Genomic DNA, 115343 nt, shown 5'->3' with positions numbered 1-115343 from the left:
GCCGCGCAACCCGCCGCCAGCAGTTGTTCGGACTTCGGATATTTGACGTGATCCTGCAACCGCGCGATCACCACAACCACCAGCGGCGCACGCAGCGGGCCGTTACGCGCCTTGTCCAGCGCGGCCTCGGCCACCTCGCTGTCTTGCAGCTTCGCCGCTTCGGCCAGCAACTCGCCCATTTGCTCACGCGCCGCGCCTTCGACGGTCAGGAAGCGCCAAGGCTGCAAGTGACCATGGTCTGGCGCTCGCATCGCGGCGGCAAACAGCACTTCGCGTTGTTCTGCGCTCGGTGCTGGTTCCAGCAGTCGTGGAACGGAAACACGGTTGAGCAAAGCGTCGAGAGCCTGCATCGGGCACCTCCTGAAAAAAATGTGAAGCTATTCTAGGGCCTGCCATCAATTATTGCCTGCGCCGCGTTGTCGCCTGGAAGCGGGTCAGGCAAGACGCAGTCCGCCGGTAATGGTCGTTCCCTTGCCAAGGACTGCAACGCAGCCTGGCCCGCTTCCAGGCACAACCCGAAGGGCCGGGCCTGCTGTTGTGCAGGGCTGCGTTGCTCGGAGCTTATTTGGAATGACCAAACTACGCTCCTCGCGCCTTGCCCTGCACAACAGCAGACCCGGCGCGGCACAGGCAATAATTGATGGCAGGCCCTGCAACCACCTCGGGAGTGCCGGTTTACATAGCAGGTCCCGCAGGTAGAATGGCGCCCTTCCCTATTTCAGCCCGAGCGGACTTCATGGCGTTGCCGACCTTACGGACTATTGGTTTCATCATCGGCATCTTCCTGATCACGCTGGCCATCGCCATGGTCGTGCCCATGGCCACACTGGTAATTTTCGACCGCACCAGCGACCTGCCGTCGTTCCTCTGGGCGAGCATGATTACCTTTGTTGCCGGTCTCGCGCTGGTCATCCCCGGTCGCCCCGAACACATACACCTGCGTCCGCGAGACATGTACCTGCTGACCGTCAGCAGTTGGGTGGTGGTGTGCATCTTCGCTGCGCTGCCGTTCCTGCTGACCCAGCGCATCAGCTACACCGACTCGTTCTTCGAAAGCATGTCCGGCATCACCGCCACCGGGTCAACGGTGCTCACGGGCCTGGACACCATGTCCCCCGGCATCCTGATGTGGCGCTCGTTGCTGCACTGGATCGGCGGCATCGGCTTTATCGGCATGGCGGTAGCGATTCTGCCACTGCTGCGCATCGGTGGCATGCGGCTGTTTCAGACCGAATCGTCGGACCGTTCCGAAAAAGTCATGCCCCGTTCGCACATGGTGGCGCGTTTGATCGTTGCGGCCTACGTCGGCATCACCATTTTCGGCAGCCTGGCGCTCTGGTGGGCCGGGATGAGCCCGTTCGATGCGATCAACCACGCAATGTCGGCGATTTCCACCGGCGGTTTCTCAACGTCCGACCAGTCTCTGGCCAAGTGGACGCAGCCGGCGGTGCATTGGGTGGCGATCGTCATCATGATCCTCGGCAGCCTGCCGTTCACCCTGTATGTAGCGACCTTGCGCGGTAACCGCAGGGCCCTTATCAAGGATCAGCAGGTTCAGGGTTTGCTTGGCATGTTGCTGGTGACCTGGCTGGTGCTCGGCACCTGGTATTGGTGGACCACCCAGCTGCATTGGCTGGAAGCCCTGCGGCATGTGGCGCTGAACGTGACGTCGGTGGTCACGACCACAGGATTTGCGCTGGGGGACTACAGCATCTGGGGCAATTTCTCGCTGATGCTGTTCTTCTATCTGGGTTTTGTCGGCGGCTGTTCGGGCTCGACCGCTGGCGGGATCAAGATTTTCCGCTTCCAGGTCGCCTACATTCTGCTCAAGGCCAACCTTAACCAATTGATTCACCCGCGCGCGGTGATCAAACAGAAGTACAACGGTCACCGCCTCGACGAGGAGATCGTGCGTTCGATTCTGACGTTTTCATTCTTCTTCGCCATCACCATCTGTGTGATCGCGCTGCTGTTGTCGCTGCTCGGCGTGGACTGGATGACCGCCCTTACCGGCGCGGCCAGCACGGTGTCCGGCGTCGGTCCCGGGCTGGGCGAGACCATTGGCCCTGCGGGCAACTTCGCCACCCTGCCGGACGCCGCCAAGTGGATTCTCTCGTTCGGCATGCTGCTGGGCCGACTCGAGATCATTACGGTGTTTGTTCTGTGTATTCCGGCGTTCTGGCGTCACTGACAGGAGCAGGCGCTTCCATCAGCCGCATCCGGTACTCGCCGGGGGTGGCATCGAACCAGCGGCGGAAAGCACGGAAGAAGTTGCTCGGATCAGCGAACCCCAGCAAGTAGGCAATTTCCAGCAGGGTCATGGTCGGCTGCGCCAGGTATTGCTCTGCCAGTTCACGCCGGGTGTCGTCGAGCAACGTCTGAAAACTCGTGCCTTCTTCCTGCAAGCGTCGCTGCAAGGTGCGTTGCGACAGGTGCAGAGTCTGCGCCACGGTATCGCGTTTGGGTTCGCCCTGGGGCAGCAAACGACACAGCACTTGTCGCGCCTTGTGGGTCACGCGACTCTCGGAAAACCGCGCCAGGTATTCACCGGCGAACCGGTCATGCAACAGCGCCATCGCCTCATTGGCGGTCGGCAGCGGTGCCTCCATGTCAGCACGCTCGAAAATCAAGGCGTCATAAGGCGCGTTGAACACCAAAGGTGCATGAAAGGCTTGTTTATAGGGTTCGAGATCGACGGGCTGATCGCCCTGCACCAGCACCTTGCGCGGTTGCAGAGTGCGCCCGGTCAACCAGCCGCACAGCGCCAGGGCACAGGCCAGTGACGCTTCGGCGCTTTGCCGGGTCGGTGGCAGATGGTCGCCATGAACCGTCAGAATCAGCGCATAACCCTCCTCCAATAACCGGAAGCTCAGGTCGGCACTTTCCGCAATAATCCGCTGATAGCGCACCAGGCGTTGAAAGCCTTCGGCCAGGGTCTGGCTGGACATCAGAGCGTAGCCTGCCACATGAAAGGAAGCCGGCCGCACTACCTTGCCCATGTTCAGGCCAATCGCCGGGTTGCCGGACAGCTCAACCGCGCGCTGCCACAATCGTGTCATGGAATCTTGCGGGAAGCGCGCATCCGGATCATCCAGTGCCGCGTAGTCGAGCCCCAGCTGCTTGAACAGAACCCGGCAATCCAGGCCGTCCATCTCCAGTGCTTTGACAATCCCCATCGCCCAGCTTGCAGAAGTCGTTCGTTCGCTCATGTCGTCCACTTACATGATGAGCCGCATGCTACGGCCAATTTCCGAAGGATACTAAAGTGGCGCCTATTGTCACTGGCTGATGCCAATGATCACTCTAGACTCAAATAAGCTACCCGCCGAACAACTTGCAGTCAGAACAATAACCACAGAGATCGCAGTCGTGGAAAACATCAAACGTTTCAACAGCTTCGCTGAGTTCTACCCGTATTACCTCAGCGAACACAGCAACAGTACCTGCCGACGATTGCACTTTATCGGCACGACGCTGGTTGTTTTCATTCTGGCCCTGACCATCGGCAAAGGCGCCTGGCTGCTGCTGTTGGCGTTACCGCTGGCGGGTTACAGCTTCGCCTGGGCGGGACATTTCTTCTTCGAGAAGAATCGTCCTGCGACCTTTCAACATCCGTTTTACAGCCTGCTCGGCGATTTCGTCATGTACCGAGACATGATTCTGGGTCGCGTGCCGTTCTAGGCGCAGCCGCTATTTAGAGAGATAAGCAAAGAGAGATCAGCCGATGAATGCCAACGCACGTTTCACCCACATGCAGGACGGCACGCAAGAAGACTGGGCGATTATCGCCGCAGACTTCAGTGCCTACGCGCGACAATTGCCGACACGGATTGTGACGCACCTGAAATTACTGGAGGGTGATTTTGGCGGTTTCCCGGTGGATCGTCTGACCCATTCCCTGCAAACCGCCAGCCGTGCCTGGCGTGATGGCCGCGATGAAGAATACGTGGTCTGCGCGCTGCTTCACGACATTGGCGACACCCTGGGTTCCTACAACCACCCGGACATCGCCGCAGCGATTCTCAAGCCGTTCGTCAGCGCCGATAATCTGTGGATGGTCGAGCAACACGGGATTTTCCAGGGATACTACTTCTTCCATCATTTGGGCATGGACCGGCATCTGCGCGAGCAATTCAGCAGCCATCCGCAGTACCAGGCGACCATTGAGTTCTGTGCCAAATATGACGCAGCGGCGTTTGATCCCGCGTATGACACGCTGCCGCTGAGTTTCTTTGAGCCGATGATGGAACGATTGTTTGCGCAGCCGAAGAACTCCATCTACAAGGCCGCGATGGAAGAACACGCGCCAGCTTAAGGTCAAAAGATCGTCCGAACGCGGCCCGAACCTTCGGCCGCGTTCGGACGATCTTTTGATTTTGCGTTATGCAGGCTCTGCGACTTTCAATGCTTTCAACTCGGCCTCACGCGCCTGGGCATCCGCCAATCGATACAATTCGATCGACCCGTCCCAATGTTCGATCAGCGCTGTGCACGACTCCACCCAATCTCCACAATTAAGGTAATCCACCCCGCCGACCTTGCGAATCTCGGCATGGTGAATGTGCCCGCACACCACGCCGTGCAACTCGCGTTTGACGCATTCGTGAGCGATAGCTTCTTCGAAATCGCTGATGAAGCTGACAGCGGTTTTGACCTTGTGCTTGAGGTAGGCAGACAACGACCAGTAACCGTAGCCATAACGGGCGCGCCAATGGTTGAGCCAGCGGTTGAGGGTCAGGGTGAATTCGTAGGCCGAGTCGCCGAGAAAGGCCAGCCAGCGGTGATATCGCGTGATCACGTCGAACTGGTCGCCATGAATGACCAGCAGATGGCGGCCATCGGCGGTCACGTGCACGGCTTCATCCACCAATTGAATATTGCCCAGAATCAGCTTCGAATAGCGGCGCAGGAATTCGTCATGGTTGCCGGTGACGTAAATCACCTCGGTGCCGCGCTTGCTCATGGTCAGCAAGCGGCGGATCACATTCGTGTGCGCCTGAGGCCAGTACATGCCGCCGCGCAGCTTCCAGCCGTCGATGATGTCGCCGACCAGGTAAATCTTGTCCGCGTGGTAGCCCTTGAGAAACTTCGACAAGTGTTCGGCCTGGCAATCCCGGGTGCCCAGATGCACGTCGGAAATCCACAAGGTCCGCACACGTTGCTTACGACTGGGTTTGGCGAGCTCGGCGCTGGTCATGGGCAACCCTCTGCAAAAGTTTTTGCAACTTTGCGCCGGTGTGGTTAATTGCCCATGACAGTGGCGAGTCAGTCCTGTGACAGCGCCCCACGATTGCCCTCGGTGTAGACTGGCAGCCAAGCCCTGGAGACCTGCGATAAGACCGACTTGGCGAGGTTGCCAGTCGGATCGGTTACAGTTCGCAGAGTGCCTTTGCGGCGGCGGTGTTGCGGGAGTTCGGTGTCTCACCCGGCAAATTGCGGCGCGAGGTTGGCGACAAAAGGCAATAGTTTACCGACAGACACAACTGGGGTTATCACGGTTCAATGCAGGAGCTGCCGAAGGTTGCTCCTACATCTTTGTTCGCTTGTTGTTAAGGATTGCAATGACTCCCCGTACCGCCCTTGGCGCCCTGCATATCGGCGCACTGATGTTCGGCTTGACCGGTGTGTTCGGCAAACTCGCTGCTGCCTCCCCCGCCATTATCGTTTTTGGTCGTGCCGCGTTCGCGGTGCTGGCGTTAGCCGTTTTTGCGCGGTTCGCCAGCAATACTCGCTGGCAAAAACTCGAGGCTGTGGACTGGCGCCGACTGTTGCTCAGCGGTTTGCTGCTGGCCGGGCACTGGGTGAGTTTTTTCATTGCGGTGAAGGTCGCAGGCGTGGCAATCGCGACCCTGGGTTTCGCCAGCTTCCCGGCGTTTACCGTGATCCTTGAAGGGTTGATCTTCCGCGAGCGAATTCGCGCCAACGAAATCCTGCTGGTGGTGCTGGTCAGTATCGGGCTGGTGCTGGTCACCCCTGATTTCGACCTGGCCAGCGGCGCCACAATGGGTCTGCTGTGGGCGGTGGGCTCAGGTTTGCTGTTCTCTCTGCTATCGCTGACCAACCGCGCCAGCTCCGGGCGAATCCCGGCGGTGCAGGCTGCGCTGTGTCAGAACGTGGTGGTCGCGTTGTGCCTGCTGCCGGTGGCGGCACCGCAGTTGAGCGAAGTGAGCGCCATCGACTGGCTGTGGATCGGTTTGCTCGGGGTGTTCTGCACCGGCGTCGCTCACAGTCTGTTTGTCGCCAGCCTGGCAGTGATCAAGGCGCGGACCGCGGCAGTGGTTTTCGCCTTGGAGCCGGTTTACGGCATCACCGTGGCCTGGCTGTTGTTTGATGAAAACCCGACACTGCGCATGCTGATCGGTGGTGCGTTGATCCTCGTGGCGATCGTGGTCTCCAGCCGACTCTCGGGCGGCTCAAGCAAGAAAACCGTTGCGGTAGAAGCCGCGTCTCACTGAGTGCGGTCGTTGTGCCCCAGGTCGCGGTCCGGATCAATTTGATCGCGGACCCGTTGCTTCAGCACTTTGGCCTCCGGGAAACCGCCATCAGCCTTGCGCTCCCAGATCTGCACATCGTCACAGAAAATATGAAACACCCCACCGGTGCCGGGCACCAGCGACACTTTGCCGAGGTCGTCACCAAAGGTGCTGAGCAGTTCCTGGGCTAGCCAGGCAGCACGCAACAGCCACTGGCATTGCGTGCAATAAGTGATGATGATTTCCGGTTTGCGTGCAGTCATGATCGGCGAAGGTCCTGAGCCAGAGGTCGCCGCTATGATAGCCCGACGAGCAGGTTCCGGGCTGTCTGCTTAAGCGGCTCGCTGCCATCCTTGAGCAACTCGTTGAGCAGTTCGATGGCACTGTCCAGATCGCCGTCATCGATGCAGGTCTGGGCTTGTTCCAGTTTGCCGGCGCTGTTCGGTTCGGCCGGTTCCAGGTTCAGCGGCTCCAGCTCCAGCGACTGGCCGCAATCGCTGAACTCGTTGAGAAAGGTGTCATCCAGAGACTGCGAGTCAGGCTCGGCGACCCATTCAAGTTCGGGCTCGTCCAGCGTCGAGTCGTCAGGCATTTCAAATACCTCAGGCAAGACGTGCAGGTTCGAGATGAACGGCGGCTCGACCGGCGCGGATTCGTTCGATGGCTTCGCGGCGGACGGCGAGTGTTCAAAAGGACTGATCAGGTCCCAACTCGAATCCATCGACAGGTCATCCAGGTTCAACTGGAACTCATCGTTGGGCACTGTTTGAGGTATTGAAGGCTTGGGGGAAGTGATTGTCGCTGCGACGGCCAACGGTACCGCACTGTTCAGTTTCGGGTGTTGGGCGCGAATATTCTGAAGTTTTTGCAGGTCGTATCCGGCGTCACGCAGGTTGTTTTCCTGTGCTTCGTAGGCGGGTACGTCACCCTGTTTACCTAAGACTTCCAACAACTGCACGGCCAGATCCGTGCGTTGTGGCTCCTTGATCAGCGCCTCCCGCAACAAACCGGCCGCTTCGGAAAAACGGCCATAGGCCAGATAGATACCCACGCCTTCGAGCACATCGCCTGCGGGCGTCTCTTGATCCGATTCGGTTGCTGGTTGCAACTCGGGAGATTGGGCGACCGGTTCTGCAGCGCGACTGAGCACCGGCTCATGCCGTGATGGCAAAACAGGTAAAGCATCGGGCAATGCCTGAACCTGTTGTCGTTGGCGCCGAACGAACAGCCCCAGCAAAACCAAAGCCACCAGCGCCAGCAACCCGAAAATCAGCAACCAATGAGTGGCCTCAGGCTCTTCAACAATGGCCGGCGCTGGGGCCACGACGGCGGGTGCAACCGGCTCCACCGACGCTTGTTTGATTTCCGCCAATTGGGTTTGCAGTTCAGTCACCTGTTTTTTCTGACCGGCGACCTGCTCCTCCTGAGTCTGAAGCTTCGCATTCAACGCATCGATGGTTGCTTGCAGCTGCTGGTTTTGCAGCACGCTGGCGGCCAGTTGTTCGGCAACCGGATCACTCACAGGCCTGGCAGCAGGTTGATCGACGCGAGGGACTGGCGGCTTTTTGCCCTTCGCCGCAGGTGGCTGCGAAACGGCCGGCTCAACCGTCGGGAATCCAGAGGACTGAACGTCGGTAACCGGTTCGTCAGTGACGGGAACAATCCCCGGTGAACCCGGCGGATCGATCAGCACCGTGTACTCGCGCAGCACGCGCCCGTTGGGCTGATTGAGTTGCACGAGGAAATTCAGGAAGGGTTCATTGACTGGCTTGTTGGAGCTCACCCGGATCAGGCTGCGGTTGCCGCGCAAGATCGGTGTGAATTTCAGATTGTTCAGGAAGAACACCCGATCGACGCCGGCGCGGCTGAACTCTTCAGGCGTCGCCAGACTGACGGAGAGCTCGCCCTCCTCCAGACCTGCGGCATCCACCAGGGCGATGTCGGCGCGCAACGGCTGATTCAGCGCCGAATGCAGGGTGATATCACCCAGGCCCAACGCGGGCGCCAATGCCGAGTAAGTGACAGCTCCACCGACCAGAAGCAGCCTGGCGCAACACCGCAAAACCACGTGCCAACTCTCGTGCATGAGCATCCCTTAGATAACCATAACCATCTTGTACGCGTTCGCACATCCGCTACGAACACGAGATTGCCAAGTAGTTCTTTATAGTCTGCCGAACGGGGTATCTCAAAAGTCTGGCGCGCGGTTATGCCTCAAGATTTTTCCAGGTTGGCCAGAATATGCCCGTGGACACGCATGCAGATCTTCAAGTCCGCCTCATCGACGCCTTCGAACAATTCGTGGCGCAGTTGGGTGGCAATGGTTTCAATTTGTTCGATCAAGGGAAGGGCCGGCGCACAGAGAACGATTTTTTTCGCCCGGCGGTCCTCCAGCACCGATTGACGTTGCACCAGTCCCTGGCTTTCGAGACTGTCGAGCAGTCGGGCCAGGGTCGGCCCCTCAACACCGACGCTTTGCGCCAGTTCACGTTGGGTCGGGGCATCGACGAAACGCGCCAGGTGCAGCAGCACCAGCCAGCGTGCCTGGGAAAGACCCAGGCCAGCCAGACGGCGGTCCAGTTCGGCACGCCAGCCGCGCGACATCTGGGCCAGTTGCATGCCAAAGCGGTGTTGGTCGGTTAACGGCATAAAACACTCATGATTAGACTGAAATAGAGAAATACTAATTATTAGTCAGCTAAGCATGACCCTTGGCTCGAGGCAAGGCTTGCTCCGTACTGAATCGTTACATCTATGTGGCAGATCACTTAAACCTCGAATTCGGATTGCAGCGCCGCCCGCACACAGTACAACACCCCTTCCGGCACGCGACCGGCGAACAGTGCGGCAATCTCCGACACGGGCGGCAATTCGCCCTCGCCGTCGAGGAACGCGTCCTGGACTTCGCCCATCAACTCTTCGGGCAGATCCAGCGCTTGCTCCAGCGACAACTGTTGCTTGCCAATCGCTTCGGCGAGCAGGGCGTAGACATTCTTTTCCGAGCATTGCAGCTGCCCAGCGATCTGCAGCGGCGTCATGCCTGCACGAGCCAGGGTGATCAGTTCGTGGCGCAGGTCGGCCACCACTTTCGGCGCCTCGACCTGCCCACCGAGGACTTCAAGGAAGGCCTCGCCATAACGCTCCAGTTTGCGCGCGCCAACACCACTGACCGTGGCCATTTCCGACAGCGAGGTCGGCTGGCTGCGAAGCATTTCCAGCAGCGTCGAATCGGGAAAGATGACGTACGGCGGCACGCCATGCTCTTCGGCGAGCTTGCGACGCAGGGCGCGCAAGGCTTCCCACTGTTCGCGTTCTTCGCCGCGAACCAGTTGGCTCGCCTGGCTCTTGCTGCTTTTGGCAGTGGTTTGCGGCTTGAGGTCGCGACGCAGTTCCAGGGTCACTTCGCCCTTGAGCAACGGCCGGCACGTGTCACTCAAGCGCAGGCCGCCGTAGCCTTCGAGGTCAATGTCGGCCAGACCACGGGCAACAAGCTGACGGAACAAGGAGCGCCACTCGCTCTCCCCCATCGCCTTGCCAACACCAAACACCGACAAATGCTGATGACCAAAACTGCGGACCTTTTCGTTGTCCTTGCCCAGCAAGACGTCCACCAGATGCCCGACGCCGTAGCGCTGGCCGGTGCGGAAGATCGCCGAGAGCGCCTGACGGGCCGGCTCGGTGGCGTCCCAGGTCTGCACGCCATCGACGCAGTTGTCGCAATGGCCACACGGCTCGGGCATGTCTTCATCGAAGTAGGCCAGCAGCGTCTGGCGACGGCAGCGGGTTTCTTCGCAGAGCGAGAGCATGGCGTCGAGCTTGTGCTGCTCCAGTCGCTTGTGGCGCTCGTCGCCTTCGGAGTTCTGCAACATCTGCTTGAGCATCACCACGTCTTGCAGTCCGTAAGCCATCCAGGCGTCTGCCGGCAGGCCGTCACGTCCGCCGCGACCGGTTTCCTGATAGTAAGCCTCAAGGGATTTTGGCAAGTCGAGGTGAGCGACAAAGCGCACGTTGGGCTTGTCGATGCCCATGCCGAACGCCACGGTGGCGACCATGATCAGGCCTTCCTCGTTGAGGAAGCGCTTCTGGTGGTGAGCCCGGGTATCGTTGGGCAGACCGGCGTGGTACGGCAGCGCCGGGAAGCCTTGTTCGCTGAGGAACACCGCCACTTCGTCGACTTTCTTGCGCGACAGGCAATAGACGATACCGGCATCGCTGCGCCGCTCGGCGAGGAACGCCAGCAATTGCTTGCGCGGCTGCTCTTTGGGCACGATGCGATAGAAGATGTTGGGGCGGTCGAAACTCGACAGGAAACGCTCCGCATCCTGAAGATGAAGGCGGTCGACGATTTCTTCCCGGGTGCGCTTGTCGGCGGTCGCGGTCAGGGCGATACGCGGAACGTTGGGGAACAATTCCGCCAACTGGCCCAGTTGCAGGTATTCGCGGCGGAAGTCGTGGCCCCATTGGGACACGCAGTGGGCTTCGTCGATGGCGAACAGGGAGATTTCAAGGCTTTGCAGGAAAGCCAGCATCCGTGGCTGAACCAGACGCTCGGGCGCGAGATAAAGCATTTTCACTTCACCGCGCTTGATCCGTGCCGCCAAATCGCGCTGCTGCTCGGCGCTGAGCGTGGAATTCAATGCAGCGGCAGCGACGCCCAGCTCCTCGAGGGTCGCGACCTGGTCGTCCATCAGTGCGATCAGCGGCGACACCACCACCGCCAGGCCTTCGCGCAACAGCGCCGGCACCTGGAAGCACAAGGACTTGCCGCCACCGGTAGGCATCAGCACCAGGGCGTCGCCGCCACTGGCCACGCGCTCAATGATTGCACCCTGACGGCCACGGAAACTGTCGTAGCCGAAGATGTCCTTGAGGACGCGTTGAGCCTGTTCGAGCATAGAAACTCCAAAAATCACAAAAACATCCCTGCAAGGCTGGTTCAGAACCACGAAGGCTGCACCGACAAATCGTAAGTGCGCATTGCATGACGCTTCACATTTCAGCCGCGACGCCGGCAGGGCATCACAAAACGCGCGAGTATACCCGACCCCTGTCCGGCAAAGGGCGCCGCTGATAAGAGGCTTGTGGGCGCAAATATGCCGCGCGGCTGGCCTGAGTGCTCAAGAAGGCCTAGAATTCCCGCATCTGTTTAATTCCCAAGGTAGCCCTTTAATGTCCTTCGCTGAGCAACTAACCCGCCTGCAAGTCTTCCTCGACGCCGACGAACTGCATGACGAGGCGCTGGACTACGTGGCCGCCCACGGCTACCTCACTGCGCTGTCGATCTGTTCCGAAAGCGTTCCCGACCGTGAATGGATCGACGCCCTCTTCGCCGAAGAGCCGCATTACGCCGACGACACCGAGCGTGAAGCGATTGAATCCACCCTGTTGGCCCTCAAGGCTCACATCGCACGCCAACTGGCGTCCGATGAAGAGTTCGAGCTGCCATGCGACCTGGACCTGGGCGAGGAGCCGGACGATTCCGACCTGCGCGGCTGGTGCATCGGTTTCATGGAAGGCGTGTTCCTGCGCGAAGCCGCCTGGTTCGAAACCGCCGAAGACGAAGTCAGCGAAATGCTGCTGCCGATCATGGTCGGTTCGGGTCTGTTCGACGAACAGCCTGAGTTCGAAGACATCGCCAAAGACGCCAACCTGATGGACGACATGATCGTGCAGATCCCGGAAGCCCTGACCGCGCTGTACCTGCTGTGCCAGGCGCCAGACGAAAAACCGGCGATCCTCAAGCCTCGTCACCACTAAGGTTTTGCCTATGGACAAACCCATAGGCAACCGCTCCCTGATGTTGCGTTACGTGCTGCTGGCCATCGGCTGGCTGAGCGTAGCGCTGGGGGTGATCGGGATTTTCCTGCCGGTGTTGCCCACCACGCCCTTCCTGCTGCTGGCGGCCGCCTGCTTCGCCCGCAGCTCTCCGCGCTTCTATCATTGGCTGGTTGAGCATCCACGGCTTGGGCCGTGGGTTCGCGATTACCTGAGCGGCAACGGCATCCCGCTCAAAGGCAAGGTCTACGCCATCGGGCTGATGTGGGCGAGCATCCTGTTCTCCTGCTACCTGGTGCCCCTGCCTTGGGCGCGGGGATTCATGCTCACCAGCGCCGTTCTGGTGAGCGTCTACATCCTCAAACAGAAAACCCTGCAAAAGCCCTGAAAGCACCCCGATCCTTGTACCATCCCGACGATCAACCCTACCTTTCAAAAAACACCGCCTAGACTTCACGCATCTGCACCCGAGTGGCCAGGCATGTCCGGCAGTCCGCGTAGTCCAGGATGGTCAACGCTCCGACTTCGGCTCGGTGGATGGCTGTTGCTGATCACTTTTCTATTGGCCGGGCTGGGCAGTGTCTGGGCCAACTGGGATTTTGCGCAGATTCTGCAAACCGCAGAAAAACGCTACGGCACCCTCGGCCCGGAACGGGGACGGATCGAGGCCTGGAGTCAGATGCTGCAAAGCGAAGTCAACGCCCCCGAGCGCGAGCAACTGAACGCGGTCAATCGTTTCTTCAATCAGCAACTGAGCTTTCTGGACGACACCCGCATCTGGCGTCAGACCGATTACTGGGCCACGCCCGTCGAATCCCTGATCAAGGGTGCCGCTGACTGTGAAGACTACGCACTGGCGAAATATTTCAGCCTGCGCCACCTCGGGATTCCCAGCGAGAAACTGCGCATCACCTACGTCAAAGCCCTGACCCAGAACCAGGCGCACATGGTGCTGACTTTCTACAACAGCCCCACGGCCGATCCGCTGGTGCTGGACAACTTGATCGGCGAAATCCGCCCCGCCTCCCAACGCAAAGACCTGCTGCCGGTGTACGCCTTCAACGCCGAAGGCTTGTACTTGCCGGGAGCCAATGGCAGTAAACGCAGCAGCGACTCGAAAAATCTGTCGCGCTGGCAGGACGTATTGAAAAAGATGCAGGCCGAAGGGTTCGCCGTGGGTGACGGCTAGCCACCATAGCAAGGAGCGTTTTATGTCATTGCGCAAACAGTTGTTTCTCGCCATTTGCCTGTTCCTGTTGGTGGCCTTCAGTGGCAGTTTTTTTGTCAGCCTGGAAAGCTCTCGCGACCAGATGCTCGGCCAGTTGCGCTCCCACGCCCAGGATGCCGCCACGGCGTTGGGTTTGTCGTTGACGGCGCAGATCGATGACCCGGCGATGATCGAGTTGATGGTCAGCTCGATTTTCGACAGTGGCTATTTCAGCAGCATCCGAGTCATCAATATCGAGAATGAACAGGTGCTGGTGGAGCGCAGCGTATCGGCGAAAATCAAGGGCGTTCCCACCTGGTTTGTCAGTTTGGTCAACCTGCACCCACCCGGTGGCGAAGCGCTGGTCATGCGTGGCTGGGTGCAGGCCGCACGGGTCGAAGTGCTGAGCAACCCGCAGTTCGCCCTGGCCAAACTCTGGGACAGCACCCTCGGCAGCCTGATCTGGCTGCTGATTTGCGGCCTGCTCAGCGCCGTGTTTGGTGGCTGGTTGCTGCGCCGGCAATTTCGTCCACTCGACAAGATGGTCAAACAGGCCGAAGCCATCAGCAAACGCGAGTTCCTCAGTCTGCCAAAACTGCCGCGCACACCGGAGTTGAGACGCGTGGTACTGGCCATGAACCAGATGGTCGAGAAGCTCCAAGCGCTGTTCGCCGAAGAGGTCGCGCGCAGTGAAATGCTGCGGGCCGAATCCTATCAGGACAGCCTGACAGGCCTGGCCAACCGACGCTTGCTGGATGAACAACTGGACGACCAATTGCTGGTCTCCGAGCAGAGCAGCGACGGCCATTTGCTGATGCTGCGGATCAACGACCTTATCGGTCTCAACCAGCGTCTGGGTGGCCCGCGCACTGACGCCTTGATCAGCACCGTCGGTGAACTGCTCAAGCGTCTGACCCAACTTGCGGAGCGTCGCACCTGGCTGGCGGCGCGCAATCGCGGTGGCGAGTTCAGCCTGCTGACACCGGGCCTCGACGCCAAAGACGCGGCACGCCTGGCCGCCGAAATCAGCGCCACCCTGGAAAACTTGCGCTTGACCGGCGCCAGCGATTGCATGCCGGTGGCGCACTTGGGGATCGTCGCTTTCCAACCTGGTGAACCGGCCAGTGACGTGCTGATGCGACTGGATCAGGCGTTGACCCAAGCCCAGCGACATCCCGAGCGCCCGTGGGTCCACTTGGCCTATTCCAACACCGCGCCGGACCCGTATCAAAACGACTGGCACACCTGGATCGACGACGCCTTGAACCAAGGCAAGATGCAGTTGTATTTCCAACCCGTCGTGCAATGCGCCGACACCAGCCAAGTGTTACATCACAAAGTCCTCGCGCGCCTGCTCGATCCACAGGGCGAGGCGATAGCTGCCGGGCATTTCCTGCCGTGGATCGAACGCCTCGGCTGGTCGGCACGGTTCGACCTGGCGATGCTCGAAGCAACCCTCGACTACCTCGTCATCAACCGTTGGCCTCTGGCATTAAGCCTGTCCGGCAGCTCCCTGCGCGATCCGGCGCAGCTGCGACACATCCTCGACATGCTCGAATCGCTACCCGAACTCGCGCCCCTGCTGATTCTGGAAATCGACGAACGCCAATTGCCCCCTCAGGAAGAACTGCAACGCCTGAGCCATAGCTTGCTCAACACCGGTTACCGCATTGGTTTGCAGCATTTTGGTGGCAGCTTTAGTCAGATCGGCAATCTGACTCAACTGGGGCTGGCTTACTTGAAAATCGACGGTGCGTACATCCGCCACATTGATGAACAGAGTGATAAAAAGCTGTTTATCGAGGCGATTTTTCGGGCGACCAACAGCATTGATTTGCCGTTGATTGCGGAGATGGTGGAGACCAAAGGAGAGTTGGAGGTGATCCGGGAGTTGGGGTTGTTAGGGGTGATGGGACGATTGATTGGGCCGCCGGAGCCGATGTGAGGGGTATGACCGTTCGTCTTAAACCTGTGCGTACCTGTCAGATCTGACAGTAGCCAGTCTTCCCTACCTGGTGTGTGATGAACCCGCGTCCCTAGAGGACACAGGGCTTGTCACCTTCCAGGAGAACATGATGGATATCCAGTCCGCCGTATTGACCGAATTGTTTGTGCTGTATCCCGTGATCATCCCGGGCTGGGTCTCCCCGGTAAAACCTGCCAATATCGCCCACGGCGGCATTCCCAAATCCCTTTACGACGGCCAGGCTCAGGGCCTTGAGTGTCTGGTCGACCCATGGACCGAGCTTCAGCTTCGGTCCTGGACGATGGCGGTCGATGATCGCGTGGATCTGTATGTCAACGACGATCCGACCCCTGTGACGGGCAAGACCGTCAGCAAGGAGGATGAAGGTCTACGCGTGCGTCTGTATGTGCCGCAAGGGTATCTGACACAGGGTGTCAATCGACTGCATTACAAGGTCACCCGTGTCGGCGGGAACGTTGAAAGTTCTCGGGATCTAAAGGTGCTGTACCACCTGCGGCCTGCCGATGGCCTGGATCTGATGATCCCGCCCGATGTGATCAAGGACGGCGTGAACGCTGATCGGGCGGCGCAAGGGGTGGAGTTCGGGTTCACCTACGCCAACCGGCGACCATTCGACCGTATCGAGTTTCTGCTGGGCGATGCGCTGGTCAGGTTCGATGTCCCCGATGGCACGGCGCCAATCACGCACACACTGTTCACGGACACGTTTCAGAATGCAGGGGATAACGCCAGTGCGGTGGCCGAGTTTTTTGTCGTCGACCAATTGGGCAACCGGGTCAAATCTGCGGAGAAGCGGCTGGACATCCACCTCGACCGTTTTACCCTGCCGGCCCCGACCGTCAAGGGCCAGACGGGCAACAACCTCAGCCCGACCCTGCAGGACATCCGCGTGATTGTGCCCCAAGGCTCGCTGCTGCCCACCGACAAGGTGAGCGTGATCTGGCAAGGCGCGATCAGCACGCCGGCGGCCTCCTTCACCAGCCCGCAACGGCTGGTCAGCGCCGGACTGGAGTTTGTCGTGCCACGCTCGGTGCTGGCCTACAGCCTGGGCAAAAGCGTCACGGTCAGCTATGTCATCGAACGCGGCGGGAACACTTCCACCTCATTGCCTCTGGCGCTGAACATCCTGACACTGCCGGCGACGGCGCTGATCCCGCCGAAGATCGTGGAGGCCGGTGCCGATAATGTGATTGACGTGATAGCACTGAGTACAAAAAACGCGACCATCCATGCATTGCTTTATACGTTGATCGAGGCCGACCAACCGTGCTGGCTGAGCCTGGAAGGCAAGAAACCGGACGGCTCGGCGCACAACCTGGCGTTGTGGAACGGTCTGCCGGCCCAGACCAACGCCAATTGGATCAAACAGGGATACTTGCCGGTCGCGCTGGCCAACAGCTACCTGACGCAACTCGGGCATGGCACGTCGCTGACAATCAAGTTCAAGGCATCGCTGGATAAAAGCAATGTCGAGGCCACTGCCGTGGTGTTTCCGGATCGCCGGTACACCGTGAAGACGCTGGTGGAACTCAAGCCCGAAATCACGTCGGTGAAAGACTCCAAAAGTGTTGAGATTCCAAACGCCGGAACCACGGTAGATACCACTGTCACGCTCAGCGGCACTGCCAGCAAGGGTCAACAGGTCACGATTTTTGACGGCACAACGCCCAAGGGCACTGTAACGGCCCACGCCACAACGGGTGTTTGGACCCTTGCGTTAACGGCGCTGTCAGTGGCGGCTCACAGTTTCACGGCCAAGGCGCTGTATGGCAGCGGGCAGGTATCTGCCGCCCGAACCATGACGGTCATTGCACTCGTTGCGCCAGTGATCACCTCGGTGAAAGACTCCAAAAGTGTTGAGATTCCAAACGCCGGAACCACGGTAGATACCACTGTCACGCTCAGCGGTACGGCCAGCAAGGGTCAACAGGTCACGATTTTTGACGGCACCACGCCCAAGGGCACTGTAACGGCCCACGCCACAACGGGTGCTTGGACCCTTGCGTTAACGGCGCTGTCAGTGGCGGCTCACAGTTTCACGGCCAAGGCACTGTATGGCAGCGGGCAGGTATCTGCCGCCCGAACCATGACGGTCATTGCACTCGTTGCGCCAGTGATCACCTCGGTGAAAGACTCCAAAAGTGTTGAGATTCCGAACGCAGGAAGCACGATTGATACCAATGTCACGCTCAGCGGTACCGCCAGCAAGGGTCAAAAGGTCGAGATTTTTGATGGTGCAACTTCCAAGGGCGCTGCAACGGCAGAAGCTATAACGGGACTCTGGACGCGTCAGGTGCCTGGACTGAGCGTCGGCGCCCACAGCTTCACTGCAAAAGCTTTGTATGGCAGCGGGCTGGTTTCAACAGCTAGGACCATCGTCGTTGATCCGTATTATCTCGACGACCACACCCCCTTCACCGGAAGGAATTGGAACGGATGGGCTGCGGTATATGCATCTGACGCTATATACATACACAGCGAAGGTACAAATTACTTCCTGCGAGATAATAACCAGGCCGGATGGACTTTAATCAGAATATTCAAAAACTACCCAAATCGAAACCTTAAGAGCGCCTACGAACTCTCGTTAAAATATAGGTTTTCAAACGCTGATAATGCGTACGTTGGCTACCTAGCAGCCAATTGGTCCTCTTCATCCGGAGGAGTAGAGAATATCCGCTTAACAGAAGATAACCAATGGCACAATGTCACTGTCATTATTCAGCCAGGCACTAACACAAGTTCGCGTTTCTACTTAGAGGTTAGAACCACCACAAATAATTCTGCTGCGTACGTCGATGTTGACGATATACGCCTAAGGAAAATTTCTTAGGCCGATCCAGAAAAGTTGACGAATAAAGGGACGAATATATTTATTCGTCCCTTTTATATGTCCAGTACGTGCATTGATAGAAGATGTTTAATCGACACCTTCAGAGACTCACTTAGGCTACACATCCTTGCACCGCTGCCTACAACTCCGCCAGAATTCGCCGGCTTGTGCGCCTTGGGGGCGGGCTCTATTGTTCCCGGTGACTGTTGAATCAGCGATCGGGTTTAGCAGCTCCGTGAATATCAAGGCACTTCGGTGTCACCATCCGATCAGTCAACGCTTCTTTTCCGGGCCGGGATTTCCAGGATTGGGGCCGCTTCGCAGCCCCGCGGGGGCAAGCTCCCTCGCCACAGGGATCGCGGTTCATCCGAGGAAAGCGGCGTAATCGTTCATCGCGAGTCCCACAGGAGAATGCGGTTAACTGTCGAGCCTGCTCGCAATAGCGATGCCGCAAACAACCAAAAACCCGCCATCCCTTCACAGGAATGGCGGGTTTTGTCGTTTCAGGTCAGACGGTATCCACCTTCGACGAATGATCATTGAGCATGCCGTAGATGATGATCGCCGTATCGCGGCCACCGGCAATCACCCCACCCGCCCCCGGCGATACGCCGTAGTGGCTGGCCAGGTTCACACCCGCCAGGTCGATGGTTTGATTTGGCGCGGCACCGGCCATGGCGCTGACGTCTATGCTGGTGACCAGTGAAGCGCCGCTGCCGGTGACTTTGAAGTGCAGGTAGTCATCCAGCGACGCCGTGGTGCCGTTTTCCCCTTGCAGCAGTTGCGACAGGTCGAGTTTGTCGGTGCCCGGCGTGAATTCGGTGACCACGTCGTGCCCGCTGTTGCCTTTGAGCCACTGGAAGGTGTCGGCGCCGCTGCCGCCGGTGAGGGTGTTGTTGCCCAGACCGCCAATCAGGAAGTCATCGCCGCCCCCGCCGTTGAGCATGTCGTTACCCGCGCCACTGAACAGCAAGTCATTGCCGGCGCCACCGTGCATCTAGCGCAGAGCCTGTCAGGCAGCACCCTGCGCGACGAGACCCCGCTGAAACTGATCTGCGACCTGCTCGAATCGCTGCCCGAACTCGCGTCCCTGCTGATTCTGGAAATCGCCTTACTTGAAAATCGACGGTGCGTACATCCGTCATATCGATGAGCAGAGTGATAAAAAGCTGTTCATCGAGGCGATTTTTCGGGCGGCCAACAGCATTGATTTGCCGTTGATTGCGGAGATGGTGGAGACCAAAGGAGAGTTGGAGGTGATCCGGGAGTTGGGGTTGTTTGGGGTGATGGGGTTGTTTGGGGTGATGGGGCGGTTGATTGGGCCGCCGGAGCCGATGTGAGGGTACTACCGTTCGTCTTAAACCTGTGTGTACCTGTCAGATATGACAGTAGGCAGCCTGTCCTTGCCGGGTGTCTGATACCGCATCAGTCCTCTTCCGCCTCTTTAAAGCAAGGAACCCTCCCATGGCCCGCGATCAAGCCGAAGCGCTCGAAAACACTGTTCTGGTGCTGTATGCACCGAGGCTTCCCGAGGCGACTGAGCCAGTCGTCGGTGCACATGCGGGTGTGCCGTTGCGGATTTATGACCTGACCCCCATGGGTGCCACTGTTGAAGTTGACCCTTACCTCAATCAGCAACCGGGCGATACCGTCACGCTCAATCTGAACGGCCAACCTGGCATAGACAGCAAGCAGACTCAAGCCGTCGACGACGTCGTGACGCTGTACATCCCAAAAAAGTTGCTGCTCGCCGACGTCATCAATCGCCTCACCTACACCGTGACTCGGGGCAGCCAGAACATGGGCACCTCCGAGCCACCGCTGGAGTTGCTGTACAACGCCATCCGGCCTGGCGACCAAGACACTAATCCGGGTGAAGATGGCCACTCCCGATTGGAGTTACTGTTACCTGACACGATCACGAACGGCGTCGGACCGGACTTTCCCGCAGCAGGCGCTCAGGTGTGTGTGTCTTATCCGTATTGCCGGGCAGACGACCTTATTCGTCTGAACTGCAACGGCCATGATGTGTTCCACACGGTCACCGCACTGCAAGCCCCAAAACCTGGTTCGGACGAGCCGGTCACAGTGTGTTTCACCGTCACCCGTGCCGATCTGGAGAGCGCCAAGGACCATCCTCAATTCAAGTTTTCCTACACCGTTACCGACCAGCTCGGAAACGGCCCGGACACCGACTCGCCTTGGTCCGCTACGCAAATCGTGGACGTCGACCTGGCCGGCAACCGCTTGCCTGCACCGATCCTGCGCGAAATCCTGAACGACCCGACGGATGATCCGGGCACCATTGACCTGGAAAAACTCGGCAACAACCCCCTGCTGCTGATCGTCCTGACCAACGACCTCCGCTTCCAGCCGGGCGACACCGTCAATGCGATCTACACCGCAAAAGTCACCGGCCAGCCGGACGTAGTGGTGCCGGCAACGGGTGTTGCCGAAGCTGACGAGTTCGGGCAAAAAAGACCCTGCGTGCTGCAAGTGGCCAACGACAAGGTGATTGCCGGCAGCGTGGTGCAGGCGAAGTATGAGTTGGTCAGGAATGGCGTGGTCATCGCCACGTCTAAAACCACCATCGCTGAGGTGAGCGGCGCGGGCAGTGTTGATTTGTTGCCGCCGTTTCTGGTCAAACCGGCAGTGAGTCCGATTGATGCGTTGGCGTATCCGAACGGGGTGACCGTTCGGGTCGAATATCTGGGAGCCCTGGAGGGCGACAAGGCTCGGTTGGTCGAGGTCAATGCGCCAGCGGGTTCACCACAATTTCCGCTAGTGGCGTTTAACAGCAACAAGCGCACCAACACCGTGCTGACGCAAGCGTTTCTGGCGGCTCGGCAGGGTAAGGAGATTGAGCTGCGTTGGAATCTGAATCGCAATGGCGGGCAGGCCGGGAAGTCTCCCGCTGCACCGTTCAGTGTGTTGAAGGTTGCGGATGAGGATCCGCGTTTCCCGACAGCGGTGATCGCCGGGCGAACCGGGCAGGAGCTGGATGTTACTGAGCTGGTAGCGACCGATGCGCTGACTATCACGCAATGGCCTGGACAGGAGGCGGGGCAAAATGTCTGGTTGCGGTATGAAGGGGTTGATAACAATGGCGTAGCGGTTTTTTACGAAGACCTTAAAGGTGAGCCTAACAACACTGTGCCGGGGCTAATTCGACCTGCGCCGCTTGATTGGTTAAATACAATAAAAAACGGCAGCGAACTGAAGATTCTTTTCAAGGTGGTTTTTGACGGCAGTGCCGACGAAGACATGATGGTGAGCTTTCCGATTCGTCATTACACGGTCAAGACTAGAGTCAAACTTTCAATCACTTGGGATTTCAACGACAACACATTGCAGGGATGGGTGGCTCACGGGCGATATGCAGGCGGTGATTTGAACGTGAGCAGTGGCGTGGCCCACGCCTTCACGAACGGTGGAGGCGATTTTTCTGGGCAGGTCATGACCATAGCCGTAGCAGTAGAGGCAGGGGAAACATATGACTTGGGTTTTTCATTAGCGGCCCGAGGAGCAGGAGCTTATAGCACGAAACTCTACTTAACTATTAATGGCGCGGCTATCGGAGCCACTGTTGACACACAGAATCAAGTTAACGTTTGGAAAAATGGTACAGGCATTTATCAGGCGACAACGTCTGGAACAGTAACTTTAGGCATATGGAATCTGGTTGGCCGCGGCGCCGGTAATGACTTCATGATGGACAATATTTGGATGCGCGAGCGCTAGACATGGAAGTAGGAAAGTGGAAATACGGCATTAGCGATTCAGCAAATCATTATGCTGGCTGAGCTGGCAGTGAATCGGGCACTGGATAATATTGATGTGCGGGAGTAGGTGGGTTAGGACGTCTGGGTTTCGTCATCTGGAACCTTCCCCTCACCCTAACCCTCTCCCCATGGCGCGAGGGAACTGACCGAGTCGTTGGTCGAGTTACATCGACCTGAAAAATCGCATCGAACTCAGGTTCTTGAGTGTGTTTCATAACTTGAGCCTCGCATGGTCACTCCCCCTCCCTCTGTGAGAGGGTTAGGGTGACGGATGTATAAACAAAAAACCCGCCGTTCCCTTTCCACAGGAATGGCGGGTTTTGTCGTTTCAGCCCTCAGCTCACACGGTATCTACCTTCAACGAATGGTCATTGAGCATCCCGTTGATGATGGTCGCCGTATCGTGGCCACCGGCAATCACCCCACCCGCCCCCGGCGTTACGCCGTAATGGCTGGCCAGGTTCACACCCGCCAGGTCGATGGTCTGGTTCGGCGCCGCACCGGCCATGGCGCTGACGTCAATGCTGGTGACCAGTGACGCCCCGCTGCCGCTGACTTTGAAGTGCAGGTAGTCATCCAGCGACGCCGTGGTGCCGTTTTCCCCTTGCAGCAGTTGCGACAGGTCGAGTTTGTCGGTGCCCGGCGTGAAGTCGGTGACCACGTCGTGGCCGCTGTTGCCTTTGAGCCACTGGAAGGTGTCGGCGCCGCTGCCGCCGGTGAGGGTGTTGTTGCCCAGACCGCCAATCAGGAAGTCATCGCCGCCCCCGCCGTTGAGCATGTCGTTACCCAGGCCGCCGTTGATGATGTTGTTGTGGTTGTCGCCAGTGAGAGAGTCGTTGAAGTTCGAGCCAGTCAGGTTTTCGATTGCCGCCAAGGTGTCGGTCCCGGCGCCCACTGTGTTCTGCGGGGTAAGCAGGCTCAGATCGACGGTGACGCCGGCGGTGGCGTGGGCATAGTTCGCCGTGTCGACGCCGGTACCGCCGTCGAGCAGGTCGTTACCCGCGCCGCTGAACAGCAAGTCATTGCCGGCGCCGCCGTGCAACTCGTTATTGCCGGAACCTGCGGTGAGCACGTCGTTGCCGTCGCCGGCATTGATCACGTTGTTACCGGTGCCCGCCACCAGTACATCATCGCCCGCCGTCCCAGTGAGGGTATGGCCGTCCTGATAGGTGATGGTCACGGCGGCGCTATCGCTGCCGCCATGGCTGTCGTTGGCGGTGTAGGTGCCGTGGTAGTCCGGGGTGACATCGTGGGCCCCGGCGTAGTTGACGGTCATGGTCAGCTGGTAGTTTTCCGCCCCCTTCCCGCTGTTGCCCGGACCATCGTTGTCGATGTTGGTGACGTGGATCTGGTACGTGCCGTCCGACGCTGCGGTGATGGTCTGGCCGTCGGCGATGGCAATGAAAGCGCCACCGTTGACGGAGTACTCCATCACGATGTGCCCCCCCGCCAGGTTGTGATCCAGGTTAAGGGTTTCACCCTGTTTCAAGTTGACGGTGATGCGGTCCTCATCGTTGTCATTGTTAGTGGTGACGGCGCCCAGATAACCGCTGACCACCAGCAGCGCAGTCATGGTCGCAGCGTTGCCGGCAAAGGCGCTCCGCACATTCGCCAAGGCCTGGTTCGCCACGTTGTTGCTGCTGATGCCGCTGAAGTTGATCGCCCCGGTGCCGGTGAAGTCCGCACCTTTTGAGATCCAACCGGTGTTGACGGTGGTCGGCGAAGCGGTCAGAGGATCGCCATTGGGATCGGTGTCATTGGCCAGCAACAACTCGCCCGGCACCACGACATTGCCCGACAGCACGTTGGTGATGACGTGGTCATCGACCGCCACCGGTGGCGCATTCGAAATGACCGTCAACGTAGAGCTGGCCAGGTCGCCGTCGGTGTCGCTGACCGCTCTGATGCAGCTGTTGTTCACGTCGATGGTGATGGTGGTGGTGCTTTCATCACCGTCGGCATCGCGCAAGGTGTAGGTGAACATGTCGCTCGCACCGGGGCCATTCACGGCGTTCGGGTTGCTGTGGTAGACCGCGTTGCCCGCCGCATCCAGCGTCAGGTAGCCGTAGGTGCCATTGATCTGGCTGTTCAGGCCGCCGATGGCCGAGGTCGAGGTGTCTGAACCGGCGCGCACGCCGACCACCCCACCCCCTGCGGCGAGACCATCGGCGCCGCCGACGTCGTTCCACAGCACGTTGCCACTGACGATGCCGCCCTCCGCCACCGAGGTCGCGTCGCGGGTGGCGGTCGGCACGTCATCGACGATGTTGACCACGATGGTGCTGGTGGTGGAATGGCCCAAGGCGTCAGTGGCTTTGTAGGTGAAACTTTCGCTGAGGGTGTTCCAGCCATCGTCGGCGTGCGGCGTGGTGCTTGGCGCCGACGTCAGCGTGTAGGTGTAGGTGCCGTTGGAATTGAGCAGGATTTGGCCGTAGGTTCCCGTGGCGCTGCCGACCAGCGTGTAAGTGATTGCGCCGGTGGCACCCGTGACGGAGCCGACCAGAGTGCCACTGGCGGTTTCGACCGTGCTGCCTGGCTGGCTGCCGGTGACGGTCCCGGCCGCCAGATCCTGGCCGTCCTTGTTCAGGTCGAGGGCTTTTTCGTACACGGTCGCGTCGTGGTCGCTGACCGCTTTGATGCAACTGTTGATCACGTCGATGGTGATGGTGGTAGTGCTTTCGTCACCGTCGGCATCGCGCAAGGTGTAGGTGAACGTGTCGCTCGCACCGGGGCCGTTCACGGCGTTGGGGTTGCTGTGGTAGACCGCGTTGCCCGCCGCATCCAGCGTCAGGTAGCCGTAGGTGCCATTGATCTGGCTGTTCAGGCCGCCGATGGCCGAAGTCGAGGTGTCTGAACCGGCGCGCACGCCGACCACCCCACCCCCTGCCGCAGGGCCATCGGCACCGCCGACGTCGTTCCACAGCACGTTGCCGCTGATGATACCGCCCTCCGCTACCGAGGCCGTGTCGGCATGGGCGGTCGGCAGGTCATCGACGATGTTGACCACGATCGTGCTGGTGGTGCTGTTGCCCAGGGCATCGGTGGCTTTGTAAGTGAAGCTTTCGCTGAGGGTGTTCGGCCCGTCGTTCGCGTGCGGCGTGGTGCTGGCCGGCGAGGTCAGGGTGTAGGTGTAGGTGCCGTTGGGGTTGAGCAGGATTTGCCCGTAGTTGCCCGTGGCGCTGCCGACCAGCGTGTAGGTGATCGCACCGGTGGCACCGGTGACGGCGCCGACCAGGGTGCCGCTGGCGGTTTCGCCGGTATTCCCCGGTTGGCTGCCGGTAACGGTCCCGGCCGCCAGATCCTGGCCGTCCTTGTTCAGGTCGAGGGCTTTTTCGTACACGGTCGCGTCGTGGTCGCTGACCGCTTTGATGCAACTGTTGATCACGTCGATGGTGATGGTGGTAGTGCTTTCGTCACCGTCGGCATCGCGCAAGGTGTAGGTGAACGTGTCGCTCGCACCGGGGCCATTCACGGCGTTGGGGTTGCTGTGGTAGACCGCGTTGCCCGCCGCATCCAGCGTCAGGTAGCCGTAGGTGCCATTGATCTGGCTGTTCAGGCCGCCGATGGCCGAAGTCGAGGTGTCTGAACCGGCGCGCACGCCGACCACCCCACCCCCTGCCGCAGGGCCATCGGCGCCGCCGACGTCGTTCCACAGCACGTTGCCGCTGATGATACCGCCCTCCGCTACCGAGGCCGTGTCGGCATGGGCGGTCGGCAGGTCATCGACGATGTTGACCACGATCGTGCTGGTGGTGCTGTTGCCCAGGGCATCGGTGGCTTTGTAAGTGAAGCTTTCGCTGAGGGTGTTCGGCCCGTCGTTCGTGTGCGGCGTGGTGCTGGCCGGCGAGGTCAGGGTGTAGGTGTAGGTGCCATTGGGGTTGAGCAGGATTTGCCCGTAGTTGCCCGTGGCGCTGCCGACCAGCGTGTAGGTGATCGCACCAGTGGCACCGGTGACGGAGCCGACCAGGGTGCCGCTGGCGGTTTCGCCGGTATTCCCCGGTTGGCTGCCGGTGACGGTCCCGGCCGACAGATCCTGGCCGTCCTTGTTCAGGTCGAGGGCTTTTTCGTACACGGTCGCGTCGTGGTCGCTGACCGCTTTGATGAAACTGTTGATCACGTCGATGGTGATGGTGGTAGTGCTTTCGTCACCGTCGGCATCGCGCAAGGTGTAGGTGAACGTGTCGCTCGCACCGGGGCCATTCACGGCGTTGGGGTTGCTGTGGTAGACCGCGTTGCCCGCCGCATCCAGCGTCAGGTAGCCGTAGGTGCCATTGATCTGGCTGTTCAGGCCGCCGATGGCCGAAGTCGAGGTGTCTGAACCGGCGCGCACGCCGACCACCCCACCCCCTGCCGCAGGGCCATCGGCACCGCCGACGTCGTTCCACAGCACGTTGCCGCTGATGATGCCGCCCTCCGCTACCGAGGCCGTGTCGGCATGGGCGGTCGGCAGGTCATCGACGATGTTGACCACGATCGTGCTGGTGGTGCTGTTGCCCAGGGCATCGGTGGCTTTGTAAGTGAAGCTTTCGCTGAGGGTGTTCGGCCCGTCGTTCGCGTGCGGCGTGGTGCTGGCCGGCGAGGTCAGGGTGTAGGTGTAGGTGCCATTGGGGTTGAGCAGGATTTGCCCGTAGTTGCCCGTGGCGCTGCCGACCAGCGTGTAGGTGATCGCACCAGTGGCACCGGTGACGGAGCCGACCAGGGTGCCGCTGGCGGTTTCGCCGGTATTCCCCGGTTGGCTGCCGGTGACGGTCCCGGCCGACAGATCCTGGCCGTCCTTGTTCAGGTCGAGGGCTTTTTCGTACACGGTCGCGTCGTGGTCGCTGACCGCTTTGATGAAACTGTTGATCACGTCGATGGTGATGGTGGTAGTGCTTTCGTCACCGTCGGCATCGCGCAAGGTGTAGGTGAACGTGTCGCTCGCACCGGGGCCATTCACGGCGTTGGGGTTGCTGTGGTAGACCGCGTTGCCCGCCGCATCCAGCGTCAGGTAGCCGTAGGTGCCATTGATCTGGCTGTTCAGGCCGCCGATGGCCGAAGTCGAGGTGTCTGAACCGGCGCGCACGCCGACCACCCCACCCCCTGCCGCAGGGCCATCGGCACCGCCGACGTCGTTCCACAGCACGTTGCCGCTGATGATGCCGCCCTCCGCTACCGAGGCCGTGTCGGCATGGGCGGTCGGCAGGTCATCGACGATGTTGACCACGATCGTGCTGGTGGTGCTGTTGCCCAGGGCATCGGTGGCTTTGTAAGTGAAGCTTTCGCTGAGGGTGTTCGGCCCGTCGTTCGCGTGCGGCGTGGTGCTGGCCGGCGAGGTCAGGGTGTAGGTGTAGGTGCCGTTGGGGTTGAGCAGGATTTGCCCGTAGTTGCCCGTGGCGCTGCCGACCAGCGTGTAGGTGATCGCACCGGTGGCACCGGTGACGGCGCCGACCAGGGTGCCGCTGGCGGTTTCGCCGGTATTCCCCGGTTGGCTGCCGGTAACGGTCCCGGCCGCCAGATCCTGGCCGTCCTTGTTCAGGTCGAGGGCTTTTTCATACACGGTCACGTCGTGGTCGCTGACCGCTTTGATGTAGCTGTTGTTCACGTCGATGGTGATGGTGGTAGTGCTTTCGTCACCGTCGGCATCGCGCAAGGTGTAGGTGAACGTGTCGCTCGCACCGGGGCCGTTCACGGCGTTGGGGTTGCTGTGGTATTCAGCGTTGCCGTTGGCGTCCAGCGTCAGGTAGCCGTAGGTGCCATTGATCTGGCTGTTCAGGCCGCCGATGGCCGAAGTCGAGGTGTCTGAACCGGCGCGCACGCCGACCACCCCACCCCCTGCCGCAGGGCCATCGGCACCGCCGACGTCGTTCCACAGCACGTTGCCGCTGATGATACCGCCCTCCGCTACCGAGGCCGTGTCGGCATGGGCGGTCGGCAGGTCATCGACGATGTTGACGTTGATTTGCCCGGTCGCCGTACTGCCATCTGTATCGGTGGCGACGACGTCGAAATTCTCGGTAATGCTGTTGGCGCCGTCACCGGTTGGATGGGTTTCATTGTCGTTGAGGGTGTAGCTGTAACTCACAACCCCCGTGGCCGGGTTGTAGCCGGTGACGGTCAGGGTGTTGCCCAACGGGGTGGTGATCGACTGCGGGAAGCCTGCGGCAACGCCACCGCTGATGACATTGATCCCACCAATGCTCAGGCTGCTCAGCCCATCGGGAGCAGACACGCTGAACGTACCGGTCTTGGTCAGCGCCCCAGGGTTGGGGGCTGAACCGTCGGCCAGGTTGGCCTCATTGAGGGTCAGTTCGCCCCCCGCCACCGATAGGCCGGTGAGGGTGACGGGATTGTTCGGCACGTCAGGAACAACCGGTGCCACAGGAAGATCGCCTGTGCCTCCTGCACCTCCTGCACCGCCTGCACCGCCTGCACCGCCTGCACCGCCTGCACCTCCTGCACCGCCTGCACCGCCTGCACCGCCTGCACCGTTATCGCCGTTGTCCGGGTCACCGGCCAGACGTTCGAGGGGAAATTCGGGAATGCCGTTGAAGCCGGCGGTAGGAAAACCAATGGTCGGATCGACCCGCCCCCCCACCTCTTCGAGCATGACGAAACTGTGGCCGCCGCCCAGTGCATCACCGGGTGCGCCGGTCGAGCCAGGTCCGGCCGCCGTGGCTTCAGCGGTCTGGGTCGGGTCGTCACCGGCAGCGATCGCTTTTTGCAGTTGTTCGACATCGGTCAATTGCGCCTCAGTCGGCGTCACCGCTTCAGCGGTGTCTACAGGGGGCGCCTGATGCGCGAGTAACTGAGGCGTCATCTCCAGACTGCTATCACGCCCGAGGGTCAGTTCCTGGCCATTTTGCAGATGCACCGCCACCGCGCCTTCGGCCCCGGTGACTAGCTGATCACCGGCGAACAATCGATCCCCCTCGACCAGCGCGCGTCGGGTGCCATCGCTCGCGACCGCGAACACCTGACCAATAACCTTACTGACGATACCAATGAGCGTAGCCATGTGCACTTCCTCCGCTGCCAACCGCTGTCGGCACCCTGTTTTTGCGAAGTACGTGCTCATGGCTCAAACGGGTTGCCTGGCGGATCGTCTGCAGGCAGTGGTTACTTGAAGTAAGCCGCTGCCCTGGCGCCGTTCTCGCCAAGCCTGCCGCTCGCGGGCGACGTGTCTGCTGCGGGATAAAACCCTATGCAATCAATGGCATCGGGATCCACTTGCGCAACAACTTGCCCTCCGAGCGATGCGTAACGATCTTGATCCATCAGAGTGACAAAAAACCGTCACCTACAGATCGTTCGCTTCCCTCCCCTCCAGCACTTCCCCGCCCTATGTCGATATGTGGATTGAAACTTTCCTCAAACCCTGCAGAGCTCCCTAACGCTCCTAAATCAAGGGCTTTCGCAGTGAACAATGTGCTGGATTTAGCAGGGCGCATAAGTTTTTTTTGGCATAAGTCTTATGAGAAATACTTCTTAGGTTCTCTCTAAAATGTTCTTAGCTCTGTTGTTACAAGAGTGAAACGGTTTTCACTACAAATGTCGTCAAATATTTGGCGAATGATAAGCACCATTAGGATTCAGGGAGAGGCACCCATGCGCGTATTAACCCCCCTATGCAGCGCAATTCTGCTGGCGATGGCCTGCACTTCTCAGGCCCAAGCCATGTCATTGACGGAGGCGATCCAGAGCACCATCGCGACCCACCCGGAGCTGGCGTCGCGTGTGGACAGCCGCCTCTCGGCCGATGAGCAAGTTAAAGTCGCCAAAGGGGGCTTTTATCCATCGGTTGATCTGAATGCCGCCTACGGGCGCGGGTACAGCGATAACACCAGCACCCGGGCATTTGGCAATCACCACACCGAAATCCTGACCTATACCCAATCGGAATTGCGCCTGCGGCAGATGCTTTTCGATGGTTTCAACACTGCCAACGAAGTTCAGCGCACCAAAGGCGTGGTCAATTCCCGGGCCTATTACGCTCAGGGCACCGCTCAGGATCTGGCCCTGCGCACCATCGAGGTCTACCTCGAAGTGCTCAAGCGCCGCGAACTGGTGACCCTGGCCACGAACAACCTGCAAGCTCACCTGCGGGTCAACGATCAGATTGGTCTGCGCACCCAGCGTGGTATTGGCAGCAACGCCGACGCCGACCAGTCCGTCGCACGCCGGGCACTGGCGCAAAACAACCTCGATACCGCTGAAGTCGATCTGGCGGATGCCGAGTCGAACTTCCACGCCGTCGTGGGGCGCATGCCTGATGAACTCGAAGCACCGCCCTCGACCCGAGGCGAGCTGCCCGCCACCCTGCAGGAAGCCCAGCAAAGCATGGTGGAAAACAACCCGTACCTGAAATCTGCCCAGGCCGATGTGCAATCGGCCGAGAGCCAGTACGAAGTGGCCAAGTCGCCGTTCTACCCTCGTTTCGACGCCGAAGCCGCCGTGGGTGCAAACAACAACGTGCAGGGCGATAAAGGCCACGACAACGAATGGCGAGTCGGTGTGGTGATGAACTACAACCTGTTCCGCGGTGGCAGTGACAAGGCTCGCCTGGCCTCCGATGCGCATCAGATCAACCAGGCGATGGACATCCGCAACAATGCCCTGCGCCAACTCAACGAGAACATTCACCTGGCCTGGAACGCCATGGTCAATGCCAAGAAACAAACCCCGACCGCCCGCGAATACGCGGATACCAGCCGACGCGTACGCGTGGCGTATCAGGACCAGTTCGGCCTCGGCCAACGCACCCTGCTCGATTTGCTGGACAGTGAAAACGAGCTCTACAACGCCAACCGCCGCTACACAGAAGTGCGCTACACCGAGGAGTACTCGATGTACCGCGTGCTGGCGAACATGGGTCAGTTGCTGAGCAAACAACGGGTGGTGTTGCCCGCCGATGCGATTGCGTCCACGGAAGTAAAAAACGAAGCCCGTTTGCCTGAACTGAAGTAGACCTGTGGAGAGATCAATGTGACCAGCATGGAATCCGGCAACATCGGTGTCGATCCGCGCCTGAGCTTCGATGACCCGCTTCTGGACGGTCTGTTGATCCTCTGCAAACTCCACGGCGCGACGGTCAGCCGAGCCAGCCTGAGTGCCGGGCTTCCCCTGAACAAGCAACGCATGAGCCTGGACCTGCTGCCTCGCGCAGCGGCTCGGGCCAGTTTGCAGGCGCGATTGTTGCGTCGTGAACTCGCGGACATTTGCGCCCTCAACCTGCCTGTGATGCTGATCCTCAACAACGGCCGTACCGCCATTCTGCGACGCTTCGGCGATGACGGTCAGTTGCTGATTCTGCCCAGCGAAGCCGACGGCGGTGAACAATGGGTCAGCACGGACGAGCTGGCCGAGAATTACAGCGGCCAGGCCTTGTTCGCCCGGCCACGGCATGAACTTGAAGACTTGCGCTCACCGCTGGTGCCGCGGGTTGAGGCGTGGTTTCGCGACACCTTGAAGCTGTCGAAGTGGTTGTACAGCGACGCGATTCTGGCGAGTTTTTTGATCAACCTGCTGGGGTTGATGGTGCCGCTGTTCGTGATGCAGACCTACGACCGGGTGGTGCCGAACCAGGCCACGTCGACCTTGTGGGTGCTGTCCATCGGCTTGCTGATCGGCACCGGTTTCGAACTTGCGCTGCGGGTGGTTCGCGCGCACTTGCTGGACTCCGCCGGGAAGAAAACCGATGTGATCCTTTCCGCGACGTTATTTGAGCGCATCACCGGCATGGCGATGAAAGCCCGGCCGGCGACCATCGGTGGTTTTGCCCAAAGCATTCACGACTTCCAGGGCCTGCGGGAATTCCTCACCGCGGTGACGCTGACCAGCCTGATCGACCTGCCCTTTGCCGTGCTGATGCTGGTGGTGATCGGCCTGCTAGGCGGCTGGCTGGTGGTGATTCCGCTGCTGGCATTTCCGATCACGATCCTCTTCGCGATGGTGATTCAGGTGCGCCTGCGCGACACCGTGCAAAAAAGTCTGACCCTGGGTGCCGAGCGCCAGGCGCTGCTGATTGAAACCCTCGGTGGCCTGGAAACCCTCAAGGCCTGCAGCGCCGAAAGCGAACGCCAGCACAGATGGGAAAGCACCCACGGCGCCCTCACCCGTCTCGACAGCCATGCACGCAACCTCTCGGCGCTGGCCACCAACGGCACGCTTTTCATTCAGCAATTCTCCGGCATGGCGACCATCATCGCCGGGGTCTACAGCATCATCGCCGGCAACCTCAGCGTCGGCGCGCTGGTGGCGACCTACATGCTCGGCAGCCGGGTGCTCGCGCCGCTGGGGCAGATTGCCGGTTTGATCACTCGCTATCAGCAAGCGCAACTGACGATGAAAAGCACCGACGCGCTGATGTCCTTGCCGCAGGAACGAGACGCCAAACAACGGCCGCTGGAGCGCACACAACTGCAAGGTGCACTGGACGTCAGCAGCGTGACGTTTCACTACAACGGCCAGAACGCTCCCGCCCTGGCCAACATCAGCTTCAGCGTGAAACCCGGCGAGCGGATCGGCATCATCGGCCGCAGCGGCTCGGGGAAAAGTACGTTGGCGCGGCTGGTGATGGGGTTCTACGCACCGGAAGAGGGCCAGTTGCTGCTCGATGGCCTGGACTTACGGCAGCTGGACGTCGCCGACCTGCGCCAGCAAATCGGTTACGTCGCCCATGACCTGCCGCTGTTGGCCGGCAGCCTGCGCGACAACCTGACCCTCGGTGCCCGCTACATCAGCGACTCACGGATGCTCGAAGTCGCCGAGCTGACCGGCGTCACCGAACTGGCTCGTCAGCATCCGCAAGGCTTCGACCGGCCAGTGGGTGAACGCGGACAACTACTGTCCGGCGGGCAACGTCAGGCGGTCTTGCTGGCTCGCGCGTTATTGCTGGATCCGCCGATCATGTTGCTCGACGAACCCACCAGCGCCATGGACAACAGCAGCGAAGACGTTCTGCGGCAAAAACTCCACGGCTGGGTGCAGGGCAAAACCCTGCTGCTGGTGACCCACCGCACCTCGATGCTCAGCCTGGTGGATCGGCTGGTGGTGCTGGACAACGGGCGGATCGTCGCCGACGGTCCGAAAGAAGTGGTCATCGATGCACTGCGCAAGGGCCGTGTCGGCTCTGCGGCTGTCTAGGAGACACCCATGGCCCGTTCATCATCCGACACGTCACAAGACCGGGGCTACTTCGGCAGTTTCAGAAAAAGCGCCGAAAGCGAATTCATGCCGGAAACCGCCGGTGCCTCGTTGCAGGATTCCCCGCGCTGGTCGCGGATCACCGTGTGGCTGGCGGCAGCGCTGATTATTACGGCTGTGGTCTGGGCCAAGTTTGCGGTGCTGCAGGAGGTGACCATGGGCGAAGGCAAGGCGATTCCGTCGAGCAAAGTCCAAGTGATCCAGAACCTGGAAGGCGGCATCGTCACTGAGATCTTCGTTCGCGAAGGGCAAATGGTGAACAAGGGCGACACGTTGCTGCGCCTGGATGACACCCGGTTTCTGTCGAACAAGGGCGAGAGCGAAGCGGATCGTTATGCGTTGACCGCGCAGGTTGAACGGCTGTCGGCCGAGGCTGAAGGCCGGCCGTTCAAGCTGTCCCCCGAAGTGATCGCCAAGGCGCCGCAAGTGGCCGAGGACGAACGCTCGCTGCACGAACAACGGCAGCGTCGATTGGCGAGCGAACAGCGCACGCTGAGTGAGCAACTTCGGCAGAAAACCCAGGAACTGGCGGAGTTCCGCTCCAAACAGGGCCAATTCAGTTCAAGCCTGGCGTTGCTGCAACAAGAGATGAACATGTCCGCGCCGCTGGTGGGCAGTGGGGCGGTTTCGCCAGTGGAAATTTTGCGACTCAAACGCAGCGCGGTGGAGATTCGCGGCTCATTGAACGCGACGACGCTGGCGATTCCCCGTGCGGAATCGGCGATCAATGAGATCAAAAGCAAGATTGATGAGTCGGAACAATCCTTCCGTTCCGATGCCGCGAAAGAGCTGAATGAAAAACGCACCGACCTGTCGAAAATTACGGCATCGAGCATTGCTATCGATGACCGAGTGACCCGCACCACCGTGGTGTCGCCGGTTCACGGGATTATCAAAGTGCTGAAGGTCAATACCATCGGCGGCGTGGTTCAGCCGGGCAGCGACATGGTGGAAATCGTGCCGCTGGAAGACAACTTGCTGATCGAAGCCAAGGTCCGGCCACAGGACGTCGCGTTCCTGCATCCAGGTCAAAAAGCCATGGTCAAGTTCAGTGCTTACGACTACACGATTTATGGCGGACTGAGCGCCAAGCTTGAGCTGATCGGGGCGGACACTATTACCGATGACAAGGGCAACAGCTTCTATCTGATTCAGGTACGGACGGATAAAAACCATTTGGGCGGGGATGTGAAGCCGTTGCTGATTATTCCGGGGATGGTGGCGACGGTGGATATCATTACCGGGGAGAAGAGTGTGTTGGATTACCTGCTCAAACCGGTGCTGAAAGCCCGGACCGAGGCGATGCGCGAACGTTAGCCTCTGATCGTTCCCACGCTCCGCGTGGGAATGCATCCTGTGACGCTCTGCGTCACGCTTGTGAAGGGACGCGGAGCGTCCCGGGCGGCATTCCCACGCAGAGCGTGGGAACGATCATTGTCCATGATTCTTCTGGTAGGTCTCCTCCCCCATCGCCGCAATCTGTCCCTCGATCAAGGCTTCGAACGGCCGTAGCAATGGCTCGAAAGTGGTCGGTGCTTCAAGTGTTTGCAACGCCTGAACAATCGCTTCCACCGTCGACAACGCACCCGGCCCCGGTGCCTTGCGCAATCGATACCTCGACACCCCGCCCTCCGCCAACGTCACCCTCGGCAACGCCGCCAACAACGGATTGAGGTGCAGCAGCTTGCGCGCCTTGCGCCAGGTGCCGTCCGGAACGACCAGCAATAACGGTTGATCATTGGCGGCGTAAGTCTGCAACGGCTGCGCATCATCGGCAGGAAACAGCAGTCGCGCCTGATAGCCCGGCCGGTTCAACAAAGCCGGCAAATCCTCGAACACTTCGCCCACAATCAATTCGGCATTCCTCAACCCCAACGCCGCCAACCGCGCGGTGTTCAGCGCATGGTTCACTTCACTGGGATGCTGCAACAGCAACACCCGAGTGCGGCTGTCGAGGCTCGGGATCAGTGGGCACAGGCAATGGGTTTGCGGACGCAGGCAGCGTGGACATTGGATTCTGGACATCACTTGTTTTTCCTTTAAGCGGCCTGATTCAGTTGCGCTTTAAGCAGGTCGCGGAAGGTCTGGATCAGCGGCTCGCGGCTGCGGCCACGGCGCACGATCATCGAGAACGGCGCCTGATAGCCGAAGGTCGCCGGCAGCAGCACCCGCAAATCACCCTTGTCCGCCCACGCCTGGGCGTAGTGCTCCGGCAGGTAGCCAATGTAGGCACCGGACAGCACCAGAATCAGCTGGGCTTCCATACTTTCCACGGTCGCGGCGCTGTGCTTGAAGCCGTGACGGGCCAGTTCGGCCTGACTCCAGTAACCGCGGCCGACCATACGCTGCTGGGTAATGACCTGCTCGGGAATGCGCCGCTCGGTGAACAGCGGATGACGACTGCTGCAATACAACCAGTGTTGTTCGCGGTAGAGCGGCATGTACACCAGACCGCTCATGCGCGTGGAGAACGCACCGATGGCCAGGTCGAGACGGTTGTCTTGCACGCCGAGTTGCAGTTCGTAAGGGCTCATGACCGACAGGTGCAAATGCACGGCCGGGTGTTCCTGACTGTAGGCGCCGATGGCTTCGGCGAAGGGCAAGGCCTTGTCACTGACGGTGGAGTCGATCACCCCCAGATTCAGGGTGCCGCGCAGTTCGCCTTTGAGGGCGGCGGCGTATTGCTCGAAGCCTTCGAGTTCACCGAGCAGGCGCAGGGTTTCCTGGTGGAACAGCTCGCCCTTGCTGGTCAGGCTGAAACCACCACGGCCTCGATGGCAGAGGACCAGGCCGAGGGCGGCTTCGAGCTGGCTCATGTAGGTGCTGATGGCCGAGGTCGAGAGGTTGAGCTCTTGCTGCGCGCTGGCAAACCCCTGATGGCGAACCACGCTGACGAAGATGCGCAACAGTTTCAGGTCGGGTAACGCGTTGGCCATGGGGCCTCCATCGATCGTTCCCACGCTCTGCGTGGGAATGCAGCCTGTGACGCTCTGCGTCACATGCACAAAAGAGCGGGACGCGGAGCGTCCGTGGATGCATTCCCACGCAGAGCGTGGGAACGATCATACGGAGAAGTCTATCGCTGCCGTCGCCATTAGTTTAGAAAAATCTGAACTAAGTATTTGCCCGTAGCGATTCTTCCCGCCCACTACATTTCGCAGAATCGGCCCCTAATACAGCTCTTAATATAAAAAAGATGAGGCCTGAACCCGTGGACAAGATTCTTCACCAACCACTGGGCGGCAACGAAATGCCGCGCTTCGGCGGCATCGCCACCATGATGCGACTTCCCCACTTGCCAACCGCTGCCGGTCTGGATGCTGCCTTCGTTGGCGTCCCTCTGGACATCGGCACGTCTCTGCGCCCTGGCACCCGTTTCGGACCTCGCGAAATCCGCGCTGAATCGGTCATGATCCGCCCGTACAACATGGCCACCGGCGCGGCACCGTTCGACTCGCTGTCGGTCGCTGACATCGGTGACGTGGCGATCAACACGTTCAACCTGCTGGACGCCGTACGGATCATCGAAGAGTCCTACGACGCCATCCTCGAACACAACGTGATCCCCCTGACCCTGGGCGGCGACCACACCATCACCCTGCCCATCCTGCGTGCGATTCATAAGAAGCACGGCAAGGTCGGTCTGGTGCACATCGATGCTCACGCCGATGTGAACGATCACATGTTCGGCGAGAAAATCGCCCACGGCACCACCTTCCGTCGCGCAGCCGAAGAAGGCCTGATCGACTGCGATCGCGTGGTGCAAATCGGTCTGCGCGCTCAGGGTTACACCTCCGAAGACTTCAACTGGAGCCGTAAACAGGGCTTCCGTGTGGTTCAGGCTGAAGAGTGCTGGCACAAATCCCTGGCACCACTGATGGCCGAAGTTCGCGAGAAAGTCGGCGGCGGCCCGGTGTACCTGAGTTTCGACATCGACGGCATTGATCCAGCGTGGGCGCCAGGCACCGGCACCCCGGAAATCGGTGGTCTGACGACCATTCAGGCGATTGAGATCATTCGCGGCTGCCAAGGCCTCGACCTGATCGGTTGCGATCTGGTAGAAGTCTCGCCCGCTTACGACACCACCGGCAACACCTCGCTGCTGGCCGCCAACTTGCTGTACGAAATGCTCTGCGTACTGCCTGGCGTGACCCACCGCTGAGGATCGGTCATGAACGAACGTGATCAGGTATTGAAAGCTGCCGCCGATCTGGTGTCAGCCTTTGCCGGTAACGATCGCGAAGCTTACTTCGGCGCGTTCAGCGCCGACGCCAGCTTCGTGTTCTACACCCTCGAGCAGCCCCTGCTGTCGCGCGATGCCTATCAGGCGTTGTGGGACACCTGGCGCTCGAAGGATGGCTTCGAGGTGCTTTCTTGCACCTCGAGCAACGCCTTCGTCAGCCTGCAGGGTGACGTGGCGATTTTCATCCATGACGTCGCCACCGAGCTGCGCATGCAAGGGGAGCAACACTTCAGCCAGGAGCGCGAGACGATTGTTTTCAAGAAACAAGCGTCTGGCCAAGAACAACAAGGCCTATGGCAGGCCTGCCACGAACATTTGTCCGCGATGCCGGAAGGGCTGCCACCCCCTTAGCCAAACAGGTGACGCTCACACACGATGAGCGCGCCTTTATGATCGGAGCTGATCATGAATAACAACAACAAAGACCAAAGCCTTACGCACATTGAAACCTACGGGGTCGAACAGATCCCGGACAGCGAACGCACCGCAGGCCCCACGGACTTGTTCCGGATGATCTTCGGTGGTTCCAACACCTTTGCCACCGCCGTGCTCGGCAGTTTCCCGGTACTGTTCGGCCTGTCTTTTCAGGCGGGCGTCTGGGCGATTGTGCTCGGTGTGCTGCTGGGCTCGCTGATCCTCGCGCCAATGGGCCTGTTCGGCCCGATCAATGGCACTAACAACGCCGTGTCTTCCGGTGCGCACTTTGGCGTTCACGGGCGAATTGTCGGTTCGTTTCTGTCGCTGTTGACCGCCATCGCCTTCTTCTCGCTCTCGGTGTGGAGTTCGGGTGATGCGTTGATCGGTGGCGCTAAACGCCTGATCGGTCTTCCAGAAACCGACCTGACCCTGGGCCTGGCCTACGGCCTGTTCGCGATTCTGGTGCTGACGGTTTGCATCTACGGTTTTCGCTTCCTGTTGTGGGTCAACAAGATCGCGGTGTGGAGTGCCAGCCTGTTGTTCCTGCTGGGCATCTTCGCCTTCGCCGGCCCTTTCGATGTGAACTACGCCGGCACCGTCAGCATGGGTCAACCGGGTTTCTGGGCGGCCTTCATCGGCGCTGCGCTGGTGGCGATGAGCAACCCGATTTCCTTCGGGGCGTTCCTCGGTGACTGGTCGCGCTACATCCCGCGTGACACCTCCAAGCGCCGGATCATGGCCGCCGTGGTGATCTCGCAGATCGCCACCTTCATCCCGTTCCTGTTCGGCCTGAGCACCGCAACCATCGTGGCGATCAAGGCACCGGACTACATCGCAGCCAACAACTACGTGGGTGGTCTGCTGGCTGTCTCGCCGAGCTGGTTCTTCCTGCCGGTGTGCCTGATCGCAGTGATCGGCGGCATGTCCACCGGCACCACCTCGCTCTATGGCACCGGGCTGGACATGTCCAGCGTGTTCCCTCGTGTGCTGTCGCGGGTCAAGGCAACGCTGCTGATCGGCGTGATGTCGATTGCCTTCATCTTCATCGGGCGCTTTGCCGCGAACCTGGTGCAGAGCGTGTCGACCTTCGCCGTGCTGATCATCACCTGCACCACCCCGTGGATGGTGATCATGATCATCGGTCTGCTGGTGCGTCGCGGCTTCTACTGCCCGGATGACCTGCAAGTGTTCACCCGCGGCGAGAAAGGTGGTCGTTACTGGTTCACGCATGGCTGGAACTGGCGTGGCCTGGGTGCCTGGATCCCGAGTGCAGCGGTCGGTTTGTGCTTCGTGAACCTGCCGGGGCAGTTTGTGGGGCCGTTGGGCAATCTGGCTGGCGGTATCGACATCAGCCTGCCGGTCACCCTGGGCCTGGCCTCGCTGGTGTACCTGGCGCTACTGACCCTGTTCCCGGAATCGGCAGCGGTGTTCGGACCAAACGATCCACGCAGCAAGGGCACCGATTCGCTCGCTAAACCGGCGATGGTGTAGGAGCGAGACTTGCCCGCGAAGAACGATCACGCGGTCGGCCTGATGGACCGCGGCGCCTCCTTCGCGGGCAAGCCTTGCGCCTACAAAGTTTGCTTTTCAGCCTCACCATAAAAAAGACAATCGGAGACACGCCATCATGGCATTGGATTTATTCGTCGTTCTCATTTACGCCGCCGCGATGCTGGTACTCGGCTACTTCGGCATGCGCAAGGCCAAGACCAACGAAGACTACTTGGTCGCCGGGCGTAACCTCGGCCCTACCCTGTACATGGGCACCATGGCCGCTACCGTTCTGGGTGGTGCGTCCACTGTCGGCACCGTGCGTCTGGGCTACGTCCATGGCATCTCCGGTTTCTGGCTCTGCGCGGCCCTCGGTTGCGGGATCGTGGCGCTGAACCTGTTCCTCGCCAAACCGCTGCTGAAACTCAAGATCTACACCGTTACCCAGGTGCTGGAAAAACGCTACAACCCGATGGCCCGCTCCGCGAGCGCGGTGATCATGCTGGCGTATGCGCTGATGATCGGCGTGGTCTCGATCCTGGCCATTGGCACCGTGCTGCAAGTGCTGTTCGGCCTGCCGTTCTGGCTGTCGGTATTGCTCGGCGGTGGCGTGGTGGTGATCTACTCCGCGATCGGCGGCATGTGGTCCCTGACCCTGACCGACATCGTCCAGTTCGTGATCAAAACCGTGGGCTTGATGTTCATCCTGTTGCCAATCTGTCTGTACCGCGTCGGCGGCTGGGATGAGTTGGTGCTGAAACTGCCGGCGAGCGCCTTCAGCTTCACAGCGATTGGCTGGGACACCATCATCACCTACTTCATGATCTACTTCTTCGGGATCCTGATCGGCCAAGACATCTGGCAGCGTGTGTTCACCGTCAAGAGCGCCAAAGTGGCTCAGGTCGCCGGTACATTCGCAGGCTTCTACTGCATCCTTTACGGACTGGCCTGCGCCCTGATCGGCATGGCCGCTCACGTGCTGATCCCGGACTTGGACAACGTCAACAACGCCTTCGCCGCCATCGTCAAACTGTCCCTGCCGGACGGTATTCGTGGTCTGGTGATCGCTGCTGCCCTGGCCGCCATGATGTCCACCGCCAGCGCCGGCTTGCTCGCCGCGTCCACCACCCTGACCGAAGACCTGCTGCCGAAACTGCGCGGAGGTAAACAGTCGAGCCTGGGCATCAACCGCCTATTCACCCTGTTGACTGGCATCGTGGTACTTGGGATCGCACTGGTAGTCAACGATGTGATCAGCGCGCTGACCCTGGCGTACAACCTGTTAGTGGGTGGCATGCTGATCCCGCTGATCGGTGCAATTTTCTGGAAACGCGCCACCACCGCCGGCGCCATCGCCAGCATGGGCATGGGCTTCGCCACTGCTCTGGTGTTCATGTTCAAGGACGGTCTGGATGCCAACACCCCGATCTACTACAGCCTCGGCGTGGGTCTGGTGAGTTTCGTCGTGGTCAGCTTGCTGTCCCGTCGTCCTGCCACGGTGGCCAGCGCCGCCTAAGCTGAACATAACGACTTGATGCTTTCTTCGACGGGTGTGGCGTCGGTTGCCACACCCGTTTTTTTCGTCTGAAGGAAACTGCTTATGAAGATCGTCAGCCGCGATCAGTGGTTCGAGGTCAAACAGCTCAGCGACGGCATCCGCCTGATTCACGAGCCTTACATCCGCCCCTTCTATCGCTGCAACCTCTGGCACATCCAAGGCCGCGACAAGGACTTGTTGCTCGACAGCGGTTCCGGGCTGGTCAGCCTGCGCGAGCAACTGCCGTGGATCACCGAGCGGCCGCTGGTAGCCGTGGCGAGTCATTGCCATTTCGACCACATCGCCGGCCATCACGAATTCCCCGAACGCCTGGTACATCCGGCCGAAGCACAAATCCTCGCGTCGCCGGACGGCGAGAACACACTGAGCAAGGCTTTTGTCGGTGACGAGATGTTCGAGGCTCACCCTGACTGCCCGTTGTGCTATGCCGAGTACCGGGTCAAAGCGGCCCCAGCCACCCGGTTGATCGAAGAAGGCGACGTGCTGGATCTGGGCAACCGCACGCTACAAGTGCTGCACACGCCGGGGCATTCACCGGGCGGCATCAGCCTGTACGAAGCGGCGACCGAGACCCTGTTCAGCGGCGACATCATCTACGACGGGCCGCTGATCGAAGACGCCTACCACTCCAACCTCGACGACTACGCCCGCAGCCTGCAGCGTTTGCGCGAGTTGCCTATCCGCACGGTGCATGGCGGGCATTTCGGGAGTTTTTCCGGGGAGCATTTGCGCACGATGATTGACGAGTGGCAGCGCTTGCACGCCTGAAGCCTGCTGTACTCAGACCCAGGGACAACAACAATAACGCCCTCGAAGAATGACCATGAAAAGAGCTGCCGTCCGTGCCGTCGTGCATCGCTTCATCAGCCGCCTGCTGGAGGGTCAGGATGACTTCGACGACAACGCCAGCCTGGCGCAATTGGGATTGGATAAAGAAGATATCGAAGAGCTGATCTTCCATCTGGAAGATGAACTGGGTTTGACGGCGTTTACGGCGGAGGAAGATCAGATGCTCAAGACCGCCAGGACGGCGAATGACTTGAGTCGGTTTTTGATCGAAATCGGGCGGCGTTGAGACGGGTTGTCAAAAACACCCCCCTTTGGCGAGTACACACACAGTTCCTGTGGCGAGGGAGCTTGCTCCCGCTCGAAACCTGCCTGAGCGTTCTAACTGACACACCTTGGCGGCAATGGGGCCGCTTCGCGGCCCAGCGGGAGCGAGCTCCCTCGCCACAGGTGATTTGCCAGGTTCGAGCCTGTGAGCCAAAGGCTTACCGGCGGCGCTGCTGGCGTCGGCGTTGTTCGTCGTCAGTGCGAATGGGCACAGGTTGCAGAGGCGGTTCGATCAAACCGAGTGCGACACCCAAGTCGTGCAGCCAGTTTTGGATTTTCTCTTTCATGGTGCCCCCTTCAGGGTAGTGCCGAGTGGCCAAAATTCTGTAGCCACTTCGCACTGATAATAGTCCGAAGTCCTACGCATTGCTCGCCCAAAGTCGCAATGATCTGTTACTGAATTGATCAAAATACCTGACCGATAGTTCAAGCAATCGCCTGAGCCTGGCTCGGCGCCGACGGATAGACCAATTGTTGCTGCTCAAGCCACGCGTTCAAATTCGCTCCAACCATGCCTTTGCGCCACATCAGCCACGTGGTGGCACTGGCAAATGGCTCGGCCAATGGATGCACCGCCACGCTTTCGCGGCCCGGTAGGCTGGCGAGCATCGACTCCGACATCAGCGCCACGCCTGAGCCGGCAATCACGCAGGCGAGCATCCCTGGATAAGACTCGATTTCCATCGCCCGGCCCATGGCCGCATGGTAATGGGCGAACCAGGCTTCCAGGCGCATCCGGTAGGAACACCCCTGCCGAAAAGTGAACACCGACCGCCCTTCCACTTCCAGCGCGCTGAGGATCGGTGGGTGATCAGCCTCGCTGATCAGCACCAGCCGTTCGTCGCACAACGGCACGCCGTCCAGACCGGCCAGCTCCAGCGGACCGTCTATCAGCGCCGCATCGAGACGCCCGGTGAGCAGACCTTCCAGCAATTCACCACTGGGCCCGGACTGCACTTGCAGGTTCACCGCCGGGTAAGTGCGGTGATAACGCGCCAACAGCCCCGGCAGATGAATCGCCGCCGTGCTGTACATGGTGCCCAGCACGAAGTCACCGGCCGGTTGCCCGCCCTGCACCGCCGCGTGAGCTTCGTCGTGCAAGGCAAACAGCTTGGCGGTGTAGTCCAGCAGGACTTTTCCTGCAGGCGACAACTGCAAACGCTGACGCTCGCGCAGGAAAAGTTCGACACCGAGTTGCTCTTCCAGCTGTTTCAGACGGGTCGACAGGTTCGACGGCACCCGGTGCAGGCGTTCGGCAGCGCGGGTGATGGAACCCTCCTGCGCTACCGCCTGGAAAATCCGCAGTTGGCTGAATTCCACACCTTTCTCCAAACCAGAACAAGTTACTCACTATTATTCATTTTAAAAGAAAGTCAATCAGTCCTAGCCTGACGGTCATTGATCCTCTGTTGGAATTCAGACCATGTCCCCTCTGATTCGCTTACTCGCCAGTTTCATCGCCCTGATGATGGCCATGGGCATCGGGCGTTTCGCCCTGACGCCGCAATTGCCGCACCTGCTCAGCGAAGGTCAGATCGACCTGACCGCCGCCGGTCTGATTGCGGCGGCCAATTACCTCGGCTACTTCGTCGGTGCGGTGGACGCGATGTTCTCTCGCCGCCCCGAACAAGTCCGCCGGCGCCTGCTGGGTGGCTTGTGGCTCTGCGTGCTGCTGACCCTGGCATCATTCTGGGCCAACGGGTTTTGGTCGCATCTGGTGCTGCGTTTCGGCACCGGCGTGGCCAGTGCCTGGGTGTTGGTGATGATCACCGCGCTGAGCCAGCCACTGGCCGCGGCGGCCGGTCGTCCACGGCTTGGCGCGCTGGTGTTTGCCGGACCGGGTCTGGGGATTTTTCTGACAGGGTTGTTGGCCTTGGTATCGAATCTGCTCGGGCAAACCTCCGCTACCTTGTGGCTGATATATGCCGGCGTCGCACTGGTGATGCTGTTGGGAATTCTGCCGTTCCTGCCGCAACCGACCGCCACGGTGGCAGCAGCACCGACCGTTACTACGCCAGGTAACCAAGGTATCGGCCGTTTAGGTGTGATCTACGCCTTGTACGGTTTGGGCTACATCATCCCGGCCACTTTCCTCTCGCAAATGGCCAACGCGCAGTTTCACGGTCAATGGATGGCTGATCTGTTCTGGCCGTGCTTCGGCCTGGCGGCCGCTACCGGCGTGGTGCTGGTGAGTTTGCGTCGACATAACCCGAACGCTACTCGTCATTGGCTGATGGCGACTTTGTGGCTGCAAGCCGCCGGGGTGTTCGCCTGCCAGTTGGGCAGCGGTCCTGGCCTGGCATTGGGCGTGATCCTCTGCGGTACGCCGTTCCTGGCCTGCATGCAACTGGTGATGCAACGCTCCCGGGAACTGGCGCCCCACGCTACCCAGCGCAACGCCGGGCTGCTGACGGCGTGCTTTGCCGTGGGCCAGCTCAGCGGGCCGTTGCTGGCGGCGTTGAGCAGCCATTTCAGTGGTGGTCTTCAGCCAGCGCTGGTGTTCGCTGGCTGTGGTTTGCTGGTGGCTGGCGGTTTACTGCTAAGCCCGGTCAATGCTGCCCGAGGGCTTTGCGCAAGCGACGGCGCACCCACTGCTCAGCGCTGACAAACGTGATCCCCAGCAGCACCAGCACCGCACCGATGACGAAGTTGAAGCTCAGCTCTTCACCCAGCAGCACCACACCGAACGTGACGCCGAACAGCGGCGTCATGAACGAAAACACGGCCAGGTTTGCCGCCAGGTAACGACGCAACAGCCAGAACCAGGTCAGGTAACTGAAAAACGACACCACCAATCCCTGAAACAACACACTGGCCACCGCCACGGTGGTCAGGCTGACATGGGTGACCTGGCCGCTGAGGATCGCGATCAGCAACAGGCCAACGAAACCGACAATCAATTGATAGAACAGCGTCAGGGTCACCGGCGCTTCCGATAGGCGCGAAGCGCGCACCACCACGGTGGTCGCGCCCCAGGAGGCGCCGGCCAGTACGCCCAGCGCATCGCCCATCAACATACGATGATCGAGGTTGTCCCAGGAAACCCCACCGGCAAACGCGATGGCGATCCCGACGAAGGCGAGGAAAATTCCCAGCCACTGGACCGGCCTTAAACGCTCACTCGGCAGCAGCCAATGAACGCCCAATGCGGTAAAGATCGGCGCGGTGTAAAGGAACACCGACATGTGCGCGGCCGTGGTCAGTTGCAGGCCTTCGGAAATGAAGAAGAACTCCAGGCCAAAAAGCGCGCCCGCCAGTAGTCCACCGCGCCAAGTGTTGCCCACTTGATCCCAGCCGCCCTTCCAGCAGATCAACAATCCTACGAGCAACGCGGAAATACCCGAACGTCCCGCGGCCTGCATGACCGGCGCGATGTCTGGCGCCGCCCATTTGATCATCACCTGCTGAATACCCCAGATCAGGCACAACCCAATCATGACTTGCAGGGCAAACCCATCGGCGCTGCGCCGGGTGGCGCTCACCGGAACACCTGGACAACACAAAACATGGCAATACTCACAACAGGGGGCCGGCGCTCAGTCAGCTCAGCTCAATGCGATCGGCATGAATGACGATCTGGCCGTTCTTGTACAACGCACCGATGGCCTTTTTGAAGTTGCCCTTGCTCACGCCAAACAGACTGCTGATCACCGTCGGATCGCTCTTGTCGCTGACCGGCAGGCTGCCATTGTTTTCGCGCAACTTGGCGAGAATCTTCGAGTTCAGGCTGGTGGCGGCTTCTTCGCCTACCGGTTGCAGGCTCAGGCTGATCTTGCCGTCGGCACGGACTTCTTTGATAAAGCCCTTCTCTTCTTTACCGGCGCGCATGAACTTGAAGATCTCGTTCTTGTGGATCAGGCCCCAGTGCTTGTTGTTGATGATCGCCTTGAAGCCCATATCGGTAGCTTCGGCAACCAGCAAATCAACTTCCTGGCCAGGGATGTAGTTACCCGAGGTCTTGTCGAGGTAGCGGTCCAGACGGGCCGTCGCGGTGATGCGGCGGGTGTGCTTGTCGAGGTAGACGTGCACCACGACATACTCGCCGGCGGTCATCTGGCGCTTTTCTTCGGAGTACGGCAGCAACAGATCCTTCGACAAGCCCCAATCCAGGAAAACACCGATGCTGTTGACTTCAACAACTTTTAAACTGGCGAACTCACCGACCTGAACTTTCGGCTTTTCGGTAGTTGCGATGAGTTTGTCATCGCTGTCCAGATAAATAAAAACGTTGAGCCAGTCTTCATCTTCGCTGGGAATATCTTTGGGAATATAACGATTAGGCAGGAGGATTTCGCCCTCCGCACCACCGTCCAGATATAAACCGAAGTTAGTGTGTTTAACCACTTGCAAACTGTTGTAGCGCCCGACTAAAGCCATTTCCAATACCCTCATTGCGTGGGCGGCATTCTACCCGGTTTTGCGGGCCGCGTTCGCTGGCCAGCCCGGTGGCGGAAGAAAATCCTCTGAAGGGCTTAATTTTCCTGGGTTTTACCGCACGCGCCTGGCCGCTCGTCAGGCCGTTCTGGCGACTTGCGCACCTGTCAGCCAAGCAAAAAACTGTGTTTTTTCACGATCGTTCTTAGTTAAAACAGCAGCTTAGGGGGTTATCCAGAATAATAACTGGCGATAAATGCTTCATCTGCCTTGCGTATTTCGGGGGGATATTTACCAAGCAATTGTCAAGTATTTCCTGTACGATGCCTGGCCAAGTTAATTTTCTATAGGTTAATGGCCGCCATGCGTGTAAAAGCATCCAACAGCAAAGCAAAGCCAGCTCCAGCCGTTGAAACCAGCGAATCGATCAACAACCAGATTGCTGCGTTCCTCAAGTCCGGCGGCGAGATCCAGCAAATTGCCAAAGGCGTCAGCGGCCAGACGTTCGGCCCGTCCAAGCAGATCACCCTGGGCAAGAAGTAACTTCCCCAAGATCCGCCGCATCACCTGGTCCCTAAGCGCTTTGAGCTTCGAAGCGCTTGGACTGGAACCCTCCTCACAAAACCCCGCCAAACACATCAATATTTCAAAAATCGACGAACGGCCTTCGATGCCGAGCATTCGCCGGTATGCTTGCACACGTCTAGATCAAGCGTTTCAGTAGGTTTTTGTTCCTGCCCCTCGCTGTCATGGAGTGACGCATGCTCAGACCCTCCTATTTATTGCTCGGCACCCTGCTGTCGTGTTCGGTCGCCAATGCGCAAATCTTTCAGCGTGAACTGGGCGACTTCGATCTCAAACTTGGCACCACCCCCAGCCGCAGCATGGCCCAAGGGCTGGTCAAGCCTTCCAGCACCGGCTCGTTCCACGGCGGTCTCGACCTGAGTCACGACAGCGGTTTTTACGTGGGCCAATGGGCACCGAGCATGGGTTTAACGCAAGGAGCCAACCTTGAAGTCGACTCCTACATGGGCTTTAAACAGCCTTTCGATCATACCCTCGGGTACGAAGTCGGCATGATCCGTTACAGCTACCCGAAAGTGGACACCCTCGACAGCCAAGAGCTTTTCGGTGGCCTGACCTTTCTGGGCAGCCGTTTTGGCGCAGCGTTCAGCAACGACCCGGACAAACAGAACAGCACCGTGTTCGCCGACCTGGGCGGCAATCAGCCGTTCGGGATCGGGATCAGCATGAAATACACCACCCACCAGCTCAACACGCCGGTGTCCGTCGACGGTGGATATGTCGGCAATTTCACCGACTGGTCAGTGCAACTTTCCCGCCCGTTCATGGGCGTCGATCTGGACCTGATCTACAGTGACTCCAGCCTGAGCGGCAACAGCTGCTCCGCCTATTCCGGGCACAACAGCCAATGCGACGGGTTAGTCACCCTCAAGGCCGAACGCGCCTTTTATTGATCGGCTGAACTGCGAGGTTCATCCTGCGTTCACATAGAAAAGCTCATTAAAAAAGCCAGGCCTTCGCAAAGGATTCGCCCATGTCGCGCTGGTTGAAGTATCTCGCTGTCGTTATCACCCTCAGTCTCGCCCTCGGTGCGTGCAGCCGCGTGGGCCTGGCCTATCGCAACCTCGATGTGATTATTCCGTGGACGCTCAGCGACTACCTGGACATGAACGGCGAGCAGAAAGGCTGGTTCAACGAGCGCCTCAAAGAACACCTGAGCTGGCACTGCACCACGCAATTGCCGGGCTACCTCGATTGGCTGGACCGATTGCAGGTTATGGTCGAGACCGACCAGGTCACCGACGCCGCGCTGCAAACCCGCACCCAGGAAGCCAAAGCCGCCATCGCCCAGACCGCCCGGGAAATTACCCCGTCGGCCATTGAGCTGTTACAGGGGCTGGATGACAAGCAAGTCGCGGAGATGAACGACGCCTTCGCCAAGGACCAGAACAAACGCCAGGAGCAATACCTCAAGCCGTCCCTCGATCAACAGATCAAGGGACGTGGCCAGCGCATGGAAAAACGCCTGAATGACTGGCTCGGCCCGCTCAGCGCAACCCAGCAGCTACGCGTTGTCGCGTGGTCAACCGCCTTAGGTGACCAGAACACGCAATGGATTGCCAACCGCGCCCATTGGCAGAAGGCGTTCAGCGCGGCAGTGGCGCAGCGCCACAGTCCAGAATTCCCACAGCGCATCGAGACGCTTCTGGTGAATCGTGAGAGCTTGTGGACGCCGGCTTATCGCCAGGCCTTCGCCAACACCGAAGCCCAGGCACGGGGACTTTTTGTAGATTTGATGGCCGAAAGCACACCGGAACAGCGCCGGCGGTTGCTGAAGAAAATAGAAGGGGTGCGCAAGGACTTCAATAATTTGAAGTGTCTGAAGGCGGCAAAGCAGGAATAAATTGTGAACGCAACATTTTGGCGGGCAAGCCTCGATCCTACAGATGGTGGATTTCTGTAGGAGCGAGGCTTGCCCGCGAAGCTTTTTACGGCATCAGGCAATCTGCGCCTTCGACGCGATCCCATCAAACGTCACCTCATCCAGCGCATCTTCCTGCTCATCCAACACCTGCCGCGGATGGTCATTGCCCGGAATGCTGCTGTCGATCAGGCTCAATAAACTAGAGCCCCGAGGCGTCAAAATGTAATTGGAGCCAGTGCCGCCCTGCTCCTCAGGTCGTGGCTCGATATAACCGCGCTCCAACAGTAATTTTTCGTACTCACCGGCCACCGCTTTCAGGTGATCCAGGTTTTCCGTCTCCTCGCCCTCCGTTGCTTTCTCCGCCACGTACTGCTCGGCATACGGTCGCGGTGTAAAACTGGCCTCACCGTGTTGCACCTCGTGCAGCAAGCGTTCAATCAAATCCCAGTTATAAGTTGTCATCCTGATTCAACCTCCAAAGCCAGAGAGTGAGATGGCCTTCATAGGTTGTGACCGGCGCGGTTCGTAGCCGTTCAGCCGGGTATGTTGCGTGTACCGACCGGCGGCATGTCGAATTGGGCGTAGGCCAAACGACTAGGCTGTGTAAGTCACCTCCCACATCCCGCAGGAGAATCCCAATGAACATTAAGAATCATCCCGTCGTCTCCCGAGAAGAATGGCTCGCCGCCCGCAGACAACACCTGGCCCACGAAAAAGCCTTCACCAAAGAACGAGACAAACTCAGCGCCGAACGCCGCGCCTTGCCCTGGGTGAAAATCGACAAGGACTACCGTTTCCAAGGCCCGAACGGCGAACTTAAACTGGCTGACCTGTTCGGCGGCCGTAGCCAGTTGGTCATCTACCACTTCATGTTTGGCAAAGACTGGGACGAAGGCTGTTCCGGCTGCTCGTTCCTGTCTGATCACATCGACGGCGCCAACCAACACCTGGCCCATCATGACGTCGCCGTGGTGGCGGTTTCCCACGCACCGTTCGCCGAATTCCAGGCCTTCAAACGACGTATGGGCTGGAAATTCGACTGGGTGTCGTCAGAAGGCTGCGATTTCAACTACGACTTCGGCGTCTCTGCCCGAGCCGAAGACGTTGCCGCCGGCGAAGCCACCTACAACTACGAAAAATCCGACGGCGCCGAAGAAGAACTCCCCGGCCTCAGCGTGTTTTATCTCAACGAAACGGGCGAGATTTTTCACACCTACTCCACCTATGCCCGGGGTCTGGACATGTTGGTCGGCGCCTATAACTACCTCGATCTGACGCCCAAGGGGCGTAATGAAGAGGAAATCATGGAGTGGGTAAGGCTTCACGATCAGTATGAAGACATCGCCTCATCCAGCTGCTGCCATAGGTGATAACCGCAGAGAGCTCTCCCAGGTTGATACGGGTTGGTCACAGTATCCATGGACACCACCAATCCCCAGTGGGAGCGGGCTTGCCCGCGATGACTGACTGACATTCAATATTGATGTCGACGGATACACTGCTAGCGCACAAGCTCGCTCCCACAAGATTCCGTGCTGTTCCAAGCAATTGCCCTACAACAACCTCGGAATCAGACGTCTTGCACCGCTGGAACGATGAAGCTTATAGTCCGCCCGTCGCCCCAATGGCGATTCAGGTTTGGCGACCTGATCATAGAGAATGCGAAGGCTATCAGCTTAATTGCAGGTTCCGACGCACCCGCAAAGCCGCTTTTTATGGCGGCTGTGCGCGGGAGATCTTCGGGTCTGCCGGTTTTCTCTATGCCGGTTCGCCAACCTGCGTACAGCTGCCACCTAATCGTTTGGCGACGACTGAGTGACGGCATTGGCCCATCAAAATAGAGATTTTCAAATGAATCGATACATGCCTCTCACCGGAATCGACCTGATCCCGGCCTCCCTGCTCATCGACACCCAAGCCCCGCTAGACGTCCTTCAGTATCCGCTCCATGAACTCCACACTCCAGCGGATAGCTGACGGCTGATGCTGTGCTCCCGATTTCCATCAGGAGCCCATCACCATGATGCGTCCCAATGTCAGCGTTGAAAAAGTGTACCTCTACCCGAAGCCTGTAGATTTTCGAAAGTCCATCGACGGCCTGGCTGCATTGGTCGAACTGGACATCAAAGTTGCGGTGTTCGACCCCGTGCTTTTCGTCTTTCTAAATCGCCACCGCAACCGCGTCAAAGTGTTGTACTGGGAGCGCAACGGCTTCTGCCTTTGGCTCAAGCGCCTGGAGTCCGAGCGTTTTAAAATTTCACCTGATGAGGTGGACGAGGCTATCGTGCTGACCGTTCAGGAACTGAACTGGCTACTGGATGGATTTGATCTCTGGCGCAACCGTCCTCACAAGGTTTTAACGCCAAGATTCGTCGCTTGACGGTAAGCGACCCATAAACCACACATGGCAAAAAACCGATGTGTGCATTTAGCGCAAGATAGTCGGGGAACAGTTCCACGGCAGCAAGGCTTCGAAGTCTTCTACCGAAGGTAAGCGACCCGTAAACCACACATGGCAAAAAACCGATGTGTGCATTTAGCGCAAGATAGTCGGGGAACAGTTCCACGGCAGCAAGGCTTCGAAGTCTTCTACCGAAGTAGCTTGTGGCAGGCGTTCAAGTACGTCGCGCAGCCACGTATAGGGCTCTTGGCCGTTGGCTTTGGCAGTTTCGACCAGGCTATAGATCTGCGCACTGGCCGTCGCGCCCTTGGGCGTGTCGCTGAACATCCAATTTTTGCGACCGATCACAAAGGGTTTTACCGCTCGCTCGGCCCTATTGTTATCAATGGGCAGGAAGCCAGCCTCGGTGTAACGCTCAAGCTTGCTCCAGTTGCTGGCCAGATAACCGACGGCTTTGCCCAAGGCACTTTGCGTCGTCACCTGGGGATGGGTTTTCTCCAGCCAGCTTTTTAGTTCTGCGAGTACCGGCAGGCTTTTTTCCTGTCGAGCGCTAAAGCGCTGGTCGTCGCTGGCCTCTTTGAGCTCGCGCTCGATGCCGTAGAGTTTATTGATCAGGTTCAGCGCGATGTCGGCTCGCCCGGTCTTACCCTTGGGCTGCACTTTTTGCGCATCGACGAACTTACGTCGCGCATGCGCCCAGCAGCCCAAACGCTCGACACCTGGCTGCGCGCCCAAGGCGTTATAGCCGGCGTAATCGTCGGTCATCAGGTAGCCGCGATAATCGGCAAGCAGGCGCAACGGCACCTCCTGCGCTCGGCTGGTGGTGTAGTCAAACAGGACAACCGGGCGCTCAAGCGGGCCGCTGGCTTGGACCCACATCCAAGACTGGCTGGTCGGATCTCGATCCGGTTCCTTCAGCACTTGTACCCGCGTTTCGTCGCAGTGGATCACCGGACTTTCCAGCAATCGGTCGCGCATCAAATTCAGCAACGGTTGCAAGTGTTCGCCGCACTGGATCACCCAGCGCGCCAAGGTTTGTCGGGGGATATCGACGCCGTGTCGGCCAAGTACTTTTTCGAACCGATACAGTGGCAAACCGTCGACGTATTTGGTGGTCAGCAGCATCGCCAGGACGCTGGGACTGGCCATGCTCTTTTCGATCAGTTGTGCCGGTTTGTCAGCAGTGACCGGTGCCGTTTCACAACCACGGCACGCGTAGACCTTGCGGATGTGTTTGATGACGCGGATCTGCATCGGCACGATTTCCAGCTGTTCGCTGGTTTCTTCGCCGATGACGTGTTTGCGGCAACCGCAAAGGCAAGTCAGTTCGTGTTCGGGCAGTTCGTGGATGACTTCAATGCGCGGCAGGTCGGCGGATAGCGGTTTGCGTTTACCGCGGCGCTGGGTCGGGGCAACGACTTCTTCGTCTTCAGCAATACCTTCTTCCAGCACGGCAACGCTTTCGGCTTCGTTGAACAGCGCCAATTGCGGTGTCTCAGCGTCGACCGTCTGCTCGGATTTGCGGCCAAATAAACGGTCACGTAGCAACTTGATCTGTTCTTTCAGATCAACAATCTGGCCCTTGTCCAACTGACGCTCACTGAGCATCTGCACAAGCATTTGCTTGAGCAGAACAGGATCATCAGGGAGCATTTCGGGCATCAAATTCATGCCCGGATTATATCCGATCAGGCGACGAATCGAGGGGTTAAAACTTGATGTGGGCGGTTGCGCCAGAGGTCAAAGCCGTCCAGTAACCAGTTCAACTCTTGCACGCTCAGCACGATAGCTTCATCGCTGAGCTCAGGTGATGTTTTGAAACGTTCGGACTCCAGGCGCTTGAGCCAAAGGCAAAAGCCGTTGCGCTCCCAATAGAGGATTTTTACTCGATTACGGTGGCGATTCAGAAAAACGAAAAGCACGGGATCGAACACCGCGACCTTGATATCCAATTCGACGAGGGCGGACAGGCCGTCGATGGATTTTCGGAAGTCCACGGGTTTGGGGTACAGATAAACTTTTTCGACTTTGGCGTCGGGACGCATCATGGTTGCGAGCTCCTGAAAGAGATCAAGAGCACAGCATCAGGCTTCAACTGGCGGCTTTGAATGTGGGTACGGTGGATCGCTTACGTCCTTCAAGCCATGGCTGATTACCGAATCCGCACCGTCACCCAAGTATTGGAAAACATCGCCTTTCGCGCAGAAATCGGCTGCGACACGGTGGTGCTGTCCGACTTCTCCAAACTACTGGCCATACCATTGCGTGATGGCTGCGATTTGATGGATGTGATTGGCAGACGGTTGCGAGCGCAGGCTGCGGAGTGAATGCAAAACGGGCGACCTATGGGTCGCCCGTTTCACATTGTGCATTCAACCAAAATTGCCCCATCGCGCCTTTACTTCGGAACGATGATTGGAATGACCATTGGCGTCGCAGGTGCAGGCGGGTTCATCATGCCTTCGCTTTTCACCACGAGAACACCCTTGCGTTTGATCGTTTCGAACAAACGCTCAGTGGCTGCAGTATCGACATACCCGCCCTCGTCAATGGAGGCATTCAGCGCTATCTGACGTCGCTCCTCAGTCAACTGGAGCTGGTTGGTCCGCAAGAACGAATAAAGGGAGATCTTTTTGAGCGCCGACAAATCAACGTGCACGATCTCCACATACTTCAGCGCTTTGGCATCCCATCCCTGAACATAAAGCCCCTTCTCCGTCAGCGCATAGGTGCAGAAATAGTAAGTACCGGTGTTCGAACCGGGCGTAGCAATAATCAGCGAGCAACGTCCGTGCTGGAGAATGGGATCACTCAATTCCGGATAGTCTTTAACAATTTGCGCGGGGAACTGCGCTCGATCGTAGTAAATCGTCGCCTTGTCGTAGGGGTTGTGTTGCAGCCTGAAAACAGTGCTGTCAGGCCCAAGAGGCCCCAGAAACAAGAGAAACGCATCGAATAGCCCTTACCGTAGAAATAAAGTATTGAATGACAAAACTGACAGCTCTTACCTATTTGGCCGCCCTCCCAGAAGAACCTTTCGACTTACATAAACAGTTAAAACTGCAGCATGAGTAGGATTTTAATGTTGACTCTAAATCGGCTAATGAGAGTTCCTTTCCGCTCTAACAGCTTCAACATTTGGTGTGGCTTGCCTCAGGCAAGAAAAAGCGCGCTGCCAACCAGCAAGTAGCGGTTGAAGCTATGAAGATCATGAGCATTTCAAAAATATAATCCAAGAATCGGGCGCTCTTGACTCCGCGCACTACAGCCGTAACAAACAACAATGCCCACAACATGGCAAGGCAGCCCCCCGCCAAGGAAAGAACCACACAGTTGCGCGGTGTCCTGTTGACTTTCAGCCACGCGACCACCAGTGCGAACCCCAGAAATGGCAGAAAAAACACGACCTGCGCGATTAGCGGAGCCACCACCGGCATCAACCGTAGTTCCGAGCCCCTTACCTCGCCCAACAGCCGTGGAGTGCTCGCCAAATGGGCGAGCAGTGCAACGAACTTGAAAATACCAGCGAAAAATCCCAGCACCAAGGGGCAGAGGAAGAAGGCCATGAATACTTTGCGGCGCGGGTAATTCAATTCACCCATGGCATACAACTTTTAGCGACAAATAAACCCGTCATTTCTCCCCCTCCCTTTACTCTTTTTTCCGTTCTTTCTCATCTGAAAGCGGTCACTTGGCCATCTTTAAAACTGTACAACCCCTCTAAAGCTCCAGAGATAGCTTCCAAATCAAAAATAACTTCAGACGAGAATAAAACAGGCAAAACCGTACGAATAACTTGTAACTCCGAAGAATAATCAGCCCAAGTTGGTTCGATCATCCCACTCCAGAAGCTAATACATTCGTCTGTGCGAACAAACATAACGGGTTGCAGATGCCCGATAGCAGAACTGTTATTCCAGTAAATATATCCTACGTACCTCGCTCCTTCATGAGTTTCAAACCACGTCCTGACGATGATTTGAAAATCCGCATCAATCGGTTCCCTGGAGCGCACAGGACGCACTGCCAGCTCGTTTTCGACCGTTTCATCCATAGGAAAATACCAAACCCCATGTTCCTCAATGTCCCGCGCCGTCAAATCGTATATTTGCTTATCACACATGACCAACCTATATAATTAAACCCTTAATAGAAAAGTACAGAAAAAACGGGACACCCATTAGCACTTAACGCTTAAATCTCTGTCACCCCAGTACATTTTTAGCGCCCCTGCACTGCCTTTTCTAACAGCTTAGAATTCCTAAAAAACACCGCCCCACAAACATCACCACTACCCCCCATAAAGATGGGTAAATAAGTGATCAATTTTCTCACTACAAACGACTGAATTTTGGGAAAAATCCAAGAAATCGGACACTGCAATCAATCCTCTGAGTTCAACAGGGATATCTTCTGCCCTAGCAAATACACTGGGCATCAAATATCGAAAGTAGTCGCCCATTACAGTACCCCCATCATATCCAACAGGAAAATCCTCACCAGGCGCACTTCCCTCCACACCATGAAAAACGTAAAAACCTTTAATTGATGGCAAACTATACTCCGTCAACTTCCCACTAAATAATGACCTCGCGGCAACCCAACCTTCAACCTCTTGCCGAGACAAAGTATGCCTATAAGCATTAGCTGAATAAAAACCCAAAATCGTCTGCCCTTTTTTATTTTCCGGATAATCAGTAAACTCTGCAGACTCTTCCCACATAAACTCATTAAACCTATCAAGCCTTCCATCTATATCTGAAACTTCCACCAGCACAGATGGAAGCGATCCAAAGCAATTATTTACCATAACTGCAATGGCACCGCTTTTATCCATTGCGAACCAAGTAATCAGCTCGCCGAAACCGGGTTTCCAATTCTTATTCAGAGTCATCACTTCTTCTCCGGCCAGACAACCTTACAGTTTGGACAGGTCTCAATAATTGCTTTCTGGGTGATACCCCCTTCTTCTCTGACTGTTTTTGGCCGCAAAGCATCAGTAAATTTTATACCTGCTGGATTTACTCCCAATCTTACCAGCTTGTCAACCGCCGCCACTTCTGCACAAGCACCTGCCGCATTTCTACACAAACTAGTAAGCTCGCCAATCTTAACACCAAGCTGACTCTCTATATAATTAACGGTGCGCACATCCAGAGTTTCAGCGGTGATTTTCCCATTGCTGCTCCCCACGGCTACTTTCCCGGACACCGGGTCATAAGCACCTATCATTGTGGCAACTTTTGACGCTTGGGTATTACTAGGAAATGCATTGATGGCGTCCAGTAATTCCTGAGTGGCACGTTCCGAAAATTTATTGTTTACAGGGACATGCAGCACTGTCCTATCAAACAGTCCGACCGACTCACCAGACAAAAGCGAGCTATTCCAATAAGGGCTTGTAACCGGTGCAGTATTGACACCTGATGAGTTTGGTAACTTTGTCCCCGGGACTCTGACGCTGGCTACGCCCAGAGCCCCCACCACTATGTTTCCAACAGCGTTCCAGAGATCACCATTAAACGCCTGATCCACGCCATAACCAGCCTGGAGTACACCATTGGCCGCTGCTGCGATTCGTATGCCAGCCCCTAATGAACCAGTAAGGCCATACAACGCAGGGTTACCGAGGTTCGAAAGGCCCTGTTGCTCGTTGTTGATACGCAAATAGCCTTGAGCATCTGTATAGATCAGCTCGTTTTCACTTTTTGGCCTGACCCAGGCCAGTTGATCGAAAAAGCCACCAGCTTGTGCTCGCAACGCGTCTGCTAAGGCGTTTTTTGCATCGGTGGTCCCGGCATAGGGGTAGATGCCATCTGAATTTGGACCGTTTTGGACTAATGCATTCGCAAGGGCACGAGCTACGTCCTCACCGTATTTGAGCGCCATATCGTATGTGTATACCTGCACATACGCATTTAGCTCCGCGAGTTCCATGGCCGAGAGCGAGCTTTTGTCCAGTCGATACTTCGCAAGAAGATTGTCGCTTCGTTGATCAGCGCCCTCCAGCTCCACCAGTTGCCTGGCGGCGCCAATTCCATTTGTTTCTTTGAACTCTTCACGCGCTTGATCACGTTTGGCTTCGGCGTGATCGCCCAGAAAGTTGTACTGCGTTGCATTCGCCGCCACCGCAGCGCCCACCCCGACATCGCCCCCGGAAGCCGCTGCGCCTAGCACACCGACAATTTGCGACAGCGCGAGGAGGTTAGCCTGGGCCTGGTTGTATTCCGCAGAGCCCGGGACAAGGTTCGAAGGCAAGAGCTTGTCACCGAGCAATCCGACCAGTATCTCGTTAGCGCCACCCGCCAACGCTCCGGTGCGGAAATCACCACCCATCGCTTCAGCCAGCAAGCCACCCAAACCCGCATGCAGGAGAATTTTTGCTAAACCGCCCTCCGGCAGGGGCAGATCGCCAATTTTTCCGGCCCCGACAGCGCCACCAATACTTGCGGCCACGCTAACAGCCGAACTGGCCAGATTGTCCTTCAAGCTTCCGCCGTAGACAGCCGTCTTGATCAGAGCATCGGCGGTGACCTTGATCGCCACAATCTGCATGCTCTTGGCGTCCAGCCCCAGTGCGCCCGGATTGTAATTGAGCCCTTGCATAACGCCGGCTGTCGCGGCGGCTGTCACATAGCCTTTGATACTGTCTTTCGAAGTAACGTCTTTGATGACCTTCCCAAGATTGCCTCGGTTGTCGATGGTGCTGACAGTGGCCTTTGTCGCAGCACTCACAGCGACCGCCTGCAACATCGTGTTCATGCCAGCCATCATTGGCCCCATGACGGCAGCCAACGCAATCGCGATGATGAGCTGCGAAGCCGGGCCTAGCCCCGAGTTCTGGTACTTGAACGACTCGTGGATTTCCTTGACCTGCCTCCAGTCCACATCACCGCGTGCTTCAGCCTGTTTCAACCAAGCCAATTGCGGATCAGCCTGGACCATTGCATCGATGGTCTGGCTGACACTCTTCTGGTCAATATGTTTGAGGTCGATTTGCAGACCTTCGACGGCTTTGATCGTGATGTTGCCTTTGGCAATCATCTGGGTCTGACGCAGTGTCTCGTCGGTATTGCCCTTGCCTTTCGATGACGTCCAGAACGCATCGCCATCACTCTTGGTATGGCTCTCGTCATGCAGGTCTTTCACCCCTTCAAAAACAATCGCCCCGCCACTGTCCAGCGTGATGTCCTTACCACTCTCCAGCTTCGCCACCTGATAGCGCTGATCGCCCTCGCTGATCAGCGTCAAGTTGCCACCGGTCTTGATCTCACTGCCCACATGGGTGATCTGCGTGACTTCATCGCGCCGGGTTTTCTCGGCGCCCCAACCACCCTTCTCCTTCATGTCATACAGCGTGTAATCCTTGTTCTGCGCCGCCAGCAGATTCAGGTCATTGCCGGCATACACATACGCCTCGTTCCCCGCGCTGATTTTGCTCGCGATCAGCGTCGTGTCCCTACCGGAGCGGGTGATCACATTGCCGCCAGCACTGAACTCCGCCGCTTTCTGAACGGTGTGGTTGTCCTCTTCGTGAATGCGTTTTTTGCCGTCCTTGCTGCGGGTTTCGACGTTGTGTTCGTCGCCGGCCGAGGCCAGGGTGAGGTCGCGCCCGGCGTCGGCGGTGAGGTTGCCTTCGGCCTTGGCGGTGCTGGCGATGACGTTGATGTCGCGGCCGGCGTTGAGGGTCAGGTTGCCGCCGCTGGTGACGCTCGAGGCCAGGTTTTCCACGGTGGTGGTGATGGTGGAACGATGGCCGCCATTTGCCAGTTCGTGGATTTCGCTTTCGTTGCGTGTGGCCAGCAGGTTGAGGTCGCGGGTGGCGCTCAGGCTGGCATCGCCGCCGCTGTTGATGGCCGATGAGTTGGTCAGGTCGCGGGCGGATTTGATGGTCAGCGTGTCGCGGGCGCTGATGCTGCCGCCGTCGTCGACCAGGGTGCGCATGCCGGAGCCTGCACCCACGGCGATGGCGGTGCGGTCGTTGACGATGTCGCCCTTGAGGGTGCTGAGGCTGACCTGGTTGCCGCGAATTTCGCCGGCCAGGGCGTTGCGAATGCTGTCCGTGGCCATGAGGCTCAGGCGTTCGTTGGCTTCGACCAGACCGCCCTGATAGAGGCTGCCTTTGACGTTGGCGGACAGGTCGTGGGTGCCGCGCAGGGTGCCGACGTTGACCAGGTCGTTGCCGGCGATCAGGGTCAGGTCGCGGCCCTGGATCAGGCTGCCGCCGCGCACGTTGCGTGATTCGGCTTGCGCCAGATACAGCACCGGTACCAGCACTTTCTGACCGTCGACGATGCGCTCTTCCATCCACACGATGTCGTGGGTCAGGGCCGCGACCTGCTCGGACGTCAGTCTTACGCCCACGGACAGGTTCAACGCGGTTTTGCTGGTCAGGGCGTTATCCATCAGATAACGGAATTGCTCTTTATCGTCGTTCAGCCCGTTGGCGAGAAAACGCTGGCCGGTCTGGGCCAGCACGGCGTCGCTGATCAAACGGGATTCATAACGACCGTCGCCGAGGCGGCGCGCGGCTTCATCGGCGCTGAAGTTGAGCTTGCCCAGCAGGTAATCGGAACTCATGAACGGCGCGGACTGAGTCAGCTCCGGGTTGGTTTCGATCAGGTAACGGCTTTGCGGATTGCGACTCTGCACGAACATCCCGTACGGCCCTTGGGGCAGTCGGAAGGTCGAAGACGCCGTCGGGTCCACGGCGGCAAACGGCACACCCCGGAAGTCGACCGGGACGAAGCTGACTTGCTTCACGCCTTCGGCGTCCACGCGTTCGATGCGCGTGATGTCCTTGGGCGCCTGGGCGCTGGTGTCGGTGCTGCGTTTGCCCAGGTTGATGTTGATACCGCCGACCGAGGCCGTCTGCTCGCTGCTCAGCGAACCGGTCAGTTGGCCGTAGGTGTTCTCGTAAAGCGTGCCGTTCTGGATGTTGTGGGTGACGTTCAGCCTGACGTTGCCACCGGCTTGCAATACAGCGGCGTAAACGTTGTTGCCGTTTTCATTCCAGGTGGTGACGTCGCTCTGCACGGCGAATCGATCGTCGCTTGAACGGTCGCTGAGTTCCTTGAAACGCACTTCATCGAAATTGCCTGCCGCGGTCGCCGCATTGAACGCCGGAACATCGATGTACTCCATCTGGTCCCAGAGGCTGTTGTCGATACGGCCGGGGGTACCGATTGTCACTATCCGCTGCCCCGAACGTGACGCTGCCCCCTGGTTGAGCAGGCTGTCGGCGGTCAGGTCGAGGTTGCCGTTGGCCGCCATCAGGCTGTAACGGTTTTCGACCTGATTGGCGTGGACGGTGAGGTTTTTGCCGGCCACCAACCGCGAAGCGCGAGAGTCCTTGAGTACCGTGTCGTTGAATTGAGTAATGATGGTGATCTTGCCGCGTTTCCAGCCGTCGCCACCACCGCAGTGCTGGCCGCATTTCCACTTCAGGCTGCCGGAAGATTGCCCGGACGTCAGTTCGAATTCGGATTTGGCGTTCACCAGCGACGCGACGTTGATGTCGATGTCGCCTTCGCTTTCGACAGTGGCCGACAGGTTGCTGAACGAGGCCGCTCGGCCACCATTCAGGGCACTGAAGGTCAGGTTGCCGCGGCTGTAGATGTCGCCGTAATAGTTGCTCAGGCTGTTGCCGTGCAACTCCATCGCACCGCCGCTGAACAACAGGGTATCGGCGCCGTTACTGATGCCGTTGGCTGCGTTGAGAGTGACCTTGCCTTGGGCACCAAGGGTACCTTTGTTATCGATCCGGGCCGCCGTCACCGTCAGGTTTTGATTGGCGATCAGGCGGCCGAGGTTGTCGAGCGTGCCGCGCAGGGTCAGTTCGGCGTCCCCGCCACTGACCAGACGCCCGTCGCGCTGGATCAGGTCGTTGGCGCCGATGGTCAGTTTTTGCTTGGCCGAGATTCGGCCACTGTTGAGCAGATTGCCGCCCAGGGTCAGCGACAGGTTGCCGTCACTGAGCAGCTCGCCGGCGTTGTTCAGGTTGGCGACATTCAGGCTCAGCGCCGAAGCGCTGGCGATACGGTCACCGGCATTGAGGGTCAGGTCTTGCGCGCTGGTGTAGGTCAGGCCGCCGTTGAGCTGCCAGGTACCCACCCCATTGACGGCGCCGATGTCCCAACTGCCGTTGCCCAGACCGGTGAGGCTGCCCTGGCTGCCGGTCAGGTTGTTCAAGTCGAGGTCGAATAGACCTTGCGCCGCGTGACGTACACGGCCACTGAGGTTATTGAGCTGAACGCCGCTGAGGGTCAGGTCCTGGCTGCCGATCTCGATGACGCCGTTCTGGTTGTTCAGGTTGCCGGTCAGTTTGATCTGACTGGACACGCCCCCGAGCGCGCGGACCTGGCCGCCGGCGCTGTTATTCAACTGGCCGCTGATGAGCTTCAGGTCGGTGGCCGACTCGATCAGCCCGCCCTGGTTGAGAATCTGGCTGACCGCTTCGAGCCCCAGCCGGGTGCCGCTGATTTCACCGCCGGCGTTGTCCAGGCTTGAGCCATCGAAGATGACCTGGTCTTTGGCGAACAACTTGCCAGCGCGGTTGGTCAGGCGAGTGACCGTCAACTCCAGGTCCCCCAACAGACTGGATATCAGCCCGGCCTTTCCGTTGACGGCGCTGTTGTCGAGGTCGCCGGCGGTGATCTCCAGACTGTCGGCCTGAAGGGTCCCGCCCTGGTTCTGCAGGCTGCCCTGGCCCAGCGCCAGTTCCCCGTGGCTGGCGTTGGCGAGGATCACACCTTGCTGGTTTTGCAGGCTTGTGCCGACGATTTTCAGGCCATCGCTGCCGGCGATGATCTGGCCTTCGTTGCGGTTGTCGACGGCCGTGCTGCTGATGTCCAGACGCTTGCCACGCAGGGTACCGCCACGGTTGTCGAGTTGGGTGAGCTGTTTGAGCAGCAGGCGATGATCAGCGGCGTCGACCATGCCGGTGACGTTGCTGAAAACTCCGGCGACTTTCAGTTCGATGGTGCCATCGCTGCTGACGATGCCGCCCTTGTCGTTGTTGCTCAGTTGCCTTGCGGTAACGTCGACGGTTTTACCGAACAGGACACCGGCACTGTTGTCGACCGTGCCACTCTCGATATGCAGACCGGCTTCGCTTTGAATCCGGCCCTTGAGGTTGAGCAACTGTGACTGACCGGGGGCCGTCTGCTTGAGGATCAACCGTGCGCCGTCAACGCCGGCCGCCAACAGGCCTTTATCGCTGTTGTCGAGGCTGGCGGCTTGCAGGTCCAGGCGATCACCCATGATCCGCCCGCCACGGTTGTCGATGCGCCCGCCTTCGGCGACCAGCAACACTTGCTGACCGGCCACGACACCTTGGCGGTTGTCCAGGCTGGCGGCCTGAATGTCCACGTCCCCATGGGTGGCCTGCAAACGACCCAGGGCATTGTTCAGGTGTTGAGTGACGATCAGCGTGAGCTTGCCGGCCTCGGCGCTTAAGGTGCCGTTGGTGTTCTGTGTGAGATGGTCGAGTGTCGTATGGACGGTGCCGCCCAGCAGCTTGCCCTCGGTGTTATCCAGGTCACGGCCAACAAGTTTGAGGCCCGTGCTGCCCTGAATCAGCCCTTGAGTGTTGTCCAGATCTTCGCTACCCAGAACGCTGTCTTCGGACGAGATCGTGCCTTGCGTGTTGTCGAGTTTGCCGCGGCTGGTCAGCTCGAGGGTTTTGCCCGTCAGGCGGGCGTTGCGGTTGTTGATGTTCTGGGCCTTGACGGTCAGTCGAGTCGAGGCCTGCACCTTGCCGTCGTGGTTATCGAGGTCTTCGTCGAGGGTCAGGCTCAGCGCACCGCCCTCGGCGCTGATCACGCCTTTTTGGCTGTTATCCAGGCGGGTGGCGTTGACGGTCACTTCATCGGCAACCAGCGTGCCGCCGTGGTTGAGCAGTTCGCCGCTGGACAATGACAGGGCGGTCTGCGCCTGAATTTTGCCTTTGCCGTTGTCCAGACGCTCGCTGGCTGTGACTTTGGCGTCGGTCTGATTGGCCGCGATCAAACCGTTGGTGTTGTCGAGTTGACGGGTGTCGAGGTCCAGACGTCCGGCAATCATTTTGCCGTCGCCGTTCTTCAACTCCCGGGCTTTGAGCGTCAGGCTGCCGCCGGCGATTTCGATGCGGCCCTGGCGGTTGTCCAGGCTGTCGAGGGTCAGGGTCGCCGCCTGGCCATCGGCGAAGCGGATCAGACCGTTGAGGTTGACAATGGCCGGGGCGTTGAACGCCAGACTGCCTTCGCCGAAGATCCGCGCATTGAGCCCTTGGTTGAGCAATCGAGCGGCGTTGAGCGTGACGTTGCGTCCCTGAATGATGCCGTTCTGGTTGTCGAGTAAGCCACCGGTCTGCGCGCTCAAGGAACGGCTGGCCAACAGGCTGCCGCTGTTGCTCAGGGCCTGACTGTTGAGGACAAGATCACCGCTGGCGTTGCGGCTATTGTCGGCATTTACACCGGCTTCGATGACACCGAGGTTGGTCAGTTTACCGCCGCTACTCAGACGCACTGTGTCCCTGGCGGCGAGGCTTTGACGGTTAACCAAGTCTTCGGCGGTCTGCACGGCCAATTGCGTTCCGGCGTACACCGGACCTTGGGCATCGAGGCTTCTGGCTTTGATGTCAACGACATTGCTGGCGGTGGCTTTGACCATGCTCAGGTGGCCGTTGACGTCGATTTGAATATCTCCGGCGCTTGTCGCCAGTTCCGCCGCCAGCTTCACGCCGACGCCCTGCTCGGTGCCGACCAGTTTGATCGCCCCGGCGTACATGCCGCCCAAGGCCGAGGAGTCGATAGCCAATTGCGGCTTGGCGCTGCCGTCGTCGGCGCGGGCGGTGGCGCTGAGATTGTCGGCGTTGACGTCGTTGCGACCGGCAATGAGGGTCAGGTTTTTCGCGTGGATTTCAGCGTTGATTTTCGCGCTGCGGGTGATGATTTCGAAGCGGTCGACACGGCTGGCATCAAGGCCCGTCCCCTCGATGGAGACACTGCCCTGATCGACCTGGAAACGATCCAGACGACCGCCGCCGTCGAGCACGGGTTTGCCGGTGGTCAGGGTCACGCGCGGGGTGTTAATGAAGCCGCAACCGTTGCAACTGATGCCATACGGGTTGGCGACGATCACGCGCGCCGACTGCCCCGCCACTTCGGTGTAACCGCGCAACTGGCTCGGGTTGCCGCCAATGACTTCGTTGAGGATCGTCTGCGCCGCACCGCTGTTTTTCAGGTGCGGGTTGCCAATGATGAGGCCGCCCAACTGCGAGGCCAAGGTCTGGGTCGAACCGTTGTTGAGGATGACCCCTTGGGCGCTGACGTTGTAATCGTGAAACTGGTTATGCGACAGACCACTGCCATTGGGGGTGGCGATGTTGATGATCTGCACCCCGTTGCCGGCGTGATCCAGCGTGGTGCCCGGCGTGCTGACGACGATGCCCTCGGCCTGGGCCCATATCGGTTGCCAGAACATGACGTTGGCCAACAGGAACGCCAACCCGCGCTTGGGCATGCCCCAGAAGTGTTCACGGGTTTTTACGGCAGCAGCGGGTTGGCCGGCCAGAAAGGCCAGTTGGCGAACGTCCATGATCGAATCTCGTTTAAAGCAGAATTTAGAGGAAGAAATCCACGCGGAAATAGATCGGCGCTTCGCGCTCGGTCAGGGTGTCCGGGCGTTCCAGGGAATGGGCAAACGTCACGCTGGCGGCCACATGCTGACCGCGCGCAAACAGTTCCACCGAGTTGCTGGACATGCGCCCGTGTTGATCGCCGTTGTAGCGATCGCCCCGAATCACGCCCTGGTCGTAGCCGAGGCTGCTGCCGTACTCGGCGAACACCGGGCGCAGCCATTCCAGCGTCACCGGGCGGCTCCAGCGCAGGTCGTTGCGCCAGTAGCCGCCGCTGTCGCCGGACAAGGATTGATCCTTGTAACCGCGAATCGACGACTGCCCGCCGAGGCTGGTGCGCTGCGGGCTGAACAGCACATCTTCGCTGCGTTGGCCGGTCATCAGGCTGGTGAAACTGAAGGACTCGCCCCACACCTTGAACGGCTGCAGGTAACTCGCGGTGGCGGTGTATTTGCGGTAGCGCGCGTTCGGCTCGCCGGGACCAGGATGGCCATTGCTCTGGGCGTCGAACGCGCCGATGCCTTGCTGCATACCGAGGTCGAGGTTGACGAACGCACTGCCGACCCGCCGACCGTGGTTGATGCCGAACTGCGCTTCGCTGAGGCGGTTGCTGCTCAGCTTGAGCTTGCTGTCTTCGATGAAATTGTTGCTGCGCAGGTACGAGAGCCCGGTGCTGAGGGAGGTCTTGCTCACGGCATCGCGATGGATCACACGCTCGGCGCGCAACTGATGGTTTTGGCTGTCGCCGGTCTGCTTGAAGTTGAAGCCGTTAGCTTGAGCTTGCGAGCGGTACTCGCTCTGGCTGTAGGTGTAACTGAAATTCCACCAACCCCACGGCAGGTTGTAATAGAGCATCGCGTTGTTGGACGTGTGCTGGTGATCGGTCATCGCGTCGTGGCCACCACGCAGCATCAACTGATCGGCAAGGCCCAGCGGACTGTCCCAATCAAACGTCGTGCCCCACTGCTGCTCGCCGGTGCTGCGCTGGCCATCATTGCTGCGGGACAACCCGGCACGCCAGGGCTTTTGCGGGGTGTTCTTCACCAACACTTCGCTGCCACCGACGTTCTTGCCCGGCGTCAACTCCATCTGCGCCTGGTTCGACGGCAAGCGGTTCAACTGATCGACCAGTTGCTCGATCTCACGCAAATTGACCAGGTCACCGGTCTTGCCGGGAAAAGCCATGTTCAGTTCACGGTCCGACAGCTTGCTGTCGTCTGCGCCCTTCAATCCTTCAAGTCGTCCCTCGACCACCAGCACCTTCAAATGCCCGCCGGACAAATCCTGCTGCGGCAAGTAGGCACGGCTGGTGACCAGGCCTTTTTCGATGTAGTGGTCGGTGATGACTTTCAGCAGTTCATTGAGCTGGGTAACGCCCAGGCACTGGCCGATATAGGGCTTGAGCAGACGATTTTTATCGCTGTCCGAGAGACTGTCGGCGCCTTTGAGTTCGATGTCCTTGATCGGAAAACAACGGGCGTCGGCGGGGGCTGCCGGTTGCGTAGGTTTGGCTGTCTTGCCGGGCAATTCCTTGAGCTCTTCGAGACGCCGACGCTGCTCTTCGAGCAGGCGATCCTGACGTTCGCGGATCAGATCGGTTTCACCAGGGGTGGGAGCGGCGTGAGCAAGATTTAGCGGAGAAAGGCACAGCAAAGCCAGGCACAACCTCGCCACGAGGGCGGGTGGGTACATGTTCGATCCCTCGAAATGGAGATTGATAGCAAAATAGTGGCGCGATATTAGATGGCCATTATTCTGGCGTCAATTAATGATTGGATCCAGAGCGTAATCGACGAGCGGAAACACCTAAATCGGACGGTTCCGGCGCAACGACGGGAAACGTCTTGAAGTGATGTCGAAAACGTCTGGCAGAGGTAGGACGTTTCCGAGGACCGCTCTATGGGGCTGATCACGAGTGAACTTTCACAATCACGCGGCCTCAACCGATTAACCGCCCGCCACGGAACCGAGGCCCACCCCAATGAAAACCCTGCTGAAACTCACCCTCGCCGCCACCCTCGCCTGCGCCCTTCCCGTCTGGGCCTGCACCCCCGAGGAAGCCACCGCCAAACGCGAGCAACTGGCCAAGGAAGTCACCAAACTCACCGAGCAGAACCCGGCCGAGGCCAAGGAGATCAACGCTGAGTTGCAGAAGATGGATTTGGGCACAGCCAGCAAGGATTTGCCCGACAAGTGCCAGCTGATCGATCAGCGACTCAAAGAGTTGGAATCGGCGGAGAAAAAAACCGAGGGTTGATCCAACCCAGGAATTCCAGGCATAAAAAAACCGGACATTTGTCCGGTTTTTTATGGGTCGCGACGCGGCTTTATTCAGCAGCTGGCGCTTCCGGCTTGCGGCGCTTGAGCGGGGCCATGCCGTCCTTGCTGACCAGCGACAGGGCGTCGGTCTTCGGGCGGTTGGCGATTTTGCGTTTGGTCGGAGCCTTGGCGCCGGTTTTCTTCTTGTCGCCTTTGGCGTCGACTTTTTTCTTCTTCACGCCAACGGCTTTGCCCGAGGCCTTGACCTTTTTCGGTCCGCCGTAGGTGCCTTTGACTTCCTTGATGGTGCGGCGCTCGAAGCTCTGCTTGAGGTAGCGCTCGACGCTCGACATCAGGTTCCAGTCGCCGTGGCAGATCAGCGAGATGGCCAGGCCATCGTTGCCGGCACGGCCGGTACGACCGATACGGTGAACATACTCGTCGCCGCTGCGCGGCATGTCGAAGTTGATCACCAGGTCCAGGCCATCCACATCGAGGCCGCGAGCGGCAACGTCGGTGGCAACCAGAATTTTCACGCCGCCCTGCTTCAGGCGGTCGATGGCCAGCTTGCGGTCCTTCTGGTCTTTGTCACCGTGCAGCACGAACGCTTTGTATTCCTGCGCCACCAGGCGGCCGTAGATTCGGTCGGCCATGGCCCGGGTGTTGGTGAACACGATGGCCTTCTGGTAGGTCTCGTTGGCCAGGAGCCAGTTCACGATCTGTTCTTTGTGCTGGTTGTGGTCAGCGGTGATGATCTGCTGACGGGTGGTCGCATTCAGATCGCTGACGTTGTTCAGCTGCAAGTGCTCAGGGTTATTCAACACCTTGGCGACCATCTCGCGCAGGCCCGAACCGCCGGTGGTGGCGGAGAACAGCATGGTCTGCTGGCGGTTGGTGCACTCTTGCACCAGACGCTGCACGTCTTCGGCAAAACCCATGTCGAGCATGCGGTCGGCTTCGTCGAGGACCAGGACTTCGACTTCTTTGAGGTCGAGGTTGCCGGCGTTCAGTTGCTCGATCATCCGGCCCGGCGTACCGATCAGGATGTCCGGCACCTTGCGCAGCATGGCGGCCTGGACCTTGAAGTCTTCACCGCCGGTGATCAGGCCGGACTTGATGAACGTGAACTGCGCAAAGCGCTCGACTTCCTTGATGGTCTGCTGCGCCAGCTCGCGGGTCGGCAGCAGGATCAGGGTCTTGATGCTGACGCGGACTTTAGCCGGGCCGATCAGTCGGTTGAGGATCGGCAAAACGAATGCAGCGGTTTTGCCGCTGCCGGTTTGCGCTGTCACCCGCAGGTCACGCCCTTGGAGCGCCAGCGGAATAGCCGCTGCTTGCACAGGCGTTGGCTCGACAAATTTAAGCTCGGCCACGGCTTTGAGCAGGCGTTCGTGCAGGGCGAATTGGGAAAACACGGGTGCTACCTCGAAGAAATACAAAAAAACAGCTGCATAGGGTAACGGTTTCGAGCGCTAAGGCCGAGTTTCTTTATACAAACGGCGCTAAACAGTGGTTTTTTTGTTGCGTCTTTTGTCCCCAAACGTCATCCAAAGCGTCTTAAATGCTCTAATCGCCCCGTCGCGTCCTACAGAAGAACCGTTTTCGCCCATGGATATCAAACAGCTCTGGCTCAACGTCCAAGACCTTTGGGGTGCCCTGGATCAGCATCCACTCCTGCATTCCAGCCTCGGGTTGCTGGTGTTGCTGGTGGTGGCGCTGGCCCTCGGACGAGTGGCGCGCTATCTGATCCTGCATGCAACCAAAATGCTTGGCCGCCAACCGGCGCTGCACTGGGTCAACGATTTACGCCACAACAAGGTTTTTCATCGTCTGGCACAGATGACGCCGTCGCTGGTCATCCAGTTCGGCCTGCACCTGGTGCCGGAGCTGAGCAAGACCAGCCTGATCTTCCTCGGCAACGTGGCGCTGGCGTTCACCATTCTGTTCCTGGTGCTGGCCATCAGTGCCCTGCTCAACGCCCTGCTGGACATCTACGCGCGCACTGAGCATGCCCGCACCCGCTCGATCAAGGGCTACGTGCAACTGGCGAAAATGGTGTTGTTCGTGTTTGGCGCGATTATCATTGTCGCGACGTTGATCGACCGTTCGCCGCTGTTGCTGCTGTCGGGTCTGGGCGCCATGTCGGCGGTAATTCTGTTGGTTTACAAAGATACCCTGCTGTCGTTCGTCGCCAGCGTGCAGCTGACCAGCAACGACATGCTGCGGGTCGGCGACTGGATCGAGATGCCGCAAGTCGGCGCCGACGGTGACGTGGTCGACATCACGCTACACACGGTCAAGGTGCAGAATTTTGACAAAACGATTGTGTCGATTCCGACCTGGCGCCTGATGTCCGAGTCGTTCAAGAACTGGCGCGGCATGCAACAGTCCGGTGGACGACGGATCAAGCGCAGCCTGTTCATCGACGCCAGCGGCGTGCGGTTCATCCGCGATGACGAAGAATTGAAGCTATCCCAGGTTCACCTGCTGACCGATTACATCAGCCGCAAGCAGGCTGAACTCAAGGCCTGGAACGAAGCCCAGGGCAATGTGGCGGCGATGTCGGCCAACCGTCGGCGGATGACCAATATCGGGACTTTCCGCGCCTATGCGCTGGCGTATTTGAAGAGTCACCCGGAGGTCCAGCCGAACATGACCTGCATGGTTCGGCAAATGCAGGCCACGGCCCAGGGTATTCCGCTGGAAATTTACTGCTTTACTCGCACTACGGCGTGGGCCGATTACGAGCGGATTCAGGGGGATATTTTCGATTACCTGCTGGCGGTGCTGCCGGAGTTTGGCTTGAGCCTGTATCAGCAGCCCAGTGGCGGTGACCTAAGAGCAGGATTGCTCCCGGCCATGTTAGGCGCGAGCCATATCCCTGAACCCGAAAAACACATCATGTAACACCTCGCACTGATCGTCCCCACGCTCCGCGTGGGAATGCCGCCCGGGACGCTCCGCGTCCCTTCCCGGATGTGACGCAGAGCTTCACTGGATGCATTCCCACGCAGAGCGTGGGAACGATCATGCGATGGCAGGCCTGCGTACACCCAACCGACTGATCCACACCGCCATTAGAATCACCGCCCCACCCAGGAACAACCGCCCCAGCGCTTCATGCTGATTCCAGATCAGCAGATTGATCAGCAATCCCACTGGCACATGCAGGTTGTTCATCACCGCGAGCGTCCCGCCATTCACCAGGCACGCGCCCTTGTTCCACCAGTACAACCCGAGCGCAGTCGAGACCAGGCCGAGGAAAACCAGCACGCCCCATTGCAGCGGTGCTTCGGGAAGGAAGTTCTGTTTGCCGAACAGCAGAAACGCTGGCAACGCCACCGCCAATGCGCCGAGATAGAAGTAACCGAAACGCCGATAATGCGGTAGATCGCTCGGATGACGGGCGACCAGATGCTTGTAGAGCACCTGCCCGGCGGCATAGGTGAAGTTGGCCAGCTGCAGCAGCAGGAACCCCATGAAGAAATCCGGGTTGATCCGGTCGTAGCGAATCACCGCCGCGCCCATCACCGCCACCAATGCGGCGATCAATGCCCATGGGTTGAAGCGCCGGTTCAGCGCGTCTTCGATCAAGGTCACGTGCAGCGGCGTGAGGATGGTGAACAGCAACACTTCCGGCACTGTCAGCACCCGAAAGCTCAGGTACAGGCAGACGTACGTCACGCCGAACTGCAACGCACCGATCAGCAGCATGCCGCGCATGAACGCCGGTTCAACCGAACGCCAGCGAGTCAACGGAATGAACACCAGCCCCGCCAGCACCACTCGCACCAGCACCGCAAAGTAACTGTCGACATGACCGGCCAGGTATTCGCCGATCAGACTGAAGGAAAACGCCTGAATCAGCGTGACAAAAAGTAGATAGCCCATGCTCGCCTCATTTTTAATGGCGGCGACAGTAACGGGTTTTGCCGGCCATCGCTAAATCCCGGGCAAAAAAAAGCCCGATCTCGCTAAAGCGTTCAATCGGGCTACAGCACTCAGGAGCAACAAGTGCAAAGGGAGGTTCGATGCGCGTAGAGCCTTGAAGGGGTTGCGCCAGGTCACTTGAACATCAAGGGATTATCTGGCGATTAAAGCCTCAGGCGACCTGGGCAAGCTTGGCGTTGGCCTGGTTCAGACCCTTCTCCTGGAAGTCGCCGCCCAGGTTCATGCCTTCGGCGTGAATAAAGGTCACGTCGTGGATCCCGATGAAGCCCATGACCTGACGCAGGTACGGTTCCTGGTGATCCGCGGTGCTGCCGGCGTAGATCCCGCCGCGAGCGGTCAACACATAGGCACGCTTGCCACTGAGCAGACCTTGTGGGCCGGTGTCGGTGTACTTGAAGGTCACGCCGGCACGCAGCACGTGATCGAGCCAGGCTTTCAACGTGCTGGGGATCGCGAAGTTGTACATCGGCGCGGCCATGACCAGCACGTCGGCGGCCAGCAGTTCGTCGGTCAGCTGGTTGGAGCGTTCAAGGGAAGCCTGTTCGACGTCATTGCGTTGTTCGGAGGGCTTCATCCACCCGCCCAGCAGGTTGATGTCCAGGTGTGGCACCGGGTTGACGGCCAGGTTACGCACCGTGATCTGGTCGGCCGGGTGAGTCGCTTGCCACTGGCTGATGAAGGTCTGGGTCAGTTGACGGGAAACCGAGTCTTGCTGACGGGCGCTGCTTTCGATGATCAGAACACGTGACATGGGATGTAGGCTCCATCTGAGAATGCTGTAAGGCGATGGAGTGAAGGTTAAACAGAGTTATATCGATGAAAAAGCGCAAATAACTGCTATAACCCATCAATAAATTCGTTTATAAGCGGAGCGTGACCCCTTGACGTGCTCCGCTGGATGTCATTTTGGGGTGCAACTCAGGTTGATACGCATCTTGATGATGGTCCGGGTGAATTTGGCGGTGGCATTGGTGTGTTTGCCAGCTGGCACTTCGATTTTGCGGGTGCGCGGCGCTTCAGGGCCATTGTTGAAAACCACCTTGCACGTCGCATCGGTGGTGCCGTAGTTGTTCACCTGGATGGAAGCAATGTCGTTATCCGTGTCAAACGCGTTGTAGTCGATGCTCAGGCCATTCAGCTGTTTTTGAACATCGATCGGATAAGCAAACGCCGTCAGCGGCAACATCGCCAGCAGCACACAACCCGATATCACCCAACAAAGCTTTTTCATTCAGCAGTCTCCAATAAGGACTGCCAGCTTAGGACAAGAGGAGCTATTCATGAAAGCGCCCCGCGTGACCCTTGATCAATGGCGAACGTTACAGGCCGTGGTCGACCACGGCGGTTTCGCCCAGGCCGCCGAAGCGCTGCACCGCTCGCAATCATCGGTGAGCTACACCGTGGCGCGCATGCAGGACCAACTCGGCGTGCCGCTGTTGCGCATCGACGGCCGCAAAGCGGTGCTGACCGAAGCCGGCGGCGTGCTGTTGCGCCGCTCGCGGCAACTGGTGAAACAGGCCAGTCAACTGGAAGACCTGGCCCATCACATGGAACAAGGTTGGGAGGCGGAAGTGCGGCTGGTGGTCGATGCTGCGTACCCGAGCGCCCGCCTCGTCCGCGCCTTGACCGCGTTCATGCCACAGAGCCGCGGATGCCGGGTGCGTCTGCGTGAAGAGGTGTTGTCGGGCGTTGAAGAAGTACTGCTCGAAGGCGTGGCCGATCTGGCTATCAGTGGTTTTAGCATCCCGGGTTACTTGGGCGCGGAATTGAGCGACGTCGAGTTCGTCGCGGTCGCCCATCCCGAGCATCCCTTGCATCGTCTCAATCGCGAACTGAATTTCCAGGACCTGGAAAGCCAGCTGCAAGTGGTCATCCGCGACTCCGGTCGCCAGCAGCCACGGGACGTTGGCTGGCTTGGCGCGGAACAGCGCTGGACCGTCGGCAGCCTGGCCACCGCCGCAACTTTTGTCAGCAGCGGCCTGGGTTTTGCCTGGTTGCCTCGGCACATGATCGAACGAGAACTCAAGGAAGGTCTGCTCAAGCTGCTACCGTTGGACCAGGGTGGAAGTCGCAACCCGAGTTTCTACCTCTACTCGAACAAGGACAAACCCTTGGGTCCGGCCACGCAGATTCTTATCGAACTGCTGCGCACTTTCGACACTGCGCCGCTGGATGCACCTTTCGCCGCCCCTGAACAAGCCTGACACGGAGTGTAAACATGGCCTATTTCGAACACGAAGGTTGCAACCTGCACTATGAGGAATATGGCCACGGCACGCCGTTGCTGTTGGTTCACGGGCTGGGTTCCAGCACCCTGGACTGGGAAAAGCAGATCCCGGCGCTGTCGGCCCGCTACCGGGTGATCGTCCCGGATGTGCGCGGTCACGGTCGCTCCGACAAACCCCGCGAGCGCTACAGCATCGCAGCGTTCAGCGCCGACCTGGTCGCCTTGATCGAGCATTTGAATCTAGGCCCGGTCCATTATGTGGGCCTTTCCATGGGCGGCATGATCGGTTTTCAACTGGCCGTTGATCAGCCGCAATTGCTCAAAAGCCTTTGCATCGTCAACAGCGCGCCCGAGGTCAAACTGCGCAGCCGCGACGATTACTGGCAGTGGTTCAAGCGCTGGAGCCTGATGCGCGTCCTCAGTCTGGGCGCTATCGGCACGGCCCTGGGCGGCAAGTTGTTTCCGAAACCCGAACAAGCCGAATTGCGTCAAAAGATGGCCGAGCGCTGGGCAAAAAACGACAAACATGCTTATCTGGCCAGCTTCGATGCGATCGTTGGCTGGGGGGTTCAGGAACGACTTTCGAAGGTCTCCTGTCCAACCCTCATCGTCAGCGCCGACCGTGATTACACACCGGTCTCGCTGAAAGAGGCCTATATAAAACTGCTGCCCGATGCGCGGCTGGTGGTGATCGCCGATTCGCGCCACGCCACCCCGCTCGATCAACCCGAACGCTTTAACCAAACCCTGCTCGAGTTTCTCACCGCAGTCGACACCACCCCACTCAGGATCACTGACCCATGCTGAAAAAAATCGCCCTCGTCGCTGGCTCCGTTCTGTTTGCCGCCAACCTGATGGCCGCAACGCCCGCCGCCAAGGCGCCGCACGTGCTGCTGGAGACCACTAATGGCCAGATCGAAATCGAACTGGACTCGGTCAAGGCCCCGATCAGTACCAAGAACTTCCTTGATTACGTCAACAGCGGCTTCTACAACAACACGATTTTCCACCGTGTGATTCCTGGGTTCATGGTCCAGGGCGGTGGTTTTACTAAAGAGATGACGCAAAAAGAAACCAAGGCACCGATCAAGAACGAGTCCAAAAACGGTCTGCATAACGTCCGTGGCACGCTGTCCATGGCCCGCACCTCTAACCCTGATTCGGCCACCAGCCAGTTCTTCGTCAACGTCAAAGACAACGACTTCCTCGACAGCGGTGACGGCTATGCGGTCTTCGGTAAAGTCGTGAAAGGCATGGACGTGGTGGACGTCATCGTCAACTCGCAAACCACCACCAAGAGCGGCATGAAAGATGTGCCGGCCGACCCTGTGTTCATCAAGTCGGCCAAAGTCATCGACTAAGCTAAACAGGAAGTCTTGAGCGGCTGCCGGAGTGCGCCGCTCACACTGTTCAAAGGAGAGCCCGTGCGCGGGCGGAGAACTGATGCTTTATCGCCGTTTTGAGAAACTGATCGACATATTCCGCGATGCCCCGACGGCCGCTCCGCCGGATCGGGTTCTGCCTTTCTATACCTATTACCTGAAGCAGGTCTGGCCGAGTTTCGCTGCCCTGCTGTTCGTCGGTCTGATCGGTGCGCTGATCGAAGTGGCGCTGTTCAGCTACCTGAGTCGCATCATCGACCTGACCCAAGGGACGCCTGACGTCGAGTTCTTCAAGGAACACGGCATCGAGCTGGCCTGGATGGCGGTGGTAGCCCTGGTTTTTCGGCCGATTTTTGTTGGCCTGCATGACCTGCTGGTGCACCAGACCCTGAGCCCCAGCATGACCAGCCTGATCCGCTGGCAGAATCACAGTTATGTGCTCAAACAGAGCCTGAATTTTTTCCAGAACGACTTCGCCGGGCGCATCGCCCAACGCATCATGCAGACCGGCAACTCGTTGCGCGATTCGGCCGTGCAGGCAGTGGACGCGCTGTGGCATGTGCTGATCTACGCGATCAGTTCGCTGGTGCTATTCGCCGAAGCCGACTGGCGACTGATGATCCCGCTGCTGACGTGGATCGCCGCTTATATCGGCGCCCTCTGCTACTTCGTGCCACGGGTCAAGGAACGTTCGGTGGTGTCGTCCGATGCGCGTTCCAAACTCATGGGGCGGATCGTCGATGGCTACACCAACATCACCACCCTGAAGCTGTTCGCCCACACCAATTTCGAGCAGCAGTACGCCAAGGAAGCGATCGAAGAACAGACCGTAAAAGCCCAACTGGCTGGCCGTGTGGTCACCAGCATGGACGTGGTCATCACCAGCATGAACGGCTTGCTGATCGTCGGCACCACCGGCCTGGCCCTGTGGTTATGGACGCAGTCGCTGATCACCGTAGGCGCCATTGCCCTGGCCACCGGCCTGGTGATTCGTATCGTCAACATGTCCGGCTGGATCATGTGGGTGGTCACCGGCATTTTCGAAAACATCGGCATGGTCCAGGACGGTTTGCAGACCATTTCTCAACCGGTCAGCGTCACCGATCGCGAGCAGGCCAAACCGCTGTCGGTCACCCGTGGCGAAGTGCGTTTCGAGCACGTGGATTTCCACTACGGCAAGAAGAGCGGGATCATCGGCGACCTTAATCTGACCATCAAGCCCGGCGAGAAAATCGGTCTGATCGGTCCGTCCGGCGCCGGCAAGTCGACCCTGGTCAACCTGCTGCTGCGCCTCTATGACGTGGAGGGCGGAGGCATCCTCATCGACGGGCAGAACATTGCTGAAGTCGGCCAGGAAAGCCTGCGCGAGCGCATCGGCATGATCACCCAGGACACGTCCCTGCTGCATCGCTCGATCCGCGACAATTTGCTGTACGGCAAACCCGACGCCACCGACGCCGAACTCTGGGAAGCGACAAACAAGGCCCGAGCCGACGAGTTCATCCCGTTGCTGTCGGACGCCGAAGGCCGCACCGGTTTCGATGCGCATGTCGGTGAACGCGGGGTGAAACTCTCCGGCGGCCAGCGCCAGCGGATTGCGATTGCTCGCGTGCTGCTCAAGGACGCGCCGATCCTGATAATGGACGAGGCGACCTCGGCGCTGGACTCAGAGGTCGAAGCGGCCATCCAGGAAAGCCTCGAAACCCTGATGCAGGGCAAAACCGTGATCGCCATCGCCCACCGGCTCTCGACCATCGCCCGGATGGACCGACTGGTGGTGCTGGAAAACGGCAAGATCGCCGAAACCGGCAGCCACGCCGAACTGCTGGCCCATGGCGGGTTGTATGCGCGATTGTGGCAGCACCAGACGGGTGGGTTTGTCGGGATCGACTGAACCGTGTGCACAACACGAATCCTGTGGGAGCGAGCTTGCTCGCGATAGCGGTCTGTCAGTCGACATCAATGTTGAATGTTAATCCGCCATCGCGAGCAAGCTCGCTCCCACAGGGATATGTGTGAAATCAATCTTGCCGGTAAGGCAAGGCCGTCCTCGCTTCCTCGGCATACGCCAGCACACCAACGCGCTCCTGCTGCAGGAAGTCTTTGACGGCGGCTTTCAGACCAGGATGACGCAAGTAGTGCCATGAATGAGTGATCACGGGTTCAAACCCGCGAATCAACTTGTGCTCACCCTGGGCACCGGCATCGAATCGCTGGAAGCCGTTGGCAATCGCGTAGTCCATGCCTTGATAGAAACAGGTCTCAAAATGCAGACGGTCGAACTCTGCCAGGCAGCCCCAGTAACGGCCGTAAAAACTGTCGCCACCCACCAGACTGAAGGCCATGGCCACCGGCCGTGAGCCTTGCTTGGCCAGCACCACGCGAATCGACTCTGGCATGCGCTCGGCCAGCAGACTGAAAAACTCCCGCGTCAGATAGGGCGCTTGCCGACGCACTGCGTAGGTGTTGGCATAGCAGGCGTAGACAAAATCCCACTGCGCCTGATCGAGTTGCCTACCTTCAAGCCATTCGAAATCAATACCCTGCCCCGCCACTTGTTCTCGTTCCTTGCGCATCTGCTTGCGCTTGCGCGAACTGAGGACGTCGAGGAAGTCTTGAAAATCCCGATACCCGCGATTCTGCCAGTGGTACTGGCAGCCGATTCGCTGCAACCAGCCCGGATGCTCGGCCAATGCTGCGTCGGTGAAAGGATCCGTGAAGTTGATGTGGGCGCTGGAAAGTTGTTCGATCTCAAGGTAGCCGGGCAGGCTTTTCAGTAGTTCGAAACCGTCTTCCAGGCTGGCCGCCAGCAAGCGCGGGCCACTGACCGGAGTGAACGGCACGGCAGTCAACAGTTTGGGGTAGTAATCAATACCGGCACGCTCACACGCATCAGCCCAGGCGTGATCGAACACGTACTCGCCGTAGGAATGCCATTTGCGGTAACTGGGCAGCGCGGCAATCAGGCGATCACCTTCGAGGTGCAGCAAATGCTCGGGCTGCCATCCGGAATGGGGGCTAATGCTGGCGCTGTCTTCCAGCGCGCTCAGAAAAGCGTGACGCAAAAATGGCTGAGTATCGGGGACCAACGCATCCCACGTGTGCGGGGCGATTTCCGACAGGCTTTGCAGACGTTGCAACGGCATCACCATCCTCACTCTTCATGGCGTGAAAGCACCGCGAGTATCGCTTATCGCTCTGCATTGCACACGAGCAATTCGACGACAGCGCTCTAGCTCAATAGTTCGAGACGACTTTATATCGTCATCGAGCTGCCATCACATTGCCACTGCTCTGTCATAAACCATCGCGATACTGGCGCCTGTTTTTAGAGCGTCGGGTTCTAGCCCGGCCACTGTTTTCCGCCCTTCAACGGTCGGTTGTGTCCTGGATGGCTCAGTCATCCCCTTTCATCTTCGGAGATTGATATGCGTCTTGCTTCCACGAAAACTGCGGCGGCCCTGTGTGGTGGCCTGCTGCTGGCCATGAGCGTTCCGGCCAGCGCCGCAGTCGACGCCAAACTGCTCGACATGCTCAAGGCAAACGGCTCGATTTCGCCTGCGCAGTACACCGAACTGCAAGCCGAGCTGACCAGGGATCAGAAAGACCAGCAAATCGCCCGCCAGGCTCAGCAAGAGACCAACGAGCAGATCGCAGCGACCGCGAAGAAAACCAATGAGCTGAGTACCTTCGACCAGAAACTGGCCTGGGCTGCCAAGACCCAATTCAAGGGCGATGTTCGTTTCCGTCAGGAAACAGTCAAGAACGATGGTGTTTCCAACACTGGCGACCAGAACCGTCAACGCATTCGTGTGCGCCTGGGTGCCTACACCGAAATCAACCCGCAAGTCGACACCGGTATCCGGATCGCCACGGGCAGCGACAACGATTCGCGCTCCACCAACCAGAGCCTGGACAACAACTTCACCAAGAAGGATATCTGGCTGGACCAGGGCTACGTGGATTACCACCCGACGGCCATCAAGGACCTGCACTTGATCGGCGGCAAGATGCCGCAACCGTGGGTGAGCACCGGCGACATCATCTGGGATAGCGACATCAGCCCTGAAGGTCTGGCAGCAACCTACAAGCACGCGCTGGGCCCTGTCGAGATGTTCGGTAGCGCCGGTCACTACACGCTCAAGGACAACGTCGACGGCGAAGGCAAGCAGTTCCGTCATGACCTGCGTCTGTACGCGGGCCAGTTGGGCGCGCGTTTCGCGATCACCGACAACTTGAAAATGACTCTGGGCGGCAGTCTCTACGCTTACGACAACGACAACGACATCAACAATACGTGTGCCGCGGCAACATGCCGACTGGCCGTCAACGGCAACACTGCGAACGAACAGTTCAAACTGTACGAAGGCTTTGGTCAGCTCGACATCGGCGGCCTGCCAATGCCGCTGTCGCTTTACGGTCAAATCGTCAACAACGACGATGCCAGCAACGATCAGGACATGGGCTGGCTGGCGGGCGTCAAGACCAAGTTCTACGGCTTCGCAGTGGACTACAACTACCGCGACGTACAGCGTAACGCGGTGGTCGGCGCCTTCACCGACTCCGACTTCGCCAACGGTTTCACCGGTTCGCGCGGAAGCAAGCTGAAAGTGAGCTACGAGATCGACAAGAACTTCGCCCTCGGCGCGACGTACTTCATGGCTGACTCCGACTACACCAACGCCACCCTGCGGGATTCGAAAATCAACACCCTGCAACTGGATGCTGAAGCCAAGTTCTGATTTACCGCTCTACGGCTCGGGCAAGGAAGCCTGAGTTGCTTTTACAAACTCGCGTTGGTGTATCGGTCCCCATCATCCGTCCGATACAGCAACGCGAGTTTTTTTGTGCCCAGAAAAAATCGCAGCCTGCGGCAGCTCCATGGGATTACGCAACCCTGGAGCTGCCGCAGGCTGCGGTCTTTTAAGGCGAACTCAGCGCTTGCGCAGAATCACGCTACCAATCGAGTAACCGGCGCCGAACGAGCTGAGCACTGCCAGCGAACCGGCGGCCAAATCATCCTGATGTTTGTGGAACGCAATCACGGAACCGGCGGAGCTGGTGTTGGCGTAGGTGTCGAGAATCACCGGTGCTTCTTCTTCAGTGGCTTCACGGCCCAGCAGTTTCTTGACGATCAAGTGGTTCATGCTGAGGTTGGCCTGATGCAGCCAGAAGCGTTTCACGTCGCCGATGTTGAGCTCGTTCTCTTCCAGGTGCGTACCGATCAGCTCGGCGACCATCGGGCAGACATCGCGGAATACCTTGCGACCTTCCTGCACGAACAGTTTGTCCTTGGCACCGATGCCCTCTTCCGCGGCGCGGTTAAGGAAGCCGAAGTTATTGCGGATGTTGTTGGAGAACTTGGTCAGAAGCTTGGTGCTGACGACATCGAACTGGTGCTTGGACGTCGCCAGGTCGGCGCGTTCGATGATCACTGCAGTCGCGGCGTCGCCGAAGATGAAGTGGCTGTCGCGGTCGCGGAAGTTCAGGTGACCGGTGCAGACTTCCGGGTTGACCATCAGGATCGCCCGGGCCTGGCCCAGTTGCACGCTGTTGGCGGCGGCCTGTATGCCGAAGGTTGCCGAGGAGCAGGCGACGTTCATGTCGAAACCGAACCCATGAATGCCCAAGGCTTCCTGAACTTCGATGGCGATGGCCGGATAGGCCCGCTGCAAGTTGGAGCAGGCGACGATCACGCCGTCGATGTCCGCGGCGGTCTTGCCGGCGCGCTGCAAGGCTTGCTCTGCAGCACCGATGGCCATTTGGCAAAGCACAGACCACTCGTCATTTGAGCGTTCCGGCAGGCAAGGCGCCATGCGTTGCGGGTCGAGAATGCCGTCCTTGTCCATGACAAAGCGGCTTTTGATGCCAGATGCTTTTTCGATAAACGCCGCGCTGGACTCGATCAACGCTTCGATTTCGCCGCGCGCGATGGCGTCGGCATTGTCGGCGTTGAATTGCGCGACGTAAGCATTGAAAGACTGCACCAGCTCTTCGTTGGAGATGCTGTTGGCGGGTGTGTACAGGCCGGTGCCGCTGATGACGACGTTATGCATGGTCGTTTCTCTAATCTGTTCAGGCAGAAAGTATTGGCACCGACGTACCAATACACAAAGAGTCTGTTCCGTCACGGGAAGCAGACCTGGCATCGCTTATTCCGATCCGCCCTGGCCTGTGAAGGCTCAAAACTGCGGGGCCGGCGTTTATAGGCGCGAAGTTTGCCATAAACGCTGGGGGTTTGGCCCCTTTTGCTGGATCAAACGCCTGCCGCCGGGGCTCCTCTAACTGTAGGAGCCAGGCTTGCCGGCGAAGGCGCCCTGAAGAACGCCTTCGCCGGCAAGCCTGGCTCCTACAAAAAAGCAGTCCGCTGCTACGGCTCGACTTGTGTCCATTGTTTGTTCAAACGCTTATCGGAGATCGGTACCTTGGTCCCCAATTGCTGGGCGAACAGCGAAACCCGGTATTCCTCAAGCCACCAACGATAGAATTCCAGCTGCGGATCGCGTTTGCCTTCCTGGGCGTGTTTGTTGGCGCGGGTTTGGTATTGCGTCCACAGGCCGGACAATTCGCCGCTCCAGACCCGATCCCTCTGCACCTGAGCGCCAATTTTCTCAAAGCGCTGCTCGACCGCTTTCAGATAGCGCGGCAGCTCCTTTAGCCACTGCATCGGGGTTTCCCGTACAAAGCCCGGATACACCAGATGACTGAGTTGCTGCTTGATGTCGTTCAAGGCCACGGCTTGCGCCAGGTCGATCTTGCCCTTGAAGCGTTTTTGCAGGCCGTGCCAGAGCTTGAGAATCTCCAGCGTCAGGTTCGCCAGACGTTCGGCGTGCTCAGTCCAGCCGCCGCGCTTGCGTTCGGCCAGTGACGCCAACCCGGCGCCATCACGCGGCAGCGGGTCTTCGCCGTCGAGAATGCAGCTATCGAGGCTGGCCAGCAGGATGTCTTCCACCAAGGCATCGATGCGCCCCAATTCGCGGTACATCAAACCCAGTTCGGTCAGCCCCGGCAACTTGCCGCGCAGGAACTTCGCCGGTTCAGCCAGTTGCTGCATCAGTAGGCGCTGCAACGCGCGACGATGCTGGAACTCGGCCTCGGCCGGGGTCGAGAAACGCCCTTCCTTGACCGTGCCGCTCTCTTCCACCAGCGCCGGATAGACCGTCATCGACAACCCGGCGATCTTTTGCTGGGTTTTCTCGGCAACGGCGGCGAAGATTTTCGGCTCGACCGGTTGCTGGTTTTTTGCGGTTTGCGGTACGGCCAGCGCGGCCTGACTGGCTTCGGCAAAGCGCGCGGTCAGTTCCGCCAGATCACGTCCCTCACCGAGGAACTTGCCCTGGCCGTCGACGATTTCCAGGTTCATCCGCAAATGACTGTCGACCTGTTGCGACGCTTGCGCCCAGGCTTCATCGCTGACCCGCGCACCGGTCATGCGCAACAGCTCACGGCCCAACGCCTGCGGCAACGAGCCCTCGGCGAAGGTCATGCGCTGCAACGCGGCTTTGACGAAGTCCGGCACCGGCACGAAGTTCTTGCGCAGGGCTTTTGGCAGGTTGCGCACCAACGCGATGCACTTGGCCTCGATGACGCCCGGCACCAGCCATTCCAGACGCTCCGGCGGCAGCATCGGCAACAGCGGCGCCGGCACACGCAGGGTTACGCCATCGCGCGGGTGATTCGGTTCGAAGTGGTAACTCAGCGCCAACTCCAGATCACCGATGTGCAAAGTGTCCGGGTAATGCGTGGCGGTGACTTCACTGGCCTCGCGAGCCAGTACGTCCTCTTCGCGCATGATCAGCAGCTGCGGGTCTTTCTGGCTGTTGACCCGATACCAGCTATCGAATGTGGCGGTCTGGTGAATCTCCGCCGGCAGTCGCGCATCGTAGAAGGCGAACAGCGTTTCTTCGTCGGCCAGAATGTCGCGACGGCGAGCCTTGGCTTCCAGTTCGTCGAGCTGTTCCAGCAACTGCGCATTGGCCGTCAGGCACCTGGCCTTGGACTGAATCTCGCCGCGCACCAGGCCTTCACGAATGAAAAACTCACGAGACACCACAGGGTCGATCGGCCCGTAATGCACCGGCCTGCGACCGACCACGATCAGCCCGAACAGGGTAATTTGCTCGAAGGCCACGACCTGACCGCGCTTCTTCTCCCAATGGGGTTCGAAATGGTTTTTCTTGATCAGGTGCCCGGCCAACGGTTCGATCCAGTCGGCGTCGATCTTGGCGACCATCCGCGCGTAAAGCTTGGTGGTTTCCACCAGCTCCGCAGCCATCAGCCATTGCGGGCGTTTCTTGCCGAGACCCGATGACGGGTGAATCCAGAAGCGCCGCTGACGGGCGCCAAGGTAGTCGCCGTCTTCGGTTTTCTGACCAATCTGGCTAAGCAGCCCCGAGAGCACGGCTTTGTGCAGTTTCGGGTAATCCGCCGGTTCCTTGTTGAGACTCAACTGCATGTCGCGGCAGATCAGGCTCAACTGGCGATGAGAGTCGCGCCATTCGCGCAGACGCAGGTAATTCAGGAAATTCTTGCGGCACCAATTGCGCAGCGGACTGGCGGTCAGGGCCTGACGCTGTTCTTCAAAACCACGCCACAGATTGACCAGCCCGGCGAAGTCCGAGTCCACGTCTTTCCACTGAGCATGCGCCTGATCCGCCGCTTGCTGACGCTCCGGCGGGCGTTCGCGCGGGTCTTGAATCGACATGGCGCTGGCGACGATCAGCACTTCCTGCAAGCTGCCGAGTTTCGCCGCTTCCAGCAGCATGCGGCCCATGCGCGGGTCCACCGGCAACCGCGCCAACTGCCGACCCAGCGGGGTTAGCTGGCTGTTGCGGTCGACCGCCGAGAGTTCTTGCAACAGGTTAAAACCGTCGCTGATGGCCTTGCCATCCGGAGGCTCGATAAACGGGAAATCGGTGATCTCGCCGAGGCGCAGATGCAGCATCTGCAAAATCACCGCCGCGAGGTTGGTCCGCAGAATTTCCGGGTCGGTAAACTCCGGGCGACCGATGAAATCTTCCTCGCCATAGAGGCGGATGCAAATGCCCGGTTCAACCCGCCCGCAGCGACCTTTACGCTGGTTGGCGCTGGCCTGGGAAATCGCTTCGATGGGTAGACGCTGGACCTTGGCGCGGTAACTGTAGCGGCTGATGCGCGCGGTGCCGCTGTCGATCACGTAACGAATGCCTGGCACCGTCAGCGAGGTTTCCGCGACGTTGGTCGCCAGGACCACGCGACGGCCTGGGTGCGACTGGAAAATCCGCTGCTGTTCGGCCGGCGACAGTCGTGCGTACAGCGGCAGAATCTCGGTGTGCTTGAGCTGAGCCTTGCGCAGCATGTCCGCAGCGTCGCGAATTTCACGCTCGCCGGGCAGGAACACCAGCACATCGCCGGGGCTCTTGCGCTCGCTGCGTTCGAACGCGGCGATTTCGTCGAGGGTGGCGAGAATGGCCTGATCCACCGTCAAGTCATCCTCGACGCGGTTGCCCTCTTCGTCCTGCTCCAGCGTCAGCGGGCGATACCAGGTGTCCACCGGAAAGGTGCGGCCGGAGACTTCGACAATCGGCGCATCGTCGAAGTGCTTGGAAAAGCGCTCCAGGTCGATGGTGGCCGAGGTGATGATGACTTTCAGGTCCGGACGACGCGGCAGCAGGGTTTTCAGGTAACCCAGCAGGAAGTCGATATTGAGGCTGCGTTCGTGAGCTTCGTCGACGATGATCGTGTCGTAGCGTTCGAGGTAGCGGTCATTCTGGGTTTCCGCCAGCAGGATGCCGTCGGTCATCAGTTTGATCAGGGTGTTGGAATCGCTCTGATCTTCGAACCGCACTTGATAGCCAACCAACGCGCCCAACGGCGTCGCCAGTTCTTCGGCGACCCGGCTCGCCACGCTGCGGGCGGCGATTCGACGGGGCTGGGTGTGGCCGATCAGACCCTGCTGACCGCGACCGATTTCCAGGCAGATCTTTGGCAACTGGGTGGTTTTACCCGAACCGGTTTCACCGGCAATGATCAGCACCTGATGCTTGAGCAGCGCTTCTTTGATTTCGTCGCGTTTGGCGGCGATCGGCAGGCTGTCGTCGTATCGAATCACCGGCAGGCTGGCACGCCGCGCCAACACCTGATCACAGGACGCCTGCATGCGCGTCACCCACTGGGCCAGCTTGGCCTCATCAGGTTTTTTGCGCAGCTCAAGCAACTGCCGCCGCAGCCGGTGACGGTCGGCGAGCATGGCGTGATCAAGGTTTTTCAGCAGTTTGTCGATTGAAGGCGATTCGTCAGTCATCAGGTACGCAATAAGTTGTCTGGTGGCGCAGGGGGCGGATTGTCGCAGATTTGCGCCGCCATGTGATCGTTCCCACGCGCAGCAAAGGAATGCCTCAATGGACGCTCTGCGTCCGCTCTTGGGACGCGGAGCGTCCCGGGCTGCATTCCCACGCGGAGCGTGGGAACGATCAGTGCGTTACTCGTTATCCAGGCCCTTGCGCCGATACGGAAACACGTCAATGACCTTCCCCGCCCGAATCGCCTCCTGCAAGCTCCTCCAGTAATCGGCGTTGTACAACTCACCATGCAACTGATCAAACAACTTGCGCTGCCCGGAATCGGCAAACAGGAACGGCGGAAACTCCTCAGGAAACACATCCAGCGGCCCAATCGAATACCACGGCTCGGACGCCATCTCATCTTCCGGCGTACGCGGTTGCGGGATGTGACGGAAGTTGGCCTCCGTCAGAAAGCAGATCTCGTCATAGTCATAAAACACCACCCGCCCATGACGAGTGACGCCAAAGTTCTTCAACAGCATGTCGCCGGGAAAGATGTTTGCCGCCGCCAGTTGCTTGATCGCCAGACCGTAATCTTCCAGCGCCTCGCGGACCTGAGCGTCGTTGGCGTTCTCCAGATAAAGGTTCAACGGCGTCATCCGTCGTTCGGTCCAGCAGTGGCGGATCAGCACGGTGTCGTCCTCTACCGACACCGTGGACGCGGCCACCTCAAGCAACTCTTCCAGGCACGCCGGGTCGAATTTGCTCAATGGGAAACGGAAGTCGGCAAATTCCTGGGTGTCGGCCAGACGCCCGACCCGGTCGACGCTCTTCACCAAACGGTACTTCTCGATCACCGTGGCGCGATCGACGTTCTTCGACGGGGAGAAGCGGTCCTTGATGATTTTGAATACGGTGTTGAAACCCGGCAGGGTAAACACGCTCATCACCATGCCACGCACGCCCGGGGCCATGATGAACTGGTCGTCGGTGTTGGCCAGATGATTGATCAGCGCCCGGTAGAACTCGGACTTGCCGTGCTTGTAGAAACCGATCGAGGTGTACAGCTCGGCAATGTGCTTGCCCGGCAGAATGCGTTTGAGGAAACCGATGAACTCCGCCGGCACCGGCACGTCGACCATGAAATACGAACGGGTGAACGAGAAGATGATCGACACGTCCGCTTCATCGGTGATCAGTGCATCGATCTGAATCCCGCGGCCTTCGCGGTGCAGCAGCGGAATCACCAGCGGCCATTGTTCGTCCTGGGTGTAGATGCGCCCCACCAGGTAAGCGCCCTTGTTGCGGTAAAGCACCGAGGAAAACAGTTCGACGCTCAACTCCGGATCCTTGCAGACCCAGTCCGGCAGGTTCTCGCGCAGTTGCCCTTCGAGTCGAGACAGGTCGCCCGCCAGGTTGGCGTAATCCTCGCTGAAGCGGTAATCGGCAAAAATGCTCGCCAGCATCCCGGACAATTGGCCCTGGGGCTTGTACGTGCGAGTTTGCGCGGCACGGGCCCGGCGCAGGCTCGGCCGGGTGGTGTGGATGAACATGCAGCCGTCGCTGATCAGGTCGTGGCTGAACAGCCCGCAGAAGATCGAGTTGTACCAGGTCTCGGACAGTTCATCGTCGAAGCGCAGGTCGATCAAGGTGATGTAAGCGCTTTTGACCAGCGGCCAGCAACTGACATCCAGCGTGTCGGCGTCGAAAGCGATGCGCAGCCGTTTCACTGTTTCGCCGACTTTTTCTTCGTACAGATTGATCCGCGCCGCCGACGCCGATTGCGTCTCCTGCCACTTGGCCTGTTCGAAGCGGGCTCGGGCGCCGTCGGTGATCTGGCGGAAATGCTCGCGATAATCGTCAAAGCCATCGAGGATCATTCGGGCGATGTCGGCGGCTGGCCATTGCTGCGGCATAGGTAAAACCTCGGCGGCTGAATCTTATCGTTGGGGCCTGAGCTTAGTGGCCCTTTATTACGCAACGCAACCATTGCCTTGCGCCCTGACTGGCGCGACACTTGCGCGCCAATCAAGGAAGGAACGTGCTGTGAACCCCGTCGATACTCTGCGTTTGCTGTCGCTTGCCGCCATTTGGGGCGCGAGTTTTCTGTTCATGCGCATCATCGCCCCGGTGATTGGCACAATCCCCACTGCCTTTTTCCGCGTGTCGATTGCCGCTGTCGGCCTGTTGGTGATCCTCGGCCTGATGCGCATCAGCTGGGATTTCAAAGGCAAGCTCAAAACCGTGATGCTGCTCGGGGTGATCAACTCCGGGATTCCGGCGACCTTGTATTCGGTCGCCGCGCAAGTGCTGCCGGCCGGTTACTCGGCCATCTTCAACGCCACCACGCCGCTGATGGGCGTGCTGATCGGCGGTCTGTTCTTCCATGAAAAGCTCACCTCCGCCAAGCTTGGCGGGGTGTTTCTCGGGCTGTTTGGCGTTGGAGTCCTGACGCGTGCGGGTCCAGTGGCGTTCGACATGGAACTGCTGATGGGCGCCCTCGCCTGTCTGCTCGCCACGACCTGCTACGGTTTCGCCGGGTTCCTCGCGCGCCGCTGGCTTGATCAGGCCGGTGGTCTCGACAGCCGACTGTCGGCGTTGGGCAGCATGCTCGGTGCGACGTTGTTTCTGTTACCGCTGTTTGGTTACAGCGTGATCAGCCAGCCACCCGCGAGCTGGGGCGGCTGGAATGTCTGGTTGTCGTTGCTCGGGTTGGGGCTGGTGTGCACCGCGTTTGCGTACATTATTTACTTCCGTTTGCTCAGCTCGGTTGGCCCGGTGAAGTCGATGACCGTGACCTTCATGATCCCGCCGTTCGGAGTGTTGTGGGGGGCGTTGTTGCTGGATGAGCCGCTGTCGATGGCGCACATTTATGGCGGGGTGTTGATCGCGGCGGCGTTGTGGTTGGTGTTGAAGCCGGCGGTGGTGAAAGCTGCCGAGGTGGAAGTCCGGTAATGTTGCGGTGTTGCTGAAGCCGCCATCGCGGGCTTGCCCGCGATGGCGTCGGTTCAGACGACTACAGAGCTAAATCACTGACATCGCCTCAGTGCTCCAGGCCTTATTCAGGTTCAGGCTGATTTACGGAAAACGAACACCAGACCGACGATGATCAGTAGCATGCCGAGCATGCTCAATGCCGCCAGCCGGTTGCCGAAAATCAGGTAGTCCATGACCGCCGTCACCGCTGGCACCAGATAAAACAGACTGGTGACATTGACCAGGTTGCCCCGGGCGATCAAGCGATACAGCAGCAAGGTCGCCAGCACCGACACGACCAATCCCATCCACAACACCGGCACGATGAAACCGGTGCCGTGTTCGAAATGAAAGGGTTGGAATGGCACGAAGATCCCGCAGAGCAACAGTCCCGCCAGGTATTGCACTGGCAGTGTGCCGAGGGGATTTTCGGTGATGCGCTTCTGCATGATCGAACCGAACGTCATGCTCGCCAGCGCCAGCAATCCGAAGAGCATGCCGGCCAACGACATACCAGCCAGACCGATGCCCTGATAGACCACCATGATCAGGCCCGCCAGACCCAGTGCCAGGCCGAACATCCGGCTCCAGGAACGCTGCCGTTCCATTAACACCACAGTGAGGATCGGCTGCACGCCCATGATCGTCGCCATGACCCCCGGCGTGACTTTCAGGTCCAGGGCCAGCAGGTAGAAAATCTGGTAAGCCCCCAGCAACACCACGCCCGTGGCCATCGCATACATCATCGGCTTGCCGCCCTTCGGCAATTTGAGCTTCAGCAACGGCACCAGCAGCACCAGACCGCACAGCGCGATGGCGAAACGAAACAGCAAAAAGGCAAAAGGTGACGCGTGGGCCAGGCCCCATTTGGAGAAGATCGCCCCGCTGCTCCACAGCAGAACGAACAGGCTCGTGGACGCCGCCGCGAGCGCGGATTTTTTCGAAAGGACAAACATGAATACCACCTGTAGTCAGGCAAAAAGCCAACTCAGCCGAAGCTGAAATTCAGTAGTTTTTTCAAGCGGGGGCTTTTTCAGACGGGCATGAGAACAGCATGAAAAAGCTGATCAGCCCGAAAAGCCAACGCCCGGCGGTGATACGACTGCGCACACCGGCGTGCTACTGACAGGTGGGGGGTAATGACTGATCTGCGCAGGCTGCTGATTCCCGCACGGCACGACGCCAGCGTTGACCGCTGAATCGACTACCGCGTTGAAGAGGGAGGCTGGCATGGGCTGATCTTTTTTGATGGGTAGAAAAGGTGGGTTAGTAAACCACCGAGCGTCGACTATAACCAGCGACTGACATGGATTGCAATGACTTGGACAAAGGGCCAGTAAAGACAGGTAAAGAACTGCTGCTTACTCTGGGAGAGGTGGAATCGCCCGCTGCGGGAGACATGGAATGCAAGAGATCAAATGCCAAGGGAACGGACGCATCTTCGGTATCAGTTGTATAGGTCGAGAGCTAGGAAGCTTGCAGCCGTCAGCATCGCCGCGCTGCAAGAGGAAAAGGAACAGTTCGGCCCTACCGTTCTCGATTTATCGAAGGTGCGATTTGAACCGATCGACGCACAGGCATTGAATGCTTGTGAGCGCTGGGATGATCCACATTTTTCATGGCATGAAGTTATCGGATGGAAAGCGAAGGAGCCTTTGGCGCTGGATCTATCCATCTGGTTCGATGAACAACTGTGCGGACTTTGCTTCGCAAATCCAAACAAAAGTCGGCAACGAATTCGCATCGTGCGACTGGAGAGACGACCAGGAAAGGTCCATCCTTTGAAAAAACGTATCGCTCCATTGTCCCTATTGGTCATTGAGCAGTACGCCACAATTATCGGCAGTGGAGTCATCGAAGTTCAGGAGCCGCTGAAAGGTGCAATTCCAACCTATCAGCAACTTGGCTTTTATTACGATGCTGAACGCCGACTTGTCAAAGCAGTGGAAAGCCTAGTATCGTGAGAAACTGCTCAATTAATGATCAATAGCGGAGGGAAAATGGGTAAATCAATTAAGAAATCCCCAACAATAAAACGCCCATCCGCACTGGAAAGAAAACAGATTGCTCTAGTGCTCACAGCCAGTCAGCGACGTATTCTACAAATTATTGCGACGGGCATTGAAGGCGAAGAACCTAACGTGCTCGCCGGACGCCGATGAAATTGGCGGGCAAAAAAACCGCTCCAAGGAGCGGTTTTTTATTGCCGATAATCACCCAAACAACCAATACCCCAACAACGAAAGCACCACCACCGCCAACACCGGTCGCAGCACACGGTAGGCCTTGGGATTACGACGCTTCCACTGTTTGATCACACCGCTGAACCTGTCACTGGAGTTCTTGCTCCAGGCGTAAACCTGGTTAATGCCGCCAACACGTTCGTCATCCAGATTCTGCGGCGCAGTAGCGCGACCCAGCAGCCCACTGATCCAGCGGTTGACGCGGATCATGAGACGATTGCTCAACGGTCGTTCGATGTCACAAAACAGGATGACCCGAGTCTTTTCGGTTTCGTTCTTGACCCAATGCACGTAGGTTTCGTCGAACATTACGTCTTCGCCATCACGCCAGGCGTAGACCTGGCCATCGACGAAGATTCGGCAATCGTCGGAGTTCGGTGTCGACAACCCCAGGTGATACCGCAGAGAACCGGCAAACGGATCGCGGTGCGGGTTGAGGTGGCTGCCGCCTGGCAGCAATGCGAACATGGCGCCTTTTACGTTGGGAATGCTGCTGACCAGTGCCACGGTTTTCGGGCACAGGGCTTCGGCCGATGGCAGTGGTTTGTCGTACCACTTGAGGTAGAAGCGCTTCCAGCCTTTCTTGAAAAACGAACCAAATCCGGCGTCGTTGTTTTTTTCGGCGGCGCGGATGTAACCCTCGTCGAACAGGTGCATCGCTTCGTCGCGGATAACTTCCCAGTTGTCCTTGAGCACGTCCAGCTCCGGGAACTTGCTGCGGTCCAGATAGGGATTGGATGGCACGCTGGAGAACAGGTACATCAAGGCGTTATAGGGCGCGAACAAAGCCGAATGGTTGACGAACTGACGCAGGACCGGTAAACGCGCCTTGCCGCGTAAATGCACATAGAGAGTGCTGCCGAGGAACAGCAGCAACAGCGACGCCTTCGCGGCAATGGAAAAGGTCATCAACAACTCCTTGATAGTAGACAACTCTGCACTACGCCAAACCCGACGTGGCAGCCGGCTATGATAAACATTACCGGCTTCGGGAAAAACCCGCCTATCTCAACAATCAGTGTTAAGGATCATGCAATAAAGCACTTCTTAACATAAGGTCCCTGAACAGGGGCTGACCTGAATCTCGTTCGGCCGGTCCGCGCTCGGGCGAAGCAGTCGTCACCTTGTTACTGCTGGTTCTCCTGTTCGGTAAACAGATCACTGAACAGCATGCTCGACAGGTAGCGCTCGCCGGAGTCCGGCAGGATCACCACGATGGTCTTGCCCTGCATTTCCGGGGTTTCCGCCAGACGAACAGCCACAGCCATGGCGGCGCCACAGGAAATGCCGCTCAAAATCCCTTCTTCCTGCATCAAGCGCAGGGCCATGGCCTTGGATTCGTCATCGCTGACCAATTCCACCCGATCGACCATCGACAGATCAAGATTTTTCGGCACAAAACCGGCACCAATACCCTGGATCTTGTGAGGGCTGGGCTTGATCTCTTCACCGGCCATTGCCTGAGTGATGACCGGCGACACCGCTGGTTCCACCGCCACCGAGATGATCGGTTTGCCCTGGGTATTCTTGATATACCGCGAAACCCCGGTGATGGTTCCACCCGTTCCGACGCCAGCCACCAATACGTCGACTGCACCGTCGGTGTCGTTCCAGATTTCCGGACCGGTCGTTTTTTCGTGGATGGCCGGGTTTGCCGGGTTGTCGAATTGTGCTGGCATGAAGTACTTGGACGGGTCACTGGCGAGGATTTCAGTCGCTTTCTCGATTGCTCCTTTCATGCCCTTGGCCGGTTCGGTCAGCACCAGTTCGGCCCCCAGTGCCTTGAGCACTTTGCGTCGCTCGATACTCATGGATGCCGGCATGGTCAGGATCAGCTTGTAACCGCGAGCCGCGGCAACGAACGCCAGGCCGATACCGGTATTGCCCGAGGTCGGTTCGACGATGGTCATGCCAGACTTTAATTTGCCGGTGCTTTCGGCGTCCCAGATCATGTTCGCACCGATCCGGCACTTGACCGAGTAACCGGGATTACGCCCTTCGATCTTGGCCAGGATGGTCACCCCTCGCGGGGCGATACGGTTGATCTGCACCAGCGGCGTATTGCCGATGGAGTGGGCGTTGTCAGCGTAGATACGGCTCATGGCTGGGTCCTTGTACAGCGTTAAATAAGCTCTCCAAGGTATGCCTGTTGCTCGTGGTCGTCCAGTCAGTCGAACGTCCTGTAATCGCAGCAGTCAATGGTTTTACATCGCCAGAGATTTGCCATCATGAAACGGAGATACAGTTGGCCGCTGTGGACCCTCGCCGGCCTTGTTGTGCTGCTGATTGCCCTGCATATCGCCCTGCCCTACCTGGTGCGCGACTACCTGAACGATAAGCTGGCAGACATGGGCGATTACCGAGGCCAGATCACCGATGTGGACCTGGCCCTGTGGCGCGGCGCCTACAAAATCAACGGACTGAAAATCGTCAAGGTCGACGGTAAAGTCCCGGTGCCTTTCGTCAACGCGCCGCTGATCGACCTTTCCGTCAGTTGGCACTCGCTCTGGTCCGACCACGCCGTCGTGGCCGAGGTGCAGTTCTTCAACCCAGAGGTGAACTTCGTCGACGGCGGCCCCAACAAGAAAAACTCCCAAACCGGTCAGGGCACCGACTGGCGTGCGCAGTTGAGCAAACTGGCGCCGATCACCTTGAACGAAGTGCGGATCAACGATGGCAAGATCAGTTTCCGCAACTTCAATTCCAAGCCCCCCGTGAACATGAACGCCACTCAGGTCAACGCCAGCATTTACAACCTGACCAACGTGGTCGACACCAAAGGCAAACGAGACGCTCGCTTCGAAGGCAAGGCGCTGCTGTTAGGGCACGCGCCACTGGAAACGACCGCAACCTTCGACCCCTTGAGCAATTTCGAAGACTTCGACTTCCGTCTGCGAGCCAGGGGCATCGAACTCAAACGCATGAACGACTTCGCCTCGGCCTACGGCAAGTTCGACTTCAATGCAGGTCACGGTGATGTGGTCATTGAAGCGCAGGCTAAAAAAGCTAAATTAACGGGCTACATCAAACCGCTGCTGAAGGATGTCGACGTGTTCAATTGGCAGCAGGACGTAGAGAACAAGGACAAAGGGCTTTTCCGCTCCATCTGGGAGGCCATCGTTGGTGGCTCCGAAACCGTACTGAAAAACCAGGGCAAGAACCAATTTGCGACTCGCGTCGAACTGAGCGGCAATGTACATCGACAAGATATCAGCGCGTTCCAGGCGTTTATGCAGATTTTACGCAATGGTTTCATTCAGGCGTTCAATGCCCGGTATGAGCGGCCGAAGCCGGATGCCGATTAAGGCTTGCGCGTGACGGTATAGCGACCGGTTTCTTCGGCCGCCCGCGCCGGGTTCGATTGTTGTTGTAAGAAGTCCCAGCCCAGGCAGGCCAGAGCCAATGATCGGGGTACCGCTTCACGACCGCTGCTGTAACGAGTGATGCTACGGGCACTGACTCCCAGCGCTTCGGCCGCCTGATTCAGCGGCAACCCGGTTCGAGCGCGCCAGTCGATGAAGATCCGGGTGTTTTCGTCCGATGCGTTTTGCGCGAGCGCATCCAGATAAAGCGTGTCTGCGCCGATCTGAATGTCCAGTTCAGGCCATTCAACGCTCCAGCCATCATCGCCCAAGGTTGCACCGTCGAAAGCGCCAGCCTCCAGCAATGGTTGCAACCCTGGATAGCCGCGCAGGTCTCGACTCAAATCGAGGTTCAGTTGCTGACCGTCGATAAAGGTCAGCGCCAGTTGGTGATCCGGTAACACCTGCACAGACGACAGCCGTGGTCGTTTCATGGGTAACATCGTTTCCAATCCTCCAGCAATAGCACTTGATGGGCCCTGACCCACTCCAGCGCTTCCTTGATAATCAGCGGCGGCGCCTTGCCCACCATCACTTCGACGGTTTCAAGGCTGAGCATCACATCGAGCCCGCCACCCGTCAGGTGGACGTGGGGCGGCGGATGATCCTTCTCGCGCAACTGAATGCGGTACGTATCGCGAAATCGGTATTTAGTAGACATGCCTCGCAAGCTATCGCCAAAATGGCGATAGCTCAATACTGGCTAGCGGCCAAGACTGAGTCAAGATGTGACGCCCCATTCAGAGACTGAATAAGCCGTCTGCGTTCACAGTCGACCGGGCAGCGCGTTATAGTCGGGTACTACAATTATTGCGTCCCGCCCTGCCTCGTTCAGGTCGGCGTTACCGTTCGAGGATTAGCAGATGAAGTTCGAAGGCACCCCGGCCTACGTTGCCACCGATGACCTGAAGCTGGCGGTCAACGCCGCCATCACCCTGGAGCGTCCGCTGCTGGTCAAGGGCGAGCCGGGCACTGGCAAAACCATGCTCGCCGAGCAACTGGCCGAATCCTTCGGCGCCAAGCTGATCACTTGGCACATCAAGTCCACCACCAAGGCGCATCAGGGCTTGTACGAGTACGACGCGGTCAGCCGCCTGCGGGACTCGCAGCTGGGTACGGAGAAGGTCCACGACGTTCGCAACTACCTGAAAAAGGGCAAGCTCTGGGAAGCCTTCGAGTCCGAAGAACGGGTGATCCTGCTGATCGACGAAATCGACAAGGCTGACATCGAGTTCCCGAACGACCTGCTGCAAGAACTCGACAAGATGGAGTTCTACGTTTACGAGATCGACGAGACCATCAAGGCCAAGAAGCGTCCGATCATCATCATTACCTCCAACAATGAGAAAGAGCTGCCGGACGCCTTCCTGCGCCGCTGCTTCTTCCACTACATCGCTTTCCCCGACCGCGTCACGCTGCAGAAGATCGTCGATGTGCATTACCCGAACATCAAGAAGGACCTGGTCAGCGAAGCGCTGGACGTGTTCTTCGATGTGCGCAAGGTGCCGGGCCTGAAGAAAAAGCCATCGACCTCCGAGCTGGTGGACTGGCTGAAGCTGCTGATGGCCGACAACATCGGCGAAGCGGTACTGCGTGAACGCGATCCGACCAAGGCCATTCCGCCGCTGGCAGGCGCCCTGGTGAAGAACGAACAGGACGTGCAGTTGCTTGAGCGTCTGGCGTTCATGAGCCGTCGCGGCACCCGTTAAGCCCTCTTATTTAACAAGAGCGAGGGCGATAGCCATGCTGCTTAACCTGTTCAATGAAATGCGTGCAGCCAAAGTGCCGGTCTCTGTACGGGAGCTGTTGGACCTGATCAACGCGTTGAAACAGCGCGTGACCTTCGCCGACATGGACGAGTTTTATTATTTGTCCCGGGCGATTCTGGTGAAGGACGAAAAGCATTTCGACAAGTTCGACCGGGCGTTCGGTGCTTACTTCAATGGCTTGGAAAAACTCGACGATCACCTTCAGGCGTTGATTCCTGAAGATTGGCTGCGCAAGGAATTCGAGCGCTCCCTGTCCGACGAAGAGCGAGCCGCGATCCAGTCCCTCGGCGGCCTGGACAAGCTGATCGAAGAGTTCAAAAAGCGTCTCGAAGAACAGAAAGAACGCCATGCCGGCGGTAATAAGTGGATCGGCACCGGCGGCACAAGCCCGTTCGGCTCGGGTGGTTTCAACCCGGAAGGTATTCGGGTCGGCGATGCAGGCAAGCGCCAGGGCAAAGCGGTCAAGGTCTGGGATCAGCGCGAGTACAAGAACCTCGACGATTCGGTGGAGTTGGGCACGCGCAACATCAAGGTCGCCCTGCGCCGGTTACGCAAATTCGCGCGTCAGGGCGCGGCGGAAGAACTGGACATCGATGGCACCATCGACCACACCGCGCGTGATGCCGGGCTGCTGAACATCCAGATGCGTCCGGAGCGGCGCAACACCGTCAAGTTGTTGCTACTGTTCGACATCGGCGGCTCGATGGACGCCCACGTGAAGATCTGCGAAGAGCTGTTCTCGGCCTGCAAGACCGAATTCAAGCACCTGGAGTACTTCTACTTCCATAACTTCGTTTATGAATCGGTGTGGAAGAACAACATGCGCCGCACTTCCGAGCGCACCTCGACCCAGGACCTGCTGCACAAGTACGGCGCTGACTACAAAGTGATCTTCATCGGCGACGCGGCCATGGCGCCGTATGAAATTACCCAGGCCGGCGGCAGCGTCGAGCACTGGAATGAAGAAGCGGGTTATGTGTGGATGCAGCGGTTCATGGAGAAGTACAAGAAGGTCATCTGGATCAATCCATATCCGAAAGATACGTGGGGCTATACGTCTTCGACCAACATCGTGCGGGACTTGATTAACGACCAGATGTATCCGTTGACGCTGCGAGGGTTGGAGGAAGGGATGCGGTTTTTGTCGAAGTAGTGGCTGTCGATCGTTCCCACGCTCCCGCGTGGGAACGCATCTAGTGACGCTCTGCGTCACAGGGACGCGGAGCGTCCCGGGCGGCATTCCCACGCAGAGCGTGGGAACGATCAATGTGAGGCAAACCGGCGTAAATATTCGACCTGCTCCCGATGCGCCACGTCCTGCACCACCGGCCGCAACCGCACCGTTGCCCCCGGCAGACACTGCGCCAGCCGTGCCAATGCCAACGGCGTCAAGGCGCCCAATCGCGGATAACCACCAATGGTCTGTCGATCATTGAGCAATACAATCGGCTGCCCGTCCGGCGGCACCTGAACCGCACCCAGCGGGATACCTTCGGAAATCATCGGTTTGCCCTGGTATCGCAACGCCGTACCCAGCAAGCGAATGCCCATGCGATCGGCACGGCTGTCGAGGGTCCAGATGCTGTTGAACGCGTCGTACAAACTCTGCCCACTGAACTCGCCAATCTGTGCACCGAGCACCAGGTCCAGCGGCGCGTTGAGTTTGAAATCCGGCACCTGCTCACGCGCCAACTCCCGCAGCAGGCGCAGCGAGCTCCTCGAATAACTCAACTGCGCATCTTTGGCCAACGCCCGGCCCATGCCATCCAGCCCGCCGAGTTCCTCACGGACCACCGTTGCGCTACTGCCCAACACTTTTGGCGCATCAAATCCGCCCGGCGCCGCCAAATAAGCCCGAGCGCCAAGCAGCGGCTGAGTGAATTGCAGTTGCTGACCTTGGTTCAGCCTGAAACTGCGCCACGGTGCCAACGCCTCACCATCCACCTGCGCCCCCAGATCCGCCCCGGCCAGGGCCAGTACGCAATCCTCTTCGGCAACGACGGTGAACCCGCCGAGGGTGATTTCAATCACCGGTGCATCCAGCTCATTACCCAGCAGCCAGTTCGCCCAGGACATCGATCGCCAATCCGCCGCCCCACCCTGGGTTACGCCCAGATGCCGCACGCCGAATCGTCCGGCGTCCTGTAACAAGCACAGCGGCGTACTCGCTTCTATTGATAAACGACTCATGCCTGCGCCTCCAACGGCGTGTCGTCACCGCCCAAGTTGATGAATTCGGCATGACTGATGGCTTCGAAACGCACCGTGTCGCCGGGTTGCATCAGGCTGTAGCCATCGCGTTCGCGGTCGAACAATTTGGCCGGGGTGCGACCGATCAGATTCCAGCCACCAGGGGACACCACCGGGTAAGCGGCCGTTTGGCGTTCGGCGATGCCGACACTGCCGGCGGCTACCTTTTTACGCGGAGTGTTCAGACGCGGCGCCGCCAGCGCTTCTTCCACCAACCCCATGAAGGCGAAACCCGGCGCGAAACCCAAGGCGAACACCTGATATTCACGCTCGCTGTGGCGGCGGATCACTTCATCCACCGCCAGCCCGCTACGCTGGGACAACAGGCTCAATTCGGGGCCGACGCTCACGTCATACCAGACCGGGAGCACATGACATTTGCCGCGAGTGCAGGCGTTGGGCGACAGATCGATCAAGGCCTCGGCGATCAGCTCCCGAGCCTGAGCCGGACTCAGCGCGATCAGATCGTAATGCACCATCAACGTCGTATAGGACGGCACCAGATCAATCAGATGCCCGGCGAACGCAGCACGCAATCCTTCGCTGGCAGCGAGCATCCACGGCATGTTGGCCTCGCTGATCTCATCAAAGAGACGCACCATCAGGCAATCCAGCGCCACCACTTCCACCCGAAGTTTCATGGCGCGCTCTGCTGAACAAGTGCTTCGCGAATGCGTCGCACGGCGGCCACTGAACTGGCGTTGTCGCCGTGTACGCAGAGGGTGTTTGCCTGCAAGTGCAACGCACTGCCATCGCTGGCCGTGAGGTTGCCACCACGGGCAATGATCAGCGCCTGTTCGATGATTGTCTCGGGATCGTGATGCACCGCGCCCGGCAATTGCCGCGAAACCAGCATTCCCGCGCTGTCGTAAGCGCGATCGGCAAAGGCTTCGAACCACAGGGTCACGCCGTATTCATCGCCCAATTGCTGTGCGGCGCGGTTGTCGCGAGTGGCCATCAACATCAGCGGTAACTGGCGATCATAGGACGCCACCGCCTGAAGAACGGCGCGCAATTGCGCCGGGTTGGCCATCATGTCGTTGTACATCGCGCCGTGGGGTTTGACGTAACTCACCCGCCCGCCCTGAGCCCGGCAAATACCGTCGAGGGCGCCGATCTGGTAATGCACAATGTCCTGAAGTTCCTGCGCGGTGTAGGCCATGGAGCGGCGGCCGAATCCGACCAGATCCTGATACGCCGGATGCGCACCGATCTGAACGCCGTTGCTCAGGGCCAGGCTGACCGTCTTGCGCATGATGCTCGGGTCGCCGGCATGGAAGCCGCAGGCGATGTTGGCGCAATCGATGAAGGGCATGACCTCGGCGTCCAGACCCATGGTCCAGTTGCCGAAACTCTCGCCGATGTCGCAGTTCAATAGCAGGCGGTTCACGGTGAACACTCCTGTAGGTTTGATTCTTTTTAGCTGTAGGCATTTGCCCGCAGATTATCAGTTGCTGGGCATTAAGTTATTGGGCTTCAAGTTGCTTGCCACGGGTTTCCGGCAAGCTCAGGGCCGCCAGGATCACCACCCCGTAGGACACCGCCGCAAAACCACCGATTCCCACACTCAAAGGCACCTTCTGGCTCATCAAGCCAATCAGCAGCGGGAACAACGCCGCCAGCGCCCGGCCGATGTTGTAGCAAAAGCCCTGACCCGAACCGCGAATCCGCGTTGGAAACAGCTCGGTCAGAAACGCGCCCATACCGCTGAAAATCCCTGAAGCGAAGAAGCCCAGCGGAAAGCCCAGCCACAGCATCACGCCATTGCTGACCGGTAATTGTGTGTAGAGCAGAACAATGGTGAACGAGCCAACCGCGAACAGAATGAAATTCTTTTTACGCCCAAGGATGTCAGTCAAATACGCGCTGATGACGTAACCGACGTAGGAACCGACGATCACCATCGCCAGATAACCGCCCGTACCGAGTACGCTCAAACCTCGCTCGTTCTTCAGAAACGTCGGCAACCAGGAGGTGATTGCGTAGTAACCGCCCAGAGCACCGGTGGTCAGCACCGACGCGCGAATCGTGGTGAAGAGGATGCCAGGGGCGAAGATCTCGTAAAACTTCGCCGGGTTGCTCGGTTCCTGCATGGCTTTGGCTTCGCGATAGATTTCCGGGTCCTTGACCAACCGACGGACGAAGATCACAAAAATTGCCGGCACGATGCCGAGGATGAACAGTGCGCGCCAAGCGTCTTCCGGCGGCAACACCGAGAACAGCAGCGCATACAAGATCGCCGTCAGCCCCCAACCCAGCGCCCAGCCGGATTGCACCATGCCCACGGCCTTGCCGCGGTCCTTGGCACGGATCACTTCACCCATCAGCACGGCGCCAGCGGTCCATTCGCCGCCGAAACCGAAGCCCATCAGGGTGCGGCTGATCAGCAGTTGCTCGTAGTTCTGGGCGAAACCGCAGAGGAAGGTGAAGAAGGCAAACCACAGAACAGTCAGTTGCAGGGTACGTACGCGACCGATGCGGTCGGAGAGAATCCCCGCCGCCCAACCGCCGATGGCCGAGGCGATCAGGGTGCTGGTGTGAATCAGCCCGGCCTCGCCGGTGGTGATGCCCCACATCGCAATCAGGGTCGGCACCACGAAGCTGAGCATCTGGGTGTCCATGCCGTCGAGGCCATAGCCGATCTTGCAGCTCCAGAAGGTGCGGCGTTCCTGCTGATTGATGTTGCGGTACCAGTCGAAAGGTCCCGGGCGAACCGTGGCTTTGGGGATGTCGAGCGTGTCGGGCGCACTCATGGCAAATCTCCGCGCTAATTTTATTGGTATTGTTGTGAGCCCCGACGACGCCTATCGTGGGAACCGGATGGCCTGATTTTTGGGCGCCCGGCCCTGCTACGTCCAACTAATAAAAACCCGCCCTAGGCATAAGAATTCTTTATCCCCGAGCAGACCCCATGAACCTGAAGTTTCTCGAGACCTTTGTCTGGGTCGCCCGACTCAAGAGTTTTCGTCTGACGGCAGACAAGCTCTTCACCACCCAGGCGTCGATTTCCAGCCGCATTGCAGTGCTCGAAGGCGAGCTCGGAGTAAAGCTGTTCCTGCGCGATTCACGCGGCGTGAGCCTGACGCCCGAAGGCTTGAAAGTGCTCGAATACGCCGAGCAAATGATGGACACCATGCAGGCGCTCAAGCAGTCGATCGAGACCCGTTCGAGCAAGGTCGGTCGGGTTCGCATCGGCGTGATGGACACGGTCATCCATACCTGGCTGAGCCCGTTGGTGGCGCAAATGATGGACCACTATCCGCTGGTGGAAATCGAGTTAGTGGCCGATACCGCGCTCAACCTCTGCGATCAGCTGCAAAAAGGCTTTCTCGATCTGATCCTGCAAACCGACCTGTTGCGTCAGGAAAGTGTGCGCAGCCTTGAGCTGGCCAGTCACCCGATGGGCTGGATTGTTGCCAGCAATTCGATCTACAACCGCGAGTATTCAGGCATTGCCGATCTGGCGCGCGAGCGCATCATTACTTACTCAAAAAACTCACATCCGCATCAGAACATCTTGAGTTTGATGCAGGCCAACGGCGTCATGGCGCCACGGCTCAATTGCGTGAACTCGGTATCGGCAATTACCCGTTTGCTGCGCGATGGCTTCGGCATTGGCGCGTTGCCGCCGGTGCTGGTGGCTGAAGAACTGGCGCGGGGTGAGCTGACCTTGCTGGCCATTGAGCAACGGCCGCCGAATTTGCAGGTGGTGGTGTCGTGGCGGGTTGGCGTGGAGTGGGTCGAAGAAATCGTGGCGTTGTGTCAGCAGGTGCTGGACGGGTATGCGCGCAAGGTGGGCGAGGATTACATCGTCCTCACGCACTGATGATCGTTCCCACGCTCTGCGTGGGAATGCAGCCCGGGACGCTCCGCGTCCCATCCAAAGCCGAACGCGGAGCGTCCGTTGAGGCATTCCCACGCGGACGGTTCGACGCCTCGACGTGGGAACGATCATCAACTCAAAGGCCGCGCACATCCCGATCTTCAATCGGCCGGCTCTGGCGCAGGCGTTTGCCGCCCAGCACCACCCAGTCGATCAGCCGGAACAGGCATTCAATGCCGAACGACAGCAGCAACGCCCCGCTCATGCCCCAGATCATCGCTTCCGGCGTCAGCAGAATCTGGTAGCTGTAGCCGTTCCAGGTTTCCTTGCGAATATCCGGGTCGGCCGCCAGCGCAACCTGCAGGAAGCGGATGTACCACGGGCCCTGCATGGCCTGAAACTGTTTATCGAGGGCCAGTTGACGGGTCAGCAAAGTGCTCAGGCTGTCGGCATCGCTGCGAAAAATCGGGTCTTCGCTCGCGCGGTAATGGGCCACCAGCGCCTGCATGTCACCCTTGAAGAACTGATTGGCAGTGCCCTGAAAACCGCTCAGACCGGTCTGCGCCTCAATCAGATGCGCTTCGACCCGCTTGGCATAATCGCTGATGAACCCCGGCACCTGGACTCCGATCAACAGGCCCGCCGCAAACAACACCAGCCTTAGATAACTGAGCAACATGAGGGCAATCCTTATTCGGTCTTGCCTTGGCTGACGCATTCACCGCGTCGCCAGAGGCTCCATTGGCCCGGTTCGTAGCGGGTCCAGGTTTCGTTTTCGGTCAAGGGTTCGGTGGCGATCACCGTGACCACGTCGTTGGGCGTGGTTTCGGCCTGGAAGTCGACGATCACATCGACGTCCTTCAAGCGCGCCGGGCCGAATGGCGCGCGACGGGTGATTTGCGCCAGCTTGGTCGAGCAGTAGCAGAACAACCAATCGCCGTCGCTGAGCAGACAGTTGAACACGCCTTTGCTTCGGTACTCGGCGCAGGCGGCTACCAGGTCTGGCAGCAGTTCTTCGACCGCGACCGGTTCCGGGAACGCTGCGCGCACACGGTTGAGCAAATCGCAGAACGCCGCTTCGCTGTCGGTATCGCCGACCGGGCGGTAAAAGCTTGTGATTGGTTGAAAGTCCGCGAGCTGACCGTTGTGGGCGAAACACCAGTTGCGCCCCCACAGTTCACGCACGAACGGATGGGTGTTGGACAGGCAGACCTTGCCGACATTGGCCTGGCGGATGTGCCCGATCACGACTTCGCTCTTGATTGGATAGCGCTGCACCAGGTTGGCGACTTCGGACTCACAGCTCGCCGCCGGGTCCTGGAACAGTCGCAGGCCACGGCCCTCGTAAAAGGCGATGCCCCAACCGTCACGGTGCGGACCGGTGCGGCCGCCGCGCTGCATCAGCCCGGTGAAGCTGAACACGATATCGGTCGGCACATTGGCGCTCATGCCCAATAACTCACACATGCTCGGATTCTCGCTGAAAGGCAGGGGCAAGGTTACAGACGTGGTTCAACCCGCAAACGCTGAGGGTTGCTCGGCACCGGTGGACGACCGTAACGATCATCGCCCGCACCGCCGAAGGGATGATCTTCTTCCGGTTCGTCGGCTCTTGCCGCAGCCTTGGCAGCGGCAGCCAGTTCCTTGCGAGCGTTGGACGCACGTTCGATAGGGAACCGGATCGCCACGAATACCAGGTAGATGCCGAAGGCGATCATGCCGTACATGAACAGGTCGGAAATAGCCCGCCAGGCGTTGTTGCCGACCTTGAACAACAGATCAAGGGCAGTAATGGCGATGGCCGGTGCGACCTTTTCCTTCACCGGGTCGATGATGGTGGGGCTGAACAGCAACACCGCAACCAGCAGCCGCAGCGGTTCACGCAGCCAGCGCCACATCCAGCGGGTCAAGCGCATCCACACCAACAGGCAGCCCAAAGCGGCAAAGGCGTAGAGGCCCCAAGCGATCAGATAGTCGTTCTCGGTCATGGTGTCCATGGCAAGGCAGGCAAAGAGGCGCTTATAGTAACGACTTTTCGCACGTCAGGCTTGCCCGCCGTCTGCGAACCCCCATTTCGTAAACCGTTCGAGAGTCCTTCATGCCCCTATCCGTCAACGTTTTCGACGCTCCCATTGCCCACAAGGCCGAAGGCGACGACCCGTATGCCTGGCTGCAGGAGCGCGACACCGACGCGGTGCTCGACTACCTGAAAGCGGAAAACCGCTATCAAGAGGCGCAAACCGCCGACCAGGCCGGGCTGCGTGAAACCCTGTTCGAAGAGATCAAGGGCCGGATTCTCGAAACCGACCTGTCCTTGCCCTCCCCTTGGGGTCCGTACCTGTATTACACACGCACCACGGCGGGTGACGAATACGCCCGTCACTACCGCTGCCCGCGCCCGGCTGATGACAGCCTGCAGCTCGACGAAAGCCAGGAACAGCTGCTGCTGGACCCGAATGCACTGGCCAAAGGCGGCTTCTTTTCCCTGGGCGCATTCAGTATCAGCCCGGACCACCAGCGTCTGGCTTACAGCATCGATGCCATGGGCGACGAGATTTACACGCTGTTCGTGAAGGAATTGTCCAACGGCCGTGTCAGCGAACTGGAATTCCAGGACTGCGACGGCAGCATGACCTGGGCCAATGACAGCCTGACGCTGTTCTTCGGCGAGCTGGACGAGACCCATCGTCCGCACAAACTGTTCCGTTATCGGTTGGACGGTACAGCGGCTGAAGAAGTGTTCCATGAGCAGGACGGTCGATTCTTCATGCATTGCTACCGCTCGAGCTCCGAGCAGCAATTACTGCTGTCCCTGGGCAGCAAGACCACCAGCGAAGTCTGGGTGCTCGACGCGTTCCAGCCGCAGCAAGCTTTTACCTGTATCGCACCGAGGGTGGAAGACCATGAGTACGACGTCGACCACGGCGCACTCGATGGCGAGTGGGCCTGGTTCGTTCGCACCAACCGCGACGGTATCAACTTTGCCCTGTACCACGCCGTCGACACCGGCGTGGCGCCGACCGAGGCCGATTGGCAGAACCTGATCCCGCACAGCGACACGGTGATGATCGACGGCATGAGCCTCAACGCCGGGGCCATGACCCTGAGCCTGCGAGTCGGCGGCTTGCCAGTGATTGAAGTTCATCCGCAAGACCTGCCCAGCTACCGTGTGCAACTACCGGATGCGGCCTACAGCCTTCACGTGCAAAACAGTCTGGAATTCGTCAGCGACAGGATCCGTCTGCGCTACGAAGCGTTGAACCGTCCGGCGCAAATCCGCCAGCTTGAGCTGGGCAGCGGCGAGCAGAAAGTCCTCAAGGAAACCCCGGTGCTCGGGCCGTTCGACGCCGATGCCTACGTCAGTCAGCGTCTATGGGCGACGGCACCGGACGGTACGAAAGTGCCGATCAGCTTCGTCGTCAAACGCGAAGCACTGGGCCAACCGACGCCGCTTTATCTGTACGGCTATGGCGCCTACGGTGAAAGCCTCGACCCGTGGTTCTCCCACGCTCGTTTGAGTCTGCTGGATCGTGGCGTGGCGTTCGCCATCGCTCACGTGCGTGGCGGCGGTGAACTGGGCGAAGCCTGGTATCGCGCTGGCAAGCAGGAACACAAACACAACACCTTCAGCGACTTCATCGCGTGCGCCGAACACCTGATCGCCGATGGCTTCACCACATCACAGCAATTGGCGATCAGCGGCGGCAGTGCCGGTGGCCTGCTGATCGGCGCGGTGCTCAATCAGCGGCCAGAGCTGTTCGGAGCAGCGATTGCCGAAGTACCGTTCGTCGACGTGCTGAACACCATGCTCGACCCGGATCTGCCGTTAACCGTCACCGAATACGACGAGTGGGGTAATCCTGAAGAGCCGGACGTCTATGAGCGAATCAAGGCCTACGCCCCGTACGAAAACGTCACCGCGCAAGCCTATCCGGCGACCCTCGTGATCGCCGGCTACAACGACAGTCGCGTGCAGTACTGGGAAGCGGCCAAGTGGGTGGCAAAATTACGTGCGACCAAAACCGACACCAACCCCCTGCTGCTCAGGACCGAATTGGGTGCCGGGCATGGCGGGATGAGCGGTCGTTATCAGGGATTGCGTGATGTAGCACTCGAATACGCATTTGTTTTCAAGGTTTTGGGCATCGCCTGAGGAACTCCGTTCGGCGTGCCGGTCTTAACTCTGAACACCGGACGCCGCCCCCGTGTAGGAGCGAGGCTTGCCCGCGAAGGCATTTTCACAGTCAACATTGATGTTGGATGTTACGGCCTCTTCGCGGGCAAGTCGGATCGCCGCATCGCTCGCTCCTACTAGGGATTCGGGCCGGAACCAGAACCAGACACAAGAAAAAGACCGTGACGACATGTCAGAACCGACCTTATTGAACAACGAAATTCGCGACTGGCTGATGGACTGTGGCCTGTTCGATCAACTGCTACCGGCGGACTTTGCCGCTGCCTCGGGTTACTTCAGCATCAGCACCATTGCTCAGGGCGAAGAGATTTTCCATGAGGGCGATGCCGGCAGCTTCATGTGCATCATCCACACCGGCCAGGTGGCGGTGCAGAAAACCAACAGCGACGGGCAACGGGTGACCATGGCAACGTTGCGCAGCGGTCGGGCGTTCGGCGAAATGGCCGTACTTGACGGCGAACGACGATCGGCCAGTTGCGTGGCCGCAAGCAATTGCCAGCTGCTCAATCTGGGCAAGGACTCGCTGGAAAAGATGCTCAACGATGCACCGAAAATCGCCGCCAAAGTCATCCGTGCCCTTGCCGTTTCCCTCTCCAAACGCCTGCGCATGGCCGACGGGCAACTGCTTTCGCAGCAGGTTTAACCGCCGGGTGATTTGGCTTTCGACGGGTTATGCTCCAGCCCCGGCAGTGGCTGGTCCTTGGTGGGCGGGCTAGGCATTTCCATGGGCACCAACGGCGGACCGCCACTGCCTGGGCCAACCTTGGGCACACTGGTCGGAGTGATTTGCGGGTACGGTGTCGGGGTCGCAGTGCCGGGCGAACCGGGCAGAGGCGCGGGGCTGGTGGGGATGGTTTGCATCACCTGGGCCTGCACTGCAGTTATCGAGAGCGCGGCCAAGGCAATGACCGTTAGAATGGTGCGCTTCATCAATGGCTCCGTTGGCCTTGTTGTCTTTTTGCAGGCTACTCCCAACAGCGCGTGTTTGCCTTCCTCCCTTTATGCCAATTTCTCCTCAAGTGAGTCCCATGAAACGTTTCGTTCTGCTCGACACCACTCCAATTCCTGAAAATGGCGGTGCCTTGTGCCTGTTCGAATACGGTGAGGATTTTGTCATCAAGATCCAGGGCGGCGACGGCGGGCAACTGATGAACACCCGCATGCACGGCTCCGAAGATGCGCTGGCCGAGATCCCGTGCCGTAAAGTTGCCGGCCGGCCGAATTCGCGCGTGCTGATCGGCGGCCTGGGCATGGGCTTCACCCTCGCCTCGGCCCTCAAGAACCTGGGCAAGACCGCTGAAGTGGTCGTCGCCGAACTGGTGCCTGGGGTGGTGGAGTGGAACCGTGGACCGCTGGGCGAGAAAGCCGGGAACCCGCTACTCGACCCGCGTACGGTCATTCGCATGGAAGACGTGGCCAACGTGCTGCAAGCCGAGCCACAGGGTTTCGACGCGATTATGCTCGACGTCGACAACGGCCCCGAAGGCCTGACCCAGAAGGCTAACAGCTGGCTCTACTCCGCTGGCGGCCTGAGCGCCTGCGCCAAGGCCCTGCGGCCCAAAGGTGTGCTGGCCGTATGGTCCGCGAGCGCTGACCGACAATTTTCCGACAAACTGAAGAAGGCCGGCTTCAAGGCCGAGGAAGTCCAAGTCTTCGCCCACGGCAACAAAGGCACCCGTCACACCATCTGGATTGCCGAGAAGCTCAAGGGTTGAGCTAAACTGCGTTTATTACCGTCATTAGTCTTTTACAAAGGTGAACCCATGAGTTCGTCAACACCTGCGACCAACACGTCGAAACTGGACCGCATCCTTGCAGACAACCAGCGCGACAAGGAAATGGGTTACCGCGACAAGGCCCTGAAAATGTATCCGCACGTGTGCGGTCGCTGTGCCCGTGAGTTTTCCGGCAAACGCTTGAGCGAACTGACCGTGCACCACCGCGACCACAACCACGACAACAACCCTCAGGACGGCTCGAACTGGGAGCTGTTGTGCCTGTATTGCCACGACAACGAACACTCGCGGTACACCGACCAGCAGTATTTTGGTGAAGGCTCGCTGAGCTCGCCGAAAATCGCCAAGGCAACGCATAACCCGTTTGCGGCGTTGGCGGGGTTGATGAAGAAAGAAGACTGAGGCCCGCATGATCGTTCCCCCACTCTGCGTGGGAACGATCACCGAACACCCCTCCCCCAATCCCCGTATAATCGCCGTTTTTTCCCCGAAGGCACCCGCTCGTGGCAGACAAACGGTACAGCTGCATTGGTTTGTATAATCCAAAATCACCGGAGAACGTCGGTTCGGTGATGCGCGCCGCTGGCTGTTATGGCGTGGCGTCCGTGTTCTACACCGGCAAGCGCTATGAACGCGCCGCCGACTTCGTCACCGACACCAAGCGAGTCCATTACGACATTCCGCTGATCGGCATCGACGACCTGAAAAAAATCCTGCCACTGGGCTGCGTTCCGGTCGCTGTGGAATTGGTGGACGGCGCCCGTTCGCTGCCGGAATACACGCACCCGGACCGTGCGCTGTACATTTTTGGCCCGGAAGACGGCTCGCTGGATAAAGAGATTCGTGACTGGTGCGAAGACGTGGTCTACATCCCGACCAGCGGCTGCATGAACCTGGCGGCCACCGTCAACGTTGTGCTCTATGACCGCTTGTCCAAGGGACTCAATACTCGTTCCGGAGCGAAATTTCGCTGATTCACCGCACATCCGATGGAACAAGCCGCCCGCCTCGGCAGTCAGCTTGATTATCTATTGTTGAAGCAGCCATTCCCGCCAGGAGACAGATCATGAGCGAGCTCAAACGCGTAGAACGCATCGAATCCACCCCGTTCCAGACTCACACTGAACAGAACGTTCAAGGTTGGGAGCGCATCGCTTCCCTGGCCGGTGGTGTGGTGATGGTCGGCAAGGGCCTGCGTCGCGGTGGCGTGTTCGGGTTGATTCAAGTGGCAATCGGCGGTGTGGCCCTGGCGCGTGGGATTACCGGGCACAGTTCAGCGAAAAGCCTGCTGGAGAAAAGCCGTCAGGACATGAACAACGTACGGGTGAAGATTCAGCGGGCAGGTGAAGAGCTGAACCGGTTGAAGGCGAATGCTGAAGCGGCGACCAATACCGCTACCGTGACGGGCAATGACTCTTTGACGTCGCCAAAAACCGGGGTTTGATCCAGAAGATGTGGTGAGGCTTACGGCCTCTTCGCGGGCAAGTCGGTATTACTGAAGTAGCTCGGTATCGAGGACTTTGGAGGACTCGCCAATAACGCTCTCACTGAGCTGAACAAATTCCATGGTATCCACGCTTTCGAGATGCATCGCCCCTTGCAATACATCATCCAGCGAACGCTTGTTGCGGGTCTTCAGACGAATTTCGCGATCCAGTTCCTGCAATAACACGACCGCTTTCGAGACCTGCGCCGGACTGGCCTGCTCACCGCGCAATGTGCTGACCTTCTGGCTGTCCTTGGCCAACTTCTTCTGCAAACTCTCATACCGCTCATCACTCATGCCGCCGGCGCGGCGCACCAGTTCGATGGCGTAATACTCGGCAAATCCTTCGCTGATCCAGTCACTGCGCTGCTTATCGTTGATCCGCCCGAACACCTGAGCCAATTCCCGCACCAACGCACTGGCGCCGCTTTCGCTGACCAGCGGCAGACGCGTGTTCAGATAGATCGATTCGCGCGCGCCCAGACTGCCACGCCACATCGGGTCGTTGGCACCGACGATCAGCAGTTTGGTGGGATGACGGGGATACACCGCCTGCACTTGCGGCCAGACAAAGGTCAGCAGCGTCAGTACATCCATGCGGCGCATGCCCTGGCCTTGAGGCGAGGCGACGGTGACTTCGGTTTCCCCTAACCGCGTGCGACGGCTGCCGAGGTGGCCCGCGAGCATCCAGCCCGTGGGCCGGTCGAACAAGCGAGAACCGTTATCGACCCGGAACTTGTTCTTGCCGATCCGCGGCCAGGCGGTTTCGACGCTTTTCCAGCCGGTGGGCAATTCGAACTCAAGCCGCGAAACCAACTCGATGCCATCCTGCTGATCGAGTTTGGCCGCCGGCACCAGGTCATCGCCGCGCATCAGCGCCCAAGTTGGCGTCATGCGCGTGTCGAAGCTACCGCTCTTGCGCCCGTGGCTGATGCGTACGCGGTAGGTCAGGCTGGCCTTGTCGGCGGCCGGACGCCAGACACCACGGGCCTGTTTGCCCGGCGTGAGCTGCCATTGGCCATCGGCCTTGAAGTCGCCGTAGTGGCTACCGTCGCCCAGGTCGAAATCCAGACTGCGCACTGCCGAACCCTGGGCCAGGGTCAGTCGCACTTCAGCCTGATCACTTTGCGGCAACAGGCGAACGTGGTAATCCAGATCGACCTTCTTCGCCGCCCACACGGGCGAACTCAGGGTAAAAAGCCCAAAGGCCAACGCCAGCCGCAATCCCACAGCCATACACACTCCTTGTGGCGAGCGAGCTTGCTCGCGCCGGGCTGCTTAGCAGCCCCAAATTCTAGTAATCACTGCCGATTTTCAGAGTGGGACTTAACCCGCCCGAAAAATCAGATGGTCTTCCCAATCCTCTTCGGCCACGCTGCCTTCGGCGAGCATGCGCCCGGACTGGGAAATACGTTCGTGGTGCACCGCATCGCGATCACCGCACACCAGATGATGCCAGAGCGGCAAATCCTTGCCTTCGCTGACCAATCGATAGCCGCAGGTCGGTGGCAACCATTTGAACTCATCGGCCTTGCCCGGTGTGAGCTGGATGCAGTCCGGGACGAAATCGCGACGGTTGGAGTAATCGGTGCACTGACAGGTTTTCAGGTCCAGCAGTTTGCAGGCGATGCGCGTGTAGTAAACGCTGTTGTCGTCTTCATCTTCGAGCTTTTGCAGGCAGCACAGGCCGCAGCCATCGCACAGCGATTCCCATTCCTCTTGATCGAGTTGATCGAGGGTTTTGCGTATCCAGAACGGTTCGACTTTGGCGGCCATGGTTCAAGCATCAACATCAGGTGGTGAAAAGTCCGCCAGTTTAGTGCCAAGGCCCTTGTGGGCCAAGCATTGGCGACTGCCGGTAGAACCGGACTTGCCAGTTATTGCGCCGCCCAGTAGGGTTTTGCGTCGCCCCTCACTTTCAAACGTAGCCAGGAATCCCTTGATGAGTGCTAATCCACGCGTTGCCGATTATGCCATACACCCTCAGTTCACCGATCGCTGGTCGCCCCGCGCCTTCACCGGCGAAACCATTCCCATCGAAACCCTGCTGAGCTTCTTTGAAGCCGCACGCTGGGCGCCATCGGCTTACAACTCGCAGCCTTGGCGGTTTCTGTATGCGCGTCGCGACACGCCAAACTGGGAGCGCTATCTGGGGCTGCTGAACGAATTCAACCGCAGCTGGGCGCAACACGCCTCGGCGCTGGTGATCGTGATCTCGAAAACCACCTTCGCAGTGCCTGGCGCTACCGAAGAAACCCCGGCGCTGTGGCACACCTTCGACACCGGTTCCGCCTGGGGCCATCTGGCCCTGCAAGCAAGCATCAGCGGCTGGCACACCCACGGCATGGCCGGTTTCGACCAGGAACTGACCCGCAAAGCGCTGAACATTCCTGAGGGTTATGCACTGCACGCGGCGGTGGCGGTGGGCAAACTGGGCGATAAGGCAACGCTGGCGGATTACCTGCAAGCGCGCGAAGAACCAAGCCCGCGTCGTCCGCTGAGCGAACTGGCCGCCGAAGGCGACTTCACCCTCTAAACCACACTGCAAAATCCATGTGGGAGCGGGCTGTCCTCTGGTCAATCTTCAAAAAAGACATCAAGACAGTTGCTCCCACATTTTGATTGCGGTGAAATCAGTACCCGCGCGAGAAATCCACTTCCCCGCGCAACGCCTCACCCGCCTGATACGCCCGCAGGTTTTCGACAAACAGATTCACCATCATCGATGGCGAAGTCGGCGCCGAGCTGTGGCCGGTCAGCAGCAAGCCCCACGCCGTCCAGAACGGGTGACGCTGCGGCAACGGTTCCTGACGGCAGACGTCGATCACGGCACCGGCCAGATGCCCTTCTTTCAAGGCTTCCACCAAGTCCGCATCGACCACTGCCACGCCGCGTCCGACGTTAATGAATAAACCGGTCGGCTTGAATTGCTTGAACAGCGCCGCGTCGTACAAGTCGTGGGTGTTGGGCGTATTCGGCAGCAGATTGATGACGTAATCCACTTCACCCACCAGACGCGGCAAATCAGCCAGCGCCCCGACTTCGACAAACGGCGTCTGCTCACGGGCTTCGCTGGCGATGCCGTACAACTCGACGCCAAACGGCAAGAGGAACTGCGCCACGGTCTGCCCGATGTCACCGGTGCCGACGATCAACACTTTGCGGCCGGCCAGGCTTTGGCCCTGGCGATTGTCCCACTTGCGTTCGACCTGGCTGACCAGTCGAGGCAGCACTTCGCGCTCGTGGCCAAGCAGGTAGGTCAGCACGTATTCGGCCATGGCCTGACCGAAAATCCCCACCGCCCGGGTCAGGCGATAGTGCCGAGGCAAGCCGTCGGCCAGCAGCGGCGTGATACCCGCCCAGGTCGATTGCAGCCATTGCGGCTCGTGGCCCTGACGCAGCAGGGTCGCCAGCAAGTCCGGCTGGCCGAGCCAGATCGGACAATCGGCGGCCTGGCTGGCCAGTTCGGCGGAGTCGCCGCTGGTCAGCACTTCCAGGTCAGGCGCTGCTTGACGCAACAGCTGGGCGTACACAGGGTGGTCGTGTTCAGCAATCAGAACGCGCATGGTTCAAACCTTTCGAAAACAGTGCAGACGGCCGCCGACGGAGAATCGCTCCATCGCCCTGGCCATCGCCAAAATCATTCCAGTGTTTCATAAAAGCTCTGAACAGAGCCTGTCTGCCGATCACATCGGGTCGTTGCGGCGCAGCAATTCTTCCGGCAAGTGTTCGATGTACTCGTCTTCGGCCGGCGGCATTTGCAGGTGGTAACCCTGTTTCTCAAGGTTTTCCAACACCACGGTGATGTCCTCGCGCGACAGTTTGCGCTCGGGAGTCAGCACCAGGTCGAAGGCGTGATGCGGTTTGCCGAAGGCGGCCATCAAACTTTCCGGGACGCGCTCCAGTGCATCGCTTTTGAGCACATAGAGGTACATCTCGTTTTTCTTCAGGCTTCGATAGATGGAGCAAATACGTTTCAAGGCTGTTCTCCGGCGGTGGCCAGGCTGTCGAGCAGCGCCTGGCCCATCAATTCGCGGCGCCAGCCACGCAGCGAATCAGGCAATTGGTAAGGACCATTGGGGTAGCCGCTCTTGAGCAGCGCTTCCAGGGTTTTCTTGCGCAGCATCAGCTCTGGCGCAATGTTCAGGCGCTCAGCTTCGGCCTGGCCGATCGCACGCAGTTGTTTGACCAGGGTGGCGGCGTCCACCGGTAATGGCTCCGGCACCGCTGGCGGCCATTGATCTGGCGACACATTGCCAGAGCGCTTGATCAGATCAAGCAGAAATTCGCCATCCTGACGCACGGTACGCGGGTGCATGTCTTCGATTTTCGCCAACGCGCCGAGGTTGTCCGGCTGAGTCCGCGCCAGCGGCCACAGGGAATGTTCACGAACGATGCGATTGCGCGGTAGATCACGGGCACGGGCTTCGCGCTCGCGCCAGGCGCACAGTTCACGCAACACCACGAGTTGGGCGCGGGAGAGCTTCCAGGCCAGCTTGGCTTCGCGATAGACCTCATACGGATCAACTTCGCGACGCAGGTTGGCCACCAGCTCAGCGCCGTCTTCCAGGACCCAGGCGTACTTGTCGTCAGAAAGCTTCGGACGAAGCTGTACGAAAACTTCCGCCAGGTGCAAGGCATCTTCGGCGGCGTAGCTGATTTGGGTGTCCGAAAGTGGGCGTTGCAGCCAGTCGGAACGGGTCTCGCCCTTGGGCAGATCGATGCCGAGCACTTCCTGCACCAGCCGCGAATACCCCATGGAGAAACCCAGGTTCAGGTAAGCGGCGGCCAGTTGAGTGTCGAACAGTGGCGCTGGCAGGCTGCCGGTCAGGCGCAGCAGGACTTCGAGGTCTTCGCTGCACGCATGGACGACTTTGACCACGGCCGGGTTTTCCAGCAACGCGGCTAGAGGTTGCCAGTTGTCGATGGTCAGGGGGTCAATCAGGTAAGCGCGTACGCCATCACCGATCTGCAGCAGGCCTGCGATCGGATAAAAGGTGTCGACCCGCATGAATTCGGTGTCGAGGGCAACGAATGGCAGCTGCTGCCACTCGGCGCAAAACTGACCGAGGCTATCGTTGTCGCGAATCCAGTGAATATCGATGGCCACACGGCTCTCCCTTGAAGAATGGCGCGCAGTATATATCGCCCCCGGCGATTTCCGCGCATCCACTGAATAAGAGCATTAGCGAAAAAGCCTGCCAGACAGCAAGAAATGTCTGACAAGCCGAGCCTAGCTGGCCTTACGCAGGACGTAGACGCGCATCCGCGCACAGCCGGGCAGGAAGTCTTGATGACTGAGCAAGCGCAAACCTGCACGCTTGAACTCGGCTTCCACGTCAGCCTTGCTGGCCAACTGTCGAGCCGGAGCGCCTTGGGCATCCGTACGCCGGCCTTTGAAATGAGCATCGACCTTTACCGCCACAATGACCGTATCGCGACTGACCCGATGGAACTCCTTGAGCATGACCAAACGATGCTCGGGACTGGTGAGGTGTTGAAACAGTTGCATGCAAAAAATGCAATCAACCGCATTCGCCGACAAGCCGATGGTGAACGCTGAACTCTGAAAGGTCTTGACCCGTTTCAGCAGGTCCTGCGGATGATGCGTGCGGGCATGGTCGAGTATGTCCTGAGACGGGTCGGCCGCGAGGATCACCCGATTTGCATGTTCGGCCAATACCGGCCAAAAGCGCCCTACGCCACAGGCCACATCGAGAACCAGGCCCGGCTCGCCAGCTGCTTTGAGCGCATTGCGCACCAGTTGCTCGTCACGCCAGAACGTCAGCCGCCCGGCCAGGCCACGCGGTCCCGGCTGAAGACAGACGCGGGCGTGCTCCTGATCGTAGCGCCGGGCGATCTCAAGCTCGATGGCGGATAGGGGCTGAGCGGTCATGTGCAATGGCTCTTGGGGAAAACTCTACCGGCCGCCGGTTAACGGCCGGGCGTAAAAAAGGTTGAAGCACTCACTCTTTGGCCAACACGCCGTCATTCACCGCACCGCGACATCCGGCAAACATATCCAGACTCTGGTTGTACACCTTGCTGCTGACCTCCAGCAGACCAAGCATCGAATGGAACAGATTGTCCTGGCTCAAGGGCTTTTCACGACTCAGTTGCAGGCAATGGGCGTCCACCGAGAACGACTTTTGATAGCTGTCGGAAAACCATGCCAACATCGCGACATGCTTTTGTTGTTCCGGCGCCAGCATGTAAGGCGTGCCGTGGAGGTACAAGTTGTACTCGCCCAGGGATTCGCCGTGGTCCGACAAATAGAGCATCGCGGTATCGACTTTGTCCTGATTTTTACGCAACAAATCGATCAGGGTGGACAGCACGTGATCGGTATACACCAGGGTGTTGTCGTAACCATTGACGATACTTTCGCGACTGCAATTGTTCAGGGCGTTACTTTCACAAACCGGGGTGAAGCGTTCGTATTCTTTCGGGTAGCGCTTGAAGTATTCAGGACCGTGACTGCCCATCTGGTGCAACACCAGTACCGTGTCTTTATCCAGGG

The 115343-nt window shown here is 59.0% G+C and carries 97 protein-coding genes and 5 pseudogenes (2 of these 102 only partly in view); 50 read left to right on the top strand and 52 right to left on the bottom strand.

The genetic code is table 11. The features are described from left to right. Window positions 1–350: the 5' portion of an NAD(P)H nitroreductase gene (locus tag ACYZT0_RS04395; protein ID WP_462044786.1), read on the bottom strand. Its footprint begins 217 nt before the window's first position; only the first 350 of its 567 coding nucleotides appear in the window; its start codon is at window positions 348–350; the stop codon falls past the left edge of the window. A gap of 386 nt (window positions 351–736) precedes the next feature. Between ACYZT0_RS04395 and ACYZT0_RS04390 the strand changes: the two genes are divergently transcribed. Further along, a complete protein-coding gene (locus ACYZT0_RS04390; protein ID WP_462044785.1) occupies window positions 737–2191 on the top strand; it encodes a TrkH family potassium uptake protein in 1455 nt (484 codons plus the stop codon). On the opposite strand, the gene ACYZT0_RS04385 is transcribed toward ACYZT0_RS04390, so the two are convergent. Continuing rightward, on the bottom strand, window positions 2148–3209 hold the full coding sequence (locus ACYZT0_RS04385) for an AraC family transcriptional regulator (RefSeq protein ID WP_462044784.1): 1062 nt from the start codon (window positions 3207–3209) through the stop codon (window positions 2148–2150). The genes ACYZT0_RS04390 and ACYZT0_RS04385 overlap by 44 nt on opposite strands. Before the next feature lie 160 nt (window positions 3210–3369). Between ACYZT0_RS04385 and ACYZT0_RS04380 the strand changes: the two genes are divergently transcribed. Both ACYZT0_RS04380 and ACYZT0_RS04375 read left to right on the top strand, forming a co-directional pair. Beyond that, window positions 3370–3681: an Mpo1-like protein gene (locus tag ACYZT0_RS04380; RefSeq protein ID WP_462044783.1), complete on the top strand. Its 312-nt coding sequence runs from the start codon at window positions 3370–3372 to the stop codon at window positions 3679–3681. A gap of 43 nt (window positions 3682–3724) precedes the next feature. Beyond that, window positions 3725–4315, top strand: coding sequence for an HD domain-containing protein (locus ACYZT0_RS04375; RefSeq protein WP_462044782.1), 591 nt, complete (start codon window positions 3725–3727; stop codon window positions 4313–4315). 66 nt (window positions 4316–4381) lie between these two features. On the opposite strand, the gene ACYZT0_RS04370 is transcribed toward ACYZT0_RS04375, so the two are convergent. Further along, window positions 4382–5197, bottom strand: a complete 816-nt coding sequence (locus ACYZT0_RS04370) for a UDP-2,3-diacylglucosamine diphosphatase (protein ID WP_462044781.1) — start codon at window positions 5195–5197, stop codon at window positions 4382–4384. Window positions 5198–5343: 146 nt separating this feature from the next. Here ACYZT0_RS04370 and ACYZT0_RS04365 point away from each other — a divergent pair. Beyond that, window positions 5344–5466, top strand: a pseudogene (locus ACYZT0_RS04365) (AraC family transcriptional regulator); the annotation flags it as partial. Between the two features lie 95 nt (window positions 5467–5561). Continuing rightward, complete coding sequence (locus tag ACYZT0_RS04360) at window positions 5562–6455, top strand: DMT family transporter (RefSeq protein WP_462044780.1); 894 nt, start codon at window positions 5562–5564, stop codon at window positions 6453–6455. Here the strand turns inward: ACYZT0_RS04360 and ACYZT0_RS04355 are convergent. The 4 genes from ACYZT0_RS04355 to recQ form a co-directional block, all read right to left on the bottom strand. After that, window positions 6449–6736, bottom strand: coding sequence for an Rdx family protein (locus ACYZT0_RS04355; RefSeq protein WP_033055915.1), 288 nt, complete (start codon window positions 6734–6736; stop codon window positions 6449–6451). The two genes, ACYZT0_RS04360 and ACYZT0_RS04355, sit on opposite strands and share 7 nt — an antisense overlap. A 32-nt stretch (window positions 6737–6768) precedes the next feature. Next, window positions 6769–8559 (bottom strand): FimV/HubP family polar landmark protein, encoded by a 1791-nt coding sequence (locus ACYZT0_RS04350; protein WP_462044779.1) that lies wholly within the window; start codon window positions 8557–8559, stop codon window positions 6769–6771. 128 nt (window positions 8560–8687) lie between these two features. Next, window positions 8688–9122, bottom strand: coding sequence for a MarR family transcriptional regulator (locus ACYZT0_RS04345; RefSeq protein ID WP_462044778.1), 435 nt, complete (start codon window positions 9120–9122; stop codon window positions 8688–8690). A gap of 119 nt (window positions 9123–9241) precedes the next feature. Further along, entirely contained in the window at window positions 9242–11368 is a 2127-nt protein-coding gene (recQ, locus tag ACYZT0_RS04340; protein WP_462044777.1) for a DNA helicase RecQ, read from the bottom strand. A gap of 274 nt (window positions 11369–11642) precedes the next feature. Here recQ and ACYZT0_RS04335 point away from each other — a divergent pair, with 274 nt between their 5' ends. The 5 genes from ACYZT0_RS04335 to ACYZT0_RS04315 all read left to right on the top strand — a co-directional run bounded on the left by ACYZT0_RS04335 (window position 11643) and on the right by ACYZT0_RS04315 (window position 18275). Next, window positions 11643–12230, top strand: a complete 588-nt coding sequence (locus tag ACYZT0_RS04335) for a UPF0149 family protein (protein WP_030130067.1) — start codon at window positions 11643–11645, stop codon at window positions 12228–12230. 10 nt (window positions 12231–12240) lie between these two features. Next, window positions 12241–12636 carry a YbaN family protein gene (locus ACYZT0_RS04330; RefSeq protein ID WP_462044776.1) on the top strand — a complete coding sequence of 132 codons (396 nt, stop codon included), beginning with the start codon at window positions 12241–12243 and terminating at the stop codon, window positions 12634–12636. 93 nt (window positions 12637–12729) lie between these two features. Beyond that, the gene (gene lapG / locus ACYZT0_RS04325) at window positions 12730–13437 is read left to right on the top strand and encodes a cysteine protease LapG (RefSeq protein ID WP_462044775.1); all 708 of its coding nucleotides are present in this window, start codon (window positions 12730–12732) and stop codon (window positions 13435–13437) included. 22 nt (window positions 13438–13459) lie between these two features. Then, window positions 13460–15400 (top strand): cyclic di-GMP receptor LapD, encoded by a 1941-nt coding sequence (gene lapD / locus ACYZT0_RS04320; protein ID WP_462044774.1) that lies wholly within the window; start codon window positions 13460–13462, stop codon window positions 15398–15400. Between the two features lie 130 nt (window positions 15401–15530). Further along, complete coding sequence (locus ACYZT0_RS04315) at window positions 15531–18275, top strand: hypothetical protein (RefSeq protein ID WP_462044773.1); 2745 nt, start codon at window positions 15531–15533, stop codon at window positions 18273–18275. Between the two features lie 508 nt (window positions 18276–18783). Here the strand turns inward: ACYZT0_RS04315 and ACYZT0_RS04310 are convergent. Continuing rightward, complete coding sequence (locus ACYZT0_RS04310; RefSeq protein ID WP_462044772.1) at window positions 18784–19272, bottom strand: type I secretion C-terminal target domain-containing protein; 489 nt, start codon at window positions 19270–19272, stop codon at window positions 18784–18786. On the opposite strand from ACYZT0_RS04310, the pseudogene ACYZT0_RS04305 reads away from it, so the two are divergent. The 3 genes and pseudogenes from ACYZT0_RS04305 to ACYZT0_RS04295 all read left to right on the top strand — a co-directional run. Next, window positions 19273–19615 (top strand): annotated as a pseudogene (locus tag ACYZT0_RS04305) (EAL domain-containing protein); the annotation flags it as partial. Between the two features lie 124 nt (window positions 19616–19739). Then, window positions 19740–22016 (top strand): carbohydrate binding domain-containing protein, encoded by a 2277-nt coding sequence (locus ACYZT0_RS04300; protein WP_462044771.1) that lies wholly within the window; start codon window positions 19740–19742, stop codon window positions 22014–22016. Between the two features lie 21 nt (window positions 22017–22037). Further along, window positions 22038–22124 (top strand): annotated as a pseudogene (locus ACYZT0_RS04295) (DUF6124 family protein); the annotation flags it as partial. A 273-nt stretch (window positions 22125–22397) separates the two neighbouring features. On the opposite strand, the gene ACYZT0_RS04290 reads toward ACYZT0_RS04295, so the two are convergent. Further along, window positions 22398–29051: a retention module-containing protein gene (locus ACYZT0_RS04290; protein WP_462044770.1), complete on the bottom strand. Its 6654-nt coding sequence runs from the start codon at window positions 29049–29051 to the stop codon at window positions 22398–22400. 590 nt (window positions 29052–29641) lie between these two features. Here ACYZT0_RS04290 and ACYZT0_RS04285 point away from each other — a divergent pair. From ACYZT0_RS04285 to ACYZT0_RS04275, 3 genes are read left to right on the top strand one after another with little or no spacing between them, the layout of a single operon-like run. Continuing rightward, window positions 29642–31000 carry a TolC family outer membrane protein gene (locus ACYZT0_RS04285; RefSeq protein ID WP_462044769.1) on the top strand — a complete coding sequence of 453 codons (1359 nt, stop codon included), beginning with the start codon at window positions 29642–29644 and terminating at the stop codon, window positions 30998–31000. A gap of 18 nt (window positions 31001–31018) precedes the next feature. Next, on the top strand, window positions 31019–33178 hold the full coding sequence (locus tag ACYZT0_RS04280; RefSeq protein ID WP_462044768.1) for a type I secretion system permease/ATPase: 2160 nt from the start codon (window positions 31019–31021) through the stop codon (window positions 33176–33178). Between the two features lie 9 nt (window positions 33179–33187). After that, window positions 33188–34555, top strand: coding sequence for an HlyD family type I secretion periplasmic adaptor subunit (locus ACYZT0_RS04275; RefSeq protein ID WP_462044767.1), 1368 nt, complete (start codon window positions 33188–33190; stop codon window positions 34553–34555). Between the two features lie 114 nt (window positions 34556–34669). Here ACYZT0_RS04275 and ACYZT0_RS04270 read toward each other — a convergent pair whose 3' ends face one another. Both ACYZT0_RS04270 and ACYZT0_RS04265 read right to left on the bottom strand, forming a co-directional pair. After that, the gene (locus ACYZT0_RS04270) at window positions 34670–35263 is read right to left on the bottom strand and encodes a tRNA-uridine aminocarboxypropyltransferase (protein ID WP_462044766.1); all 594 of its coding nucleotides are present in this window, start codon (window positions 35261–35263) and stop codon (window positions 34670–34672) included. Between the two features lie 14 nt (window positions 35264–35277). Beyond that, window positions 35278–36174, bottom strand: a complete 897-nt coding sequence (locus ACYZT0_RS04265) for a LysR family transcriptional regulator (RefSeq protein WP_201119066.1) — start codon at window positions 36172–36174, stop codon at window positions 35278–35280. Window positions 36175–36449: 275 nt separating this feature from the next. Here ACYZT0_RS04265 and speB point away from each other — a divergent pair, with 275 nt between their 5' ends. The 6 genes from speB to ACYZT0_RS04235 all read left to right on the top strand — a co-directional run bounded on the left by speB (window position 36450) and on the right by ACYZT0_RS04235 (window position 42022). Beyond that, on the top strand, window positions 36450–37400 hold the full coding sequence (gene speB / locus ACYZT0_RS04260) for an agmatinase (RefSeq protein ID WP_462044765.1): 951 nt from the start codon (window positions 36450–36452) through the stop codon (window positions 37398–37400). Between the two features lie 9 nt (window positions 37401–37409). Beyond that, window positions 37410–37832, top strand: coding sequence for a YybH family protein (locus tag ACYZT0_RS04255; RefSeq protein ID WP_462044764.1), 423 nt, complete (start codon window positions 37410–37412; stop codon window positions 37830–37832). Between the two features lie 54 nt (window positions 37833–37886). Next, entirely contained in the window at window positions 37887–39389 is a 1503-nt protein-coding gene (locus ACYZT0_RS04250) for a purine-cytosine permease family protein (RefSeq protein WP_462044763.1), read from the top strand. Window positions 39390–39525: 136 nt separating this feature from the next. Beyond that, entirely contained in the window at window positions 39526–40905 is a 1380-nt protein-coding gene (locus tag ACYZT0_RS04245; RefSeq protein WP_462044762.1) for a sodium:solute symporter family protein, read from the top strand. An 84-nt stretch (window positions 40906–40989) separates the two neighbouring features. Beyond that, window positions 40990–41715 (top strand): MBL fold metallo-hydrolase, encoded by a 726-nt coding sequence (locus tag ACYZT0_RS04240; RefSeq protein WP_462044761.1) that lies wholly within the window; start codon window positions 40990–40992, stop codon window positions 41713–41715. A 55-nt stretch (window positions 41716–41770) separates the two neighbouring features. Continuing rightward, window positions 41771–42022, top strand: a complete 252-nt coding sequence (locus tag ACYZT0_RS04235) for an acyl carrier protein (protein ID WP_462044760.1) — start codon at window positions 41771–41773, stop codon at window positions 42020–42022. A gap of 196 nt (window positions 42023–42218) precedes the next feature. Here ACYZT0_RS04235 and ACYZT0_RS04230 read toward each other — a convergent pair whose 3' ends face one another. Both ACYZT0_RS04230 and ptrR read right to left on the bottom strand, forming a co-directional pair. Beyond that, on the bottom strand, window positions 42219–42347 hold the full coding sequence (locus ACYZT0_RS04230) for a PA1414 family protein (RefSeq protein WP_007914492.1): 129 nt from the start codon (window positions 42345–42347) through the stop codon (window positions 42219–42221). A 139-nt stretch (window positions 42348–42486) separates the two neighbouring features. Further along, on the bottom strand, window positions 42487–43380 hold the full coding sequence (gene ptrR, locus ACYZT0_RS04225) for a putrescine utilization regulator PtrR (RefSeq protein ID WP_462044759.1): 894 nt from the start codon (window positions 43378–43380) through the stop codon (window positions 42487–42489). A gap of 103 nt (window positions 43381–43483) precedes the next feature. Between ptrR and ACYZT0_RS04220 the strand changes: the two genes are divergently transcribed. Beyond that, window positions 43484–44665, top strand: a complete 1182-nt coding sequence (locus ACYZT0_RS04220; protein ID WP_462044758.1) for an MFS transporter — start codon at window positions 43484–43486, stop codon at window positions 44663–44665. Here ACYZT0_RS04220 and ACYZT0_RS04215 read toward each other — a convergent pair. Both ACYZT0_RS04215 and ACYZT0_RS04210 read right to left on the bottom strand, forming a co-directional pair. Further along, a complete protein-coding gene (locus ACYZT0_RS04215) occupies window positions 44610–45542 on the bottom strand; it encodes a DMT family transporter (protein ID WP_462044757.1) in 933 nt (310 codons plus the stop codon). The two genes, ACYZT0_RS04220 and ACYZT0_RS04215, sit on opposite strands and share 56 nt — an antisense overlap. 58 nt (window positions 45543–45600) lie before the next feature. Further along, entirely contained in the window at window positions 45601–46437 is an 837-nt protein-coding gene (locus ACYZT0_RS04210; RefSeq protein WP_462044756.1) for a CvfB family protein, read from the bottom strand. A 351-nt stretch (window positions 46438–46788) separates the two neighbouring features. Between ACYZT0_RS04210 and ACYZT0_RS04205 the strand changes: the two genes are divergently transcribed. The 3 genes from ACYZT0_RS04205 to ACYZT0_RS04195 all read left to right on the top strand — a co-directional run bounded on the left by ACYZT0_RS04205 (window position 46789) and on the right by ACYZT0_RS04195 (window position 48862). After that, entirely contained in the window at window positions 46789–46977 is a 189-nt protein-coding gene (locus tag ACYZT0_RS04205) for a hypothetical protein (protein ID WP_017337097.1), read from the top strand. Between the two features lie 218 nt (window positions 46978–47195). Continuing rightward, the gene (locus ACYZT0_RS04200) at window positions 47196–47912 is read left to right on the top strand and encodes a TorF family putative porin (protein ID WP_462044755.1); all 717 of its coding nucleotides are present in this window, start codon (window positions 47196–47198) and stop codon (window positions 47910–47912) included. A gap of 80 nt (window positions 47913–47992) precedes the next feature. After that, on the top strand, window positions 47993–48862 hold the full coding sequence (locus ACYZT0_RS04195) for a DUF6279 family lipoprotein (protein ID WP_462044754.1): 870 nt from the start codon (window positions 47993–47995) through the stop codon (window positions 48860–48862). A gap of 93 nt (window positions 48863–48955) precedes the next feature. On the opposite strand, the gene ACYZT0_RS04190 is transcribed toward ACYZT0_RS04195, so the two are convergent. Continuing rightward, the gene (locus ACYZT0_RS04190) at window positions 48956–49345 is read right to left on the bottom strand and encodes a transcriptional regulator (protein ID WP_462044753.1); all 390 of its coding nucleotides are present in this window, start codon (window positions 49343–49345) and stop codon (window positions 48956–48958) included. Between the two features lie 176 nt (window positions 49346–49521). Here ACYZT0_RS04190 and ACYZT0_RS04185 point away from each other — a divergent pair, with 176 nt between their 5' ends. Then, window positions 49522–50253, top strand: coding sequence for a DUF899 domain-containing protein (locus ACYZT0_RS04185; RefSeq protein WP_462044752.1), 732 nt, complete (start codon window positions 49522–49524; stop codon window positions 50251–50253). 650 nt (window positions 50254–50903) lie between these two features. After that, the gene (gene tnpB, locus ACYZT0_RS04180) at window positions 50904–51263 is read left to right on the top strand and encodes an IS66 family insertion sequence element accessory protein TnpB (RefSeq protein ID WP_462044751.1); all 360 of its coding nucleotides are present in this window, start codon (window positions 50904–50906) and stop codon (window positions 51261–51263) included. 156 nt (window positions 51264–51419) lie between these two features. Here the strand turns inward: tnpB (ACYZT0_RS04180) and tnpC are convergent, their stop codons facing one another. Both tnpC and tnpB (ACYZT0_RS04170) read right to left on the bottom strand, forming a co-directional pair. Then, window positions 51420–52955: an IS66 family transposase gene (tnpC, locus tag ACYZT0_RS04175; protein WP_462044750.1), complete on the bottom strand. Its 1536-nt coding sequence runs from the start codon at window positions 52953–52955 to the stop codon at window positions 51420–51422. 17 nt (window positions 52956–52972) lie between these two features. Beyond that, the gene (tnpB, locus tag ACYZT0_RS04170; RefSeq protein ID WP_076962084.1) at window positions 52973–53332 is read right to left on the bottom strand and encodes an IS66 family insertion sequence element accessory protein TnpB; all 360 of its coding nucleotides are present in this window, start codon (window positions 53330–53332) and stop codon (window positions 52973–52975) included. An 84-nt stretch (window positions 53333–53416) separates the two neighbouring features. On the opposite strand from tnpB (ACYZT0_RS04170), the pseudogene ACYZT0_RS04165 reads away from it, so the two are divergent. Further along, a pseudogene (locus ACYZT0_RS04165) lies at window positions 53417–53611 on the top strand (hypothetical protein); the annotation flags it as partial. A gap of 71 nt (window positions 53612–53682) precedes the next feature. Here ACYZT0_RS04165 and ACYZT0_RS04160 read toward each other — a convergent pair. From ACYZT0_RS04160 to ACYZT0_RS04135, 6 genes are all read right to left on the bottom strand, one after another. Beyond that, window positions 53683–54225 (bottom strand): hypothetical protein, encoded by a 543-nt coding sequence (locus ACYZT0_RS04160; RefSeq protein WP_462044749.1) that lies wholly within the window; start codon window positions 54223–54225, stop codon window positions 53683–53685. A 190-nt stretch (window positions 54226–54415) separates the two neighbouring features. Next, a complete protein-coding gene (locus tag ACYZT0_RS04155) occupies window positions 54416–54886 on the bottom strand; it encodes a hypothetical protein (protein ID WP_462044748.1) in 471 nt (156 codons plus the stop codon). Between the two features lie 71 nt (window positions 54887–54957). After that, on the bottom strand, window positions 54958–55407 hold the full coding sequence (locus ACYZT0_RS04150; protein WP_462044747.1) for a hypothetical protein: 450 nt from the start codon (window positions 55405–55407) through the stop codon (window positions 54958–54960). A 168-nt stretch (window positions 55408–55575) separates the two neighbouring features. After that, on the bottom strand, window positions 55576–56178 hold the full coding sequence (locus ACYZT0_RS04145; RefSeq protein ID WP_462044746.1) for a hypothetical protein: 603 nt from the start codon (window positions 56176–56178) through the stop codon (window positions 55576–55578). Next, on the bottom strand, window positions 56178–64862 hold the full coding sequence (locus ACYZT0_RS04140; protein ID WP_462044745.1) for a two-partner secretion domain-containing protein: 8685 nt from the start codon (window positions 64860–64862) through the stop codon (window positions 56178–56180). Before ACYZT0_RS04140 ends, ACYZT0_RS04145 begins: the two co-directional genes overlap by 1 nt. Before the next feature lie 25 nt (window positions 64863–64887). Then, window positions 64888–66594 carry a ShlB/FhaC/HecB family hemolysin secretion/activation protein gene (locus ACYZT0_RS04135; RefSeq protein ID WP_462044744.1) on the bottom strand — a complete coding sequence of 569 codons (1707 nt, stop codon included), beginning with the start codon at window positions 66592–66594 and terminating at the stop codon, window positions 64888–64890. A 289-nt stretch (window positions 66595–66883) separates the two neighbouring features. Between ACYZT0_RS04135 and ACYZT0_RS04130 the strand changes: the two genes are divergently transcribed. Continuing rightward, entirely contained in the window at window positions 66884–67159 is a 276-nt protein-coding gene (locus tag ACYZT0_RS04130) for a hypothetical protein (protein ID WP_462044743.1), read from the top strand. Between the two features lie 70 nt (window positions 67160–67229). Here the strand turns inward: ACYZT0_RS04130 and ACYZT0_RS04125 are convergent, their stop codons facing one another. Further along, the gene (locus ACYZT0_RS04125; protein ID WP_064679181.1) at window positions 67230–68576 is read right to left on the bottom strand and encodes a DEAD/DEAH box helicase; all 1347 of its coding nucleotides are present in this window, start codon (window positions 68574–68576) and stop codon (window positions 67230–67232) included. A gap of 193 nt (window positions 68577–68769) precedes the next feature. Here ACYZT0_RS04125 and ACYZT0_RS04120 point away from each other — a divergent pair, with 193 nt between their 5' ends. Next, a complete protein-coding gene (locus ACYZT0_RS04120) occupies window positions 68770–70068 on the top strand; it encodes a mechanosensitive ion channel family protein (RefSeq protein WP_462044742.1) in 1299 nt (432 codons plus the stop codon). Between the two features lie 120 nt (window positions 70069–70188). Here the strand turns inward: ACYZT0_RS04120 and ACYZT0_RS04115 are convergent, their stop codons facing one another. The 3 genes from ACYZT0_RS04115 to ACYZT0_RS04105 all read right to left on the bottom strand — a co-directional run bounded on the left by ACYZT0_RS04115 (window position 70189) and on the right by ACYZT0_RS04105 (window position 72343). Then, on the bottom strand, window positions 70189–71052 hold the full coding sequence (locus ACYZT0_RS04115; RefSeq protein ID WP_462044741.1) for a carboxylate/amino acid/amine transporter: 864 nt from the start codon (window positions 71050–71052) through the stop codon (window positions 70189–70191). Between the two features lie 211 nt (window positions 71053–71263). Further along, entirely contained in the window at window positions 71264–71863 is a 600-nt protein-coding gene (locus ACYZT0_RS04110) for an FMN-dependent NADH-azoreductase (protein ID WP_462044740.1), read from the bottom strand. Between the two features lie 150 nt (window positions 71864–72013). Next, the gene (locus ACYZT0_RS04105) at window positions 72014–72343 is read right to left on the bottom strand and encodes a 3-phosphoglycerate kinase (protein WP_462044739.1); all 330 of its coding nucleotides are present in this window, start codon (window positions 72341–72343) and stop codon (window positions 72014–72016) included. A gap of 49 nt (window positions 72344–72392) precedes the next feature. On the opposite strand from ACYZT0_RS04105, the gene ACYZT0_RS04100 reads away from it, so the two are divergent. From ACYZT0_RS04100 to ACYZT0_RS04085, 4 genes and pseudogenes are all read left to right on the top strand, one after another. Then, window positions 72393–73316: a LysR family transcriptional regulator gene (locus ACYZT0_RS04100; protein WP_033056127.1), complete on the top strand. Its 924-nt coding sequence runs from the start codon at window positions 72393–72395 to the stop codon at window positions 73314–73316. A gap of 14 nt (window positions 73317–73330) precedes the next feature. Continuing rightward, a pseudogene (locus tag ACYZT0_RS04095) lies at window positions 73331–74136 on the top strand (alpha/beta fold hydrolase). Between the two features lie 3 nt (window positions 74137–74139). Then, window positions 74140–74700, top strand: coding sequence for a peptidylprolyl isomerase (locus tag ACYZT0_RS04090; RefSeq protein WP_462044738.1), 561 nt, complete (start codon window positions 74140–74142; stop codon window positions 74698–74700). Window positions 74701–74782: 82 nt separating this feature from the next. After that, complete coding sequence (locus ACYZT0_RS04085) at window positions 74783–76615, top strand: ABC transporter ATP-binding protein (RefSeq protein ID WP_462044737.1); 1833 nt, start codon at window positions 74783–74785, stop codon at window positions 76613–76615. Window positions 76616–76742: 127 nt separating this feature from the next. Here ACYZT0_RS04085 and ACYZT0_RS04080 read toward each other — a convergent pair whose 3' ends face one another. Next, entirely contained in the window at window positions 76743–77867 is a 1125-nt protein-coding gene (locus tag ACYZT0_RS04080; protein ID WP_462044736.1) for a GNAT family N-acetyltransferase, read from the bottom strand. Between the two features lie 282 nt (window positions 77868–78149). On the opposite strand from ACYZT0_RS04080, the gene ACYZT0_RS04075 reads away from it, so the two are divergent. Continuing rightward, window positions 78150–79463 (top strand): putative porin, encoded by a 1314-nt coding sequence (locus ACYZT0_RS04075; protein WP_462044735.1) that lies wholly within the window; start codon window positions 78150–78152, stop codon window positions 79461–79463. A 192-nt stretch (window positions 79464–79655) separates the two neighbouring features. On the opposite strand, the gene ACYZT0_RS04070 is transcribed toward ACYZT0_RS04075, so the two are convergent. The 3 genes from ACYZT0_RS04070 to aceK form a co-directional block, all read right to left on the bottom strand. Further along, a complete protein-coding gene (locus ACYZT0_RS04070) occupies window positions 79656–80777 on the bottom strand; it encodes a beta-ketoacyl-ACP synthase III (protein WP_462044734.1) in 1122 nt (373 codons plus the stop codon). A gap of 314 nt (window positions 80778–81091) precedes the next feature. After that, on the bottom strand, window positions 81092–85003 hold the full coding sequence (hrpA, locus tag ACYZT0_RS04065; protein ID WP_462044733.1) for an ATP-dependent RNA helicase HrpA: 3912 nt from the start codon (window positions 85001–85003) through the stop codon (window positions 81092–81094). Window positions 85004–85180: 177 nt separating this feature from the next. Further along, window positions 85181–86899 (bottom strand): bifunctional isocitrate dehydrogenase kinase/phosphatase, encoded by a 1719-nt coding sequence (aceK, locus tag ACYZT0_RS04060; RefSeq protein ID WP_462044732.1) that lies wholly within the window; start codon window positions 86897–86899, stop codon window positions 85181–85183. A 130-nt stretch (window positions 86900–87029) separates the two neighbouring features. Between aceK and ACYZT0_RS04055 the strand changes: the two genes are divergently transcribed. Further along, complete coding sequence (locus ACYZT0_RS04055) at window positions 87030–87938, top strand: DMT family transporter (protein WP_462044731.1); 909 nt, start codon at window positions 87030–87032, stop codon at window positions 87936–87938. Between the two features lie 113 nt (window positions 87939–88051). Here the strand turns inward: ACYZT0_RS04055 and ACYZT0_RS04050 are convergent, their stop codons facing one another. After that, window positions 88052–88915 (bottom strand): DMT family transporter, encoded by an 864-nt coding sequence (locus tag ACYZT0_RS04050; protein WP_462044730.1) that lies wholly within the window; start codon window positions 88913–88915, stop codon window positions 88052–88054. A gap of 462 nt (window positions 88916–89377) precedes the next feature. On the opposite strand from ACYZT0_RS04050, the gene ACYZT0_RS04045 reads away from it, so the two are divergent. Further along, window positions 89378–89923, top strand: a complete 546-nt coding sequence (locus tag ACYZT0_RS04045) for a hypothetical protein (RefSeq protein ID WP_462044729.1) — start codon at window positions 89378–89380, stop codon at window positions 89921–89923. Between the two features lie 36 nt (window positions 89924–89959). After that, entirely contained in the window at window positions 89960–90121 is a 162-nt protein-coding gene (locus tag ACYZT0_RS04040; RefSeq protein ID WP_462044728.1) for a hypothetical protein, read from the top strand. A gap of 51 nt (window positions 90122–90172) precedes the next feature. Here ACYZT0_RS04040 and ACYZT0_RS04035 read toward each other — a convergent pair whose 3' ends face one another. Next, window positions 90173–91111: an aspartyl/asparaginyl beta-hydroxylase domain-containing protein gene (locus ACYZT0_RS04035; RefSeq protein ID WP_462044727.1), complete on the bottom strand. Its 939-nt coding sequence runs from the start codon at window positions 91109–91111 to the stop codon at window positions 90173–90175. 218 nt (window positions 91112–91329) lie between these two features. Continuing rightward, on the bottom strand, window positions 91330–92304 hold the full coding sequence (gene cysK, locus ACYZT0_RS04030; protein ID WP_462044726.1) for a cysteine synthase A: 975 nt from the start codon (window positions 92302–92304) through the stop codon (window positions 91330–91332). A gap of 126 nt (window positions 92305–92430) precedes the next feature. On the opposite strand from cysK, the gene ACYZT0_RS04025 reads away from it, so the two are divergent. Next, entirely contained in the window at window positions 92431–93507 is a 1077-nt protein-coding gene (locus ACYZT0_RS04025; protein WP_462044725.1) for a DUF748 domain-containing protein, read from the top strand. Here the strand turns inward: ACYZT0_RS04025 and ACYZT0_RS04020 are convergent. Together ACYZT0_RS04020 and ACYZT0_RS04015 are read right to left on the bottom strand one after the other, a co-directional pair. Continuing rightward, complete coding sequence (locus ACYZT0_RS04020) at window positions 93504–94007, bottom strand: DUF2442 domain-containing protein (RefSeq protein WP_462044724.1); 504 nt, start codon at window positions 94005–94007, stop codon at window positions 93504–93506. The two genes, ACYZT0_RS04025 and ACYZT0_RS04020, sit on opposite strands and share 4 nt — an antisense overlap. Further along, on the bottom strand, window positions 93995–94225 hold the full coding sequence (locus ACYZT0_RS04015) for a DUF4160 domain-containing protein (protein WP_462044723.1): 231 nt from the start codon (window positions 94223–94225) through the stop codon (window positions 93995–93997). The genes ACYZT0_RS04020 and ACYZT0_RS04015 overlap by 13 nt, the downstream gene beginning before the upstream one ends. 202 nt (window positions 94226–94427) lie before the next feature. On the opposite strand from ACYZT0_RS04015, the gene ACYZT0_RS04010 reads away from it, so the two are divergent. Both ACYZT0_RS04010 and ACYZT0_RS04005 read left to right on the top strand, forming a co-directional pair. Beyond that, on the top strand, window positions 94428–95273 hold the full coding sequence (locus ACYZT0_RS04010) for an AAA family ATPase (protein WP_140677330.1): 846 nt from the start codon (window positions 94428–94430) through the stop codon (window positions 95271–95273). Window positions 95274–95307: 34 nt separating this feature from the next. Continuing rightward, window positions 95308–96486, top strand: a complete 1179-nt coding sequence (locus ACYZT0_RS04005; protein ID WP_074874318.1) for a vWA domain-containing protein — start codon at window positions 95308–95310, stop codon at window positions 96484–96486. A 110-nt stretch (window positions 96487–96596) separates the two neighbouring features. Here ACYZT0_RS04005 and ACYZT0_RS04000 read toward each other — a convergent pair whose 3' ends face one another. The 4 genes from ACYZT0_RS04000 to ACYZT0_RS03985 all read right to left on the bottom strand — a co-directional run bounded on the left by ACYZT0_RS04000 (window position 96597) and on the right by ACYZT0_RS03985 (window position 100336). After that, entirely contained in the window at window positions 96597–97523 is a 927-nt protein-coding gene (locus ACYZT0_RS04000) for a 5-oxoprolinase subunit C family protein (RefSeq protein WP_462044722.1), read from the bottom strand. Beyond that, window positions 97520–98224, bottom strand: coding sequence for a 5-oxoprolinase subunit B family protein (locus ACYZT0_RS03995; RefSeq protein ID WP_462044721.1), 705 nt, complete (start codon window positions 98222–98224; stop codon window positions 97520–97522). Before ACYZT0_RS03995 ends, ACYZT0_RS04000 begins: the two co-directional genes overlap by 4 nt. Next, window positions 98221–98973 (bottom strand): 5-oxoprolinase subunit PxpA, encoded by a 753-nt coding sequence (locus ACYZT0_RS03990; RefSeq protein WP_462044720.1) that lies wholly within the window; start codon window positions 98971–98973, stop codon window positions 98221–98223. Before ACYZT0_RS03990 ends, ACYZT0_RS03995 begins: the two co-directional genes overlap by 4 nt. A gap of 76 nt (window positions 98974–99049) precedes the next feature. Next, window positions 99050–100336, bottom strand: coding sequence for an MFS transporter (locus tag ACYZT0_RS03985; RefSeq protein ID WP_462044719.1), 1287 nt, complete (start codon window positions 100334–100336; stop codon window positions 99050–99052). A 158-nt stretch (window positions 100337–100494) separates the two neighbouring features. Here ACYZT0_RS03985 and ACYZT0_RS03980 point away from each other — a divergent pair, with 158 nt between their 5' ends. After that, window positions 100495–101409, top strand: a complete 915-nt coding sequence (locus ACYZT0_RS03980) for a LysR family transcriptional regulator (RefSeq protein ID WP_462044718.1) — start codon at window positions 100495–100497, stop codon at window positions 101407–101409. A 133-nt stretch (window positions 101410–101542) separates the two neighbouring features. Here the strand turns inward: ACYZT0_RS03980 and ACYZT0_RS03975 are convergent, their stop codons facing one another. The 3 genes from ACYZT0_RS03975 to ACYZT0_RS03965 are packed head-to-tail and all read right to left on the bottom strand — an operon-like array spanning window position 101543 to window position 103403. Continuing rightward, window positions 101543–102085: a DUF2937 family protein gene (locus ACYZT0_RS03975; RefSeq protein WP_123366761.1), complete on the bottom strand. Its 543-nt coding sequence runs from the start codon at window positions 102083–102085 to the stop codon at window positions 101543–101545. Between the two features lie 11 nt (window positions 102086–102096). Next, window positions 102097–102873, bottom strand: a complete 777-nt coding sequence (locus tag ACYZT0_RS03970; protein WP_462044717.1) for a class II glutamine amidotransferase — start codon at window positions 102871–102873, stop codon at window positions 102097–102099. Window positions 102874–102905: 32 nt separating this feature from the next. After that, window positions 102906–103403: an MFS transporter gene (locus tag ACYZT0_RS03965; RefSeq protein WP_462044716.1), complete on the bottom strand. Its 498-nt coding sequence runs from the start codon at window positions 103401–103403 to the stop codon at window positions 102906–102908. A gap of 101 nt (window positions 103404–103504) precedes the next feature. On the opposite strand from ACYZT0_RS03965, the gene ACYZT0_RS03960 reads away from it, so the two are divergent. Further along, window positions 103505–105559: a S9 family peptidase gene (locus ACYZT0_RS03960; RefSeq protein ID WP_462044715.1), complete on the top strand. Its 2055-nt coding sequence runs from the start codon at window positions 103505–103507 to the stop codon at window positions 105557–105559. A gap of 211 nt (window positions 105560–105770) precedes the next feature. Further along, complete coding sequence (locus tag ACYZT0_RS03955) at window positions 105771–106244, top strand: cyclic nucleotide-binding domain-containing protein (protein WP_462030750.1); 474 nt, start codon at window positions 105771–105773, stop codon at window positions 106242–106244. Here the strand turns inward: ACYZT0_RS03955 and ACYZT0_RS03950 are convergent. Next, window positions 106241–106531: a hypothetical protein gene (locus tag ACYZT0_RS03950; protein ID WP_462044714.1), complete on the bottom strand. Its 291-nt coding sequence runs from the start codon at window positions 106529–106531 to the stop codon at window positions 106241–106243. The genes ACYZT0_RS03955 and ACYZT0_RS03950 overlap by 4 nt on opposite strands. 98 nt (window positions 106532–106629) lie before the next feature. On the opposite strand from ACYZT0_RS03950, the gene ACYZT0_RS03945 reads away from it, so the two are divergent. From ACYZT0_RS03945 to ACYZT0_RS03930, 4 genes are all read left to right on the top strand, one after another. Beyond that, window positions 106630–107316: a spermidine synthase gene (locus tag ACYZT0_RS03945; protein WP_462044713.1), complete on the top strand. Its 687-nt coding sequence runs from the start codon at window positions 106630–106632 to the stop codon at window positions 107314–107316. Between the two features lie 48 nt (window positions 107317–107364). Further along, window positions 107365–107739, top strand: coding sequence for a YajD family HNH nuclease (locus tag ACYZT0_RS03940; RefSeq protein ID WP_462044712.1), 375 nt, complete (start codon window positions 107365–107367; stop codon window positions 107737–107739). Window positions 107740–107840: 101 nt separating this feature from the next. Continuing rightward, window positions 107841–108311: an RNA methyltransferase gene (locus tag ACYZT0_RS03935; protein ID WP_462044711.1), complete on the top strand. Its 471-nt coding sequence runs from the start codon at window positions 107841–107843 to the stop codon at window positions 108309–108311. A gap of 92 nt (window positions 108312–108403) precedes the next feature. Continuing rightward, window positions 108404–108781, top strand: coding sequence for a YgaP family membrane protein (locus ACYZT0_RS03930; protein ID WP_462044710.1), 378 nt, complete (start codon window positions 108404–108406; stop codon window positions 108779–108781). A gap of 48 nt (window positions 108782–108829) precedes the next feature. Here the strand turns inward: ACYZT0_RS03930 and ACYZT0_RS03925 are convergent, their stop codons facing one another. Beyond that, on the bottom strand, window positions 108830–110059 hold the full coding sequence (locus ACYZT0_RS03925) for a hypothetical protein (RefSeq protein ID WP_462044709.1): 1230 nt from the start codon (window positions 110057–110059) through the stop codon (window positions 108830–108832). 90 nt (window positions 110060–110149) lie between these two features. Beyond that, window positions 110150–110599, bottom strand: coding sequence for a YcgN family cysteine cluster protein (locus tag ACYZT0_RS03920; RefSeq protein WP_462044708.1), 450 nt, complete (start codon window positions 110597–110599; stop codon window positions 110150–110152). A 166-nt stretch (window positions 110600–110765) separates the two neighbouring features. Here ACYZT0_RS03920 and ACYZT0_RS03915 point away from each other — a divergent pair, with 166 nt between their 5' ends. After that, entirely contained in the window at window positions 110766–111359 is a 594-nt protein-coding gene (locus ACYZT0_RS03915) for a nitroreductase family protein (protein WP_462044707.1), read from the top strand. 97 nt (window positions 111360–111456) lie between these two features. Here ACYZT0_RS03915 and ACYZT0_RS03910 read toward each other — a convergent pair whose 3' ends face one another. The 5 genes from ACYZT0_RS03910 to ACYZT0_RS03890 all read right to left on the bottom strand — a co-directional run. After that, a complete protein-coding gene (locus tag ACYZT0_RS03910; protein ID WP_462044706.1) occupies window positions 111457–112389 on the bottom strand; it encodes a D-2-hydroxyacid dehydrogenase in 933 nt (310 codons plus the stop codon). A gap of 120 nt (window positions 112390–112509) precedes the next feature. Next, the gene (locus tag ACYZT0_RS03905; RefSeq protein ID WP_007898694.1) at window positions 112510–112803 is read right to left on the bottom strand and encodes a YcgL domain-containing protein; all 294 of its coding nucleotides are present in this window, start codon (window positions 112801–112803) and stop codon (window positions 112510–112512) included. After that, window positions 112800–113933: a ribonuclease D gene (gene rnd, locus ACYZT0_RS03900; protein ID WP_462044705.1), complete on the bottom strand. Its 1134-nt coding sequence runs from the start codon at window positions 113931–113933 to the stop codon at window positions 112800–112802. The genes ACYZT0_RS03905 and rnd overlap by 4 nt, the downstream gene beginning before the upstream one ends. Window positions 113934–114056: 123 nt before the next feature. Next, window positions 114057–114719, bottom strand: coding sequence for a class I SAM-dependent methyltransferase (locus ACYZT0_RS03895; RefSeq protein WP_462044704.1), 663 nt, complete (start codon window positions 114717–114719; stop codon window positions 114057–114059). 70 nt (window positions 114720–114789) lie between these two features. Next, window positions 114790–115343, bottom strand: partial view of a phosphoethanolamine transferase gene (locus ACYZT0_RS03890; RefSeq protein WP_462044703.1) — the 3' portion only. Its footprint extends 1096 nt past the window's final position; only the last 554 of its 1650 coding nucleotides appear in the window; its start codon lies beyond the right edge, outside the window; the stop codon is at window positions 114790–114792.

The organism is Pseudomonas sp. ZS1P83 (genome assembly GCF_054897825.1).
Note: the sequence above shows the minus strand (reverse complement) of the source record. Positions and strands in the feature narration are given on the sequence as shown.

Coding starts and splice junctions, on each gene's coding strand:
- ACYZT0_RS04080 (WP_462044736.1), bottom strand. CDS start 77,867: ATGCCGTTGCAACGTCTGCAAAGCCTGTCGGAAATCGCCCCGCACACG.
- ACYZT0_RS04090 (WP_462044738.1), top strand. CDS start 74,140: ATGCTGAAAAAAATCGCCCTCGTCGCTGGCTCCGTTCTGTTTGCCGCC.
- ACYZT0_RS04350 (WP_462044779.1), bottom strand. CDS start 8,559: ATGCACGAGAGTTGGCACGTGGTTTTGCGGTGTTGCGCCAGGCTGCTT.
- ACYZT0_RS04310 (WP_462044772.1), bottom strand. CDS start 19,272: ATGCACGGTGGCGCCGGCAATGACTTGCTGTTCAGTGGCGCGGGTAAC.
- aceK (WP_462044732.1), bottom strand. CDS start 86,899: ATGCCGCAGCAATGGCCAGCCGCCGACATCGCCCGAATGATCCTCGAT.
- ACYZT0_RS04100 (WP_033056127.1), top strand. CDS start 72,393: ATGAAAGCGCCCCGCGTGACCCTTGATCAATGGCGAACGTTACAGGCC.
- ACYZT0_RS04140 (WP_462044745.1), bottom strand. CDS start 64,862: ATGGACGTTCGCCAACTGGCCTTTCTGGCCGGCCAACCCGCTGCTGCC.
- ACYZT0_RS04195 (WP_462044754.1), top strand. CDS start 47,993: ATGTCGCGCTGGTTGAAGTATCTCGCTGTCGTTATCACCCTCAGTCTC.
- ACYZT0_RS04145 (WP_462044746.1), bottom strand. CDS start 56,178: ATGACTCTGAATAAGAATTGGAAACCCGGTTTCGGCGAGCTGATTACT.
- ACYZT0_RS04185 (WP_462044752.1), top strand. CDS start 49,522: ATGAACATTAAGAATCATCCCGTCGTCTCCCGAGAAGAATGGCTCGCC.
- ACYZT0_RS04020 (WP_462044724.1), bottom strand. CDS start 94,007: ATGTTACCCATGAAACGACCACGGCTGTCGTCTGTGCAGGTGTTACCG.
- ACYZT0_RS04345 (WP_462044778.1), bottom strand. CDS start 9,122: ATGCCGTTAACCGACCAACACCGCTTTGGCATGCAACTGGCCCAGATG.
- ACYZT0_RS03945 (WP_462044713.1), top strand. CDS start 106,630: ATGAAACGTTTCGTTCTGCTCGACACCACTCCAATTCCTGAAAATGGC.
- ACYZT0_RS03970 (WP_462044717.1), bottom strand. CDS start 102,873: ATGTGTGAGTTATTGGGCATGAGCGCCAATGTGCCGACCGATATCGTG.
- ACYZT0_RS04010 (WP_140677330.1), top strand. CDS start 94,428: ATGAAGTTCGAAGGCACCCCGGCCTACGTTGCCACCGATGACCTGAAG.
- ACYZT0_RS04330 (WP_462044776.1), top strand. CDS start 12,241: ATGGACAAACCCATAGGCAACCGCTCCCTGATGTTGCGTTACGTGCTG.
- ACYZT0_RS04105 (WP_462044739.1), bottom strand. CDS start 72,343: ATGAAAAAGCTTTGTTGGGTGATATCGGGTTGTGTGCTGCTGGCGATG.
- ACYZT0_RS04050 (WP_462044730.1), bottom strand. CDS start 88,915: ATGTTTGTCCTTTCGAAAAAATCCGCGCTCGCGGCGGCGTCCACGAGC.
- ACYZT0_RS04025 (WP_462044725.1), top strand. CDS start 92,431: ATGAAACGGAGATACAGTTGGCCGCTGTGGACCCTCGCCGGCCTTGTT.
- ACYZT0_RS04300 (WP_462044771.1), top strand. CDS start 19,740: ATGGCCCGCGATCAAGCCGAAGCGCTCGAAAACACTGTTCTGGTGCTG.
- ACYZT0_RS03895 (WP_462044704.1), bottom strand. CDS start 114,719: ATGACCGCTCAGCCCCTATCCGCCATCGAGCTTGAGATCGCCCGGCGC.
- ACYZT0_RS04005 (WP_074874318.1), top strand. CDS start 95,308: ATGCTGCTTAACCTGTTCAATGAAATGCGTGCAGCCAAAGTGCCGGTC.
- ACYZT0_RS03955 (WP_462030750.1), top strand. CDS start 105,771: ATGTCAGAACCGACCTTATTGAACAACGAAATTCGCGACTGGCTGATG.
- ACYZT0_RS04115 (WP_462044741.1), bottom strand. CDS start 71,052: ATGGGCTATCTACTTTTTGTCACGCTGATTCAGGCGTTTTCCTTCAGT.
- ACYZT0_RS04155 (WP_462044748.1), bottom strand. CDS start 54,886: ATGGGTGAATTGAATTACCCGCGCCGCAAAGTATTCATGGCCTTCTTC.
- ACYZT0_RS04235 (WP_462044760.1), top strand. CDS start 41,771: ATGAAAAGAGCTGCCGTCCGTGCCGTCGTGCATCGCTTCATCAGCCGC.
- ACYZT0_RS03950 (WP_462044714.1), bottom strand. CDS start 106,531: ATGAAGCGCACCATTCTAACGGTCATTGCCTTGGCCGCGCTCTCGATA.
- ACYZT0_RS03995 (WP_462044721.1), bottom strand. CDS start 98,224: ATGAAACTTCGGGTGGAAGTGGTGGCGCTGGATTGCCTGATGGTGCGT.
- ACYZT0_RS04150 (WP_462044747.1), bottom strand. CDS start 55,407: ATGTGTGATAAGCAAATATACGATTTGACGGCGCGGGACATTGAGGAA.
- ACYZT0_RS04285 (WP_462044769.1), top strand. CDS start 29,642: ATGCGCGTATTAACCCCCCTATGCAGCGCAATTCTGCTGGCGATGGCC.
- ACYZT0_RS04255 (WP_462044764.1), top strand. CDS start 37,410: ATGAACGAACGTGATCAGGTATTGAAAGCTGCCGCCGATCTGGTGTCA.
- ACYZT0_RS04075 (WP_462044735.1), top strand. CDS start 78,150: ATGCGTCTTGCTTCCACGAAAACTGCGGCGGCCCTGTGTGGTGGCCTG.
- ACYZT0_RS04335 (WP_030130067.1), top strand. CDS start 11,643: ATGTCCTTCGCTGAGCAACTAACCCGCCTGCAAGTCTTCCTCGACGCC.
- ACYZT0_RS04370 (WP_462044781.1), bottom strand. CDS start 5,197: ATGACCAGCGCCGAGCTCGCCAAACCCAGTCGTAAGCAACGTGTGCGG.
- ACYZT0_RS04070 (WP_462044734.1), bottom strand. CDS start 80,777: ATGCATAACGTCGTCATCAGCGGCACCGGCCTGTACACACCCGCCAAC.
- recQ (WP_462044777.1), bottom strand. CDS start 11,368: ATGCTCGAACAGGCTCAACGCGTCCTCAAGGACATCTTCGGCTACGAC.
- lapD (WP_462044774.1), top strand. CDS start 13,460: ATGTCATTGCGCAAACAGTTGTTTCTCGCCATTTGCCTGTTCCTGTTG.
- ACYZT0_RS04200 (WP_462044755.1), top strand. CDS start 47,196: ATGCTCAGACCCTCCTATTTATTGCTCGGCACCCTGCTGTCGTGTTCG.
- ACYZT0_RS03915 (WP_462044707.1), top strand. CDS start 110,766: ATGAGTGCTAATCCACGCGTTGCCGATTATGCCATACACCCTCAGTTC.
- ACYZT0_RS03985 (WP_462044719.1), bottom strand. CDS start 100,336: ATGAGTGCGCCCGACACGCTCGACATCCCCAAAGCCACGGTTCGCCCG.
- ACYZT0_RS04275 (WP_462044767.1), top strand. CDS start 33,188: ATGGCCCGTTCATCATCCGACACGTCACAAGACCGGGGCTACTTCGGC.
- ACYZT0_RS04265 (WP_201119066.1), bottom strand. CDS start 36,174: ATGGCCAACGCGTTACCCGACCTGAAACTGTTGCGCATCTTCGTCAGC.
- cysK (WP_462044726.1), bottom strand. CDS start 92,304: ATGAGCCGTATCTACGCTGACAACGCCCACTCCATCGGCAATACGCCG.
- ACYZT0_RS04230 (WP_007914492.1), bottom strand. CDS start 42,347: ATGAAAGAGAAAATCCAAAACTGGCTGCACGACTTGGGTGTCGCACTC.
- ACYZT0_RS03980 (WP_462044718.1), top strand. CDS start 100,495: ATGAACCTGAAGTTTCTCGAGACCTTTGTCTGGGTCGCCCGACTCAAG.
- ACYZT0_RS04120 (WP_462044742.1), top strand. CDS start 68,770: ATGGATATCAAACAGCTCTGGCTCAACGTCCAAGACCTTTGGGGTGCC.
- ACYZT0_RS04135 (WP_462044744.1), bottom strand. CDS start 66,594: ATGTACCCACCCGCCCTCGTGGCGAGGTTGTGCCTGGCTTTGCTGTGC.
- hrpA (WP_462044733.1), bottom strand. CDS start 85,003: ATGACTGACGAATCGCCTTCAATCGACAAACTGCTGAAAAACCTTGAT.
- ACYZT0_RS03965 (WP_462044716.1), bottom strand. CDS start 103,403: ATGGACACCATGACCGAGAACGACTATCTGATCGCTTGGGGCCTCTAC.
- tnpC (WP_462044750.1), bottom strand. CDS start 52,955: ATGAATTTGATGCCCGAAATGCTCCCTGATGATCCTGTTCTGCTCAAG.
- ACYZT0_RS04355 (WP_033055915.1), bottom strand. CDS start 6,736: ATGACTGCACGCAAACCGGAAATCATCATCACTTATTGCACGCAATGC.
- ACYZT0_RS04000 (WP_462044722.1), bottom strand. CDS start 97,523: ATGAGTCGTTTATCAATAGAAGCGAGTACGCCGCTGTGCTTGTTACAG.
- ACYZT0_RS04190 (WP_462044753.1), bottom strand. CDS start 49,345: ATGACAACTTATAACTGGGATTTGATTGAACGCTTGCTGCACGAGGTG.
- ACYZT0_RS04290 (WP_462044770.1), bottom strand. CDS start 29,051: ATGGCTACGCTCATTGGTATCGTCAGTAAGGTTATTGGTCAGGTGTTC.
- ACYZT0_RS04245 (WP_462044762.1), top strand. CDS start 39,526: ATGGCATTGGATTTATTCGTCGTTCTCATTTACGCCGCCGCGATGCTG.
- ACYZT0_RS04035 (WP_462044727.1), bottom strand. CDS start 91,111: ATGACCTTTTCCATTGCCGCGAAGGCGTCGCTGTTGCTGCTGTTCCTC.
- lapG (WP_462044775.1), top strand. CDS start 12,730: ATGTCCGGCAGTCCGCGTAGTCCAGGATGGTCAACGCTCCGACTTCGG.
- ACYZT0_RS04270 (WP_462044766.1), bottom strand. CDS start 35,263: ATGTCCAGAATCCAATGTCCACGCTGCCTGCGTCCGCAAACCCATTGC.
- ACYZT0_RS03940 (WP_462044712.1), top strand. CDS start 107,365: ATGAGTTCGTCAACACCTGCGACCAACACGTCGAAACTGGACCGCATC.
- ACYZT0_RS04385 (WP_462044784.1), bottom strand. CDS start 3,209: ATGAGCGAACGAACGACTTCTGCAAGCTGGGCGATGGGGATTGTCAAA.
- ACYZT0_RS04210 (WP_462044756.1), bottom strand. CDS start 46,437: ATGGCTTTAGTCGGGCGCTACAACAGTTTGCAAGTGGTTAAACACACT.
- ACYZT0_RS04240 (WP_462044761.1), top strand. CDS start 40,990: ATGAAGATCGTCAGCCGCGATCAGTGGTTCGAGGTCAAACAGCTCAGC.
- ACYZT0_RS04360 (WP_462044780.1), top strand. CDS start 5,562: ATGACTCCCCGTACCGCCCTTGGCGCCCTGCATATCGGCGCACTGATG.
- ACYZT0_RS04250 (WP_462044763.1), top strand. CDS start 37,887: ATGAATAACAACAACAAAGACCAAAGCCTTACGCACATTGAAACCTAC.
- ACYZT0_RS04110 (WP_462044740.1), bottom strand. CDS start 71,863: ATGTCACGTGTTCTGATCATCGAAAGCAGCGCCCGTCAGCAAGACTCG.
- ACYZT0_RS03930 (WP_462044710.1), top strand. CDS start 108,404: ATGAGCGAGCTCAAACGCGTAGAACGCATCGAATCCACCCCGTTCCAG.
- ACYZT0_RS04045 (WP_462044729.1), top strand. CDS start 89,378: ATGCCAAGGGAACGGACGCATCTTCGGTATCAGTTGTATAGGTCGAGA.
- ACYZT0_RS03960 (WP_462044715.1), top strand. CDS start 103,505: ATGCCCCTATCCGTCAACGTTTTCGACGCTCCCATTGCCCACAAGGCC.
- ACYZT0_RS04085 (WP_462044737.1), top strand. CDS start 74,783: ATGCTTTATCGCCGTTTTGAGAAACTGATCGACATATTCCGCGATGCC.
- ACYZT0_RS04015 (WP_462044723.1), bottom strand. CDS start 94,225: ATGTCTACTAAATACCGATTTCGCGATACGTACCGCATTCAGTTGCGC.
- ACYZT0_RS04130 (WP_462044743.1), top strand. CDS start 66,884: ATGAAAACCCTGCTGAAACTCACCCTCGCCGCCACCCTCGCCTGCGCC.
- ACYZT0_RS04375 (WP_462044782.1), top strand. CDS start 3,725: ATGAATGCCAACGCACGTTTCACCCACATGCAGGACGGCACGCAAGAA.
- ACYZT0_RS04220 (WP_462044758.1), top strand. CDS start 43,484: ATGTCCCCTCTGATTCGCTTACTCGCCAGTTTCATCGCCCTGATGATG.
- ACYZT0_RS04390 (WP_462044785.1), top strand. CDS start 737: ATGGCGTTGCCGACCTTACGGACTATTGGTTTCATCATCGGCATCTTC.
- ACYZT0_RS04205 (WP_017337097.1), top strand. CDS start 46,789: ATGGCCGCCATGCGTGTAAAAGCATCCAACAGCAAAGCAAAGCCAGCT.
- ACYZT0_RS03910 (WP_462044706.1), bottom strand. CDS start 112,389: ATGCGCGTTCTGATTGCTGAACACGACCACCCTGTGTACGCCCAGCTG.
- ACYZT0_RS04040 (WP_462044728.1), top strand. CDS start 89,960: ATGGGTAAATCAATTAAGAAATCCCCAACAATAAAACGCCCATCCGCA.
- ACYZT0_RS03925 (WP_462044709.1), bottom strand. CDS start 110,059: ATGGCTGTGGGATTGCGGCTGGCGTTGGCCTTTGGGCTTTTTACCCTG.
- tnpB (WP_076962084.1), bottom strand. CDS start 53,332: ATGATGCGTCCCGACGCCAAAGTCGAAAAAGTTTATCTGTACCCCAAA.
- ACYZT0_RS03975 (WP_123366761.1), bottom strand. CDS start 102,085: ATGTTGCTCAGTTATCTAAGGCTGGTGTTGTTTGCGGCGGGCCTGTTG.
- ACYZT0_RS03920 (WP_462044708.1), bottom strand. CDS start 110,599: ATGGCCGCCAAAGTCGAACCGTTCTGGATACGCAAAACCCTCGATCAA.
- ACYZT0_RS04315 (WP_462044773.1), top strand. CDS start 15,531: ATGGATATCCAGTCCGCCGTATTGACCGAATTGTTTGTGCTGTATCCC.
- tnpB (WP_462044751.1), top strand. CDS start 50,904: ATGATGCGTCCCAATGTCAGCGTTGAAAAAGTGTACCTCTACCCGAAG.